The sequence below is a fragment of the Bradyrhizobium sp. UFLA05-108 genome (assembly GCF_059803455.1).
On the sequence record NZ_JBANAZ010000033.1, the window covers coordinates 1 to 97,998 of the forward strand.

Genomic DNA, 97,998 nt, shown 5'->3' on the forward strand with positions numbered 1-97,998 from the left:
GGCCACTTCTACATCCATAATGGCGACGATTCAGCCTTCGTTTGCGAACGCGGCTGAGTTCTTCAACAGCCTGCTAGAGCGAGTTACTCCGGCGGTTGTCGCTCCTCACCCCACAGTCTCCAGTGCTTCGGACAAGGATTCCTCGAACATCTTAAGCCCTTGATCTAGTGTCTCAGCATCGATCGTGAGTGCAGGCAAAAGCTTTATAACCTGATCATTGGGGCCACATCGTTCCACAATTAATCCCTTCTCAAATGCCTTGCGCGTCGTGGCCTCTGCGACTTCGGGCATTTGGCAGTCAAAACCCAACGCCATGCCCCGCCCTCGAACAGCAAAACTGTTTCTATACTGTAATGCAATGGCCTCAAGGCGGGATCGCATAAGTTCTCCCATGCGGAGAACCTTCTGCGAGAACGTATGGCCGCGCCAATAAATGTTTATTGCTGCGGTTGCAGATACAAGCGCAAGATTATTGCCGCGAAACGTGCTGGTGTGTTCTCCTGGCAGCCAGGAGTCGATTCCTTCTTTGATCAATAACATTGATAGTGGCAGGCCATAGCCACTTAGCGATTTGGACATTACAACAATATCTGGCGACAACGTCGCAAACTCGAAGCTAAAGAATTCGCCCGTCCGACCACAGCCCATCTGGATATCATCAACTATGAAAAGGGCACCAGCATCCTTTGCTATGGCCTGAATTGATTGCAACCACTCTTTGCGAGCTACGTTTATCCCCCCCTCTCCCTGCACAGATTCGACGAGAATGGCGGCCGGAGCATCGATGCCACTGCTCGTGTCCAGCAATACCTTTCGCATGTACTCAGCCGCATCCACAGCTGGCCCAAGATAGCCATCATAAGGCATGAAAGTTGCGCCAGCCAAAGAAATGCCACTGGCTCTGCGATGAAAACGATTAGCGGTCGCAGCAATCGCTCCTAAACTCAAGCCATGGTATCCATGCGTGAATGAAATGATATTTTGGCGTCCCGTGACTTTACGTGAGAGCTTTAAGGCTGCCTCTATAGCATTAGCACCTGTTGGCCCCGTGAACTGGAGTCGGTATTTCAGGCCCCGTTCCCGAAGGATGACAGAGTTGAATGTCTCCATAAATTCGAGCTTTGCAGGCGTGGCCATGTCAAGCCCGTGGACTACAGCATCCGATGCTAGATACTCCGTAATTGCGGCTTTGATGTCATGATTGTTGTGGCCGTAGTTCAGCGCTCCAGCACCAGAGAGAAAGTCAATGATCTTTCGTCCATCTTCGGTTAACATAATAGATCCGCGCGCTCGACTGAAAATAGCCGGAAACGAACGTGAGTACCAGCGGACGTTCGATTCTAGGACTTCAATCGCCTGCAGTTTACGCGCCTGGTTGCTGATCACTTCACGCATGGTGGTATCCTGGGTAGTGGTTCAATGAGTTAGGCTTCCGAGATTGGGGCTGTGGACATAACGACTTGTGTTCGGCGGGACTCATATTGCAGTGCGTGCGGCCCAGAATGGCTCCACTCGCATACATGAGAACCGAGAATAACGAACCTACCAATGCTCGTAGTCTTTGGCGCCATCTTGCGCGAGCGCGAAGGGACCTGTGGCCAAGTCGCTGCGCTTGGACAACGCTTACCGCGTTGCCCACATACCCACAGAACACCAGAGGAAAAGAGCTGGTCGAGCTGCAATCACAATTGACCGCGGGGCTTTACCAGTGACAGAAAACGACCGCCACAACGCCTCCACGCCCGGGCGACATCATCCCTGAATCGTGGGTGAGATCATCGCGGAATCGCGGTCTGCAACCGCCTCCTGAGCGTTGCCGAGCTCGAGCTGCGCAGTTGCCGAGATTGTACCATCAGGCAGTCAGTGTTGGCGATGCCATAGCGCTCGGGTATTGCTCGGTGCAGGTTGGAGCTGCAGACTCAAGTGGCATTGTCGAATTTCGCATGCAGCTCGGCGAAAGATCTCGGCGGCAACTGGACTGGCGCATTCGACTACGCGGACTTCCTTCTGCTCTGGTAGACAAGGATTGGGTTGCCGAGCCGGCCATCACCGAAAAACTGATGTTCGATCAGAAGCTTTCGGACCGCTTTTGATTCGGAGTCTTCGGCAGAATGAAGAACGGCTGACGCGTCAATATTCACATAATAAGGGGCCGAATAGACCGCGACCTTTATCACCGGCACGAACTTCTCGCTCCTCGTGTGCTCCCGGATTACAACAGGTGAGTTGCTCCCGAGCGAACGTCATGGCTGGGTCGGCTCGAGTTCCATGCACAGCCGTGATGGGCCAAGCCAGCGCCTGACGAAGAGAGATTTTTTGCGTCCTTACTAGAGCCTGTCTTCAGTTGAGCAAGATGAAAGCCGAGGCCAGGTATACGCCGGCGACAAAGTTTCTAGCGAGCTTATCGTAGCGCGTTGCGATAGCGCGAAAGTGCTTGAGTTTGTTGAAGAAGCGCTCGACGAGGTTGCGCTCGCAATAGAGGGCGAAATCACACGCTAGCGGAATCGCGCAGCGGGATGAGAAGGAATGACCGAGGTGATTTGCCTGTTGGTGAGGGCTTGGATAAAGGCATCGGCGTCGTAGGCCTTGTCGCCAATCAAGGCCGCTGGATCGGAATTCTCAAGCAGCGGCTCTGCACAGGTGAGATCATTGGCTTGTCCTGGCGAAAGCATTCAACTCCACGGGATTACCCAACGCATCGACGAGCGCGTGAATTTTGGTGCTCAGTCCACCCCGTGACCGGCCGATCGCTTGGTCGCCGTTTTTTTTACGCGCGCCAGCACCGTATTGATGGGCACTGACAATCGTGGCGTCGATCATCATGTATTCGTTGTCGTGATCACTCGCCAAAAGCTTGAAAATGCGCTCGAAAACGCCACTCTTCGCCCACTGGCTGAAGCGCTGATAGACCACCTTCCAGTTCCCGAAACGCTCCGGCAGATCGCGCCAGGGGATCCCCGCTCTGTATCGGTACAGAACCGCGTCGACGAACGATCGATTGTCGGCAGCGGTACCACCGACATGACCTTCGCGTCCCGGCAGAAACTCTTTGATCCGCTCCCATTGGTCGTCGCGTAATGCGCAGCGTCGCATCGGCTGGCCCCCTCCAAAATCCGACCACCCATGAATCACTCATTCCCTGATTTGGGAATACCTCAACTGAAGACAGGCTCTAGATCAGATGCATGCCGGCGTCGATGCGCACGCATTCGCCGGTCATGTTGCTCGAGGCCGGGCTCGCGAGGAAGCAGACGAGCTGGGCTACGTCTTCGGCGGTCGAGACAACCTTAAGAGGCACACGCGCCACCACGGCATCGCGCACTTGTCGGGCAGCGATCTCGCCACGGCCCTTGGTGAACCAAGCTGTATCGATATAGTCGGGACAAACAGTGTTGACGCGAATGGAAGGGGCCAGCGCCCGCGCCAGCGGCAGCGTCATGGCATTCAGCGCGCCTTTGCTCGCTGAGTACGCGACCGATGAGCTGGCACCGCTGATGGCTGCGACCGAGGAGACGTTTACCACCGCGGCAGGCAGTCTGCCCACTTTGGCGCTGGCCTCGAGCAGAGAGCGCGCCGCACGGATCATCTGGTACGGCCCGATGGTATTGACGGCATAGATGCGCTGGAAATCCTCCGCTGAGAGCCCCTCGAGATTGTGATGCGGCACATGTTTTGTTGTGCCGGCATTGTTGACGAGCACGTCGAGCCGCCCCCAGCGCGCGGCAGCCGCAACGATTTTCTTGCAATCCTCATCGCGCGAGACGTCGCCCTGTATTACAACGACCTCGGCAGCGCCCGCCTTACGACAGCCTTCGGCCGTGGCTTCGGCTTCCTTCTGGCTGTTCGAATAATTGACCACGATGCGTGCCCCACCTTTGGCCCATAGCCTCGCGGTCGCGGCGCCAAGTCCCGACGCCGAACCCGTCACGATCACGCACAATCCATCCTTCGACATCGTTACCCCTTCTTGAGCATTCAAGCCACATGGTACCGGCGGTACGCCATTGCGCGCGACAGAACGCGGCCAACCTCGCCAAAATGTATCGTGGGAGTTGGACACAGGTCCGCTGCCGGTGCTGACGTTGCGCCGCATTTTCTAGCCCGTGAACAGCCGGCCTCCTCGTCACCCTCTAGCGTGGGTGCGCGGAATAGCTGAGAGCTGAAGGCACTCGTCGTCGGCGCCGAGGAGCGTGAAGACGTGGGCCCGGTCGACGGCGGATAGTTCCCAGAGTTGAGAGGGGCGCGTTTCGACTGTGGTAACTGCCGAACTTCGGGTGGGACTCGCCATCGACGCCGATGCAATGGGCTCAAAGTGTCGGTGGCGTTACCACAGACCTGGAGGTGGCGCCCCGCAATGAGGCGGCCGTTGTAGTCGATCCAGGCAGACGGTATCCGTCGCCTTTGCATTCGCAGCGGGCCGGGGCCATTCATGAGCTGCCGAGCGCCATCACGCAGCCGCTGTTCCCAGGGCGCGAGCGTGTCGACCGCGCCGCAGCTCCGTGCGCGCAAGGCCACCAAGCAGTCGTCACGCCTCTGTTCGGGGTCAGGGACAGTCGGATTCTCGGCCCGAGCGTCTGACCGCTCGGCAAATTTGTCTAGGAAGGCATCGGTCACCTCGGGCACGTCGGTGAGATTCCTCCATGGACACTTGAGCTCAGGTCGCCATTTCTCCATGGACTGCTGGACGCCAATTCCGCCGTCGCCGATGTGGAAGAAACCTATGACTGCCCAGCGCAGCCCGAAGGAGCAGCGGACCGCGTCATCGATCCGCTGCACTGTGCCCGGGTCGCCGCGCACCAGCCAGAGCGCCTCGCGCAATATCGACTTCTGCGGCCGGTTCGCGATGAACCTCCGCACCTCTTTGCGCAACCCGAGCGGGTGCATCACCATATTCGTCCGATAGATCTCCGTCGCGCGCTCCGGCGTCTCAGGCGTCACGCGCTCTGCGGCGCACTGTTCAATGAGCGGCAGTAGGTAGACCGGCTTGGACGGGCTTGTGACGAGCAGGTGCTTGGGATATTGCATCTCCGCCCGCAACAACAACGGTCGAAGCTCCGAGGCCGAGGAGCAGATCAGGGCCCCAAGCACGGGCGCGCGGCCGGGGGCCGCGAGCAGCTGCGGCTTGAGCTCCAGGCGCTCCGGCTCGGACTTCCGCAAGAGCTCCACGCCGAGCACCGCGTTCGCGGCCGACGCCACTACCGTGAGCGCCCTTTCGGCCAGCAGAGGAACCGGCTTCACCCCCCGATACGCCTGCCTCGTGTTGCCCAGTATTTTCTGCACGCGCTCGACCGCACGAGACGACGGGCCATACAGCCGCACGTCCACTCCGTTGAAGACGAACTGTGCGGCCTCGTCTCCTCCGATGCAGCCGCCCAGCAGCCCGATCACTCGCGGCCGGCTCTCAGAGAAGTGCGATCCCTTAGGCATGACCTCACTGTCACTGCCCTCTCAGGCACGAACTTTGAGCGCGAGCTTCTCACGCACCTCATCCGGGGGCATCACCCGCACCTCGATCCGCTCGAGAATTTCTACCGCCCGCTGCACGAGCTCGGCGTTAGTCGCCAGCCGCCCGCGGGAGAGATACAGGTTGTCCTCCAGCCCAACCCGTACGTTAGCGCCGACCGACGGTGCCAACGCCACATACGGGAGCTGCATCCGTCCAATTGAGAAGGTCGAGTAGACGGCGCGCGTCGGCAGACGGTGCACTAGCGCCATCAGCGTGGTCGGATCGCCGGGCGCGCCATAGGGAATCCCCATGCAGAGCTGGATCAACGGCGGATCGTTAATCAGCCCCTCTTTGATCAAATCATTCACCATCACCAAATCACCGGTGTCAAATACCTCGAGCTCAGGACGTACCCCAAGCTTCTGCAGGCGTGCAGCCATCGCGCGCACGGTCGCTGGCGTGTTGACCAGGATCAACTCGTCGCGGGTGCCGTAGTTCAGCGTCCCACAATCCAGTGTGCAGATCTCGGGGCGCAGCTCTTCGATGTGCACCAGCCGCTCAAGCGCGCCCACCATGTCTGTCCCGGCGGCCGGCGGCAGCGGAGACTCCGCCCCCCCCAGCACCAGGGCGCAGCCCATCCCCGTGGTCAGGTTGATTACCGGGTTCACATCCGACTTCCGAATGCGCTGCACCACTTCCCGATACAGCGCTGGATCCCGCGAACCCCGCCCGGTCTCGGGATCACGCACGTGGATGTGCATCACCGCCGCTCCAGCACGCGCCGCCTCAATCGCCGATTCAGCAATTTGTTCCGGGGTTACCGGCACATTCGTATAGTTTGGCGTATTTCCACCCCCTGTTAGCGCACAGGTGATAAAAACTTCGGAAATCATCTCACTCTCCTTTCCGCTGGGAGACATACCAATCCGGGTCGTAGCGGCTATTTTCAGTCTGATAAGACCTTCTTTGTTGTTTCGAGCTCCCCTTCAGGAAGCATCGCTGTACCGATGATACCCTCGCTGGCCAACTGCGCCATTTCAGCGTCAGAGAGGCCGAGAAGTTCCGACAGGATTTCTATGTTGTGTTGTCCCAGCATCGGCGCCGCTGCACGGATTGGATAGGGCTCCAAACCCTCGCGAATCGGCAATGACGGCTGCGGATGCCTGCCTATGAAAGCGCGTTCGACCTCTTGCAGAAACACGCGCGACCGGAGATGCCGATCGTTAAGCAGGTCAATTGGGAGACGGGCTACGCCGGCAGCAACCCCCGCGGCTTGTAACTCAGACATGGCCTGATCCGCGTCGCGGGTGAGCGTCCACGCTTCGATACCTCTCTCCAGGACATCTTCGATGCCACGGCGACCTTCCTTGGATTTTAGCGACGGGTCCGCGACCCAGTCTGGCCGCCCAATAACTAAGGCAAGCCTCTGCCACATCTCTTCGTCCGTCGCCGCTACCATGATCCAGTTGTCTTCACCCGCACATCGGAAGCAGCCATGCGGTACGAAGTGCGGATGGCGATTGCCATACCTTCTTGGTGGCTTACCACTGATCGAATGAACGGTGATCCATGGTGCCGCAAACGGCATCATGCATTCGATCTGGGCGAGATCGATGAACTGACCCAGCCCGGTGTTGCGGGCGTGAATCAGCGCGACCAGAACTGCAGCGCAGCCATTGAGCCCACCGACAGCATCCCCGAACGCAATGTGGCTCATCACGGGTGGACCGTCGGCGTTTCCGATCACACTTGGCAATCCCGAGCCCTGCTCAAGAGTCGATCCGTAGGCCCGGCAATCCCGATTGACGCTGTTTGCGCCAAAGGCCGACATTGACATCATGACGAGCCGAGGGTTGAGCGTCCTGAGCACATCGTAGCCAAGCCCGAGCTTCGGGAGCACATCGACCGAATAATTGTCGACGACGACATCAGCTCCCGCCAAAAGCCGTTTAGCGAGAGCGAGGCCCTGCGCTCGCCTGAGGTCGAGTGTGATACCACGCTTGTTGCGGTTCATGATGCAGAAGCGCGCCATCTTTTCGTACATCTGTGCATCGATAAAGGCGCGCCGTCGGTCAACACCGCGCCACCAGTCCGGATACTGGATAGCCTCGATTTTGATGACGTCCGCTCCGAGATCAGCTAGTGTGCGCGTGCACAACGGACCTGCCCAGCCCATCGAGAAGTCGATGACCCGAATTCCCTGCAAGGGCTGCCGGGTGGCATCGATGCGGCTGCGTGACGCCGACGCAGTGCGGGCCGAATCTCGTCGCACATTCTCGATAATCTGCCGCTCGCCCAGGGCCGGAACCTTTCCTCCCCGACGCGGCGGCGTCAATGTCAACCGCTGCACTGAGCCGACCGTCAGGCCCTCTTCTTCGCCAAGCTGAACAGGTACGATCGCGCCGCGCACTTTCTGCTCGGTATCCTGAAGCAGATCGGATATTTCCGGCACTGGCACGATGGGAATCCTTCGTTTTCGCCCCTCTGCGAACCACTCCTGTGCGGTCCGCGCTTTCAACCTCGGCATAAACACTCGTTCGATCTGTTCCAGGTGTTTCAGGCGTTCTTCGCCGGTGATCCAAGCCGATTCATCACGCAATTCGGATAGGCCGAGCATGTCACAGAATGCCCGCCATTGGGCCGGTGTTATCACCGTGACGCCAAGCCAGCCCTTTCTAGTTTCGTAAATGCCAACTGGAGAGCCTGGCCAAAAGCGGTTAGTGCCAATCCGGCGCATCACGTCGCCGCACGCAAACGCCTCTGACAGGAGATACTCACTGAGAGCGAGGCTGGATTCGAAAATGCTGAGCGACCACGATCGTCCTCCTCCGCCCTGCACTTGTGCAACCGCCGAGGAAGCGGCGGCAATGAAGCCCCACAGGCCAGCGAGGATACCCGTTTGGAAATCCGGTGCGTGCATCGGCGGGCCTTCTGGCGGCCCAACCAATTTGATAAGGCCGGCGAGCGCACGAACGGTTGAATCGGTTGCAGCGAATCCTGTATAGGGCCCATTTCGGCCGAACCAGCTCGCTTGGAGGCAAATCAACCCCGGACGGTGCTGGCGGACCGCGGCTAAATCAATAAGGGGGCAATCTGCCGCATCGACTTCGCGACCATCGATCAGAATGTCACAATCCTCGATCAATGTTGTCAGTCGTGTGCTCGCCTGTGGCACGGTCGGATCGATGACGATGCTTGACTTGTTGAAGTTCAAAAACGCGAACCATGCGCTCAGGCCGCTAGGCGTTAATGGCGAACTCCGTCGAAGTGCATCACCTAGCGGCGGCTCGACCTTCCGGACATCAGCACCGAAATCGGCAAACAAACGCGCACAGTAGCTAGTTGCGGCCGAGCTACCGATTTCGACCACCCGCAGATGGGAAAACACTCCCGTCGAGGGATCCATTGTGACGCTCGGAAACATAATCTATCTCACGATACGAGATACGGGGAGTTGTCAGCTTTACACCACTAGCAACCGATCGAGGCACTACCTACTCTGGTGAGCAGGAGTATGTTTGATTCCAGAGAATGACTATTGGGCGGTATTGACATTCAACTCCAGTAGAGTTCTTAAGCGATGGTCGAGCCTGTGCGCCGCGGTCTTCTGGATTGTTGTGGCCGGATTGGTCAGGCGATTTTGTGGTGGGTGAGAGGACGGCTTGTCGACGTACGGCTATTACATCGACACATTGATCGTTGACATAGAGTTCAATCGAGCGCGCAAACGGTGACACCGCCGTCCAACATGGACCAGCATCTGCGAAGGAATGAGCAAATATAACTTTCTCTGTATTTCTTCATCTATCCAGACGCTCATCACGAGGCGACCCGGCGCTACAAGTCCTCTACCACCGACCGCGTTCTCAACGTCACGTAGTATCAGGAGCTGGCGCAGTGCGGACATTTTCGCCGACACGAGCAATATCGACACGATCAACCATGTCGGAAAGCACTTCCGCATGCGAGGCCCGCTCAACGCTCGCGGCTGCAGCCAGGGACTGAGGGTCTATATCCAGACCAACTCGTCCGACGCTGCACGCGCCTTTGCTGTCCACCTTGCTGAGGCGATCTTCATGGCACACCAGACGCCAGCGAGCGCTCAGGAGGTCCATGCCGACATCCGCGTTCGGCCGCAGTCCTGGTGAGATCAAGATGCTGCCTGGCATCAGTCCCTTCATTGCCAGCACTCGAGCCGAGGCTGACTGGCTGCACGAGGGATTCAATGAGTTAATTCATCCGGAATCTTCGCTGGCCTAACTTCAGCAGATGACCGGCCCTGATCTGAACGGATTCACTCTTGAAGGCTTCTTCCCGCATCACCTGATCGACATCTGCGGCGCGCAGCTAGGCAAGTCGATTCAAGCTGGTTATCGAGTGATCGTGAGGGGCCGACAGTTCGTCGCCTCGTACAGCGACTTGCTGGCGCACGTGGCCACTGGGTGATTACCGTGGCGGCCGGAGAAGATCGTCGAAAACATCCAGGACCCTGGCTCGAGAATGGACGGCTGAAGGCTCCAACGTCATGTCCTCTTGGCTGCCCGGAGGCTTCGATCTCTTCGCCGAGCAAGTCTAGTCATGCCGATCTTGCGAAAGGGCACGCCTGTCCCGTCACGACTACACCGCAAAAAACTGCGCGAGCACTACGGCTTGAGCCGTCCAGGGAGCGTGTTCTTTCAGCGCCGTTCAGGCGATCGCCAGACTCGCTGGGAGCGGAACGACGCTTACCGTTGACGTTACCGGCCTCTCGCTAGACCAATTTAGGGTTGCGACCGCTGGCCTCGCTGGGTCTCGTCACCCGTTTTGCTCCTCGAGTGCCCCCTCGACCTTTAATGCCGCTTTTTCCGTACTCCCTAAGACCTAGCCGGTTCGGTATCCCAAGCAGACTCTGGTGTGGCAGCGGGGCGGCGGTATTCGGGCGTCGCAAAAGGTGAGCACGCGGCGCTTGAGTTGTACGAACTCTCTCTCGGTGACAAGTTCGGCGTTCCTTGGCCGCGCAGATAGCAGGAGAATGTCTTCCGTTCTTGCGCTCATGACGATAGTTCGATCGGCCAGGAGCAACGCTCCTTCAAATATCATGAGCGACGAACACCGGTCGTCGGAATTTTCGTTCAGATCTCGGCACCTCCTGCATCATACAATGGGTCTGGGCGTCCAGCGCGCCGAACGGCTCATCCATTAACAGAACCCGCGTTAATTGATCAGAACCCGAGCGATCTCAACTTGCTACTGCGTCCCGCTGGAGAGCTGCGAGGGGTAGAAGCGTTCGAAGCGCTCAAGCCCGACCAGCCTCAGAATTTGGTTCGCAGCGCGGCGGCGTTCGGCCCCGCCCCGGGGTCGTGGACGCCATCATTTACGCGGTGGGGCATTCTGAAATCGAGGCGAATATGTCCAACTCGTTCCGACAACCTTCCGTCTCGGCCTGGATTCATCCACGTGCTGTGCCAGCGGAATCGCCCAGCTCACGCGCGGCGTTTCATGAATAGAAGGAGAAATTTGGCAATGTCTCTCTGCCTGAACTGCCGCCTCTTCATAGTGGCCTTTCACTTGGGCCTGGGGCGTTGAACGAACACGAGACTGGCGCCTTTGTGCGAAACTCGTACCTTGAGCATCTTCACCAAAGCCTGTAGGTACGGGATCTCCTTGCCTGCGGGCGCATAGCGACTATTGTGACGATGCGTCACGAAATCAAAGCTCGAAGAACTCGCGAGGCAATTTCGTTAATGGTTCACCGCCAGCGTCGGTAACGCGAAAAGTTTCGCTGATCGCGTACCCGACATCTTCACCGATCCAGTTTCCAAGCATGAGGTGAAAAGTCATGTTCGGCTTCAGGATTGTTGTATCACCTTCCTTGAGGCTGGCGGTCGGTTCTGTCCAATCGATCCCGACAGCGTAGCCACACCGCGATTCCTTCTCAAAACCATACTTTTTCAGAGTGGTGTTGAAAGCCACCGCGACATCGCTACAGGTCTTTCCGGTCTTGGCAGTGGCAAGCGCGGCTTCCAATCCAGCAACCTCCCCCTCATGCAACCTCCTCATATAGTCTGATGGCTTACCAATCGACATCGTGCGCATGAGCGGGGAGGTGTAGCCGTGGCGCACCCCGGTAAATTCGAGGTTGATCTGTGAACCCTGTTGGAAGACGTCCTCGGTCCAGCGAATATGACACGTAGACGTGCGTGGCGTAGAGCACAGAAAGAAGCTTGCGATATCTGTGCCCGACTTACCATTGGCGCCCCGCACCAGTGTCGCAACGATCTCGGCGGAAGCGTCGGCTTCGCGCACGCCGGGCCGAATGACTTCCTTTGCTCTGAGCATTCCGGCGTCGGAAATGGCGGCGGCTTCGCGCATCATTGCAATTTCCAGATCCGATTTCACACCTCTAATCCAGGTAACGGCGTTGGTGAAATCGGCAATTTTCGCTTCAGCAGCTCGAGACCTGAACTTCTCGACGGTCAAAGCCGGCAAGAATTTCGCTTCAAGGCCGATCCCCTTGCGGCCAAGCCCGTTATCCAAAATCAAGTCGATTATCGCATCGTATCCGTCTTGATCGGGATTGGCGATGAGCGCCTCTGGATAGCCAATTACATGGCTCCGCTCGACAAACATCTGATGCAGTGCCGCTGGTGCGTCCATGCGGCGTGTGATGAAGGTCGGCTCTTCATCCTTTAGAGAGACGACCAACCCTTGCGGCACATATCCGGACTTTGCCGTGTATCCGGAAAGGTACGTAATGTTGGCCGGGGTGGTGACCACCAGCACTTCAACCTCACGTCGCTCCATCTCTGACTTAACGGCAGTCAATCTTCGCAAATATTCAGACCGGGGGAACGCCTGCGAGGCTCTTGGCATTGCCATGATTTCAACTCCTTCCTAGAATATCAGCTCTTCTCTTGTGTTCTTAATCAGGTCATCAGGTCAACAGTGCGTATGTCGGGCCTGTGGCGACATCGGAGCGCCTTTCCTTTGGCAGAGCGGCAAAACCTGATGTCGACGTAAAGGCCGGCCTTGTGAGAAATGTCGCGTCCATCAGTCCAGGATCTTTGTCAGCTCTGGGTCGCGATATTGGCATGACGCATCTCATTCACAAGCGTCCTGTTCGGCACCGAAAGTTGTTCGCTCCCGATTCAACGCCAATGTGTCGTGTTGAGGTCTCGAGTTTCCAGGCTAGCAAATCGACATCGATGGAAGCAGCGATTTACTAGATCACACGCAGCAATACTGCAAAAATTGGCCTGATGCGCGCATTCGCCGAACCGTCTTCACCGTGGCGACCGTTTTGGATCAACGATTCGTAAACAGTTTGGTTGTTGTTGCCTTTAAAGGGCTGCAATCCCCCGCGGATTCGGAGTCATCAGCCTCCCAGCTCCTTGGTCATCCTCGCTCCGAGCACTGCAGCTTTCTCGATAATGCCTTGCAGCCGATCGGACTATTCAATGCCGCCCTGAATAAAGACGTCTGCCGCGGCATCGCCGCGCCCGATCAGTGGTTGTTCTGTAGGGGTGAGTTTTCGATACGGAAAGCATGATGCCTCGAGCGGAACGAATCTCCAGGCTAGTATAGGCGCGCATTCATAAGCCGCCCTCCACAATGGCCTGCCTGCGTCTCAGTCTGTGTAAAGGACCGTTCCACCACCCCTCCTCCCGGCCGTGGGCAATGCTTCAACCCGGACTCTCCGGCGATGGTCCTTTCCAAGTCGAGCGCGCCGGCCATCTCAGCGACGAAAAGACTACCCGCAAGTTCGGCGATGTGCCGCAGATAAATGCTCCATCAAGCTGCACTAGGTGGTCAACGAGATCTGGCGCCTGCGCCGGCAGAGCCCCTTTGAGAGGCGCAGATCGCGACCCTTGGAGGCGCCGCGATCCCGACCGTTCGGCCGAGTTCCAGCTCGAGCGAATTCGGTCAGAGATGGATGACCTCTGTCGCGACTGCACGGGGTGCCCGGCGTCGCGCACTGGGTCAATTGCCAACTAATCCCCTCCCTTTCGGATGAGCGAAGGGGAGAAAGTCTCTATTCGCCTGGAATAACACGGACGTCGATCGGATTAATCGTGATGTTGAGCAGATCGCCAGGCTTGGGATGGTTTCCAAACAAAAACCGCTCCTGCGTCATCAGTTGCTCACCGTTAAGATCGAGCAGGAGCCGTGTCGCCCCTCCGGAATAATGGGATTGAAGGACGCGCGCCTGATGAGATGGCCCGGCCGCGCCGTCGGTCGACAGCGTCACCTGCTCCGGCCGAATGACTGCGGTGCTGGACCCAGGCTTCCAATTACCCATGAGCCTTAGGCCGGCAGTTGACGTGAAAGCGCCGTCAGCATCTACCATGCCCTTCAGCAAGGAACACCAGCCGATAAATTTCGCAACGAAAGATGTTGCCGGAGTTTCATAAATCTCACCAGGCGTCCCAATCTGTTCAACCTGACCAGCATTCATGACCACAATGCGGTCTGACATTGAAAGCGCCTCTTCCTGGTCATGTGTAACGAAGAGAGTTGTGACATCAACAGTTCGGACCACCTCTTGCAGCTGTTCGCGCATGCGAACCCGCAACTGCGCGTCCAAATTCGAGAAGGGCTCGTCTAGAAGCAGTACTGCCGGGCGTATCGCCAGCGCACGAGCAAGCGCAACACGTTGTTGCTGGCCACCGGAAAGTTGAGTTGGCAGTCGCTGAGCAAGATGAGGCAACTCCACGAGTTCGAGCATCTCCCGAATGCGCTTCTCGCGCTTGTCGCGGGGCCACTTCAAGTTCTCGAGGCCAAACGCGACGTTTTCCGCGACGGTCATATGCGGAAATAGCGCGTAACCCTGAAACACCATTCCGGTATCCCGCCGATAAGGCGGCTGATGCGTTATATCGACACCGTTGACGCTCACGGTCCCGGAGGTCGGTTCTACAAATCCAGCGACCATCCGCAGCGTCGTCGTCTTGCCGCAGCCCGAAGGGCCCAGCAGGCAAATCAATTCACCACGACGCGCGCTTACCGAAATGTTGGCAATGGCGATCGTCTCTCCATAGTGCTTGGACACAGAGCGCAGTTCTACGATAGAATCACCAGTCTCTCGAACAGAATTTTTAGGCTCTCGAATTAAAGTAAGCATCTCCCCTCCCGGCCTACGCCAGTCTTTCCGCGCCGATCAAGCGCTCGATTGTCAAAATGACGACCAATGTCACGACGATCATGATGCTCGATACGGCCGAAACGAGAGGATCGTAGCTGGTATCGAGATATGCAAAGATCTGAACCGGCAGGGTCACATTGCCGCCGTATGTCAGAAACGCCGTAACGGTTACGTTTCCAAACGATGTCACGAAGGCGAAGATCGCAGCCGACAGCAGCCCGGGCAGTATGAGGGGCAGAGTGATGCGCCGGATGACTTGCAACGGCGTGGCTCGGAGGTTCATCGCAGCTTGCTCGAGCGTTTGGTCATGTAGCGTAAGGCTCGCTAGAATCGTGCGCATCACGTAGGGAATCGCAAGAACGAGATGACCCAGGATCAACGGGTAGATTGTCTGGGTAAGTTTCAACCACGCGAATAGCTGCAATAGTCCGATACCAAGGACAACACCGGGGACGACCAATGGCGAGAAAGCAAGATCCTGCAGGAACGATTTGCCTCGGAACGTAAAACGATTGATCGCGAAAGCGCCGGCAAAGCCAATCACTAGCGCCATGGCGGCAACGAGCACGGCAACGTACGTGCTCGTCCAGAGCGCCGTCATAAACAACTCATTCTCCCACGCTTTTTGATACCAGCGCAGCGAAAACCCAATGGGCGGAAATTTCATTGTGTCTCCGCTGGTGAATGAGGACACGATCACCAGAATCGCAGGCAATGCGAGCATTGCATATACGACCGCCCGAATTGACGCACCGGACACCGTCATCAGACGGTCGACGGGATCAGAGTGCATAACGTCGCCCCTTGCTGATCACACGCGACGCAGCTAAGGCGTTAAGCGCCGTTGTGATACCGAGTCCACTAACGAAAAGGACGAAAGCCATCGCCGCGCCGGACGGCCAATTCAGCTCCGTCATGATCCTCTGATATATTAAGCTTCCGAGCATGGTAACGCGGTCTCCGCCTATGAGTCGGGGCGTGACAAACGCTGAAATAGATAGCACGAAGACGAGATTGAAGCCGACCAGAATGCCAGGAGCCGCGAGCGGAATGATAACCTTGCGAAACGTTACAAAGCGGTTAGCGCGCAGATTAGCTGCGGCCTGCTCGATCACGGGATCGATCTGAGTGATGACGCTCATGACAGACAAGATCATAAATGGAAGGAACTGCTGCACCAGCACGGCTAGGACGGCCGGCCGAGTAAAAAGAAGTTGCTTCGGCGAAGAAAAAACACCGAGGCTCACGAATATTGAGTTGATGAGTCCGCTGCGCCCAAGCATGACGAACCAGCCAAATACAACAACGACAAGGCTGAGCGTCAGTGGCATGATGACAATGATCATCCGCCACCGCCGAGCGAATGCTGGCAGGCGAGCGAGCGAATAACCCGTGGGGAAACCGATCACCAAGCAAACGAAGCTGACGATAAATCCGTCGACGAACGTCTCCAACAGAACCGAGGAATAAAATGAATCCGAAAAGAAATGGACGTATTGTTTGAGGCTGAAACCGCTTCCATCGAGAAAATGATTGCTGGGCAGGAAACTGGAGCGTAGCAATCCCAACACTGGCACGACTAAAAAGCCTGTGAGGAGCAAGACCATCGGCGCCAGCAAACCCGCTAGAATCAGAATACGACGATTTAGGAAGTACTCCTTCACGATCGACCTTTCGAAGTTCGTGTTGTATGGCAAGGAAGTACCGGAGCCCGCCAAGCAAGACTCACCTAGATTCGAATTTCCTTGTTGAGTCTCTCGATCCAGGAGCTGCGGTTTGCCATCAGGCTTTGCCAATCGATCTTCATTTTAAGAGCAATTCGCTCTGACGAGTTAAAGAGGAGATCTTGGCGAAGCTCTTCCGGCAAATGGATATCGGTTGTTGCGCCATACCGAAGCGCCTGGGGAATTGCCAGCATTCCCTGATTGGAGAGCAATTGCTCAGCGTACGCGTGAGCCGCCTCTGGGTACTTCATTCCCTTGACAAGGTTGATATAGCTCGTCACGGAGCAAATGCCCTTAGGCGGGACAACGGTCACAACGGGAACACCCTTTCCACGCAGCTCATGGGCGCGACCGTCCCAGAAAATGCCTGCATGGACCTCTTCGTTCTGGAACATCTGCACCTCCGCCACATTTGTCAGAGCGAACGCGACGATATTCGGCTTCGCTTCGGCCATTATCTTGAAGGCTGGCTCCATGTTCGAGATCGAGCCACCATTTTCTTCAGCAAGTGCCAGAAGGAATATGCTGTTGCTCGTCGTCGCCGGGGCCGGAATGACGAGGCGACCTGCCAAATCAGGTCGAGCGATATCGGAGTATGACGTAATTGGCTGCTTGGTGAATTTTGAGTTGTACACGGGGATGACGGACGCGACACTGAATGGCACGCCATGATCGCCGAATTCACGGAACCCGGGAAGCACCCGCTTTAGGCTGGGGACGTCTGTCGGCTCGATCTCTTCGACGACCCCTGCCTTAACGAGTTCGACCATGTGAGGGCTATCGCCCATGAACATGTCGAACGGAGGATTGTCCTTGTTTGCGATGAGCTTGACGAGGTCTGCCGATGTTACGCCTGCTACGAATTGAATTTTTAACGCATACTTCTCCTCGAGCGGCGCCGCTACCCCCTTCACCAGGGCTTCGTCATAGACGCCACCATATCCGTTGATGCGCAGCGTAATGCCCGCAAATTTTTTCGACTGTGAGTGAACATAGGGTGCGGCCAGCGAGCTGGCTGCTGTCGCTGACAGGATTTTCAAAAATGTTCGCCGTTTCATTTTCCGACCTTCCTTCTTGTTCCCCGCAGTAAAAACGAAAGTATCGCGTTTCACTCGACGAACGGACCGTCGCCCGGATGCGAATGCCTCGTCCACGGGCGCGCCACTTGTCGTCTGAAGTCACGTGCGGCGTCTTGTCTGCGGATCGCGCAAAATGAGTTCGACATGTGAATGATCCAGAGCTGAAATGCTCAACCTTCCGGGACGCCACTGATTGCCACGCAGGTGGAAGCTAAATGATGCCGCGCGCCTTAAGTGTCTCCATCCTCTTCCTCGGCAGCCCCAACAGTTCGGATAGAACCTCTTCTGTGTGCTGTCCGAGCAGCGGGGGTGCCTGCGCTTCAGTGACAGGTGCGGAGAGAACTTCATCGGAGAGCCGACGAGACGAAGCTTTCCCCCGGCTGGATGAGCCACATTTGTGCACGTCTTACGATGCCTAACCTGAGGATCTTCGAACACCCGGTCCAAGTTGTTGATCGGTCCACAGGGGACTTGAACTGCCTCAAGAGCATCCAACCAGTAATCTGTCGAATGCTCGGACATCAATAATGCGAGTTCCGGGATCAGAATGCCGCGGTTCTGGACTCGGGCTGCATTCGTTGCAAAGCGTGGGTCCGCAGACAGATCCGGTCGACGCGCCGCTGCGCGGAATCGGGTGAATTGGCGGTCATTGCCAACCGCAACGATAATATGTCCAACAGATGTCGGCAACGCGTCGTAAGGCGCGATGTTTGGATGCGCATTGCCTAGCCGCGTAGGCACTTCTCCTGACGTGAGATAATTCATCAGAGCTTGATTGGCCAAGGTAGCGACCTGAACGTCCAATAAGGATAGATCGATACTTTGTCCTTCTCTCGTGCGCCGTCGGAGCGCCGCAAGCAGCGCTACGGTCGCGTACATGCCCGTGAACAGCTCCGTGATCGCAACTCCCACCTTGACGGGACCACCTCCAGGCACTCCGTCCGGAAGTCCTGTTATACTCATGAGACCGTCCATGGCCTGAATCATGAAATCGTAGCCCGCGCGATCTTTATATGGTCCAGTCTGACCAAAACCGGTGATAGAGCAGTAGATCAAGCCCCTGTTGAGCTGGCTCAGTTCTTCATAGGCAAGTCCGCATTTGGACAGCCCGCCGACCTTATAGTTCTCAAGCAGGAAGTCCGATTTCGCCGCCAATTGCTTGATCAGCTCTTGCCCGGCAGGATCTGTGATATCAATGGTGACCGACTTCTTTCCGCGATTACAGGAAAGGAAGTAGGCCGCTTCCGCCGTTGGACAGCCCGCACCATCGGCCAGGAAGGGGGGCCCCCACGCCCTTGTGTCGTCTCCAACTCTAGGACGCTCCACCTTAATCACTTCCGCTCCTAGATCGGCAAACATCTGGCCCGCCCACGGCCCTGCCAGAACACGGCTGAGGTCCAACACGCGAAGTCCGCTTAGGCATCCTTTCATTTTCGAATACTCTCAATTGAGCGCCTGAATACCCGTCTGTGCCCGCCCGAGGATGAGAGCGTGGATATCGTGCTTTCCCTCATAAGTATTCACCGCCTCGAGGTTCATGACGTTTCTAATGACATAGAATTCGCCGGAAACACCATTGTCGTGCAAATCCCGCGCCACACGCGCAATCTCCAGTGCCTTGCCACAGTTGTTGCGGTTTACGAGGGCAAATCATCTCGGGAGCATCGCCCCCCTCTTCCATCAGTCGTCCGCGCCAGTCGAATTGCTTGCGATCCAGCGTGTACTGACGGGCTGCGTGTCAGCACAACTCAGCTGCTCCTATGGCACCCCAGGAGATGCCGTAGCGCACACGATTAAGGCAGACGAACGGCCCCCTGAGGCCCATCACGTTGGGCAGTAGACTGTCTTCGCTCACTCGAACGTCCTCCATTACGATTTTTCCGCGGTTGGCTTCGAGTATTCGCGGCATGAGCTTTTCCCGGCAGTACGAATGTGCTGTGTCGCGGACCGATCGCTCCTCTCCGGTAAGTTGCTGGTCCACAAGAAGCCGATCCTCCCAATTGATGGCTTGCACGGCATGACGTAGTGATACGGGGCGTAATGCTCACCTCAATGACATGCAGCGTTTGACCGAGTTTGTGGGGCCGACCGGCAAAAATCGGCTCAAAGGCCTTTTTTTTGCAGCTTTGCGGCGAACGCCACCTTCGGGGTGATGTCCGCTCCATTAGGCGTACGTTATGTGCCGTCGTTGCTTATGCCGACGTAGTCGTTGCTGAAAACATGTCTACGGCTTCCTTATGCATCCCAGATGGCTTCACATGGAGCGAGCGCCGCACAGTCCTGGTCGTAATCCTTGCAGATACCCCCGAGGTATTCATCGGTGCTCTTGCGCTTGCTACCAAGCCGAAATGCGAGATGCGCTGGAACGCCGGGCTTAACATCTCTTCCGAAGGCGTTCCTTCCAATCAGCCGAGAAGGCTTTGATCGCTAGCGCCCAATTTGGCGACGCCGCGCTCAAACTCGGCGGGGTCTTGTTCGCGTCCAGCAAGAGACGCGCGGCTTAATTCGCGCTCGAATGCAAAAGGTCGAAGGGGTGTAGACTGAGAGTCAGACCTCGGCGTTTCACTGAAATCCATTCAGTTCACCGACTAACCTCGGCCTGCTGGGCGGGGGTATAATGCGACCCGACCGACGCATTGTGCTGAGATGCAGCCATAACGGGATTGGATCGGGTGGCGTGCGATATATCTCAATGCTCTCTGCGCCGAGGCGCGAACCGCACAACCGTTGGTCCTGAGCTCCGGATGCACAATTAACAGCTCGACCGCAAGCTGGTCCGCTCGATCGGCAGCCACGTTGACGTTTTCCAGAATGAGACCGCCTTGGTTGTTGCACTCCTCAGCAATTACAAGATCAAAAGAGCAGTACGGCACCAAAGCCTCCCGTTTCGTCGGATTGCCACTTGGGACAGACCCTCACACCGCGCTGAGGATTTGTGAGCAGTTTGGCCATTCTCTATCGCTAGGGATTGTAGGAGTCGCAAAGTGTCCAGCGGCACGGACTCGCCTCTACTCTATACTTCTTGCGCAGATTACAGGCAGAGTTGGTCGAGATTCGCCATTGTAACCCAGCATCGATGAATATTAGGGTCAATTGGGAAATAAATGCAATTTCATGCAAGCAGCATCGATGGCCGATCTGGTCAGTCAAATGCACGAGACGATGGTAGCTTCAACCGGGCCGGCCTCGCCCTGTTATTGATCAAACCGATGCAGTTGACAGAAATCTAAAGAGTTGCAGGCCTGTGCCGCATGACGAGGCGTCATCTGCAATGAGCACGGTATGGTAAGCATTTTGGCGAGTTCGTCTTTTACCTTTCCTTTTGACCAAACGCCTCTGCCGCCGCGCCGACCGCGCGTCACATCGTCATAGAGATTGCGCCGATCGAAACGCATGTCGCCTCCGCTCCAAGCTCCACGGACTAAGGTAGCGTTCGGCAGCGACATAGGGTCGGACAACTTGGCCAGCGAAGCAGGCGACGTGTTTTAGCATCCCGCCTGGGTTCTCCTGCGCTCACGCTTTGCGCAGCTTGCGCCCATCGTTTTGTGGTCTCCAGGGCAACTCTCATGAATTCGACAGATCGAGAACGGTAAGTACGACCGTCGGAATGATGGGTTCGTCGCGGGTTCTAAGTGTCGCCCTCCGCACATATGAGTCGGCGCCCTGCGCGGCTGCCGAGCTAGAAATAAATCGACGGACCCGTGTTGCGTCGTCTCATGTCGGTGAGCGCGTCGAGTTCAGCCGAATCGTACACGGGCTGTTGGAAGCGGCTTACCGTATCGGTATCGTTGATGACGGCGGGCGCGCTGCGAAGGATGCTTTCAGCGCCGCTGCCGTGCATTGGCGATTGGATACTTCGTGCGCGCGTCGGCGCAGTAGCGCCCGGCGCTCCGGGCCGCGGGCCCCACTGGTAACCGATGGCGATTTGATGTTTGTAGCCTCGCCCATCACGGATGGTGCCAATATTGGCGATCGTGCCGTCGTCGATCAGAATTTCGCGGGAGACGAGTTTCTACATCTCATTGATAACAGCGGCGATGGCGATCGCGTCGAACGCCCCTTATGCAGCGTCCGACATTTGGCCAGTGATGGTGAGCTTGAACTGGCGGGTGGATTTACAAGGCTTTAGGAGATTCTTCACAGCCGACTAAAAAGGCCCCCGACGGGTATGCCGGAGGCCTTTCTTGGAGGTCAAACTTAGATCTATACAGCCGTTCTCTTTATCTCCTTCTCGCTTAGCCGAGGCTCACCAATTGCGCTGAGCGCGCAGCAACAAGATCAAGCTGTTCTGATCCTTTAGTTCGTAGACAGCGCCCGGCTTGGCGATACCGGCCTGCAGCGGCAGCGTCACCGTGCTTCCGTTCGCATACTTCTGGTCGAGCATCATGTAAGCGATATCGGCCGAGAAGGTCAGGTTCTTGACCGGGGTCCAGCTAGTGACCGTGCCGACGGCCGCATAGTTGAAGTCGGGATTGCAGCCGGCAACTCCGCTCGACAGCGCGAGAGTTGTGACAAATGCGCCGCAGATGTAGCCCTTGGCTGTGCTGTTGTATCGCACGGCACCCCATGCACCATAGACGCTCGTGGCCCAGCGCGGATCCCAGTTGTGCGTGTAGGCACCATTGAAGCCATAAGTCGTGGTCAGTTGCTGGCCGGCGCCAGCCACGAACACAGAATCAGAGACACCTGCAATGCCAATGCTTTGGTAAGCATTCAGAAGGCCCGTACCGCCATACATCGCGAACTTAGTGGTCATCAAATCCTGAAAGTTGTAGATGCTTGCACCGTTGGTGTAGGCGCCTGACATGTTGATGGTGTCACCAGGCCCCGTCGGGATGTTTTTGATCGACAACGCCAACTGTCCAGCCCAACCCCACTTGTCACCCGGATGGCTAGTCGTCTCGTCCGCGCCGTAGTAACCAGCATGGTTGTCGTGCGCCGCGAACGAGGCCTGGAAGAGACCCCAGGCCTGGTCGACGCGAAGCGCGGCGATGAGGTCGGGAGACCGGGAACCGCCGGTGTTGGTGGCACCGTAGGCTCCAGTCGCGAGACCTGCAGCAGTCGCACCGCTCACGTTCCAGATATTGCCGGATTCGGCGACTGGATCCTGAGCCGAGAACGAAGCGGTAATGCCCTGGCCAAAGTCGGCCGTGTAGCTGAGTTGGTTGACGCCAGTGACGAAGCTGGCGCCGCCCGGGAGAGCATCGAAATTGTTCCCCGGATAGTTCGTCCAAGGTGCGGAGAACTGCGAGACAGCCCGACCCATCGTGAAGCCGGCGAACTGGATGAAGGCGGCATAGACGCCGAGCGAACCACCAGCGAGTTGAGAACCTGGCGACGTGGTATACGCGGTCTGGCCATTTACACCACTCGTACCCGCACCCGAATAAGTGCCCGTGATCCAGGTGAACACCCCACTGAAGTAGGTGCGGAGCACACCGTACTCGGTCGCGGTACGTGTATCGATGGTCAAGGCTTCACGAGCCTTGGAATAGTAGTAGTTGCTTAGCCGGTTCCGTGCTCCAGCTACGCCGGCATTTGCGGCATCAAAGACAGAATTCGAGGCGAAGGCGGTTTCGACGCGCAGATAACCACCCAGCTTGAGGCAAGTGTCACTGCCGGGGATGTAGTAGAATCCCGCACCATACAGTGAGCAGACCTTCACATACTCAATCGCCTTCGCCTTCACGGGAAGATCGGCCGCCTGTGCCCCGGCGACTGCGAACATGGCAGCGGAACCGAGGATAAGACTCTTTGTCAATTTCATCGATGAACCTCCAAGTTGGAAACGCTCGTTTCCGTCCTTCAAAGATCCGCCGCTACTGGCCTCACCGCGTGGGCAGGGTGCTTGACGGAACGACTTCGAGGCGCCCCCTCGCTGTCCATCGTCATATAATTTCTTAGATCAATTGCTACAATTAATTAATCGCAGCTGATCTTTTTTAGTAGGAAAGTGTCGCAGTTGGGCAACATGCCTGCAAGCTAGCCCTCCGGGGAACCACAAACCGGAGCCATGGGACAAAAAAGAACCCCCGAGGGGCATCTCGGGGGCTCCATTTGGAGGTTAAACTATGACCGCTGGTCTAAAATCTGAACGGTCGAGTCCATATAGCAAATACAATTGTATTTAATCTATTCCATTGTCTCCTGTAACCTGCGCCCTTCTTCGAGAGCTGTATCTGTTCCATACATATATTCCCGCTAATGAGCGATCGGGCGTACCTTGTGGCGACTAGAGATTCGGCGGAAAGACCCAACATGGGCGAACAAGAACAACTCAATAGAGCCGTAAAGGATTTCATCTGGAGCGTTGTCGAAATCCATGCCCAACTTGAAGCGATACATAAGAGTTGGGCTGAGATGCTGGGAATAACCGAACCGCAATGGTTGATCCTGATGGCTATCGACGAACTCGATGAAGGCCGGGGCGTTTCGGGAATAGGGTTAGCCAATAAACTTCGGATTCATCCCGCCTTCGTTACCAACCAAACGAAGAAACTCGAAAAAATGGAGCTCCTAGCCCGCGTAACATCGTCTGAGGACGCACGATTCCTGCAGATGTCGCTGACTGAAAAGGCGCGGGGGGAACTTGTAAAGCTGTCAGACAAAAGACAAGCGATCAACTCGACAATGTTTGGCGGGCTCGATGAGGAGTCTCTTAGCTACCTCAATAAGCGGCTAAACTCGATTGCTAAGAACAGTCGATTGGCAGCTCAAAAGCTGACGATAGGCATATTTTAGGTACGATCGGGTCGAGGCTGAGCCCGCCAGTCGGGGTTGGCGAGGGGATGAAGTCGTCGAGATTGCAGAGTCCGCTGAACGAGTTGCGCGCAGGATACGTAGCGCAGCACACGCCGCGCCGAATCCGTTATCGATGTTCACGCACGTGAGTCCGGCAGCACATGAAGCCAATGCGCCATGCAACGCCGCATGGCCTCCTACGGCGATACCGTAACCGACGGACCTCGGGACAGCGATCACGGGGGCTGCCAAGAGCCCGGCGAGCACGCTAAACATGGCGCCTTCCATAGCAGCCACTGCGATGACCACCGTATGAGTGCGTATCTCCTCGATGCGCTGCATAAGCCGTGACCTTGCCCCCATATGTGGAACGGCCCGCGTGGCAAGAGCTTTTTCAGTCGATTTCGCACATTGGAACGGTGCGGTCATATGTCCGGCCTTTGCGCGCGGCACATGGCCGCTGGCCTCGATGAGATCCGCGGAACGAGGAGCTAAATCAAGTTTACGCGCTTGAGCGCATTGGGGGCAGTAGCTTCACTCGTTTCGGGATGTCGTCCCATGGGTTCATCGGCTGTTGTTGCACCTTGCCCTCTGCCGGCCTGCGCCGGTCAGATCCCTTTGGCGGTCACTGCGTCCATCAGACGGCGGCCGCGGTAGTTAGCGGGTCGGGACGCCGGTAGGTCCCGCCCTTGTTCAGAAGCGCCCAAATGATCCGCGCTGTCTTATTGGCCTGCGCGACCGCGACAACCTTGAAGGGCCGTCTGGCGAGAAGCGCCTTCAGCCACGGCCGCGCCCGAGCGTCATTTCGGACAACCCGCAAGACGGCCGTTGCCCCGACAACGAGGAGAGAGCGGAGTTCCGGATTTCCCATCTTCGATATTCCTCCCAGCCGCTCTTTGCCGCTTGAATGAGGTCGCGGCGTCAATCCCAACCAGGCGGCAAAGTGGCGAGCCGACTTGAACCCGCCGGGATCCGGCACGAGCGCCTTGATGGTCGCCGCTGTAATGGCGCCGACGCCAGGGATCGTGGTCAACCGACGCATGTCCTCGTCATGCTTGGCCTCCACGACGATTGCGCGCTCGAGCCTGTCGATCTGGTCGGCTGCAGCTTCAATTTCATCGGCAATAGCCTTCAGGGCAAAGCGCGCTGCTGCGGGCAGGCGGGCATCTATTTCGTCTCGCACGATCGCGACCAGCGCCTCAACCTTTGCCAGGCCGGTGGTGGCGATGATGCCCAATTCGGCCAGATGCGCGCGCAAGGCGTTGACCGCCTGCGTTCGCTGCCGCACCAAAAGGGCGCGGGTCTTCAGCACCATCGCGGCAGCCTGCTGCTCGGCCGTCTTGATCGGGACGAAGCGCATGGTCTTTCGGGTCACCGCTTCGCTGATGGCCTCTGCGTCCGCCGCATCCGTTTTGCCTCGCTTTACGAAGGGTTTGACATAAGCCGGCGGAATGAGCCGCACCTCATGACCGAGAGCTGCGATCTCGCGCGCCCAATAGTGCGCGCTACCGCAGGCTTCCATCCCCACCAGGCATGTTGGCAGTTTCTCGAAGAAGCGCAGAACCTCGCTACGCCGCAACTTCCTGTTGAACACGAGCGAGCCCTCCGCATCCGCGCCGTGAACCTGGAAAACGTGCTTGGCCAAATCCAACCCGATGGTGATAACCTGTTTCACGGAACGGTCCCTCCTTTGTGGCGTTCGAACAACGACCACGTTCTAGCACTTTGATGCTGTTGGAGCGGGCCGTTCCACCACATCAAGTTTTATCCAGCCCTGAGTTCGCCCCGGTCGTTGGGTTTGCCCAGTTGGGCGGTGGGAGCGACGGGAGCTGGCGCGTAGCGCAGCGCCAGATCCCGTCGCGGATGGCAGGTGACGGCGAACTCGGACGGCGTTTTCCATCCGAGCTGAGAGTGTGGTCGTGCGTCGTTGTACAACAAGGCTTGAGAACGCCCACGGGACCGTATGCCGTGAGGTTCTGTACCGGTTTCACCCTTGGGCAGGCCGCGAGGTTTTCGTCCATGCTGTGATCGACAAGGCGGCCGGCGTTGTTTTCCGCTGCACGCTGGATGGATCGGAGACGCAGCGTTTTCTGGAGATCCCATCCTGGATGTTCGACCGCGCGGCATGTGCTCGGGGTTGCAGCCTAACGGCAGAGCCCTTTGTCAGCCTGGAAGCGCTCAACGCGTTGTCGTCGCTTCTCGATTCAGTGGTCAAGAGCGCGGCTTCATCATTGAATGAACTGCTTTCCGGTGCATGCGGAGTCTCTCACGACCAGAATCGGGGAGAGGCTCATGGCAAGCAGGACGGCGATATCGGCGAAGTCGGTTCGGCGCAACCGGCGGTTCGGCATGCATCAGATGGACCTGTTCGCGGGTGGCATCGCGCACAGCGCCGTTGGGGTTCCAGAGTGGCGGGAGCTGCCGAAGGAGGCGCAGGATGCGCTGGTGAACCTGATGACGCAGCTGGTGCTGGACCATGCGCGGCTGAGCGCAACGCTCGCGAAGAGGGAAGACGGTCATGATCAGTGACAAGGTCCGCCCTCACCACCTTGAGCGCAAGGCGATCCTCTATGTGCGCCAGTCCTCCGCCCATCAGGTGCTGCACAATCGTGAGAGCAGCGCGTTGCAATACGCAATGCGCGACCGATTGACGGCGCTGGGGTGGTCCAAGATCGAGGTGATCGACGATGATCTTGGACGTTCCGCTGCCGGCAGCGTCCAACGCGCGGGCTTCGAGCGGATGGTGGCCGAGGTCTGCCTCGGCAAGGTCGGCGCAGTCTGTGCGCGGGAGGTCTCGCGCTTCGCCCGCAATAGCCGGGATTGGCAACAGCTGATCGAGATGTGTCGCGTCGTCGACACGGTGCTGGTTGACCAGGAAGCTGTCTATGCTCCGCGGCATGGCAACGACCGACTGCTTCTGGGGCTGAAGGGTAGCCTCAACGAGTATGAGCTGGACCTTTTGCGACAACGCTCGCTCTCGGCACGCTACGAGAAGGCCCGCCGCGGCGAACTGGTTGTGTCGACGCCGGTCGGTTTTGTGAAGGTCGGTGATCGCTACGAGAAGGATCCGGACCGACGTGTGCAGGAGGCCATTACGCTCGTCTTCGACAAGATCGAGGAACTCGGGACCGCGCGGCAGGCGCTGCTATGGTTCCATGAGTACAGCCTCGACCTACCGGTGAAGCAGCCGAACGGCGACACAGCCTGGCGGCGGCCCAGCTACGCGACCCTCCACAGAATGGTCGAGAACCCGGTCTACGGCGGAGCCTACGCCTATGGTAGAACAGCTGTAGCGACGGGGTACGGCGTCCATGGCGCAGGCGCAAAGATCCGCCGGAAGGCGCGCGCGGAGTGGCTCGCCCTCAAGCCGGACGCCCACGAAGGCTATGTGAACTGGGAGAGGTTCGAAGCGATCCGTACAATGGTCTCCAGTAACGTGCCCACGAGCCGGCATCATGGCGCGCCCAAGCATGGCGAGGCGCTGCTCGCTGGGCTCATCCGCTGCCAGCGTTGTGGCCGCAAGCTGACGCTGCGCTACAGCGGTATGAACAATCACATCCCACGTTACAGCTGCTCGCGCGGCTGGATGGACAACGGCGAATCGCGCTGCATCGCGTTCGGTGGCTTGCGCGTCGATGATGCGATCGAAGAGGCTCTGCTCGGCGTTGGCGGGCCCGGCGCCGTCGCGGCGGCTACGGCCGCCGCAGCCCAGGCCACACATCAGAGGGATCAAGTTCGCGAAGTGCTCGGCCGTGATCGCGAAGCGGCCCGCTACGCCGCCGATCGCGCCTTCCGGCAATATGACGCGGCTGATCCGGCAAACCGCCTGGTTGCGGCAGAGCTTGAGGCGCGCTGGAATCGCTCGCTTGCCCGCGTCGCGGTGGAGAGCAAGATTGCCGCACATGACGCGGCGACCGCACCGACAGCGATCGATCCAAAGCTGCTCAGCTTTCTGGCCTCAAACCTCAAGTCAGTCTGGTCAGGGCCGATCATCGATGCGCGGCTGAAGAAGCGCATCGTCCGTACGCTGATCCACGAGGTCGTTGCCGATATCGATGACGAAGCGTCCGAGATCGTTCTCGTCGTGCATTGGGCAGGCGGCGCTCACAGCGAGATGCGGCTATCGAAGCGTCGACGTGGGCAGCGTAACAGCACCTCCGACGACATCATCGCAGCCATCCGGCAACTGGTGCTGATCGCCAGCGACGACCTGATTGCGGGCCTGCTCAACCGCAACGGCCTCAAGACGGGCAACGGCAACCGTTGGACCCGCGAGCGCGTCACAACTACGCGATCTTATCATCGGATACCCGTCTTCCGGCGGGCCGAGGATAGCGTCGAGCCATGGCTCAATCTCTCCGACGCCGCCAGGCTTCTCAAGGTCGCATCCAAGACGCTGCGCTTGGCCGCAGAAGCTGGTCAGATCGAAGCCGTCCACCCTCTACCGGATGGGCCATGGATCTTCGCGCGCGCGGCCTTCACCACGGATGCCGCCACATCCATCACCGAACGTGCGCGGCAGAACCCAAGATACCCCGCAGTATCGCATCCCAATCAGCAAAGTCTCTTCTCTTCAACAACATAGACAAATGGGTGTTCTGATGCGCGGTTGTAGTCGGCCCGCCAGCATCCGAGCGCGACGCGGGCCTGGGCCAGTGACGTGAACAGCGTCTCGTTGAGCAGTTCGTCCCGTAGCCGGCCATTGAAGCTCTCGATGAACGCATTCTGCATGGGCTTGCCCGGCGCGATGTAATGCCAGCCGACGCGGCTTTGATCGGCCCATGTCAGGATGGCGTTGCTGGTGAGTTCGGTGCCGTTGTCGCTGACCACCATCCTGGGCTTGCCGCGCTCGGTCATCAGCCGTTCCAGTTCCCGTGCTACCCGGGCGCCCGAGAGCGAGGTGTCAGCCACCAGCGCCAGGCACTCGCGCGTGCAATCATCGACCACGGTCAGGATGCGGAAGCGGCGGCCATCCGTGAGTTGATCCGACACGAAGTCGAGCGACCAGCGATCGTTGGGGGCCATCGGCACCGTCATCGGCGCCCGGGTCCCAAGGGCCCGCTTGCGGCCGCCGCGGCGGCGTACCGCAAGCCTCTCTTCCCGGTAGAGCCGGAAGCTTCTTGTGGTTGAGCAGGTAGCCCTCCCGCTTGAGCAGCACGTGCAGGCGCCGATAGCCAAAACGACGGCGTTCGTGGGCGATCGCCCGCATGCGCTGCCGCAGGACGCAGGACGGCATCGTCCGCCCGGGTTGTCCGATTTCTGATGGTCATGCGGCAGCAGCCGATGGCTTTACACGCCCGCCGTTCGCTCATCCCGTGGGCATCCATGAGATACGCGACAGCTTTCCGCTTGCCCGCGGGCGTCACCATTTCTTTCCCACGAGATCCTTGAGCGCCGCATTGTCCAGCATGGCATCAGCCAGCAACCGCTTCAGCCGTGTGTTCTCGTCCTCCAGCGTCTTCAGCCGCTTGGCCTCCGACACCTCCAGCCCGCCGAACTTGGCCTTCCATTTGTAGATGCTGGCGTCGCTGACGCCGTGCTTGCGGCACAGATCGGCAACCGAAACCCCGGCCTCATGCTCCTTCAAAATCCCGATGATCTGCTTCTGTATTCGGTCTGCTTCTGTCAATCCCTTAAAAGCGCGTGCCGCGGGTACCTTGCTTCTGTTCGTGGTCGGCAAAGCCGCCACACGATGGGATTCGGTTGAATGGTCGGTTCAAGCTCTTCGGCGTAGTCACCCGGCCCGGGAGGGCGGAAGCCACGACAGATCATACGAACTCGACCATCCCCACGCCCCGCGACGGGCGTTTCTTGGGATGGCGATGGCGTCCTTACGCCACCGCCGTCCATCGGAATTCGGTTCCATCAACCCACATTCGGTGAAGGACGACAGCCATCTTTCTGGCCAGCGCGACCTTCGCACGCTTGCTTCCTTGCCGGTGGGCAACACGCACCGCCCAAGCCTTCATCGGAGACCATCGGGTTGACGGCCTGAGAGCGACGTTGGCAGCTTCGAACAGGGCCGTGCGCGTCTCTCCGTCTCCGACTTTTGTGATCCGTCCTACCCGATCAACCTCGCCAGATTGGTACCGCCGGGGCGTCAACCCAAGATAGGCGCCCACGGATTGGGAATGCAGGAATCGCCTGGGATCGTCGACAGTGGAGCGGAAGGTCAACGCAGAGACCGGGCCGATCCCCGGCATCGTCATCAAGAGCCGACAAGCCGGGTCACTGCGCACGACCTTCAGAACCAGACGATGCAGTCGGGCGTACTCCCGCATCAGCGCTTCGCGTCCGGCAAGCAGCGGATTCATGATCGCCTCCAGCATGGCGTCGTTGCCGACCAACTCACGAACTCGCGTCGCGAACAGAGTCCGCGAGACGATTCCGACTTTGAGACCGAGCGGACGTAGAAGTCCGCGGATGACTTGCTCTGCGGCAGCGATGGAGCGAATGATATGCTTGCGAGCGGCCGCCAGCGTCCGCGCCCTTTGGCTGCCGATGCTCTTGACGTGAACGGGCTTAAACCAACCCGTTCTCACCACCTGCGCGATCCCACGGGCGTCGTTCCGATCGGTCTTCACTGGCATGGCCGAAAGTGCCGCCCTGACCTGGCGGGCTTCCAAACTGACGGCCGGCAACCCCAGTTCGATTAGATTTGCGGTCAGCCATTCTGACGTCGGTCCTGCCTCCAGGCCCACCCGTTCAACTTGACCAGCCCATGGTTCGAGGTACTGCACAATCGATGGCGCGTCCGCGAACGTCGTTCCCTCCCGGATCAGCTTTCCGGTCTCGTCCACTGCACATACCGCGACGGAATTCAGCGAAACATCGAGGCCGACGCAGATCATGACTTTTCTCCTTCGGATGGAGTTGGTCCATGATCGTCAGTCAAAACGTGCCGCGCGGCAAATAGGTCAGGCGATCGGGACCGAATACCCCATCTCTTCCGAAAAGCGGCTACGCTTCATGCTCTGGTCCTTGTTTGGGCCAGAGCGAACTTCAATCTGGATTAAGCCTGTGGGGCAAGGTCAGCCGCCACAAGCCGGCGACACCAAACAACGGCGATCACAGGCGCCTCGTAGCCCGCAAAAGCTAAACTTCGAACAGCTTCGTGTGCCACCGGCAGGTCAGAGGTACCGGCATAAACGACACAAGGTCCCTTCAGTGCTGGAACGCGCACCGGGCCGTGGAACGCTGTCCGAGATAGCGGATCGTAATCGAGAGCCGCCCGATGCTCCAGATTCAAGACTTCGAATTGGCTGCCGTCCAATCGCGTCAGTAGCAACGCGCGATCGGCGGCGCTGGCTAGGATCGCTTCAATCTGCAACGGCGTCTTGCCTTCGCAGAGCACCGCTTCAGCTATTCCGGTGCGCTGTTCGCGTTGCCAATCGATCACAAAGTCGGTCATCCCAACTTCGCCCGGAGGAATGCCGCGCCACGGCGGTAAGGCCGCACGCCGGCAAAGCGGCGCCCCGCCTGCGCACAGATCGATTCCGCCCAATCTTCAAGTCGAGCGCGCGCAGTTCCCGTGGGCGAGTCTGCGCATTCGAGTACCACGCCAGCCGCGGTGACGCGGCACCGCAAGAAATTTTGGCCGGGCAGCATCGCGGAGAATTGCAGTTCAGCATTCTCGACAAATCGGAGGGCAGCTTCGTCGACTCGGATACCGGTTTCAATTCGACTCGACAGGCACGGCTGCGCAGGCAGTGTGATTAGCCGGTGCAGTCGCGGAAATTGCATCACCAAGCTGGCGCGACGGAAAGAAGCCGGTCTTTCGGGTCCGCCCATGAACTGCCTAACACCGCCACCTTCATGGATGAAGCCGAGACCGACGCCCTCACCTACATGGCGCTTCCCGGCTACGGCTGAGTGGAACGAGAATGAGCCGTCGAGCGCGCGCTACGTGACTGTGGAAACGATCGCGCGCGGAGCGATGATCGGATCGTCCGCTCGCCCGCTGTGGAAAGCTGCTCCTTTCCAACTGCCGAAGTATTGGGGGTGATCCCGCGTCAGCTGCACCATCTCAGGACTCGACCCCCCACTGACAAAGATGAGCGGTAAAAAGGAGATGGATCGGGCGTTTTAAGGAAATCATCGATCGTGAATATCATTGCGTCTCAAGGTGATTGAGCGATCCGGAAGAACCGAGGTGTTTCAGCACCGGGCGGACGCCAAGTCGGCATCAATTCAGGAAAACGCGGTAATCTTAGCCCGGAGCCAGGCGCGGCCGACACGCGGTGGTCCGCTCTGTTCTTGCCGCCAAAGCGGGTGGCAGCCGATACGCCCGACGTTCGCTGCGGCTGTTGCAATCCGGCGGAGACTCGATGACAATCATTCGCAGCTCCAGTTTCCTAGGAACAAGCCATCGCAAGGAGAAGCAACGACACTCGAGTCGTATTAACTCATGAGGACACCGCTGCGAGACAGATCGGCCTTTCTGATTGTTGCAGCCGCACACGGAATGGATCAGCAGAGGAAAGCGCGGCTTGTGGAAGCATCACCTGATCGCGGTGCAACTCTGCGCTTGATCGGTGCAACGTCAGGGGGTGTGCGGTCATGACCGGAAGCGAGCGAATCGCTGCTGTCGATCGAGCAGAGAGCAATGCCGCGCTGTGCCGATTACAGGAGCATAGCGCGGCGGAGTCAGCCATCAATGGGCTGGAATCCCACTGCTTGGGGGTTCCCGGACCACGAGATCGTGGCCCTCAAGCGCAAGAGCCGAAGGCATTGCGGTAAGCCATGCGACTCCGGCAGTCCGGCCGGATGCCGCATGCTTGATCAGCCGTTATTGCTACGCCGCGTGCAAGCTTCCTGGCGTCGACCGAGATCGGTACGGACTGCACTCACGCAAGACGGCCCCTCAAGACCGCGCAGCACCAAAGCCATCACGCACTTTCCGAAGTAACCGAGGCACCCACGCAAATAGCGCGTAAGCTGCTCGGCCATGCGTTCCATGCTGATGCCCCACATCCAGCTGGTCAGTTCGCGGATTCGCCTCTTGAACCGCTGAATCGCTTCCGGCGGAATGCACCGCGGCCGCTACGTTCGCGGCGAACTTCCTCAGGAGGAACGCAGCGGCCGGACCCGCGCTCGCGCGAGCGGCGAGGGCGAACACCCCAGAAAAGTCGAAGCGCGCTTGTATATCGAGTACACTCATCCGAGCGTCCGACGATGCGCCAACGACCTGGCCCCTCACTTCCGCGTCCGCACTGATCATTCCGGCGGCATCGCTCCCCTTGGCGTGAATGATCGCGGTTCGGTCGACTCCGATCTCGATGCTCGCAACGCCACTGAAGGTGACGGTAAAGTCGCCGGCGCTCGCGACGATCGACGCGTTGTAGCTGCCGTCTGCCAAGGGCTCGCCCACCCGCACCCCCGGGATGCACGGGAGGACAGAGGGCAGATCGGCCACGAACCGCCAGGTCTCCTCAGGAGATGCCGGCACATCGACCCGCCGGGTGACCTTCACCTTTGCGACCTTTCGGCAACCAGGTCATAGAGCTCATTGGGCCATGCAGCTCTGATCTCGCCGAAGGTCGTCAACTTGGCAAGACCCAGCGCGGCTGCTCCTTTGAGGAGTTGCCTGCGGTTACGGTCCATATCTTTCTCCTTTGGTCGCGGCGCTCCGGCCTTTAGGCCGCTCGCAAATGTTGCACTTTGTAGGCGGCCAGCCAGAGCAATTCGACAGCCAAAACATAAAGCGGGTTTGGCGCAAAAATTCCGCGTAAAGTGCCGCCCAACCGGCGAAACCCTGCAAAGATGTCGATGCCGCTACAGGTTTCTGCGTGTTAGCCGGTCGATACCGGAACCCGAGCTGACGATCTCAATTTGGCATGAACAGGAGCCCGGCCGCTTCATTGTCGCTACAATATTGCCGATTTTGGCATTCTTGGGCGGAGACGAATTTACGTTTTGCGCTCTCGGCGATCTCGTCTGTTGATGAACGGCGGCGTCCGCGCGAGCCTGAAGCTGACGCGAATTCTTGAGAAGAGCGCTGATCGCTGCGGCAGGCTTGCGTCTCTACCCAGAGGACGACATCGCGGCCTGATTGGCCGCGATATGACTCAATTCGAACGACGCATTTTCTCTCTTCAATAGATCCCGCCAGTTCGGAGGCGGCCTCCCACGTCCGATGGACGAGACGACTCAGGTCGTCGCCGCCAACGTCGCACGAAGCTGCTTCAAGCCTTCCGGCAGCAATACGCGGTGCGGTCCCGCTTGTTTGCCGGCCGGCTTCACCTTCAACGAAACGAATGTCAGATCCTCGCCAGATACCACCTCTGGCAGGCGTCGCTCGAGTTCGCCGATATCGTCGAACGTGAACGTGCGCGCAAAACCGCAACCGCGCGCAATCGCCTCGAAGTCGATGCTGTCAGCCATTGGGAACGGTTGCTTGGCGGTGATTTCGTATTCAAAGTTTTGAAGCACGAAGTGGACGAGATTTCGGGGACGGACATCGGCCTCAGTCGCAAGACTGCCAAGGTTCATGGCCAACGAGCCATCGCCGTCCAAAACCCACACTTTCCGATTCGGGTGTGCCATCGCGAGGCCAAGACCGAGGGAGCACACTTTGCTCATACAAGCAAGGCCAACGAGATCGAGTTCCTCCCGCTTCGAGACCAACGGCCACACGCGGTCTGCAGTCTCATGTGTAACAACGATCTGATCCGTGCGACGTGAACCGAGGCAACGCAGGGTTTGCAGATAATCCATCTGCGCTTGATTAGCGCGGCTTCCGGACGGATTCTCGTCTCTATCGGCGGGTCGACCAGCAATACCTGGCAGTAGCACCGCGGCCGGACCTTGCCTCTGCTCGGCGCGCTCGAGCGCACGACCAATCGCGCTGACCTTCTCTACGCTATCGACTATTTCATAGGGGATGTCCCATGCGCGAAGAGTGGGCTCGGTGAAGCGCCCCCTAATGTCCGGGTCACCGTGCCTCCAGCCTCGATACCCGATTAGAGTCACCAGCGGAAGGTTAAATTGGATCCCTAACCGCGTGGAGTCGAGGGACTCGTGGAAGCCAGAGTTCTGCATCATGAGGACAGGCTTTTTGCCGGCCGTCAGCAGGCCCGCCGCGATCGGAACATTCTCGCCTTCCCGACATGTGTGCACGAGCTCAATCGAAGATTTGCCTGAAGCTATAAGCTCATGGAGGCGCACGGTCCAGTTATCGGCCAGCGAGATCATGTGCGTGACGCCCGCCTGCTCCAGCGCCTCGAGAAAATGCGACGCTTTCGGGGCCTGGGGTTCGTCGTAGAATTCCCCGTCGTAGCCATCGGCGGCTTCTGTTCGTTTCAACTCGGTCCCCTTTCCTTTGTCGCGCTAATGCGTTCCGGCGCTCGCTTCCTATTGAGGTTCGTGAGGCGCGCTGCGAGCAGTATAAAGCGGCTCAAAGCAAAAAACCGCGCAAATCGGCTTGGGAGCGGTGAAAGCCTGCAAAGATTGGGGCGTTTTTGCGGATCTGACCCGAGTCGCCCAAGGCGGAGGGCGCCAACAAGCCTACATGAGCATCGCGGTGCTGCAGCGATGCGGCCGCGATTGGATTATTAAGCTTCGCCTGATCACCTGCTGCTACGGCAAAAGCGTGCCGAGTGCCTGATGCCGCGCCAGCAGGTCCCCTGAACAGCGAAGGCCCGGTCATGAGCCTCGAACACCATCTCCTGCGTCTCGCTCGATAGAGGTGCACAGACAAGATTCGGCTTTGATAGAGCCGCACGTGAGCGAGCTTCAGCAGCACCATCACGACGTTGAGCAGAACGACTTCATTCGAAGTGATGGCCTTCTCGCGGCACAAGCTCAGCGGAATATACGCCGCCGCTGTTGCCTTACCGTGTTGCTTCGCGCAGCGCCTAGCGTAATGGCACACCACTAGATCGTCGAGGAGTTTGAGACGCGCGGCACGGATGTGCCAGGCGGCTGGCACGTCGAATGATAGCTTCTTTCATTTTAGAAGTGCCGTTCAGCTGAACTTTCCAAGTGCCGCAGCACCGTGGTAACGATGCCGGGCTCCCGTGCTCAAGACGAGGAGTTGATAGAGTCAACCGCGCCTTTCAGCGAGTACCGGGACGCCGTGGGGATACCGCGCCTGCTCAGCTAGCGTCGACGAACCAAAGCTAGCAAATCCTCGATCTTCGCGATGGCGCGCTCTGCCGGCTGGCAACGGCGGACCAACCAGGTCACAGCCTGGTTCTGCATGCACTTGCCGGCGCGCAAGCTCGAGCAAGCCTGTGACCTGCTCGCGCGCCGGATTGAGTGCCTTACCCTTCCAGCCTCGTAAGTGAGCAGGAAAGCGTCGCTTCAGCATTTTTGTCAGACGGCTTACTGCTTGCACTTGGGTTCAGAGTCGGTGTCTAATTTGACTCAGAGCGGAATAGTACCGACCTGCGTCAAAGATCGGCGCGAGACTCGTGTCGCCTTAAGGATTTCCGCCTCTTTGCCCTCGGCGATTAGCCCTCGTTACGCGCCCATCTTCTTCCAGAGGAGAGTCTGAGCGGCCAAAAATCAGTTCTTAAGGCGACTTGCAGGGACTAGGCGCAGCACTCCACATGACGCAAAGGTATTGTTAAATGACTACAGTTCTGATCACGGGCGCAAATCGGGGCCTCGGCCTTGGGCTCGCGCGGCAATATGTGACTGAAGGAGCTGAGGTGATTGCCTGCTGCCGCGATCCGGCAAAAGCCGACGCGCTCAAGGAGCTCGCGGCGTCCAGCGGTCGCCTACGGATCATACAGCTTGAGGTGGCCGACGAGGCCTCGATCGCTTCCCTCAAGCACATGCTTGGCGATCAGCCGATTGACATTCTCATCAACAATGCTGGGATCAATGGTACCCCGAAGGCGCAGTCGGCCGACTGCATCGATGCCGAAGGCTGGGTGACTACGGTGCGCGTCAACGCTCTTGCCCCGATGCTCATCGCCCACGCGCTGCGCAACAACTTAAAGTGCGGCTCTGAGAAGAAGCTGGTGGCGATCAGCAGCGTCCTTGGATCCACGAGCATTGATTATGCCGCCAACAGCAGCACCCGCAGCGAGAGATACGCCTACCGGGCTTCGAAGGCTGCGCTCAACAATGGCATGCGTGGGCTCGCGCGCGACTGGGCACGAGACGGCGTGGTTGTGGGCATTTTCGACCCCGGCTGGGTGCGGACCGACATGGGCGGCGAACGCGCCGTAGCGTCCCCGACCTCCATCTCCGCCGAAGAATGTGCGCGGGATCTCATTCGCCGGATCGCCGAGCTCGCGCCGGCGACGAGCGGCATCTTAAAGGACCATCGGGGCGAGACACTCTCTTGGTAACTCCCAATCCGCATCAGCCTGAACGATCCAAAAAGTGCGAGCCGCGGCTGACGGCGACCTTCCGGTATGATATGCATTCGAGCGCGGACACGCGAAACTGCATGAGGACGAGATCGAGATCCTCTCGCGCCAATGCCTCGATCGGCGCATCGCAATTTCGCCTCCTCGCCGAGACGGCCGCCTGGGAGAAACGGCGCAATGACGAACGCACCCGCATCTGATGCATGTTCAGGCTCGAAAGGGTCCGGGGACCGTAGCCAAGTCGGGCCAAGTCGAACGAGTCAAAACCTCCGTGCCGAAGTACCAAGGCACCATATCCTAGTCGATACTCCGGCTCCTGAGCTGCACACGTCGATCAAGTAGACTGAGATATAAGACCATGAGGCCGTTATCCTGCTGCTTTTCACGATCGAAAATGCAGAATTTCAACGCGAGTTCCACCATTTTCGCAGATTTTCTTTGGCTGCTCCATTTTCTTTGCCGAGTATCACCCCTGTCGGGAGCTATTTTCCGTTTCGGAAAAAGCGGGGCGTTGCGAGCGCCCAATACAACGGGAGGAAGAGATGCCAGATACCAACGTACCGAGCGCTGCCCCCCACGGTTCCGGGCCGGCGATGGGCGCCGTTCAGGGCTTGGCTGGTATCTCTCTACAATTCAGGGACGTAAAGCAGGTCACTAAGTGACTATCGCCTGGACAGACTGAAAGGGTTGTACTGCTCGTTCCAGCGCCCATCTGGCAATAGGTTGATGCTGCTTTGAAATCTCGAACGGCAACCGCGGCTCGATATTCAAATCGGAGCCGCGATTTAGGCCGGCGTCGGTGCTGATTTTCTTGGGGGTACGCATGAAGGGCAAACGCATAAAGCTTACGCGAGGAGCCGCGCTTGTATTCGGCTTGGTGATCGCGGTGTACGGCACGTTGTTGCTCTATCCGCTCCTGCGAGTCTTCGAGGATAGCTTCCGCGAATTCATCCCGGGCCGTGTAGGCGCCGACACGAACGCGCCGTTTACGCTCACCAACTACACGGACCTCCTGCACAAGGCATACCTGTTATATTTTTGGGACACGTTCCGGATCGGCTTCGTTGCTGCTTTCCTGGGAGTGATCCTCGCGTTCCCGATTGCCCATTTTGTAGCCCGCCGGCGCTCGGATTGGCTTCGAAGAACGACCATCGGATTCCTCATCGCGCTCATGTTCTTGAGCGTGCTGGTGCGCGTGTACGCCATCGAGCTCTCGTTCGGGCCGACGGGATTCGCACGCGACATAGCGCCGCTATTCGGCCAGCAGATCGGGAGCCGTTTCTACATTGAGTTCATGATCGTGCTCGGGCTGCTCCACTACGCGGTGCCCATGTCCGCCCTCGTGCTCATCGGCACGATCCAGAACGTTAATCCGCGGCTCATTGAGGCGGCCCAGGCGCTCGGCGCCGCCCGCTGGAAGTCCCACCTGGCGGTCACGCTGCCGCTGAGCGCGCGAGGCCTTCTCTCTGCGTTCCTGCTCTCCTTCACGCTGTCAATTAGCGCCTTCGTTGTTCCCATGGTCCTGGGGCGCGGCAAGATCACCTTCGTCTCCAACCTGATCTACAACCGCTTCAGTGAACTGGCCAATTTCCCCAGCGGATCAGCGGTCGCGATCGTAATGCTGGTTATCTCCCTGCTGGCGATCTACGCGGTCTCCCTGCTGGCCAGCAGCCGCTGGGAGGGTGCCGTCCGATGAAGCGCTCCGCCGACAATGTGTTGGGCGTTATGGTGCTGTGCCTGTCCATTGCCACCATCGCGTTCCTCCTTACGCCGCTGCTCATCGCTACCGTCATGTCCTTCGATGCGCGGCAGTTCCTCGGGCGGTTTCCGCCACCCGGCCTGTCGCTGCAATGGTACGTGGGCTTCTTCTCGGACGATTATTACCTCAAAGGCCTTCAGGTCAGCCTGATGCTGGCGCTGACTGCGACCACGCTTTCGACCTTGGTCGGCGTCGCAGCGGCGTTCATGCTCGACCGCTATGACTTTCCTGGGAAGGGGCCTCTCTCCGCCTTCTTTCTGTCGCCCCTTGTCGTTCCCCACGTCATCATCGGCTTCTCGCTTCTGCTCTTCTTTTCCACGATCGGCGTGTTCGGGCCGGTCCCACTCGTGGCTGGCCATCTGATCATCACGGTGCCCTATGTGATCCGAACGACTCTCGCGAGCTTGGTGGGAATCCGGAAATCGCTCACCGAGGCCGCTCTAAGCCTTGGCGCCACGGAGCGACGCGCCTTTTGGAAGGTGACGGTGCCTCTGTCAAAGACCGGCATCGCCGCAGGCGCCGTTTTCGCTTTCGCCTATTCAATGGATGATGTCTCGGTCTCCCTATTCCTGACGGGCCCGAATTTCTACACGCTGCCGGTGGCCATGACGAACATGATGCTCTCAGAATTTGACCTGCGCATCGCCGCGGCGGCCGTTTGCCTCATGGTTCTGACCATCGTGCTGATTTGGGTCATGGAGTGCACCGTGGGCCTGGACAAAGTGATCGGACAAGGCGTTTATCACAAGTAGGATCTCATGACTGTATTGGAGCTCAGCACCGTCTCAAAGCGCTACGGCGAAGAGTTGGCCGTGGACAACGTCTCGTTTCAAGTCGAGCAGGGGCGCATCGTCTCCCTTCTCGGGCCGAGCGGCTGCGGTAAAACCACGACGCTGCGCCTCGTCGCCGGCTTTGAAGTACCGGATGGCGGAGAAATCCGCATTCGCGGCCAGAGCGTGAGCGCGAAGCGCCCCTACGAGCGCAATGTGGGACTGGTCTTCCAGGATTACGCGCTTTTCCCTCACATGAACGTGGAGGCAAACATTGCCTTTGGCCTGCGCGAGCGCGGCATCCCCGCCTCTAAGTTCCCGGAGCGAATCCGCTCCGTGCTCGATCTTGTAAAGTTGCCCGGTTACGAAAAGCGCAGCCCACATCAGCTGAGTGGTGGGCAGCAGCAACGCGTGGCGCTGGCTCGCGCGCTTGTGACCGAGCCTTCTCTTCTCCTTCTGGACGAGCCGCTCTCGAATTTGGACGCTAAGCTGCGAGATACACTGCGAGTGGAACTGAGGCAGATCCTGACCACGGCGGGGATCACCACCATCATCGTGACGCACGATCAGTCCGAGGCCATGAGCCTCGCCGACCACATCATCGTCATGAGCAAGGGCCGGATCATGCAACGGGGCTCGGCCGAGGAGATCTATAGCGCGCCCGCCAACAAATTCGTTGCGGATTTCGTCGGGCAGTCGAATTGGTTTACGGGGCGGCTCGATGGCGGCCGGTTCGTAACCGAGGACGGACTGTCCCTCTTGATCGCGAAGGCCCCCAATGGTGCCGTGGAGCTTGGGATCCGGCCGGAGCGCATCGCCGTGCGGACCAAGGGCGCCACCGCCGCGATCGGCATGAACGCGCTCGAGGGGCTCATCGAGAAGACGGAATACCTTGGCTCGACTATCCACCACTGGGTTCGCCTGGCCAATGGCCGTAGAATCCACGCCGTCGTGCAAAACAACGGCCAGTGCTTCGCGCGGGACGGCGAAAGCGTCCGCGTGGAAATTCGTCCGGAGGATTGCCTCGTGTTAGCCCCGGAGGCCTGAAGAAGAAGCGGGCGGCCCCCGTCATTCCAAGGACTGCCCTTGCGGAAGGTGCGACGCGTTAAAGCGTGATGATAGTTTCGATAGCTTGCATTTCGAATTAGCTGGCACATTCCTCGGCGCAAAATAAAAAGTCTCCTCGATAAAGACCAGCCTTTAGGGCCATTTTGGCGCCGGCAGAGCGAGTCGACGATCGCTCGGTGTTGGAGTTCGTCCATGCCAAGAAGCTAGCTCAGCAACGAGCCAGCGCAAGGTAAAACCGATCGGCCTTGATCCGTTGCGACAGCCAGAGTGCGAGTTCTCTCGAAATCGCCTTCGCTTGTGACCGCCCATCTGCGCCCGCAGCAACGCTGCCGGTCTAATCGACCCGCTGCGTCCAGCCAGTTGCCGTGCCGATCGCGCCACCAGACCCCGTCCATGCCGTCTCCTTCCGAGCGAGCGTGGGGAATCAGAAACAAGCTGATTTGAGAATCTTGAGGGTTCTGTGAGGTCGCGGGGCAGGCGCGAGCCGCGCGCTCTGTCCTCACGAGCCGCTGCCACGCCCGAGCAACGGGCGAGCTTCAAGGCTGATGTTCGTCGACGATCGCCAGGCGCAAACTCGTGCACAACTTGCGCGATATGGCACGGATGCTGCTAATTGGGGAAAGTAGGTTGTTGAGCGTATGTGCTGTCAATGGGTTAGCCGTGGCGGAAAAGTCACTCGTGACAGCCCTGGCGTGAGAAGCCCGACAACGGCCTTCAACGGGTGCGACGGCGTTGCGGGAAGTCGCCCCGGCATCGTCCCTTGGTGTGTATAAGAGACAGTCTCAAATCGATTCAACCCAAACTTATCCCGGTCTAGATTTTCGGCGTGATATCTTGCTCGAACTTCTTCACCCAGTTGTCCAATTGCGTGGACATATGGCCCCAGTCCGGCAAATAGGCGAACTTGTCGAACTCTTGCGGCGCAAATTGGATGGCGGCTGCGTTTGGGTTCGGCTTGACCTTCTGGTTGGTCGGAACGATGTCGACGTACTGGCTGAACAACTCGGAGTTCTCCTTGCTCACGCTGAAATTGGCGTACTCCATCGCGGCCTTCTTATTCTTCGAGTTCGCCATGACCACCCAGCCCTCGACATAAAGGGACACCTTCAGCGACGGGTCCGACTTTGTCAGCGCCTTCATAGGCACCTTTTTGGCAAGGGCGGAGTTGGTGCTGTTCGACGCATAGATGATGCTGGTCTCGCCCGTCGAGATCGAGTTCGTGCCCTCGACAAGCCCCTTATAGACACGACCGATATTGCCAGATTTGGCCAACTCATCGAGGAACTTCCAGCCCGGATCAATATCGAACTCGTTCCCGCCGCGCGCTTGCGCCAACGCCACGAGGGGCGCACATGTATAGTTAGTCGGGACGGGCCAGCAGATCTGCCCCTTCAGCTTGGGATTCAGCAGATCCTCGATGGTCTTGATCTGAATAGGACAACGATCGGTGCGCACGGCGAAGAAACTTCCGTCCACGTTGCGCGGGATGCACTTGATGTTCCCGTTGTCATCCTTGGTTAGGAATCGCTCCGGCACATCCGCCAAATTTGGCACGTCGGCCAAGGTGACTGTTTCTGCCCATCCCTCCTTGATCATGGCCTTAAACACCGGGGACCAGTTCATGACCAAGTCGTAGGGCGAGTTGGGCCACGTCGCCTTGATCTTGCCGAGGAGGGCAGCGCCTCCGCCAACGGTCAACTCCCAGGTGATGTCAGTCTTATCCCACTTTTCCGCCATCTTCTTCGAGGCATCGATGTACGGCGGTCCACTTTCACGCACTATGAGCCGTTCCTTCGCATGGGCCTCAGGGACCAAGGTCAAGGATGTGGCGGTAACACCTAGCGCGGCTGCTCCTTGGAGGAATTCTCTGCGTTTGAGCTCCATACCTGTCTCCTCTCCTTTCGGCGCACACTCTTGAGGCGCTCGTGTTTTGTAAGGCTAGGCCACCTTGAGCACCCTAGCGGACTTTCAATATATAGGTGGGTCGACGCGCAAAGACCGCAAAACTCAGCTTAGATCGGTGAAACCCTGCAAGAATGAGGCGTTTAGGCGTTTCAACCCGGGCCTGCTCCGCGTCGAGTCGGCCAGGGCAGGTGGCAACGATCAGCCGGATACAGGTGAGTTGGTTGAATCCAGCACCGTGGTCCCTGCCGCTTGCCAAAATCGAAGTCGATAGTGGAAAGCTAGTACAAGGTGCGGCGAATCGTAGCCAAAGTGAACCAGCCGAACTCGATACTCGCAGATGCGAAGCGAGCAGCCAGCCCACGGCTCCAGAGCGATAGTTCAGACCGGCTCAGGGTTACCATGCGCCGCAGCAAGTGCCGGTATCGTCAGTTCCAGCATCGCAACCGGTTGCGGTAGCTAGAAAAGCGCACGCTTATTCCCGGCCCGGACCGCCAGCAGATGACGTAGAGAATGGTTAGCCAGCGCACCATAGCAAATCTCGGAGCGCGGCGATCGTCGGCTCGATCTGGTTGCGGAGGCCCTGTCACAACTTCGCTAGCAGGATGAGGATCTATAAGTCGCTGATCAGCGGTTGCGTTGTGACGAGTTCGTCGAAGGGGGCGATGAACGTGAACACATCCCCATGATGCGCGGGCGGATCAGCGGCAGCATTACTTTCCTGAAGGTCTGTACGAACTCAGCCCACATGCTCTTCGCCTCCTCCAACAGTCGATCGAAATTCGAATAAAGTTGAGTAGTGACGACGCGAAGCGGTTGCGCGGTTGAAAGTACAATTCATCGGCATCCCAGGCTAAGCGATTTGGCTCATGTTCAACAGGCGGATGCGGCCCGAATGTTGAACGTGCGTGAATAGACATGAGTCGTTCTCACTTGCGCGTATAGATGTGGAGATGCTTGATTTCACTCTGCATCTGCGCGCAACTTTTTGTCGTCTAGAACTCCTAACGGATCTTCGATCATGGGCGGGCGAGTAGACGATGCAGCACGCAATTCCGATGATCGCTGCTTGCTGCCGGATATCTGGTGCAGCTTTCGACCTTCAAAACCGCCAGCAGACCAACGCGTTCGCCGCGGCAGATCAATGTGATTGAGGCGAACGTTCGGAATAGTCACCGCCTGCCGAACGCCAGAAAAGGAGAAGTCTCTGCCTAGAGAACGGCTCCGGGGTTGAGAAGTGCTTCCGGATCGAGCGCCTTCTTGATGCTGCGCATAAGCTCGAGTTCGACCGGGTTCTTGACGCGCGGCAGCAGGTCGCGCTTCACGCGGCCTATGCCGTGCTCGGCCGAAATCGAACCGTGTAGTTCGGCTACGATGGCATGGACCGCCTCATTCATCTCGGCCCAGCTGGCGAAATACGTCGCCTTGTAAGCGCCGACCGGCTGACTTACGTTGAAATGGATGTTGCCGTCGCCCAGATGGCCGAAGGGCACCTGACGGCAGCCCGGCACGATCGCCTCCACAGCCGCGATGGCGCGCTTGAGGAATTCAGGTACGGCGTAGAGCGGCACTGCGACGTCTTGCTTGGTCGAGGCGCCCTCATAGGTCTGCACCTCTGCCATCATCTCGCGCAGCTTCCAGAAATCGGCGCGCTGGGTCAGCGAGCGAGCGAACGCGGCGTTGGTGACGATGCCGTTCTCCAGTGCGCCGTCGAGGAAGGCCTCGATAGACTCGTCGAGCCCGGTGGCGGACTGGGCGGAGACCTCCAGCAGCACATACCAGGGCGACGACTCACATAACGGATCGCGGGTGCCGGATGCGTGGCGCAAGACGAACTCGAGGCCGATGCGCGGCATCAGTTCGAAGGTGGTCACCGTGCCGCCGGAACAGACCTTGGCCGCGTTCAGCAGTTGGAGCGCCGCCTCCGGACTCGGCACTGCGAGAAAGGTCGTGGCGCGAGCCGCCGGCCGCGGGAAGAGCTTCAACACGGCCGCCGTGATGATGCCGAGCGTGCCCTCGGCCGATGAAGAGGTGTTTCAGGTCGTATCCGGTGTTGTCCTTCCGCAGCTGGCGCAGGCCGTTCCAGACACGACCATCCGGGAGAACCACCTCCAGGCCCATGCAGAGCTCGCGGGCATTGCCATAGGCGAGCACGGCGGTGCCGCCGGCATTGGTCGAGAGATTGCCGCCGATTGTGCAGGACCCTTCCGAGGCGAGCGAGAGCGGGAAGAGGCGCGCGGCCGCCTCGGTGGTATCCCGTGCGCGCTTCAGCGTGTGCCTCGACGACCATGGTGTGTCAGGTGCGGACCTTGTCGAACCGCTGCAACGAGACGATGATCTCCCTTCCCTCGGCAATCGGGATCTGGCCGCCGACAAGGCACCAGCGCCGTGCGCGTCTCGGCCGCGAGCTTCACGAGCTCCGCTAGCTCCGCTGTCGAACCGGGGCGCACAATGCCTTGAGCCTTACCGCGGAAGAGATCGCGCCATTCCTTGAGGTACGGCACGATGGCATCGGCATCGGTAATGACGTTTTTCGCGCCGACGATGCTGGCCATGCGATCAAGGATTGCGCTCATTGCAGTTTAGCCTGCCTTCTCTTAAGACACTACTGACAAGGTTCTCAGCCTCTGGAAACCCCGAACTCGCGCGGTTTCGCAATTGTTTCCGCAGTGCTTCGCTGTGCGCGCCCGGAGTGACGACCTTCAGGCGATTCGACAGTTATATCTCCAGCTGAAGAGATGGTACGATCAATACTGCGCGAATGGGTCGACGACATTTGCCATGGGCTGCCCGCACCTCTGACGCTGAATGTTCGCGGCCACGTGGCGCGCACAAGTCCGCGGATTGGGATCACCGGCGACGTGCGGCGTTACCACAATTTTGGGATGTCCCCAGAAGCGGTGGCTCGGATCGAGTGGCTCCTCAAGGAACACATCGAGCATCGCCCCGGCCAAGTGATCCGAATTCAGAGCTGTCAGCAGATCCTCTTCGATTAGATGAGCTCCGCGCCCAACATTAATCAGGTACGCGCCTAAAGGCAGCATTTTCAGTGTGGCCGCATTAAGAATACCTCTGGTCGCTTGCGTCAGCGGTAGCGCGCAAATGAGGTAATGGCTGTCCTTCAAGAACGGAGCAAGATCTGCATCGCCGCTGAAAGTACGAGCTTGCGGGATCGATTTGGGGGAACGACTCCAGCCTGACACCTTAAAGCCAAGTGCGGCAAGTTTTCTGGCGATGTCACTTCCAATCTGGCCAAGGCCCATCACGCCAACCTGAGTATTTGCAGTATCAGCAAGAGCAAGCCGCCTCCAAACACGCTCCTTCTGCGCTTGAAGATACGTTGGCATTTTCCTATGAAAGTGCAGTACGCTGTAGACAGCATATTCACTCATCTGAGCCGTCAACTCTTCGTCCACTATTCGACAAACAGGAACATTCTCGGGGAGAAGCGGGTCCGCAAATATATGGTCCACGCCGGCACCGCCTGAAAACAATGCCTTCAGATTTGGATATCGCCTTAGTTCGCTTGGTTCGGGCTTCCAAACCAATGCATATTCGATCTCCTCCGCCGCACCGACCTCCGGCCAAACGCGCAGTTCGACCGCGGCGCCGTATTCGCTTAGATAGCGGCCCCAAAGAAGCGGATCGGATGAGCTCTTGAATAATAATGCCATTCGAATGACCTTGATCGCCGGTGAGAACAACGGGGTGCGCTGGCTGCGCTCTGTTCGCTGTGACGGTAGTTCGTCAGAAGAAATCGGCGAATCGCCTAGCTGTGCGCAATGTAATGTTAGAATTTTACTAACGTCGCCATCGTGCGTTTTCCGAAGGTGGCGAGAAGGATTTCTGCGCTCGGTTTATATGTCATAAGGGCCCCAGCTGCGCTGTTTGACCGACCTCCTTGCCGAACGACATACTTGGCGGCGAATGGCAACGCGAAGGCCGTCCGCGAGCTTTCATTGCAAGTCGGATTCTGCAGCCTCTCCGCCCTGTCCCAGCGCTACATGCAGACATTGTTGGATGAGATGAAGCCGGTCCGGAATATAGTCGTATAGCTCTGCTCCGCTCGAAACGAGCGGATCGGATCACGGTGCTGGCAAGACGGCAGCGGGGTGCGCCTATTGCCAAGGAAGAATTCACTTGAGATCTTCGACCGCCGAACCGCAAAATAAAAGCCAAGTCCATGGATCGCGGATGGTGGTTCGCATTAATGCACGCAATTGAAGGATCTTCATGCCCGTTTTCGGCGGACACAGTGCAAATATCGGAGAAAATCGCTTTGACAAAGCTATAATGGTGAACATGACCTCGCAAATCCCATACTCCCGGGATTGTCCATTTCGAGCGCGGCATTGGGGTCACACCGCCAAAGCCCATGGCCTATCCGACGTTGAATTTGGAACTTTTCGACAGCCCGATTATCTCGGATGCACGAATAGCGTGGCAACGGATACATTCGATGGCAGAGCGGGTGCGGGCAGCGGCAATTGCAGACTTAAATGAAGGTTCAAGCTCAATGGGCACACGCAGCAATAGCTTTCTATCGGATGCCGAGCGCGACGCAGTCATTGAGCTGCGTCACGCCATGCATCGCGAGCCAGAACTCTCCAACGCAGAATGGAAGACACAGGAGAGGATTGGCGGCATACTACAGCGCTTCGGCCTTAATGGTGCGAAGGCGTTCCACAACACTGGTCTCTATGTCGACATCGAAGGCACCGCTTCCGGTCCAAAACGATCGATTGCAGTGCGCGGCGACATTGACGCGCTGCCGATTCAGGAGGCCCGCGAGGACCTCTCTTATCGCTCCCAGGTGGACGGCGTCATGCATGCGTGTGGTCACGATGTGCACGCATCGATCGCGCTCGGCACTGCGCTCGCCTTCCACCGAATGCGCGACAATTTCGCGGGCAAAGTGCGCGTAATCTTCCAACCGGCCGAGGAGGCGGAGCCGCTGGGCGGGCGTACGGTGAAAGACGAGAAGCTGCTGGACGGCTTTGACGGGGCGGTTGGCTTCCATGTTAGTCCCGACATTCCCGCCGGCATGTTCGACGCGTGCGAGGGCTCGATTACCAAGTCGGCAGATCAGTTCAGGCTCACTATCACGGGTAAGATGGCGCATGGCGCGTCGCCGCATAACGGCGTCGACGCAATCGCGATTGCCGCGGCGTTTGTTAACGAGGTGCAAAAGGTGGTCTCGCGCGAGATGCCGGTCGATGACGGCGCGGTCGTCACCATCGGCACCATCCATGGGGGCACAGCGACCAACATCATCTGCCCTTCGGTCGTCATGGAGGGGACGATCAGGACCCGCAGTCCAGAACGTCGAGCGCTGCTGTCCCAGCGCGTATGCGAGGTAGCCGGAGGTGTGGCCGCAATGCATCGTGGCCACGCCGAATGCATCATCCGAGCAGGCGAGCCCCCGGTCGTCAACGACGGAGAAATGGTGAAGCGCTTCCGGCAAGTCGTTCATGACACGATCGGCCGCGAATCTTTTACCGCGAAAAGGCGAGCAGCAGGTAGTGACGACTTCGGCTTCTACGCGGCATGCGTGCCGTCGATCTATTTCTGGTTCGGTACTCGTACGGCCGGCAATGAATCATTCGTGCATACGCCGACGTTCGGAGCTTCTGATGATCTCCTCATTCCCACAGCGGAACTCACAATAGCATACGTCCTCGATCTACTGAATCCCTGAATAAGATGGAGAGGCTTGAAGGCATCGGCGCAAAGACCCGCCGGTGCTCTTCATGCCGGTCAGCGACCTGCTCCTACTCATGCCGTGACGTGTTAAATAACTCGCAGGATAACCAGCAGCTGGACTTCGGAGAAGCGTTGACAGGCTTTGGTATCCAACTATGCCTATCGTCTTCGCTCGACCAGGAAGCACAATGCTGGGCTTGGTCACGCACCTGACCGCGAAGGCGAGTGGCAGCTTAGAATCTTGCCAGCTTCAAGGGCGTTTGCAGGTGGACGGCTATATCGCCTACCAACACGCGCCGACAGCGGCGCAATGAACTCGCGCTCTGCAGAACTACGTACGACACACCTTCCATGGCGCCGGCCCGCTTCGGTCCGAACACGCGTGAGTCTCTCAGGCGCATCAAACGCATATGCCTTCGAGATTTGGCTGAGCGCCAAGCAGGATCTCGAGAAATATAGAGGACAAAAGCTCTGTGGCCGTTGGTGCAGCCCGATTCAACTCACGTCCGAAAATTCTCTCGTGTCAACCACATCCTGCGAATGTAGACGATCTTGCTGCCCGTCCTGTGGACGCCATAGTCATCCTGCAAAGGTCCGTGATGTCGTAGATGGGGAGCCGCGTCATTCGACGGATAGGCGCGGCAACCATTGGGAAGGCCGCACATTCGAAAAGGATTGCCGAGATTTCTGGATGCGCGATTCGCAGTCTTGTTACGCAAGCGGCGACATCTGCTTCGATTGCGGCAACATCGATGGGCGGAGCAGGACGCTTCAGTTCATCACGCCAGAACTTGCCACCTTCGATACCCCCTACTACGACCCTCGCCCGGTCAGCGGGATCTTCCAGCCCGAACAAATCTTCGGCAAAATGCGTCGTGTCGTATGTCAGGACGGCGATCTTAGCTTTGGGCGGCAGCTGACGAACCAACAACGGCAGTAGAAGTAAGCTAGACATCGCCACGGGAACTTCCACCGAAGCTGACACCGCGCGTTGATGGCGAATAGAGAACCCACAGGTGGAACTTATCGCGACAGCGCCTCGCTCGACCAGCCGCCGCGCGGCTGCAATGAAAGCCGGCTCAAGCGCCGGATCGCCGCGAACGACGTTCTCCACCCAAGCGCCCGCGACGGTTTCCGAAATAATCGGGAAGTCGAAGGTCTCCGGATTCAACATCGAGCCGGGTGGGGGCTTTGGCGGCGCGACACCCGACGGCACGCCGCGTTCGAGATGGAGAATTCCAAGTGTATATGGGGTCTGCAAGGTCATATCGACGACTATAGCATAGATCGAGGCTGGTTTTCTTCGAAACTTGCGCTTCATTCGCCGAAGTCGAGCGGAGCGATCGCTAGCGCGACGGATTACTACGTATTGGCATGGGCAGTCTCATGACATCCATTTTGTTTCCCGAGCTCGGCGGTTTCTGGTTTCTGGGCCGGTGATGGTGAAACCCCTGCTCACAACAGCAGCTGCCCCTTCCCTCCCGAGCGGATCAAGCAGCGCGGAAGCTGTCGTCCTCGCCGTCATTTAGCGAAATCCGCACAGCGACCCATGCGCCGTTCCGCGGCCGCCGCGTGTCCGAGGTGCGCCGTGAATGATGGCTTCGTGACCAGTTCCTGAGATGCACGACGGTCGAGTCGCGCATCGCCGATACTGCCGACTGCGCCGCTCAAGGCACGTGTGGTCGCTCAAGGACGCGGCCGACCGATCGTGTTCTTGGGCCTCGGCCGCGCCCCAGAAGCAGGTGAGCCATACTGCCGAGACCGAAACCAACTCCGGTTTAACGACTTAGACAATTCTTCGCGGTCGACTGATGTAGCGAATCGCGCGCTCGCGTCTAACAAAAAAGATATTCGAACGCGAGGACAGCCAGTCGGCATTGCCATAGCTCGCCGCGTGCGCCGCCCGGATCGACCAGGGTCACGCGATGGCGGTCACACAACGCCTCGATGGCGCCGATCACACCGATTGTGCGGGCTCCGATGATGGCGACATGGCGCTACTTTCGGTCATCGCTTAGACCTTAGCCGGAACAAAATCCTTTCCGACCGACATCGCGCGCGGGTCGAGGAGGCAATGCAGGATCGACGGCTTTTCTGATGCGAGCGCCCGCTCGAAGGCGGGAGCAAAATCTTCTGTGCGCTCGACTCGCTCGCCATGGCCGCCAAAGGCCTTGGCATGAAGTGCGAAGTGCAGCAGCGTTCCGACCACACGGCCCGGATATTCGCGCTCTTGATGCAAGCGAATGGTGCCGTATTGGCTGTTGTCAATAACGACAACGATGAGTGCCGCGCCATATTGCGCGGCTGTGGCGAATTCCTGGCCGTTCATTAGGAAACAGCCGTCGCCGGCAAAGCCACGACGACGCGGTCAGGATATTGCCGCTTGGCCATCACGGCGGCGGGCACACCATAGCCCATCGAGCCCGAGGTCGGTGCGAGCTGGGTCGCAAAGGCGTGGAAGCGATGATGACGATGCAGCCAGCCGGCATAATTGCCGGCACCATTGCAGACGATGGCATCCTTCGGCAGCCGATCGCGCAGCCAGACGACGACCTCGCCATATTGGAAATCGCCCGGCAGTTCGCGCGGCTTGCCGGTCCATCGCAGATAGTCGGCATACGCCTTGGCCGCTTCGCCCTTCCAGGCGGGCGCCGCGGACGGCTTCAACGTCGCAACCGCTTTTGCGAAGGCAACAGGGCTCGCCTGGATCGCAAGGGCTGGCTGGTAGACGCGACCAAGCTCATTGGCGCCAGGATGCACATGAACCAGCAGCTGCGTCGGCGAGGGAATTTCGAGGAGGGGGTAGCACGACGACGGCATTTCCGACAGCCGGCCGCCGATCAGAAGGATCAGATCGGCGCCGGTGATGCGCGCCTTCAGGCGCGGATCGGGGCCGATGCCGAGGTCGCCGGCATAGTTCGAATGATCGGCGTCAAAAAGCGAGGCGCGGCGGAACGAGGTCGCAACTGGCAGATCGAAGCGATCGGCGAATTGCGCGATGTTCTTGCTTGCCGCTTCGTCCCAGCCCGAACCGCCGAGCAGGACGATCGGCGCCTTCGCGCTCGCAAGCATTGCGCTGAGACGGTCGATGTCAGCAGGCGCGGACCAGGTGATCGCGGGCTCCACGCGCGGGGCATCGCTCACCGCGGCCATCTCGGCCAACTGTTCTCAGGCAGCGAGACCACCACCGGGCCGCGGCGGCCTTGCAGCGCGACGCGGAAGGCGCGGGCGACCAGTTCGGGAACGCGGTCGGGCCGGTCGATCTCGACCACCCATTTCGCCATGCTGCCGAACACGGCCTTGTAGTCGAGTTCCTGGAAGGCCTCGCGCCCGCGCATACCGGTGTCGACTTGGCCGATGAACAGGATCATCGGGGTGGAATCCTGCATAGCAATATGTACACCATGGCTGGCATTGGTCGCGCCGGCACCGCGGGTGACAAACCAGATACCCGGCTTTCCCCTGAGCTTGCCATAGGCTTCCGCCATCATCGCTGCACCTCCTTCGGCGCGGCAGATCATGACGTCGATGGGGCTGCCATGCATGGCGTCGAGCGCGGCGAGATAGCTCTCGCCGGGAACGCAGCTCACTCGCTCCACGCCCTGCGCCACCAGTTGATCGATCAGGATTTGGCCGCCGGTGCGCAGATCGCTTTTGTCTCCGTTCGATTGATTCATGTCAGCCCCCTCCAGGCGTTTGGCGATATGACCGAAGCGGCGTAGGACAGGCGAGACCACGGCACAGGCCGAAATGCATCGATGCCTAGCGTCCGGAGATCGGAATTATCTCGATGCGATAGTTGGGATCGGCGAGATTGGCCCTTCGCAGGCGCGTCAGTGCGTGTGCACGACTTAGGTGTGGTAGACGGCGTTCATCGCGTCGAAATCGCTCATCGACTTGTTGGCACTGCGACACAGCTAGATTTACGCGTTTACGTCTAAGGCGTGGAGCCGAGATTCTACAAAATTCCAACGAGGATAGCCCAGATTTAACCTGAGCGAATTGTTCGAAAAGGATTCGACATGGGTCCAGGAGACGCTGTGCCTGCGGGGCTCAGGCCGTCGTCGACAAGCCATTGCATTTTCGCTTTCATTGTAGCGCTGGTGCTGTGTTGCTGACATACGATTCACAAATCGGCGTGAACCCGTGAGCGTACCCGATGAGAAATATCGAGCGAATTTCGATCGGGGTCGCCGCAAGCGGCAGAGAGTGGTCTGGAGAGGCCAGATCCTGTTGCTAGCCGCAATGGATTGACGGCGGAAGGGCTTGCAGCAGCAGTCGGCAAGAACCTGCTTATCTTGCGCCGCTGGTCGGCGATATATCCTATACGTGCATTACTTTGCCAGGTAAGCGCCGATGAATGTCTGATTTGAGTCGAGAACGGGCCGGTACGCTCCCTCAGCAGCGGAAGCCACTCGATCACAATTGGCACCCTCGAGAGAATTGACAATTTCCGTTAAGTTGCTCGTACATATACGCACTCACCGACCACTTTTGTAGGAAAGCACTTTAACCGCGCCGGGGTCACACCTCCGACGTTTAAACCGGTGTCGATCCTGAATTCCCAACGATGCCAAGGGCACCGAACGACATGAACATCTTCATCGAGGTTATATTCGAACGGACGCGATGGACGCATCGTATAGGTCGCCCCGCCACCTGCGCAGATTTCTGCCGCCATGTGAGGGCATCGGTTGCGAACTGCGAAAACCCCCTTGTCCGTTAGAACAACCCCAATTGAGACGCGAGAAGCTGTCGTGACAATATTGAAGTGGTTTCGCTTAAGGTCGGCTATTCGTGCGACAAATAGCCAGTCGGCATCCAACCTTTCGAAATCATGTTCTGACTCGATATCGTTCATGTTGCATGCCTCTACAAGCGATTAAACGTTTCCTCAGCATTGAGCTGGGCTACGCGCTGACGGACTTCCCGCGGCAACGCCTCGAGCAGTTCCAAGGGATCCATCGCTTGAAACGGATAATTCGAGCCATAAAGAAGCATTGTCTCCGGGATAGATCCAAAGACACTCTCAATCATATTGGTGGGCGTTATATTTGAGTCAACAATAATACGGATATTCCTCTCCATGTAGCGCGATGGGAGTTCGATAACCCACGGGATATCAATACGATTGCTGCGCCATTCCGTATTGGTACGCCAAATCGAAGGGCCTACCCATTCTACGCCAACGCCAGAAAAAATTACTTTGAGCGTTGGAAGCTCTGCAAATACCCCATCGAATATCATGCTCGCGATATTTATCGCTGCAACCTGCCAGATCAACGATTCGTATTCACCCGGAAATCTCGGCCCGACTCCTGCCAACCAAGGAGTGCCTGGTACGCTTCCCTCAAACCCACTCGGATGGACAATAATTGGGAAGTTATTGTCAGCCGCCGCTTTCAAAATTGGTCGATAGTGGCTTTGTCCCAGATTGCTGAAAATCAAAGGCATTGCTAGCGCAACAACCCTGCTGTCGCCCGCGTACGATCTAATTTCTGCGACTGCCTCATCCGGTTCGTGGGGCGATACGGCAAGCGCCAAACGGTCGTTGACGGATTGCTTCAAATGAACATCGATGAAATACCTGTTCAGTGCCGCGGCATAAGTCGAGCACAGTTTAGTATCACACCAACCAGCACACGGCATGAATTGATGTGGGACGACTATCGAGCACTTCACGGCCTTGGAAACTTCATTTGCGTTACCTGCGAGCGGCGAGCTTGGCGAATGAGGGCCACCTGGGTGTATTGTTACTGCAGGCAACACAAATGATATTCGCTTGAGGCGGTGCTCCCATGCTTTTGAAAAAAATGGATACAACTCGGAAATCGTGGACGGGCCCGCGTGACGCTCGCAGTCGACAAACGATAATTCCATTCAGTCTACCCCGCTTTCGATCGATGATCCTTCTCAAGCTAGTAGCCGCGCTCCAAACGTCGCGACTGCGTTTTGCCACGCAACGCACTCTATTAGTTGTGATGGCAACTTGTTGCCGAGGATAAACTTTGGGTTATCCGTATCCCAATGTGGGTAATCGGAGCTAAACAGCAGCGTCTTGTCTGCGGAGATCGCGTCCAATAACGGAAATACGGCAGTTCGTTCGAACGGGTCATCGAATGGTTGCGTCGCGAATCGAAACTGCTCGATAACGTAATGGCTCGGCGGAAGTGGGATGCGTTCTCTCGCGCCCCCGCTCTGTTTCCAGGTTGCGTCCATCCGCCACATCAAGCCAGCCGCCCAACTGAACCCAAACTCCAAGAAGACAATTTTTAGCTTAGGGAACTTGGTTGCCATGCCGCTTAAAATAAAAGACGCAGCCGCCGCCTGTCCTGCCTGCACCAGGATCGAATGCCGCTCTGCGTAGGAGCGCACGATGCCTCCGGCATGTCCTGTTGAGTGCCATAGACTCCCCTCCATTCCCGTTGGATGAAGACAAATGGGCAGCCCGTGATCCACAGCCGATTCGTACAAGTTGGCCATCGCCGAGGCGCCAAGGCTCACTTCCGCTAGTGGCAGGTTAATACCAACAACACCTGGATGAGCCGCGAGACGCTCAATTTCGCGCACCGCATCAAGCGGGTTGTGAGGCGAGACGGAAATCAACACTTTGAATCGCGGATCTCGTCCATACCAACGCTCAAGGATGATGTCGTTCAAAGCACTTAGAAACTGCGACGTTGCAAAATCATCAGCCCAAGGAATGACTGTGGTAGCTTGCAACGGATGCAGAAGCACAGCTGACAAACCGTTGGCCTCCACGTGTTGAGTGATGGCAAAGTCTGGACTTGAGCCAGGGAGCTCGGTCTCGGACGGCGCGGCATCGAGTCTCAACGGATTTGTCGGATAGTGGCTACGGTTGGCATCACGTCCGGAATCGTAGTTTTGCCTAAGCAATGAAGGCATTACCTCATGGACCGCGCGCCTTCCGGCGATCGTCATTGCGTCGATGATATCCGTAAAGGGAACAAGAGGATGCACATCGCAGTCTATGATCGACTCTGGCCCCTTTTTCTGTTTGCTCGATGCACCATTTGGCGCTGCTACGCTCATCTTTTCCTCCCATCTCGGAGATTGACGGCTCGCCAATCGCAAGAAAGGCCAATCCTCCATACGGAAACGCCGGATCCGCCTATCATTGAGAAACTCAGCAGACGTCTCTCTCCGCTTTCTTCTTGAACTCCTTAAAAGCCACGCTTCAGATTAACCTTGTCGGCGCGCTCGCGTCGCGAGCTGCGCTACCAAAGCTCTTCTTCTTGCGCCTGTACTCTCTGCGCCTTTATTAATAATCGATTTTTAGCGCCCGAAGACTGCGGAATTCGAGATGGATTGTAGAAATTCTGCAATGCTTTCAATTTCGGCGCCTTGGGTATTTGTCGACTGCCCGGTTCCCAAGTAAACTCGGCGGACGCGAGGTCGAACGCGCCCTATAAAGGCACTTTGGGCGCTCCGCTGATTCCAAGACAGACCGACGCCGAGTGAAATGCTGGTTGCGGCCGAAAAGGACGTGCTGAGAAACGCTATGATCGTCGATCTCAAGCGTGATCTGTCAACTGCATGCCTGTGCTTTCGGTCGATGTTGCACTGTTGCGCGATCTCGAATTCCATGCCTTGGTGCATCACCTTGTGTCGGTCGTTATGGCTGAACTTGCAGGAGACCAACGCGCCATTGGCATACTAGGAGCTTGCTTTCCCAGAAGTTCCGTTGTCGGGGCACAAGATGCGATTGATGCAAATTTATCGCGGAGATCGAGCGTGTGGCGCCAGGCTTCTTTCGACCTCAAACGGCGGCTCAGGGACCTTCATGCTATTCGTCTTCACAAACGACTAAACGTCTCCTCAGCGTTTAGATGGGCTACGAGCGGACGAATGTTCTCCGGAAAGGTCTCTAGAACTTCCAAGGCATCGGCGGATTGGAACGGATAGTTCGAGCCATAGAGCAGAACTGTCTGTGGTACAGATTCAAAAACGCTCTCAATCATAAGGGGCGGTATCACGTTTGAGTCGGCGATAATGCGGATATTCTTCTCGATATAGAGGGATGGAAATTCGGTGACCCACGGAATGTCTACGCGCATGTTGCGCCACTCCGTATCCGTTCGCCAAAGGGCAGAGCATAGCCATTCGAAACCGACACCAGAAAAGATCACTTTGAGCATAGGGAGTTCTGAAAAAACACCGTCGAATATCAAATTTCCTATATTGATTGCTGCAACCTGCCAGATTAGGGCGTCGTACTCACCCGGAAACCGCGGGCCTATTCCCGCCAACAAAGGAGTGCCTGGCACCCTTCCTTCACATCCACTTGGATGGACAATGATTGGAAGATCGCTCTCAGCCGCAGCTTTCAAGATTGGTCTATAGTGGCTTTGCCCCAAATTGGAAAAGATCAAAGGCATTGCTACCGCGACCACCCTGTTGTCGCCTGCGTACGTTCGGATTTCTTTGACCGCGTCATCCGGTTCGTGGGGCGACACCGCAAGGGCTAAGCGTTGGCTGGGCTCCTGGTCCAAATAGACCTCAAGAAAATACCTGTTCAGTGCCGATGCATAAACGGAGCAGAGCTTGGTGTCGCACCAACCAGCAGACTGCATCACTTGGTGTGGGACGACTATCGAGCGGTTTTGAGGTTCAGGAGGTTTCGCTGCGCTCCGGGCGGAAGTTTCGGTTAGTAAGTGAGCATCGCCCGGATGAACTCTCAGGGGAGGCAACTCAAACGACATCCGTTTAAGCCGGTGCTCCCAAGCCTTAGAGAAAAACGGATACAACTCGCTAAGCGAGGACACGCCTGCGTGACGCTCACAGTCAATGATTGAGGATGCCATTTGACTACTCCCAGTTTGTCTTAAGCCAATAGCCGCGCCCCAAACGTCGCGATGGCGTTTTTCCACGCAACAGGCTCCAGGAATTTCGGCGGCAACTTGCCGAGAATAAACTTTGGGTTATCCGTATCCCAATGTGGGTAGTCAGAACTGAACAGTAGCGTTCTGTCTGCAGAAAATGATTCAAGTAAGGGAACGACTGGAGTGCGCTGCGGCAGTTCGTCAAAGGGTTGAGTTGTGAACCGAATCTGTTCAACGAGATAACTGCTGGGCGGAAGCGGCACGCGTTCCGTCGGCCCTCCCGTTTTCCGCCAGATCCCGTCCATGCGCCACATTAGCCCGGGCACCCAACTAAAGCCGAACTCGACAAATAGAATTTTGAGTTTTGGAAACTTAGCCGCCATACCGCTTAGGATGAAAGACGCAATTGCTGCTTGGCCTGATTGCGCCAAAATCAAATGACGCTCCGGATAACTGCGCACGATCCCTCCCGAGTGCCCTGGCGAGTTCCACAAATTCCCCTCCATCCCGTTTGGGTGAATGCAAATGGGCAACTGGTGGTGAACGGCAGCTTCATAGAACGCTGCCATCGCGGGATTGCCAAGGCTCAGTTCGGCAAGTGGCAGGTTGATACCAACGACGCCTGGATGAGACCCTAGCCGTTCAATTTCGCGTACTGCACAATGCGGGTTGTGTGGTGATACCGCGATCAGAATCTTGAATCGTGGATCTCGCTTGTACCATCGTTCAAGAACGAGGTCGTTCAAAGCGCTGAGATATTGCGAGGTTGGATAGTCATCAGCCCAGGAAATAACGGTGGTGGCTTGCAAAGCCAGCAGAAGCATGGCGGATATTCCGTTGGCCTCCACGTGATGAGTGATGGCGAAGTCTGGACTCGAGCCAGGAAGCTCCATACCGGACGGAGCAGCATCGTGCCTCAAACCGCCGGAGGGGTGTAAGTTACGATTGGCGTCACGTGCGGGGTTATCGCTCGTCCCCGGCAATTGAGGTATAAGTTCAAGCACCGCGCGCCGGCCAGTGCTTGTCATCGAGTCGAGCAGATCTGCTAAGGGAACAAGGGGATGAACATCGCAGTCTATAATAGACTCTGGCCCTCTTTTCCGATTATTTGTCGCGGTGTTCGGGGTGGCTACACGGCTCATTTTTCTTCTCCGATCTATGAGCACGCCGTCATATCGCCCGGCGAGGTGTCAAGTGCGGACGCAAGCAAAGTCAGATCGGGGCTTATTGCTTGAGAAACTCGATAGATACCTCCTCTACGCTCTTCTTCTCAAGATCAGCCCGCCCAATTAGTTTGATCAGTGCGGCATTATCAGTGCTTCGACGAGAGCCCGCTTAGGAACTCAGCGAGCTTCGGATTTTTTTTGGAGCATATCGTTGCGTACCACCGCCATGATCGGGTTTGGCGGAAAAGTTTCTTGTCGTCCTTGGGATCGGGCGCACATCTTTGGGACCCATGATATGTCTTCTACTGCATTGGCTTGTTCTTCGCGTTTCCCTGCAAGACTTGTTCTTCGCGTTTCCCTGCAAGAGATGTGCGACGCATGCCTCCGAAAATCGGCTGAAATTGAAGGTAAAATTGTGAGATTGCGTTCGTCTTAGCCCGATTTCGGCGCCGAAGAATGGTGGATCTCTGTCACTCGCCTGGGCTTGTTGGGGAGTGAGGGATACTGAAGTATACTGAAGTTGGGGGGCGCGTGCCAACGGCATGATCGCCGGTCTCGATGTGGCGTTGTGAACTGGCACCGCTGGACGAAGACACAGCGGCGGAAGGAGATTAAGGCGAACCGCCACTACTCTTAGGAGCCGCTTCTTCCAATAAGGCACAGCGTACGCATTTATTCTGAGCATTGGGGACGCAAGTGAGCTGCCTAATCCAATCCAAGTTCGCCGACAAGGTGGGCCGGAAGGCGACCGTGCTGGTAAAGCTGAGGCCGGTGCGATCCGCAGCGAGCTTGATGCATTTCGAGATAGCCTCCGCTTTCGTGTTGACGCTCCAGCTATATCGGTCCCTTGACGCGGATGATCGCGACGGTCGACCCCGGCCGCGACGCTGGCAATTACGGTGAAGATGACGCATAAGCCGTCAGCGATCGACGCGTCGTATCTGCGGTCTCTGAAGGGACACCGTGCGGAACCGAGAAGGTCTCCCGCGGAGACAGCGTGCGCGCCGGCGGGCACATCCACCCGCCGGCCCATCCTGTTCCGACATCTCAACGGCCTACCGCGCGGGCAGGAACGGACCGAGCGCGGCATCCGAAACGTATTGGTCGATCCGCGAGACGTGATCGCGGGTCAGGCCCGCGACACTCGGAACGCCCACCACACCGAGCGCGCGGCGAAGGTCCGTGACGAGGTCCTCAAAGAATGCGCTGACTACGTCCGCACCGCCGCAGGCGAGCGCGCAGACCACGGGACTGCCGAGCCCGACAGCCGCCGCCCCGAGACTGAGCGCGATCGCGATATCGGTCGCGCGGCGCACTCCTCCGTCCATGAGAACGGGGATCTTGCCGCCGACCGCATGGACGACCTCCTCGAGAACCTCGATCGTTCCCGGAAGCCCATCGAGGTGGCGGCCGCCGTGGTTCGAGAGAATGATCCCGTCGACGCCAGCCTCGACAGCACGTCGCGCATCCAGAGGCGACATGATGCCCTTCAGCAGAAGGGGGACACGAACGATCGACTTGAACCACTCGACGTTCTTCCAGCTTAGGGACACATCGTCACCCGCGTCATGCCTGCGGTCGCGCATGCGCGCCTGCCATTCCGGACTTCCATACCTCTTGAGATTGGCGAGCGTGTCCTCGACCGGTACGCGGTAGCCCGTCCGGACGATCCTCCGTCTCGCCACCTCGCCGTCGTCGACCGAAAGCACTACCGCCTTGTAGCCCGCCCTTTCTCCTCGCTCGACAAGGTCGGCCATGATCTCACGGCTGGGCTGCCAGAAGATCTGCTGCCAGCGCGCAGGCCCCGCCGCCGCCGCGACATCTTCAAGCGTGACACTCGATAGGCCGGTGAGCATGAATCCGACCCCGGCTGCCGCGGCTCCGCGGGCTATGCCGCTCTCGCTCTCCGGATGCACCGCCGCGATCCCCCCCGTCGGGGAGGCGAAAATGGGAGCATCGAGCTTGGTCCCCAATATGTCGACGCTCGTGTCGACCTCCGCGACATCGACGAGCACCCGGGAGAGCAGACGATAACGACCGAACCCGGCGCGGTTCGCGGCAAGAGTCCGCTCGTCGCCTGCGCCGCCGATCACGTGCGCGAACACACCCGGCGGGAGCAACTCCCGAGCGCGCTCGCGAAGATCGTCCGCAGTGTGCCCGCCCTGGATGTAAGTCCACTCAGCTTTCACGACGTCCACCTTCCCGTCACCTTCTTCGAGCCATCGGTACAAACCGGTCCGCAAGCCACCACTTTGAGGTTTTCCTTCGCTCGTTCCTCTCGCGCGAAGGGCAAGCATCTGGCGACGACGCTGAGCGCTGCTGCTTGTTCAAAGAATTTCCTGCGTTTCCGATTCATATCTGCTCCTTCTGCAACGGCGCCCATGCGTTCAGGCGCTCGCTTCTGGTAAGGCGGGCTATCTCCATCACTATATAGTAGGTCGACGCCAAGAAACCGCGTAAATCGGCTCGGGATCGCCGAAACCCTGCGAAAATGAGCGCTCCTTCTACGATAGGGACATGCTCCTACTCGGGCCCATTGGCGGGTGGATGCGAAAAACGCTGACCACGGAGACCGCGGCTGCACCGATGCGACCGCGGCACACTTATCTTTCGCGTCGCTCCAGCTTCAAGGACGAAGCCAAGCGCAAGGAAAAAGAAAATCGCGGCATGCGAGCCGCATGGGATCCATGTCCTGGAGCGCGCCACCGGCGGCAGATCGCTCTTCTCAATTGTTCCAGCCATGTGGCGGAATGGATCTGCAAGGGGAAAGCGGGCACGTGCGCCATTGAAGACTAGCACCGGCCGCACCGGTGTCGCCCGGCGCTTGCACGCGCGGAGCGCGGGCTCCAGCAGACGCTGCAAGGCAACCGGCGCGAAGAGCACCTATTCCTGTTGAAGCAGGCACTGTGGACGGACGAACATAGCGATGGGGCTCTTGCAGAATGCGACATCTCACGACCACGGGCACGGCTGAGAGCAGAGCGGGCGCCGCGTTCTCTCACATACCAGGACGGGAAGTCGAAGGCATTGATCAGAAGCGCGAGCTCCCGGATCGGGACCCAGACATGCTGGCTCTAAAACGCTGCTTCGTTGGCCAGCGGCGTCGCTTAGCGACCGCCGACTTAGCTTGCAGAAGCTCGCTCATTGCCCCTCCCTGATCTCTCGCAAATATCGGAAATAGCAGCCTAGTACGTCTCGACTTGATAGCGACCTTCGGCCCGCATAGCGTCTCGCAAGGCGTTCCAATGCAGCTCGTTGGAGCGACAGACATCGTCCAGCGCCGCGTCAATGCCCTGCTCCATGCCCTTTAGGCCGCAATCATAGATGTGGGTTGCCTATGAGCGCAGCAGTTCTGCGATATTGGTTTCGCCGCGCCGCATCAGGTCCTGCACGTACACCTTCTTCTCGCCGGGCACGCGGGAGTAGACGAAGTGCTAGCGCAATAGAGCGGCAGGCATGCCGCCATTCCGTGAAGCCGCGGAACGGGGCCGAGCCCGTCCCGGTGCAGATCATGACGATGTTGGCGGCGGGATCGTTCGGCATCAGGAATGTCGCGCCGAAAGGTCCCCTGACCTGAACCTTGTCGCCCTACTTGAGATCGCAGACGTAGTTCGAACAGACGCCGTTCGGCTCGCGCTTTACCGTTAGCGCAACATTGTTCGTGTTCGGTCGTTCGCCGTGGCGGGCTTGGCGATCGAATAGAGCCGCACGCGATGCGGCTTGCCATCGGCGAATACCCCGGGAGGCACGATGCCGATCGATTGCCCCCTCGGTGGAAACCCGCCGGCGCCAGTCATCAGGCTCACCCAAGGCGAGGCCTTGGGTGTAATCCTCGATGCGCATCGCAATGAACATTGCGAGCAGGATTCGCAAGGTTCGTACCAGTGCTCAACGAATTGCCACGCCGATTAAGCCTCCAATGAGATATTTTAGCTCATAACCTCTCTGCGTGCGTTGCAGATGCCTGGTGGGCTTGCTCGCGCGGTGCAGCAGCAAGATCACGAGCCACCTCTTGAGCGCAAAGTTCACGTCGGCCGGCGCGTAACCGAAGCCCTCGATCCGGCTGCGGACCCGATTCGGCCGGCCTGCCGCCATGAACGCGCTGGAACCAAAAGCTCAATAGGCGTTGAGGGTTGAGCACCTACTTTACCTCGTCATCAAGCTACTCAAATCGATACCACTCGTGTCGCAGATCACCATCGGAGGCCTCGCCTTTCGGCCAGCGACAATTGTCGAAAGGGAGCGTATTAGGAACTCAGCGGCCACAGCTCTGCAAGCCACGTTCAAGTAGTTGACGATTGTTTGGCGAGTTCGTCCATTACTTGCTTCGTCGCTCGATACGCCAGATCAACAATCTCGTCGATTTCACTCTCAGACACAACGAGAGGCGGCGCAAAACCGAGAATGTCTCCATGCGGCATTGCTCGTGCAATAAGCCCCCGATCGCGAGCAGCCTGCGAGATGCGAGCCCCCACTTTGAGCTGTGGATCAAATCGGCGCTTCGTCTGGCGATCCGCAACGAACTCGATCGCCCCGAGCAAGCCAACGCCTCTAACTTCGCCAACGATCTCGAGCTGCGCAAACCGTTCCTTGAGCCGTTTTTGGAAGTGGGAGCCCACGATCCTAGCGCGGTCGCTCAGTCGCTCCTTCTCAACAATGTCGAGGACAGCGTTGGCAGCAGCGGCTGCAATCGGATGGCCCGAATAGGTATACCCATGCGAAAATGATCCGACTCGATCGGCAGCTTCCTCCATGACGGAATAAACCCTCTCTCCAACTATCGCTGCCGAAAGCGGCACGTAGCCGGAGGTGAGACCTTTCGCGACCGTCACCAGATCTGGTTCGATCCCGTATAGGGTGCTGCCGAAATCGGCGCCGGTTCGACCGAATCCACAAATCACCTCATCGGCAATCAGAAGAACGTCGTGCCGCCTGAGCACGGCCTGAATTTCGCGCCAGTAGCCCGTAGGAGGCGGCGTGATCCCCCCCGTACCCAACACGGGCTCAGCAATGAAGGCCCCGACTGTTTCGGGTCCCTCCCGTACGATAAGCTCTTCAAGTTCGGCGGCACGCCGGAGAGAGAAAGCTTCCTCCGTCTCGCCCGGCTCAGCGCCCCAATAGTGGTGTGGTGTGCCAGTGTGCAAAACGCCTGGAAACGGGAGGTCCATGTGATCATGGTAGAACGACATACCAGTCATCGAACCGGAAATGACTGAGCAACCATGGTAGCCACGCTCGCGCGAAATGATCTTCTTCTTCTTAGGCCGGCCCCGCAGATTGTTATAGTACCAGACGAGCTTAGCTTGCGTTTCGTTCGCGTCTGATCCGGAGAGCCCAAAAAATACCTTGCTGGGCTTACCCGGCGCCTTTCGTACGAGACGATCCGACAGGATCGCGAGCTCTTCAGTCGTGTGAGCTGCGTATGTGTGGTAGTATGCAAGCTTGTAAGCCTGCCGCGCGATGGCCTCAGCCACCTCGGTCCGACCGTATCCAATATTTACACAGTAGAGGCCTGCAAAGCCGTCGATATAACTATGTCCCCGGGCATCTTCGATGCGGATGCCCTTCCCCCCAGTGATGATGGTAGCATCGCCGCTTTTGCCACTGGCGTATTCTTTGAGTTGGGTAAAAGGATGCAGAACAGTCGAGCGATCGAGTTGGGCGATTGTCTTAATATCAATCATAACAATTTCTCCTAAGCCGCCAGATCGCCGAAGCAGACGTATTTCAGTTCCATGTATTCCGCTAAGCCATGCCTCGACCCTTCGCGACCGAGCCCAGACTGCTTCCATCCGCCGAACGGAATAGGAGGTCCAGTGAATGAAGCCGTATTCATGCCTATCATCCCGCACTCGATTTTCTCAGAAAGTCGAAGGGCTCGACGTAAGCTGTCGGTATAGACGTAGCCAGCCAACCCCATTTCATTAGCGTTAGCTCGAGCGATGACTTCTTCCTCCGAGTCGAAGGACAGCACAGCAGCGACCGGCCCAAATGTTTCCTCACGTGCTATGAGCATGTCGTCGGTGACTTCACTCAGCAGTGTTGGGACTACGAAGTTTAGGCCTAGTTTTTCATCCTGTTTCGTGGAAATCACCCGCGCCCCCCGTGCCGCCGCATCGTCAATTTGGGCCCTGCATTTGTTGGCTACCGATAGCTTCGTCATCGGCCCTATGTTTGTTGCAGGTTCCAAGCCATGACCAACCTTCAGTTGAGCAATTGCGGCAGCAAAGGACTCGACGAATGCGTTATAGATGCCCTTTTGTACGTAGATTCGGTTCGCCGCCAAGCAATCTTGACCCGATGTTGCGAACTTTGCGGCCATCGCTCCATTGACAGCCTTATCGAGATCAACATCGTCAAAGATGAGAAAGGGGGCATGCCCGCCCAGTTCGAGCGAGACCTTCTTTACAGTCTTGCCCGCCTCTTCAAGAAGTAGACGCCCAACCTCCGTAGAACCGGTGAACGAAAGTACGCGTACTCTTGTATCGCGCAACAGAGGTGCCGAAAGCTCGATGGGATCTCCGACGAGCACCTGAAACACCCCGCGCGGGACGCCCGCCTCTTCAGCCAATCTGGCCACAGCAAGAGCGGAAAGCGGGGTCTCGGGGGCAGGTTTCACAATGATGGGACAGCCGGCCGCAAGAGCCGCTCCAGCCTTTCGTGTAATCATAGCGACAGGAAAATTCCATGGGGTGATCGCGGCAGCCACGCCGATTGGCTGCATTCGCACCTGAAGAAGACTCCCCAGTTTGTGGCTAGGGATCGTCTCCCCGTATGCGCGCTCGCCCTCCGCAGCGAACCACTCGAGAAAACCTGCACCGTAATCAATTTCTTGACGCGCCTCAACGAGCGGTTTTCCCTGCTCGCTCGTTACCAATATTGCAAGCTCTTCCGAGTGATCGCGCATCAATGATGCCCAAGCTCGAAGGATAGCCCCGCGTCTCGCAGGTAATAATTCTCGCCAAGCAGGAAATGATCGATCAGCTGCTGAGATCGCCAGATTCATGTCCGCGGCACTGCAACGCCCCACATCCGCGATCTGCTCTCCCGTGGCGGGGTCGACCACAACGTCTTTTTGCTCGCTCGCAACCCAGCAACCGTCGATCAGCGCGCCTCCCGCAACAAAGTCGCGACGCCTAAAATTTTGTAGGTGCCCAAGAGCAGGACTGACTGAGTATCCAGTTTTCTGTCGAATAGTTTGTAAGGCCATTGAGAGCCACCCACGCCGTCGCCTGTTGAAATTGCCTCTGCATTCAGCATACTGCTGTCGTAAACGTGTTTGCGCCGCATTTTCCTGTCGTTCGGACGATTTCCTGCACTGCACAGGCACCTCGCGGCGAAATTCATCTGAAGGGGGGACCTGGATGCAATACGACCGGATAGACGCTCGGATTCTTGAGATCGTGCAAAAGAACAACCGACTGACCTCTGAGGTGCTCGGGGAAATGGTTGGGCTTTCTGCGACAGCGTGCCAACGGCGACTGAAGCGACTCCGTTCGGTGGGCATCATAGAGTCCGATGTGTCCATCGTTTCAGCGAAGGCAGTGGGAAGGCCAATTCAAATGCTAGTGCTCGTGACCCTGGAGCGAGAGCGTTCGGACATAATCGATAAGTTTAAGAAGGCCATCAAATCGTCAGTTGAGGTCATCAATGGATTTTACGTAACCGGTGACGCCGACTTCGTTCTCTATATTTCCTCTCGCACCATGGAGGACTATGAGCAATTCACTCGGCGGTTCTTCTATGAGAACTCGGACATCAAGGGCTTCAAGACGATGGTGGTGATGGATCGCGTAAAAGCAGGCTTTGCCGTTCCAGTCGAATTCCCGTCTGAGGATTGACACACACACGTCGGTCTAGACGTCGCATTCTGGCATCGTTTGTGCGCTTTTTCTTCGTGCATTCCCTTAGAATGCGAAAAAACTGCACAATCGCTCCTCTACTCTGCGACGAGAGGTAGTTGCAATTAAGTTTCTAAGATTGAAAAGGCGCGAAGTCCGTAATTCGCGTCAGAGTTGTTTTCGCGAAACAGTTGCAAACCGAGACGGTCTTCGGCCGCGCCACCGATGCAGCCACGCGGCTTAAAATCTACAGCGACGATCATTCATTGGTATGCAAGGGCGGGGCGAGCGTGCTTCAACAACCAAAGAAGACGAGCTTGAGCACAGCATTTGCCCCTTTTGAGACCGGCAAACTTGCCCGAAGTGGTCTGGAATCTACCGTCGGAGGCGGAGCAGGGAGGCGAAATGATTGATCCGCATCAGCCACAGAGGTTCAGAGTCGACGGCATCTCCGGTCCGCTTCGCTATGCCACCTTCCGTTATATCTGGTTAGCGAGCTTGTTGTCTAATCTCGGGCTCCTGATTCAGCTCGTTGGGGCGGTATGGGCGATGACGGAGATGACCTCGTCAGCCGACAAGGTAGCACTGGTAATGACGGCATTGATGCTGCCGGTGATGCTTATCGGAATGCCGGCCGGTGCCGTCGCCGACATGTATGATCGCCGCATCGTCGCGCTGGTTGCGCTCTCGATCGCACTTTGCGGCGCTACTACGCTCACAGCAGTCGACTGGCTGGGCCTCAACACGCCGAACTTGTTGCTTGTGCTTTGTTTCGTAATCGGCAGCGGCATGGCATTGATGGCCCCCGCCTGGCAATCCTCAGCTAACGAGCAAGTGCCGCCAGAGGCGCTGCCTGCGGCGGTCGCGCTAAATGGAATCAGCTACAACATTGCGCGCAGTTTTGGGCCCGCAATCGGCGGTATCGTGGTTGCGACCTCCGGTGCAGTCGCAGCCTTTGCGCTCAACGCGCTACTATTCTTGCCGCTAATGGCGGCGCTGCTCCTTTGGAAGCGTCTCGCGGAGCCGCCGCGACTGCCGCGTGAACAGCTGAGCCGCGCCATTCTCTCAGGGGTGCGCTACTTTAGTAATTCGCGCTCAATCAAGATCGTAATGGTTCGAGCTATGGTAACCGGTCTGATCGGCGGCTCTATCACGGCCCTAATGCCGCTAATCGCACGGGATCTCTTGCACGGTAACGCGCAAATCTATGGTATCATGCTCGGGGCCTTTGGTCTCGGGGCCACTATTGGAGCACTCTGCGTCGGCAAGGTACGCAGTCGGATGAGCGGCGAAGCCGCCGTGCGCAGCTGTACGCTCTCTATGGGAGGCGCTATAGCGGCCGTGGCGCTGAGCCATGAGCCGGTTCTGACGGCGACCGCACTGGTCGTGGCCGGTGCGGTTTGGACAATGACAACCACCTTGTTCAATATCGGCGTGCAGCTCTCCGCGCCGCGCTGGGTGTCGGGCCGATTGATTGCGGCTTATCAGGGTGCGTTCTCCGGCGGCTTCGCCATGGGGGGCTGGGGCTGGGGTCACCTCACGGATGCTGCTGGCGTCGAGATCGCACTGCTTGTTTCGGCCGCGCTGATGGCGAGTTCTCCGCTGCTTGGGCTCTGGTTGCCTATGCCGCGGATCAAGGTGATAAGGGAGAACACGGAGGTGCTCGCCAATCCGGAAGTGCGGCTGCCGCTCACATACCGCAGCGGGCCAGTCGTGGTGCAGGTCGAATATCGCGTCGCACCGGAGAATGCGCGAGCCTTCCACAAGGTGATGCAGGACATACAGCTGTCTCGCCAACGCAATGGGGCCTACGGCTGGTCGGTCGCCCGCGACATCGCCGACCCGGAGCTGTGGACCGAGCGTTATCACTGCCCGACATGGCTCGAATATTTGCGCCAGCGAACCCGCTGGACGCAGTCGGAGCGCGCCTTGGATAGGCAAGCGCTGACGTTCCACGTCGGTCCTGGCCTGGTACGCGTCCGCCGTATGCTGGAACGCCCGTTCTGATCAGCTGCTCTCAAGGAAGAGAAGACATATCCGACAGCGTCGAGCGCTGGGCAACGATTGAGACGGCCGTGCGTCAGGCGTAAGGAAAAGCGCAACGCGGTATGTTCGCCGCCACGAGACCAATCTGGGACGCTTGGACTGAACTTCGATCTCGGGTTGAGATAAGCTCGTTGCGTCATCGGCCGCCGGCCGCGGACTGTCATGACCTCGATGATACGGTCGGCGGAGAGAACTGGCGTGGCCGACCGAAAAGCCGGCCTGTTTGAATGATTGAGCTGTGAATTCGGCCCTCTCAGACGCGAGGCGGCGTATCACATCTCGTCAAAGGAATGCCGCCCAGCAGATTCGTTCGATCCGTAAAGCGAAATTGCAAGGCTTCGAAGACCCAAAATCCGAAACCTTGCAATGTCCAATTAGGGTAGTCTGTTGGAATTCCACCCAAAGCGCTGGGTCTCTCCACGGGACCCTAAGTCGGCACTGCAGCAGCAAGCGCAGCTTTGGGGTATGGCGTGTACGGCGCAGCCCGCCACAGCTCGACCTGGATATTGCCATGGATTGGTCCGACCTTCTTGTCTGTGTCTTTCCAGACTGTCTTCCACTCCGGGTCATCGAGGAATTGCGTCCAGACGCGCTCTCTTTCCTCCATGCTGTCCCATTCGCAAATGTAGATGAGCTCGCTGTTGAACCCGCCGAATGTAGGGATCCAGAATCCAACCAGCTTGATGCCCGCGCGGCCCCACGCTGGCAACATAGTGACCTCGTGACGCTCGTGCATTGCTTCCATCTTGCCGGGAGTCGCCTCGTAGCGACGATATTCGTAGAGCTTCCCCTGCTTCAGACGATATTCCGGGCCCTTGTTACTTGTCCGGTCCATCTTCCGTAGGGCGGTGAGCGCGGCGCGGGGCTCTGAAGCGTACGGCGCGGCGCGCCAGAGTTCGGTATGGACTCTGGCATGTATTGCGCCGTTCTTCTCGTCACTCTCCTTCCAGATTGTCCGCCACTCCGTGTCTTGGAGATACGCTTTCCAGACGCGGTCCCTCTCCTCCATGCTGTCCCATTCGACAATGTAGACGAGCTCGTTATTGAGCCCACCGAATGTAGGGCTCCAGAATCCGACCAGCCTGATTCCGTGGCGACGGAACGCCGGCAAGGTAGCCGTCTCGTGGCGTTCGTGCATTGCGTCGAGGTTGCCAGGGGTCGACCAGTAACGACGATATTCGTAGAGCTTCCCCTGTTTGATACGATAGATGTAGGCTTTATCACTCACTCCTCGTTCTCCTTTGAGAATTCATTTCTGCTCGTGCTCGATCATGTGCTCACGCCTCGGGCGCTCGCTTCCTGCGGAAGTTCGCGTGGCGTTCGTGTGATCGCCACGTTAAGCATTCTATAGCTCGTCGACGCGAAAAGCTCGCGCGGATCGACGTGGGAACAGCGAAATCCTGCAGAGATGAGCGCGTTCCATAGGAATTTCGGCTTAGCTCAGGCCGCCAAGGCGAGCAGCACGAGGGGGGCGTCATGGAGCGCACCGCCGCGCGGGAGATCGATCTTCTTGTCGCTAAAGCATCAACGGACGGCCAGATTGCGGTTGAACTGGTTCGCGCTAAGGGAGACCACCAATGTGGTCGTACCCTGACAAATGCTATTCGTCAGTGGATACGGCTAAAGCCGGCGCCGCACTTCGGTTGATTTCCAGCGCCGGTACGGCCTCATTTGCGGTTTTCCGTCGCGACTCCGCACTACTGTTTGCTCTGTCACCCCGCGGGACATCCACGACCGGCGAGCCCGGCGCAGCTGAAATCTTGGTATCCCCCACACCTTGGAGAGATAGCGTGGCAATTAGTTACCTAACCGACATGAGGGACATCGGGGGCAGGCCTCCTACGGCTCAACATTACGACGAACAGATCAAGATGGTGAAGCTTGCGGACGAACTTGGCTACAAGACTGTCTTCGTCCCTCAAAACCACGTTGCTGAAGACGGATTCTGTCCTGCACCACTTACCGTCCTCAGCGCATTCGCGCGGGAAACGAAGCGCATTCGCCTAGCAACTGGCATTCTTCAGCTTCCGCTGACGCAATGGAGAAGGGTCGTCGAGGAGGCTTGTGTCATTGACACCCTCTCGCACGGTCGCCTGACTTTGGGCGTCGGCCTCGGACAGTATGAGTCCGAGTACAAAGCATTCGGACGTTCGATTGGCGATCGTGCAAAACTCATGGAAGAGGCGATGACCTTCGTTAAGCCTGGTCTCTCCGGTGCTCCTCTTGCCGATGGACTTCCGGTGAGCGTGCCGCCTGTGCAGCGACCAATCCCGCTGGTGGTGGGTAGCTACGCCGCACGCCCCACGGAGCGGGCTGTCCGCCTTGCCGACGGCCAATTCATGACATGCCACATTGACCAAGAAACCGACCTTGCTCAAAGGTGGAATGAGATCGTCTTGCCCGCTTTGCAGAAACATGGGAAGAGCCAAGATAACTTCCAGCTGCTTCTCGCGTCGACGGTCTGGGCGTCTGATAGCTACAGGGATGATTGGCGTGAATTCGTGGGGCCAGCCTACCAGTACCGAAACGAAAAATATCAGCAATGGTACGCCAACCAAGAGCTCCCGGACCTGCACGCCAAAGATAAGGAGGCCAAGGCGCTGGGATTTGATCAAATGCGCGACCGCATGCTGATTGATACGCCTTCGAAGATCGCGGCTCGCCTGAAGAGAATCCGGGAAGTTTACCCGTTCACTGAGTTCATTGTCTGGAAACTCAATGGCGTTCCCCACCAGCATTTCGCAAAATTCCTTCAGACCTTCAGGGAACAGGTGGCACCGATCGTGTTTCCGGAAAAGAAGTGGTGAAGCCGACGAGCATGCCGATCTGGCGCTAATCGAAGCCAGGGACAAACCCTTTATTGCGAGACGGGACGAGCGAAGAGCCGACTGAATTCGGAGTTCTTCGTCTCGCGTTTGAGGATAATAGATCGGAGCGTCGGCCCGGATGCTGGGAATCTTGCTTGCGCTTCTTGCCTACATAAGGAGCATGTCCCGCCAGCCTCTCCCCGAAGCGGAGCAGGATCTGCCTAAAGTCGCCCAAGCCCCCGCCCCGCCCCTGGCTTTGTGGGCGGTAGTGTATTCCGGTATCGATGCGGATCAACCACGATAACAAATGGAAATTTCACTGCGCTCGCCATGAACCGCAAGGTAATATCGTGGGAAGGTGCGCGACGTCGAGATGCTGGCGGAGCGATTCCGAGTGTGGGCACCGGACATGCCGGGTGTTGGCGGGAGGGACGAACTGCCGGGCCCCTTCACGACTCTCAGCGTCAAGAACGGTTGACACTGCGCTCGATGCAGGCTTGCGGCAGCCGCTGGGCAACGCCGCATTCAGCGACGCATGGCCAGCGAACTGCTGAAGAGGCTCAGAATCGAACGTTGAAAGTGCTGCCCGGTGTATGCGACCTTCTGCCACCTTGATGCCACACGAAGCGTTGCGGGTCGATGCATAGGCGACGGTGGTGCGCGCTTGGTCGTCGCACTCCACTCGCGACCCGAGCAGCGAGATCTTGAGCGGAAGGCCTGAACGGCGTCCTCGCCGCGTACCGAGGCCAGTTGATGCTCGTATGGGCTAACTCGGCGACGCATATCGATGGCGAACGCCTTTGCGACGCACAGCGTCATCCCAGCTTGAGCGATTTGCAAGTCGCATTGGGTTCATCTTAGTGTCATAGCAGCCACGGATGAAGCGGAACCTGCTTTGGCAGATTCGATGCAGAGCAGGCAGAAATGGTAGAAAACGCGTATCCTTGCAGGGTTTCACCGACCTTAGGCTGAGTTTTGCGGTCTTTGCGCGTCGACCCACCTATAAAACCCGAGTTCGCTAGGCTGCTTAAGGTAGCCTACCTTCCGAACTTCAGCAGAAGGCGAGCGCCTCAAGAGTGAGCGCCGAAACGAGAGGAGACAGCATGGATATCAAACGCAGAGAATTCCTCCAAGGAGCAGCTGCGCTGGGTATTGCGGCTGCATCCTCGTCCATGGTGCCTAAGGCTCACGCAAAGGAACAGCTCACGGCATATGAATTTGCATCGCCCTGGGTCGACGCCTCGAAGAAGGTGGCGGCAAAGTGGGATCAGGCGGATATCACCTGGGAGCGGGCCGGGGCCGGAGGCGCGGCCCTCCTTGGTAAGATCAAGGCCACGTGGCCCCATTCGCCCTATGACCTCGTCGACAACTGGTCCCCGGTCTTTAAGTCCATGATCAAGGAGGGATGGGCAGAAACAGTGACGTTGGCCGACGTGCCGAATTTGGCAAATGTGCCCGAGCAATTCCTGACCAAGGATAACAGCGGCAACATCAAAACCATCCCGCGCTCAGTGGACGGAAGTTTCTTCGCCGTGCGCACCGATCGTTGTCCTGTTGAGATAAAAACCATTGAGGATCTGCTGAATCCCAAGCTGAAGGGGCAAATCTGCTGGCCCACCGCGACTGCCTACACATGTGCACCCCTCGTGATGCTCGCGCTGGCGCGCGGCGGGAACGAGTTCAATATCGATGCGGGCTGGAAGTTCCTCGAGGATTTGGCCAAGTCCGGCAATATCGGTCGTGTCTATGGGGGACATGTCGAGGGTACGAACTCGGTCTCGACGGGCGAGACCAGCATCATCTATGCGGCGAACAGCGTCAATTCCGCCCTCGCCAAGAGAGCGCCCATGAAGGCGATGACAAAGTTGGACTCGTCGCTGAAGGCTATCCTTTATACCGAGGGGTGGGTGATCATGGCGAACTCGAGCAAGAAGAAGGCAGCAATGGACTTCGCCAATTTCACCGTGAGCAAAGAGAACTCGGAGCTGTACCACCAAGACGTCAGCAACCTTCCAGCCAACCGGAACGTGCAGTCGAACGCGAACACGGCCGCCATCCAGTTTGCGCCGCAAGAGTTCGACAAGTTCGCCTATTTGCCGGATTACGGCTATATGACTACGCAATTGGACAGCTGGGTGAAGAAGTTCGAGCAAAACATCACACCGAAAATCTAAGTGCAATGAGTTTGGGTTGAACCGATTTGAGATTCTGAAATCAGCTTGTTTTTGATCCTCCATGATGGGAAGGAGGCCAGCAGTAAGCCTTGCTCTTCGGACGCGTGTCGTGCGGGCGATTGCGGGCGGCATATACCCGTAATCAGGCAGCCAAGCAGTCTGGGGCACGATCAGCACGGTTGGCGCTCGATGATACGGACAACGTTGCTCTTGCCCAAATGGGGGGCAGTCGAAGGTGATTTCGAAAGTCCGGCTGTCATAACGGATTGGGGCTGACGATTTCATCTGCGCTGGCTCGCTGCCGAGCGTGGCTGAAGGTCGACGATAGCTCGGTGTTGGCGCTCTCCCATGTCGAGACATTTCAGTGATGACGACGCCGCGGATCAGAGAGGCAAGGCTTATGCCGATCACGGTGAGGATCGGGGGGTCTGCATTCTTCAATGCATGATGAAAAAGGATGGAATACCGTGCATTTCTCTATCTGGTGACGATCATCGAGTGGAGAGCCATGCGGTGCTGGTGTGGCGGCTGTCGAACACGATGGACGTCTCCTTCTGCATCTTTGCCGTGGAAGAGGCGTTGGGTGCGCCGGAGATCTTCAACACCGAACGGGGCTTCATCTCCGCTGCCTTCACTGGCGCGCTCGCCGCGGCCGGCATCGCCATCTCCATAGACGGGAGCGGGCGCTGCTGGACAAGGTCTTCATCGAGCGAATGTGGCACTCGCTTAAGCACGAGGACATCTATCTCAAGGGTCACGCCAACGGCGGAGAGGCTCGTGGCGGCATCGCCGCGTGGATCGCGTTCTACAGCCATCGCCGCCTTCACCAGGCACTTGGCTATCGAACCCATCGCTATCTGGCGGCAAGGCATGGCAGCCTGATAGTTGAGAACTGAAAAGGACGGTGTACTGAGGCTGGTGGGGAAGAGCTGAATGATCGGCCTGCCGAAGGCGACCAGCAGGATAGCGAAGGCCGGCACGGCAAACGCCATCGGCATTCGCCCGAGTTTCTGAAGGGTTTTCATCGCGCTCCCTGTCCGTCACGCCAGGAGCAAGCGCACCCCGGACTGCAGCCAGTCGAGCCGCACCTAGTCGCCAAGTTAGAAAATCTGCTGCCCTGAGGCGACATGCTCGCGCACAACGAGGATGCTGCTGCCGACACACACATGGGATTTACGCATGGGCCGGCATAGATTATGTCGTCCATAGTCGCGGTCGCGGATTGGCGCTCGTCCGCACCGGCATACTTCGGCGCCCTCGGGAGGAGCGACGCAGATGCGCTCCGGCCGGATCATGGCCACGATGCCGAACGGCTGCGCTGCATCACGAAGTCGGCGTGCCGCGCCGCTTACTGCTTCACGAAGGTTCACGAGGAGATGTCTTATGATTCGAGAACAATACACTCGGTCCAGAGTTGTTTTAGTCGCTCAATGTTCGACAGTCCGTCCGAGGGTCCGGCGGCGCGCAGTTGGTACACGGTCCCGATCCTGATCGAGGCGCGGCCCACTGCAGCGCCGGAGTGTCGTCGCTGCTGCTTTGATGCTCGCTTCGATTCATTCCCTAAGCCAGCACCGGCGGGCGGAGCTTGTGCCAGTCAGTCTCCTGCTGATAGGCGTCAGCCACTTTGAGCACGCTGGCCTCGGCGAAGGGACGGCCGGTAAAGGAAATGCCGATCGGCAGCCCGTTTGGATCGAAGCCGCAATTCACGCTGACCGACGGCAGGCCCAAGTAGTTGAAGATCCTGGTGTTAGCGGAAAGCCTCAAGGACTTGGCATTGGCATCGGCTGGCTCCTTGTCGATCTCGGTTTCGGCCAGGGTCGGGAGGCGAATAGGGATGGTGGGCGTCGCCAGCACGTCGACGCGGCCGAACACCTCTTTTACAAACTCGGTCAGGATCGGTCCGCGCCGCGACAAGGCTTCGACATAGTAAGCCGCAGGGATCGCGTAGCTCGCATAGAGCCAGCTCGATACTCGCCGGGTGTAGTCATGTGGGCGCTTGCGCATCCACTCGGCATGGATGGCTGCCGCTTCGACCCCAGTCACGATGTCGGCATAGGCATGGATCGCGTCGATGAATGGCAGCGCGATGCACCCGACCGTGGCACCGCGTTTGGCTAGCACCCTGACTGCCTCTTCAAGTGCGAGCACCACCGGCTGATCGGCCTTGTCCAGGAAATACGTCGTGGCCACGCCGATCTTGAGGTCGCAGAGCTTGCCATCGAGTGCCGCCTCGTAGTTGGGCACCTTCTCGGGCGAGCTGGTCGGATCCAAGGAATCATATCCGGCGATCACCGAAAGAATGCGCGCGCAATCGCGGGCGGTGCGGGCTAGGGGCCCGACGTTGTCGGAGGAAAAGGAGAGCGGCATGACGCCGGCGCGGCTGACACGGGTCTGGGTCGGCTTGATGCCGGTGACGCCACAGGCCGCCGCCGGCAGCCGGATTGAGCCGCCAGTGTCGGATCCGAGCGCCGCATAGGTCATGCGCGCAGCCACCGCCGCACCAGAGCCCGAGGACGAGCCGCCTGCGACGTAGGGCAAGCTCCAAGGGTTGTGACAGTCGCCGAATTCGCTGTTGTGCCCCGTCCCGTTCCCCGCGAACTCCGCCATATTGAGCCCGCCGAAGCTGTAGGCGCCTGCTGCATCCATGCGGGCGAGCACGGTCGCGGTCACCTCTGGCACAAAGTCCTTGCGGATGCGCGAGCCACAGGTGCAGGGCTTGCCCTTTCGGTAGTACATGTCCTTGTGCGCCATCGGAACGCCATGCAGTCGGCCGAGCTTGGCGCCTTTCTTCACCGCCTGGTCGGCCTTGCGCGCGGATTTTCGGGCGCCTTCGTAGTCTAGCCAAATGGTGGCGTTGAGCTCGCTGTCCGCGCGTTCGATATTGGCAAAGCAGGCATTGAGGAGCTCGAGCGAGGAGAGCTCGCGTTTGCGGACAGCGTCTGCGGCCTCGGTCAAGGTGAGATCGGCGGCATCGCTCATCGAGCCGTTCCCTTCGCCCGGATGAGCGCCGCCTCGAAGCTCGCCGGCTCATCCTCGAAGCGCAAGGTGCCGCGCAGACTCTCGACCTTGTGTATCATGTCGGCGACCCCAGCGGCCGCGCGCTTGGCCTGCTCGTTCGGTGCTGAGATCGCGAGCCACGCCCCTATCCACCATTCGACACGCTCGAAAAACTCGTTCATCCCGCCCCTTCCTCCGATGCTTGCGCCATGCATTGTGGCCGAATAGGCCAACCGGAACCCAAGCCCAAGCTGAAGGCAGCTGTGTTTCACCAGGAGGCTAGTCCCAGTGCAGCAAACTACCATTCTCTTAACGCCGGATTTCCCCAATATGAGAACTCATGTGACCGAAATTGTGCACCAAATCACGAGAATCGAGCGTAGACCTTGGTTGACGCGAGCAGGCAGTCGATCTGAGTTTTAGAACGATCAAGATAGGTCGGCCCGGTCACTACTCCGGGCTGGCCGCCGGCATCCCGCTGTCGTTGGCCCTGATGTTCGTAAACGAGTAAGCGCGGCGGGGTCGGACAGGAGCGCCGCGCAGCAGCCTCTCGGACCAGTGTGGTGATTGAATCGCGAGGTGCGGTCATGAACGAAGATGCGGCGGCCCAGCTATTCGGGGTATAGAAACTGCTCTCCCCACGCGCGAGAGTATAGCGACCCACTCGGGTTCTGCGCTACGCTCGAGGGCGGCTCTCCCCGCGCGGCGGAGACGAGGGGAATTTCTACACTGGATGAAACCCTGCCTTTTGCCGTTGCTCACGGCGGTGATCTGGCTGCTGCTCGGCCTCGCCATTCTGACCGGCATGCCGTCGGCGGTTGGCTCAGGTTCGCCAGAGTGCGCTTCTTCACCTCCTTACCTTCGCGATAACTCTCGCGCAGCAGAACCGGGGCGACGAATCGCGATTGGCACCGTCTCGATGAACATCGCAGAATTACGGCTCGGCTTCGAATGCAAGCCATCAGTCAGCAGGGCTTGTGGGTGATTGCGACCCCGCCAGGCACGCCTAGCGAAGGTGTTTGGGTTTCTCATGCTTTTGGTCAATTCCAAATAGGTCCTGAGCGACTCTCTCGACCACGCGAGCGAGCCCGATGACCAGTGCACCCGCGGTACGACAAGGCACTGCTTCTATGCGGACTACATCAAAGCGATCGGTCACCGTGCACGCTTTTTTTTACGCCTGGCCTTTTTGCCATGGCATCGCACTCAGGGTTCTGAAAGAACAACCTGAGCGTGTCTAGCGCTTATTCAACGACCTAGTCCTGCTGAGTCAGAAAGCCGCGGACCGATTTGGGGGGTGAATCAGGTGAAAGGCTCTTGGGGTAGTCGAAGCAAGGATGGGGGTGAAGCGCGATTTACGGTTTATATGGAACGGGCTGGTTAGCGTATCGGGCATGCGGATCGGGCAAAACCGCTGCGGGATTACTGTGTTGGCCTGATATTGCCTGGTGAGCACAAGAGCGCAGAGCCGATGATGGCGATCACGTCGCCGGAGCGCACAGCAGCCCCAGCATCAATCGCCGATTCATTTCGTAGGCGCGAGCGGATGGTCGGACGAGAAGGTCTCGGCCAAGGTTCAGGAGATTGTGCAGCCCTCCTGTCGAGCGATCACTTCTCGGTCGATGGCACGCTGTTCGAGGCCTGGGTCTCGATGAAGAGCGTGAAGCTGAAGGTCGGCTCTGGCGAGTCGCCGGCAATGCTGAAGCGGACTTCCATGGTCAGAAGCGCTCGAACGACACCCATGCTTCGACCACCGATCCCGATGCCAGGCTCTGCCGCAAGCGTAAAGGCAAGGAGACAAAACTATGTTTCATCGGCCATGGGCCGATGGAGAACCGCCACGGCCTGCTGGTCGACGCCTGCCTGACGCTGGCGGACGGGCATGCCAAACGGGTGGCCGCGCTGCACATGATCGAGCCTCGCGCTGACCGACCGACAGCGATCACACTTGGTGCCGACAAAGTCTACGATGCAGAAGACTCCTCAACGAGTTGCGCTCGATGAAAGTGACACCGCATGTTACGCAGAACATCAGTGACTGCAGCTCTGCGATTGACGGGCGAACGACCCGGCACGGCGGTCAGCTGTTAGCCAGCGCATCCGCAAGCGCATCGAGGAGGCACTCGACTGGATCAAGACGACCGCCGTGGTTGTGATCGCGCTGCACGGGCTTTACCTTCGCTGCCGCCGCCTAAAATCTGATGCGGCTGCCCAAGCTGATCGCGGAGGACGGCTGATGGCCAAGGCGCCCGGCTTCGACAAGGCCTTAGCCGGCCGCTGGCGCATCGTCGAAATGAACAACTGGGACTTCCTCGATCTTGTAGAAGAGCCGCATCTCACCTTCCGGGGCAAGTCCGAGGGTGAAATTGTTTTCGGGGCGCTGAAAGGGTTTCTCGACCTCCGCTACAGCGCGCTAGACGGTTCTGCCTGCGCGGAGTTCTCATGGCAAGGGCATGACGAGAATGACCCCGTCTGCGGTCGCGGATGGGTTATGATCGGCAATGGGGGTAGGCTCGTCGGCCCCTTCTACCTACCAATGGCGACGATTCAGGCCTCGTTTGCAAACACAGCTAAGTTATTCAATATGCTAGGGAAAGTTGCATCCTTAGCCATGCTGCACGCCGGCTACTTACAGGTCGATAGCTGAGGCTGGCCCGGATTCAATAGTTCGGTTTGGCTGATCCGCGAGTTGGTGAACTGGGCGCCGATCACCAGGTCGATCCTGCCAATATCCGTCTATCGGGAAATCCTGCGCAATGCCCACGAAATTCGTTGAATTTCTGCGCTGTTTGACGATTCGCGTCGCAAGTTTGCGCGACCTTTTCGATTAAGAAATGTTCTGAAGTCAGGAGATTGCAAATGAAGGTCGGCGTTCCCAAGGAAATCAAGACGCACGAATACCGCGTGGGCCTGACGCCTGGAGCAGTCCGCGAATATGTGGCCACAGGCCATAGCGTATTTGTCGAGACCAATGCCGGCGAGGGTATTGGTGCGACGGATGACAATTATCGGAAGGCCGGCGCAACGATTCTCGATTCCGCTCAAGACGTGTTCGCGTCGAGCGAGATGATCGTAAAGGTCAAGGAGCCTCAGCCATCCGAATGGGTGCAGCTGCGAGAGAATCAGATCCTATTCACTTATCTTCATCTTGCGCCGGATCCGGAGCAGGCTGACGGTCTTATCAAATCTGGCTGTACGGCAATCGCCTACGAAACGGTGACAGATGGGCACGGTGGGCTTCCGTTGCTTGCGCCGATGAGCGAGGTCGCAGGCAGGCTTGCAATCGAGGCGGCTGGAGCGGCCCTGAGGCGGCATGCCGGCGGGCGGGGACTGTTGATTGGCGGCGTGCCGGGTGTCCCACCTGCCCGTATCGTGGTGGTCGGAGGCGGCGTCGTGGGTACGCATGCGGCGCGGATGGCGGCGGGCTTAGGTGCCGAGGTTACAATTCTCGAACGTTCGATCCCCCGACTTCGCGAACTCGATGAACTATTCGAAGGGCGCGTTCGTACCAGATTCTCGACGATCGACGCAGTCGAGGAGGAGGTGTTTGGCGCAGATGCTGTAATTGGCGCGGTGCTTGTTCCCGGCGCGAGTGCGCCGAAGCTTGTTAGCCGCGGCATGTTGAACTCGATGCGCAAGGGCTCGGTGATTGTGGACGTCGCGATCGATCAGGGTGGATGCTTTGAGACGTCGCGTCCGACTACCCATGCTAATCCGAGCTTTGAGGTCGACGGGGTGATTCACTACTGTGTGGCGAATATGCCCGGAGCTGTACCGCTGACCTCAAGCCATGCGCTGAACAACGCTACGCTGCCATTTGGCTTGGCTCTCGCCAACAAGGGATTCGCAGGCGTGCTGGAAAATCCGCATCTGCGCGCGGGCCTAAATGTCCATCGAGGCCGGCTAACTTACAAGGCGGTGGCTGAGAGTCTCGGCCTGCCATTCTCACCGATCGAACAGGCAGCGGCCTGATCCCAGAGGTCCCTCCTTGGGACGTTTCCTCCCTGACTTGGGGGCCACTCCTTTGGAGTGGCCCTTTTTTCCGCAACCTGCGAAAGCGAACTCCAGCATAATCCGCATGTCGACCCTTCCGCTCTCAGACATCAAGGTCCTTGACCTCACGCGCGTGCTCGCCGGGCCCTTGTCGGCCCAGATGCTCGGCGATCTCGGCGCGGAGGTGATCAAGATCGAGCGGCCCGGCACCGGCGACGACGCGCGCGCCTTCGGCCCACCTTACCTCACCGACCCCGACGGCAAGGAGAACAACAACAACTCGTTCTACCTCTGCGCCAACCGCAACAAGAAGTCTGTGACCGTCAACATCGCCAAGCCCGAAGGGCAGGCGATCATCCGCCAGCTTGCCAAGGACGTCGACGTCTTCATGGAGAACTACAAGGTCGGCGATCTCAAGCGCTATGGCCTGGATTACGAGTCGATCAAGGCGATCAACCCCGGCATCATCTATTGCTCGGTGACCGGCTTCGGCCAGACCGGCCCCTACGCCCCGCGCGCTGGCTATGACGCGATCTTCCAGGCCATGGGCGGGCTGATGAGCGTCACCGGCCACATGGACGACGAGCCGGGCGCCGGCCCAATGAAGGTCGGTCCGTCCATCGTCGACTACATGACCGGCATGAACACCTCGATCGGAATTCTCTCCGCGCTCTATCATCGCGACGTCAATGACGGGCAGGGCCAGCACATCGACGTCTGCCTGCTCGACACCGTGATTGCCTCGCTCAGCCACTGGCTCCAGATCTACCTCGTCAACGGCACGAGCCCGCCGCGCCGCGGCACCTGGGGCAACGGCGGCATGCCGGCCGGCGTGTTCCGCTGCACCGATGGCGAACTGATGCTGGTGGTCGGCAATGACGGCCAGTTCGAGCGCGCCTGCACCGTGCTTGGCGAGCCAGAGCTCGCCAAGAATCCAAAATTCGTCAAGAACAACGACCGTGTCGTCAACGGCAAGGAGATCATGGCGAACTTCGCCGGGCTGTTTTTGAAGAACACGGTCAAGCATTGGCTGGAAAAGCTGGAGGAGGCAGGCATTCCCTGTGGCCCGGTCAATGACTTCGCGCAGCTGTTCGCCGATCCGCACGTCCAGTCGCGCGCCATGCGGGTGAAGGTCAAGCACAAGTTCGAGCCCGAATTGTCGCTGATCCGCAACGCGCTGACGTTCTCGGAGACCCCCGTGACGGAATATCGCGCGCCGCCGCTGTTGGGAGAGAACACGTCGGAGATCCTCTCTGCAAAGCTCGCTTATGACAATGCGTCGATCACAGCGCTCAAGCGAAAGGGCGTGATTTAGGACATCATGTCTGAAGTTACTTCAACTTCGTCCACCGATTAAGCCCGATTTGCTCAGCAAATCGAGTGAGTAATCGCGGCCATTGGGCATTCCCGGAAAACGAGGAAACTCACGCCGGTCAGCCTGCCCAATGACATGGGATGGATTGATGCTGAGTTAATCTATCGTGCGGGCTAGGCTGCGTTCTATCCGCTCGCAACCATTGTTCCTCTCGTTCGATGCATTTCTAAATCAAACAGCGTTGCCTCCAGCATGCGACGCATGATCCCTGGTCACTCAGTGCGCCAGCGCGATCTTTGCTTTCTTCATGCTTTCTCGTCTGGTGGCGCCCCGCATCGCCTAGCTCTGCTAGCTCTTCAAGCCCAAGCAGCCGTCGACCGGGTACCACTTCGTTCGCAGCGCGGTCGAGCTCATCCTCACGCCGGCGCAGCGGTCCGAACGGGGCACTCCAGCATGCGGCGGACGCGTATGGGTTCAGGACCGATATGGAAAACCGCCGCCTGCCGGTCTAGAGGGCCGCAATACTGCGTTACTTTAGCAAAAAACGCACGATACAAGCGGAAATTACCTCTACTGTATTCGATCACCAGGGAGGTGATGTATGGCCAAGAACGTTCTCAGATACAACTCTGGCTCGCATCGCATTCCCGAAATCAGAGTACGAGTGCCGTTTGCTCCTTCTGGCGGTCCTCCTTGCCGCCGCTTTGGCTGAGAGGCGACAGCATCATGCTTCCAATTGGATGCCTCCCTCGCTATTGCGAGCAGGCGGGCCGTATTCATAGCATTCCGCCATAACAGGAGTTGCCCGATGGCACAGAGCCTTAAACAGATGATGGACGCGGCCAATGCAGTGGTGCCGAAGATCACAGCGCAGCAGGCACATGACATGATGGCCGAGGGCAATGCGCTTGTCGTCGATATCCGCGACGGGACGGAGGTTGCGAAAAGCGGCAAGGTCAAAGGTGCCGTGCATGTCTCGCGCGGCACGCTGGAATTTTACGCCGATCCTGAGTCGTCCATGCACGATAAGGATTTCGTGAAGGGCAAAAACGTGATCCTCTATTGTGGGTCCGGAGGCCGCGCCGCGCTCGCCGGCAAGTTGCTAAAGGACATGGGCTACGACAATGTCTATAACGCCGGCGGCTTCAAGGATTGGGTCGATAGCGGTGCGGCGATAGAGAAGTGACGTTCGCAGGCACTTCGCGTCGTAGCGTGACCTTGAATGCGCTTGGGAGAACCCTGAGAACGGCCAGTGGCAAGGAGCATCTAGATCTCACATGAACTTCGTTACGACCATCGCCATCCTCGGCGGAACCGGACCCCAAGGCCAAGGGCTTGCGCTTCGCTTCGCCATTGCAGGCGCAAGCGTGGCGCTGGGCTCGCGCGAGGGCGATCGCGCCGCGGCGATCGCCGAAGAACTGAACAAGAGGCTCGAAGGCCGGTCTGCCGCCCCAATCAGAGGCTGCGACAACCTGAGCGCGGTGGATGCTGCAGAGCGTTTCGTGCTGCTCGCAGTGCCTTACTCTGGTCACGATGCAACACTTTACGCCATCAAGAGCCGCCTCGCCGGAAAGGTGCTGGTCGACCTGGTTGTCCCGCTCGCAACCGGAAATCCCTGGGCCGTCGCAATGCCGAAGGAAGGCTCCGCGACCGAGGCCGCCCAAGCGTTGGTGGGAAGTGAAGTCAAGGTTGTCGGAGCCTTGCACAACGTTTCAGCCCACACTCTGAATGCCCTCGAAGAGAACATCAACTGCGACATCCTCGCGTGCGGAGATGACGTAGAGGCGACAGACGCGGTCGTCGACCTGATCAAGCGGCTCGGCGTTGAGTCGTACAACTGCGGTCCGGCGCTGAGCGCTCGCTGCATCGAGGCGATTACGCCCCTCCTGATCCGCCTGAACATGAACAAGAAGGTGCCGTTCAGCCACGCGGGCATCCGTATTTGGCGGCCAGGCCGACCGGGCGTATGATCTGAAGGAGAAGGTCTCGAACATGAACTGCTTCTCCGCAGGCTTCCCATCTCGCGGGCATGGGCGTGATCTTCCGGCAGCCATCACTGAAGGAACCTTGCAGTGAGCGCCTCAAGCTTCCTCGAAGTCAGCGCGGTTGAAGGTGCTGAATTTGAGCAACTGCTCTCGCAGGCGAGGGCCAAGCGCGACGCGTATTGGGGTTCGATTGCCACCTATTCACGGAAGGTGTTCATTCCATTGACAAAACTGTGCCGCGACAGTTGCGGATACTGCACATTCGTCAAGCGACCCGGTGAGCCTGGCGCGGGGTATCTGAAGCCAGAAGAGGTGCATCGTATTGCCACCCGTGGCGAGGAACTTGGATGCAAGGAAGCGCTGTTCTCGCTTGGAGAGAAGCCGGAGCTTCGATATCCAGAGGCTCGTGACATGCTCGCCCGCTTGGGGTATCGATCCACCATCGACTACGTCCTGGCGATGTGCGAACTAGTCATCTCAAAAACCTCGTTGGTCCCGCACGTCAACGCCGGCACCATGCGCCGGGAGGAATTGGAGCGACTAAAGGAGGTGAGCGGGAGCGCCGGCTTGATGCTCGAGAACGTGAGCCGCCGGCTCATGGGAAAGGGAATGCCGCATCACGCCTGCCCGGACAAGATGCCGTTGCAGCGCATTCGCACCCTCAATGCTGCTGGCGAGGCGTCGGTGCCGATGACGACCGGAATCCTGATTGGCATCGGCGAGACCTGGGCAGAGCGAATCGACAGCCTTCAGAGCATCGCGGACATTCACGAGAGGCATGGGCACATACAGGAGGTGATCGTCCAGAATTTCCGGGCCAAGCCCGGCACCACGATGGCGCGTCATCGCGAACCCGATATGACTGATATGCTTCGCACTCTGGCGATCGCTCGGCTCTTGCTGCCGGCGGAAGTTTCCCTGCAGGCGCCACCGAATCTGAATGACGCGTTCGAGCGCTACCTCGATGCGGGCATCAATGACTGGGGTGGGGTATCTCCCCTCACCGCGGACCACATCAATCCGGAGTGTGCCTGGCCTGCCGTCGGGGAACTTGCGTTGCGCACCAAGCGGAAGGGTATGAGCCTGGTGGAACGCTTGACGACCTATCCGCTCTATCTCCGAAAAGCTGAGCGCTTTCTTCGTCCGGTGCCCCGCGAAGCACTTCGTTGTCTCGCGCGTGAAGATGGCTACGCGGCCAACCAAGCCCACGTCGAAGCAAGCTAGAGGAGTTCGCGTGCACAGCGCCCAGCCATTCAGACCCTCGACACTTCAGGCAATGTCCGCAGAGGCCCTGCTTGGCCAGAGTAACAGGGAAGTGCGACAAATTCTTGAGCGTAGTCTCTCTGGTCGCGAGGTTACGCGCGAAGACGGTGAGAGCCTGTTCCGCGCTGCACCTTCGGATCTTCCGGCGATCGTGCGGGCAGCGGACATTGTTCGAGCGCACCGGGTTGGACATAAGGCGAGCTTCGTTGTCGTCCGGAACATCAACTTCACGAACGTGTGCTACATGGGGTGTCGCTTCTGCGGCTTCGCAAAACGCAAGGAACACCCAGATGCGGTCTGGTACAGCATGGAGGAGGTGGCACACCGCGCCCAAGTCGCATGGGATCGTGGCGCAACAGAGGTTTGCATGCAGGGTGGTCTTCATCCTGATCTGCCGACCACGTACTACCGCGACCTCTTGGCTTCTGTGAAGCGCAAGGTGCCGCATATGCACGTGCATGCCTTTTCTCCATTCGAAATCTGGTTCGGCGCGCACAAGCGGAAGATGCCAATCAAGGACTTCCTGTTGGAGCTCAAGCAAGCGGGCCTCGGCTCGATGCCGGGGACGGCTGCTGAGATCCTCGATGTCGATGTGCGTCGTAAGCTGACCCGAAATAAGCTGACGACGGAGGCGTGGGTCGAGACGATCCGGGCGGCGCACTCCATCGGGCTTCGCAGCACGTCGACGATCATGTTCGGTCATATCGATGGCCCGTCCCACTGGGCTGCGCACATCGATTTGATCCGCTCGATCCAGAAGGAGACGGGTGGCTTCACGGAATTCGTGCCTCTGAGCTTCGTTTATGCCGAGTCGCCCCTGTACGTGGACCGCGCTATCCCTGGCGTGCGCCCAGGTGCGACCGAGGAAGAAAACTTCAAGATGCACGCCGTCGCGAGGCTGATGCTCGCGGGTTGGATCGACAACATCCAAGTTTCATGGGTGAAGCTGGGTGCGCAAATGGCAGCCGAGATGCTGCACGCCGGCGTCAATGACCTCGGCGGTACGCTGATGGACGAATCGATCTCACGGTCGGCGGGGGCCGATTTTGGCGAGGAACTGACTTCCGCCGAGATGGTCACGTTGATTCGCCATGCTGGGCGCACGCCCGTGCGCAGGAGCACGCTATACGACACGTTGGAACAGTTCTCGGATCACGACCCCGTGGACATCGGCCCGCTGAAACCTCGGCCGCATGATCCTATCAAGTTCCTTCGCCACAAGTACGCAGCTGCTGGTTAAGGCGCAAGAGATGAAAGTGGCAGTCCTCGCAGGCGGCGTCGGAGGTGCACGTATGGCACTCGGTTTTGCTAGCGTCGTGCCACCCGACGATCTCAGCATCGTCGTGAATATCGGTGACGACGACCGGTTCCATGGCCTGTATGTCTGCCCGGACCTGGACACGGTGCTCTATACGCTTTCCGGGGTTGTCGATCGGGCGCAATGTTGGGGCGTCGCAGACGACGGGACGCGTGCTCTGGAAGTCCTTCGCAAGCTGGATTCTCCAGGCGCCTGGATGAAGCTTGGCGATGCCGATCTCGGATTGCATATCTACCGCACGTCTCGGCTCGCAGAAGGCGCATCACTCACCGCGGTCACCGAAGAAGTCAGCTGTCGCTTCGGTATCCACTGTGCGCTCTTACCTGTCTCAAACGAAGAGTGTCCGACCGTGGTGGAGACTGCGACTGCGGTGCTGCGCTTTCAGGAATGGTTCGTGCGTGACCGTGCGGGTCCCACGGTCAAGAAGTTGCACCTGGATTCCGCGCGCCAGGGGCGGATCACGGAACGCGTAAGCGCAGCACTCCGTGCGGCTGATCTCGTCGTGCTAGCGCCATCGAATCCTTACCTTTCGATCCACCCCATGCTGGAGCTAGGAGGCATGCGAGAAGCATTGCGACAGGCACCAGGATTGAAGGTGGCAGTCTCGCCGCTCATCGGAGGGCGCGCGATCAAGGGGCCCCTTGCGAAGTTAATGAGCGATCTCGGAGTCGGCTCGTCGAACTCCGATATCGCTGCGGGTTACTCGGACTTCGCGGATGTCTTTGTCATTGACGAGAGCGACTTGCGAGATAGGGGCAACATTTCGAAACGCTGTGGCTTGCAAGTCGCAGCGATGCCCACATTGATTCCGGATGGGCCCCGCGCCGCGGGACTTGCGCGGAAACTCATTGAACTTGCGAGCGCGCATAGCACCGCTGGAGTCGCATGATGAGGACCGTGGTAGCGATCCCGATGAAGGATCCGGCAGAGTCAAAGACCCGGCTTGCAAGTTCGCTGACGGCCGTCCAGCGCGAACAGATTGCAGTGGTGCTCTTCCGCAGGGCGCAGACATTCTTCGCTGCGCAGTTTCCTGATTTCGAGCGACTGGTGGTCACCCCGTCATCGCGGATCGTCAGCGAGACTACGGCGCGCGGCGCTGTGGCCTTGACGCAAAGGGGAGCTCGCGGATTGAATCGAGCTGCCCAGAGCGCCTTCATGTGGGCGAAGACGCGGGGGTTTGATCGGCTCTTGATTGTCCCAGCAGACATCCCAGTATGGCTGAGGTCAGAGCTCGTCGAGCTGCTAGACGAAGGGCGAAGATATGACGTGGTTGTAGCACGCGCGCGGGACGGCGGCACCAATGCGCTGCTGATCAACCTTGTCCGAGCGGATCAATTTAAGTTTTGCTATGGCCCCGAGTCGGCCAGACGTCACGCTGACGCGGCTTCCGGCGCGGCCCTGAGTTCGATCACGAGACAGTGGCCTTTCCTCGGCCACGATATCGATACAGTGGGTGACTGCCTGGTCATGAGCCACGAATTTTCCTTCCTGAAGGATGTCGGTTAACTATGCGACTTGAGCTCTTCACGATTCCGGGTGTTCCCGAGGTGTGTCGTGGCGATAATGTCGGCGCCATTCTGGCCCAGGCAGCGCGGGCCGCGGGTGAAGAATTGCGCGAGACCGACATCATCCTCGTTGCGCAGAAGATCGTGTCGAAAAGCGAGGGACGGTTTCGCGCGCTTTCGGAAATCGTACCTTCAATAGAGGCGGTGGATCTCGCGACGAGGTGCGGCAAGGACCCCCGGAAGGTTCAGGCAATTCTTGACGAGAGTTCGGCTATTCTTCGGGTTTCAGCTGCGATCCCTGAAGGGATTATCATCGCGCGCCATAAGTCCGGTTGGGTGGCTGCCAACGCCGGAATTGACGAATCGAATCTCGGCTCGGTGGAAGGCCAGCTGTTGCTTCTGCCGGTTGATCCGGACGCAAGCGCGGCTCGAATCGCTGAGAGCATTTTCCGTCAGTCTGGCCAAAAGCCAGGCGTGATCGTGACAGACACTTTCGGGCGACCGTGGCGCAAGGGCTTGGTGAATGTGGCTTTGGGCACATCCGACGTACCGCCCATCATCAGCTGGGTGGGGAAGACGGATGCTTACGGCCGGCGCCTTGCAGTTTCTGAACAGGCTTTCGCGGACGAGCTAGCTGCTGCATCTGGACTCTTGATGGTCAAGAACGCAGCTACACCAGCTGTTGTAGTTCGAGGATTGCAGTGGGATCGTGTTATGACGGCTACCTGTCGGGATTGCGTTCGGCCAATCGAGCAGGATCTCTTTAATTGACAAGGTTTGAGGATGAACCAAGGTAACGCTTGTTCCGGTCTCTCATCCCGTGACGGCCCCGCCAGGTAGTCCTGGACGTGGTCTTGACCAAGACGCCTGCCGCGCCCGAAAAAACCATTCGGTGCGCAACCTCGCCACCATCTACGCGCCGCACCAACTTGCTCCGCGCCGCGCCTTCCAAGACCTCGCTCAAGCGAAAGCGCCGCAAGGCCCGCATGGGCCCGGCCTTCCACCAAACCGTCCTCGCACGTTAACGATTCATGATTGTGCCTGCAAGCCAGTTACTTGCGCGGAGCGGCGCGGCGTCGAATGCGCAGCCAACGTTTTTCCCCATATGCATCGTGCATGAAGGTTCCGATCTCCTCCGCGCGCTTGCCCGGGTGAATAAGCATCGAGTTCGGACCAGTCGGCTGCACCTCAATGCCGTTCTCTGAAAGGGGGGGGGGGTTCATGCCTTCGAGCCAGTTCGGCCGTGTCCGGTCGAGTATAAGGCGTTCTCCGTCACGGCGCAGCACGCGGCGTTCCAGACGAAGCTCGTAGGTTCCCGGCCAATCTTCAATATCCCCGCCAAGCTCAACTCGCGGCTCGGGCGTGGTGAGCCCGAAGTAGGTGCGCATCGCCCATGCCAATAGCCGCTGCCTGGTAATCCAGCCATTAGCGCCGTTGGTAAGCACGGCGATGGCGAAGCGCCTGGACGGAATCATCGCAAACAAGCACGGCTGGCCGTTGGCACCGCCGCCGTGGCTGACAACTCGTTCTCCCGACCATTGCTCGAGCCACCACCCCAGCCCGATCGCCGGCGTGTCGCTCGCCGGACCAGCTGGCTCGAAGGCGGACAACCGCAGGGTATCGCCGAGCACCGGGCCGCCATCCAACTGGAACTGCGCGTAGCGCATGAGGTGTTCGGCGCTGGCGACTAGGCCGCCCACCGGGTTGCCGCTGCGGGGCATCGCCCACGGCTGAGCGATCATCATCTGCCCGCCTTGCTCGGCATGCCCAACGGCGAAGTTGCGGTGTAGCAGGTCGTGGGCGAAGAAGCAGGTCCCGCCCATATCAAGAGGAGCGAGTACGGCCTCACGGAGCACCTCTTCGAAGGTACTGCCATGCAGCACCTCCAAAATTCGCCCGAGGACGTGGAAGTTGGCGTTGTTGTACGACCACATCTGGCCCAGCGGCGTCACCTGGGGTAATTGGTCCATCTGCTCGACCATTGTGGCCAGCGCATTATCGCCCCAGCCAAAGTCATCGAAAAGGTCTCCTTCCCATCCGCTGCTGTGAGTCAAGCAATCGCGGATAGTAACGGCAGCCGAGACATCTGGATCTGCGACGGTGAACTTCGGCAGGTGGGCGCGCACCGGATCATCCAAGGTGAGGCGCCCCTGCTCAACGAGTTGCAAGATGGCGGTGGCGGTGAATGTCTTGGTGATTGACGCGATCTGAAACAACGTGTCGCCAGTAACTGGTTGCGGATGAAACAGATTAGTTACGCCTACTCCGGCGGTCGCGGCGCAGCCGTCGTGATAGATGCCGAGGGCGATTCCCGGGATTCCGTCGTGCCGCATCTCAATTTGTGCCTGGCTGAGCAGTGATGGGTCTATGCCATAAAACCGCGACAAAGGACTCCTGTATTCAATCAATTCAAATTCTCCCTAGTCTTGAGCAATAACGCCTAGCGAAACTTTTCCGCGGAGCCCTTCCGTCTTCCGGACCTCCGCGTTCGCTTCTTTGACGTCATTATGAGTTGGAAACACTCCACTACGGGCTGCGCCCTCTCTCGCGAGTCGCGGCTTAGCATAGGCTCCAGTTGCAGAAAGATGCGCGCCTGAGTCACAAAGTGCGAGGTGCGGCTGCTTCTTGACGAAATTCTCGGAGTTTGAGCTCCATATCCGTTCCCAGTTGATTTTCGACGCTCTGAAGGGCGCTCACGTTTTGATGTATCTGGTAAGACCAGGCTGCTTTCTCGATCAGGCAGCAAAACAAATGTATAGGTGCTTTTATGCGTAAAATCTGCAAAGGGGATACCGGGTCGGTAAAATCCTGCGAGAAGAGGGGCGTATCAACGTTTTTCTGCGTACGCACCTTGGTCATCCCGGTGGAACTAAGTCGAAACAAGGACTTTCGATTCGTTCAGACCACTAATTTCTCCGGGGGCAGGCGTCGCGCAGAAGAGTCCCGTGCAGCCGATCGCCGATCACATCCTGCGACTCCAGTCCGGCCCCTTTGAAGCGCTTCCAACCATCGACGGGGACATCAGAGTCGTGAAGTGGCGTCTATGGCATGGACGGGCGATCGCGCGATCCGCGACTTGCAGCCACTCTTTGTGAGACTGAAGGACTCATAGGGAGAAACCGAGTTCTCGATCACACGGCTTCACATCCTTGGTGCGCAGCTTCTGAGCTATGTCCGTTCTAACCATGGCGCGCGACTCAACTATGGAAAGCGCGACCGAACTAAGCAAAGACGGTTCGGATCGGGCGCGCCGTGTACTCCGCCGGAACGTGTGGCAGTCCGGAAAAACCCGACAACGACCGCGTTCTGCAGCTCCACCATGATCTTCTTGCCATTGTCGATCGACGGGCCGCTATCGCCATAGATCAGGCGTTCCCAGCTCTTGTCGATCGTCCGACGACAAATATCGCCGAATCCGTTCTTTTCCCTCACAGTCAAGACGGATGCTCTTGAGTTGGTCGGCCCTGACAATTCCGTATTCGATCCCAGAGAAATTACCGTCCTGCCTGGATGTCCAAGGCTGGAGCGCGCACATGGCAGGCCACGAGACGCCTGTCGTCGATTGGGACCAAAGGCGGCGTTTCCATGCGGCAACGCTCAACCGCGTGCGGGCAGCGCGGATGAAACGCACATCCGGTCGGCGGATTGATGGGGCTTGGCACTTCGCCTTCCAAAGGCGCCTTCGACCGAACCCGCCTGGGATCCGGCACCGGAGCTGCCGCGATCAGCGCCTCGGTATAGGGATGCGTTGGGTTGGCGAACAGCTCCTCGCATGGCGCGAGTTCCACAATCCGTCCCAAATACATGACGGCGACGCGATGGCCGATATGCTCGACTACGCTCAGATCGTGCGAAATGAAGACGAAAGCAATACCCATCTTCTGCTGCAGATCAAGGAGCAGGTTGAGAATCTGTGCTTGCACGGAGACGTCGAGGGCCGAGACAGCCTCATCGGCGACGATAAGGGAGGGTTGAAGCGCCAGTGCCCGCGCGATGCCAAGCCGCTGCCGCTGGCCGCCCGACAATTCGGACGGGAGCCTGCGTATCATTTCGGGCCGCATGCCCACCTTTTGAAGGAGGTCCGCGGCAAGCGACTGACGCTCTTTCCGGTTAAGGCGTTCGAAGTTCTCGACCGGCTCGGTGACGATCTGCCCGGCGGTGAGGCGCGGATTCAGCGATGAGTAAGGATCCTGAAAGACCATCTGCATCCGGCGGCGCCATGCGCGCAGAGCGCGCGTCTCGAGATTCGTAATGTCGGTGCCGTCGATGATCACGCGCCCGCTTGTCGGCTTGGCGATCCGCATCAGGAGCCGCGCAATGGTTGACTTGCCGCAGCCGGATTCGCCGACGATGCAGAGCGTTTCCCCCGCCGCGACGGAGAAAGAAACATCCTCGACCGCGCGCACCATCGGGCCCGTCTTCTTCACGAATCCCGCACCAAGCGGATAATGCTTGGTGAGATTCTCGACCTTCAGTAGAAAACCGCTCATATGCCTACAACCTCTTCCAAGCGCCAGCACGCCGCAGCATGGCCGGGACGGACATCGCGCATTGTAGGCATCTCTTCGCGGCACCTGCCGATCGCAAACGGGCAGCGCGGAGCAAAACTGCACCCCCGAATCGGCTCATGAAGGCTTGGCACAATGCCGGGAATTTCCGGAAGACGCTGCCTCCGACCACGCCGCGGATCAGGCACCGAGCGCATGAGAGCCTGGGTATAGGGATGTGAAGGGTGCGCGAACAGATCCCTGACTGTTGCTTGCTCCACTATCCGGCCGGCATACATGACGATAACGCGCTGGCAGGTTTCGGCGACGACACCAAGATCATGCGTGATGAACAGCACGGCCGTCCCCATCCGCTCTTTCAGATCGACGATCAGCCGCAGGATCTGCGCTTGTATGGTGACGTCGAGCGCCGTCGTCGGCTCGTCGGCAATCAACAGTTCCGGCGAGCAGGCGAGAGCCATGGCGATCATGGCGCGCTGGCGCATACCCCCAGACATTTCATGGGGGTAATTCTTAACGCGGCGATCGGGGTCCGCGATCCGCACGAGATCGAGCATCTCTTGCGCCTTTGCGATCGCTTCCGGACGAGAAGCCTTCGTATGAATTCGCACCGCTTCGGCGATCTGGCTGCCAACGGTATGAACCGGATTCAGGCTCGTCATCGGCTCCTGAAAGATCATGGCTAGCCGATTGCCGCGGATCTTTCGCATCTCCTGGTCCGAGAACTTCAGCAGGTCGAGCCCGTGAAACCGGATCTCGCCGCCGACGATTTTGCTGCTCAGGTTCGGGAGCAGGCGAAGAATGGAAAGAGCGGTAACGCTTTTTCCGCATCCGGATTCGCCGACGACGCCAAGCGTTTCGCCGCTCTTGACCTGAAAGCTGACGCCGCTCAGGGCACGGGTGACCCTGTCTTCGCCGTAGAAATGCGTTTCTATCTCTCGAACATCGAGAAGAACGTCATCCACGGCGGTCTTTTGCGCTTGCATCTCAACGCCTCACTTTTGAGCGGGGGTCGAACATGTCACGCAAGCCGTCTCCGAGCAGGTTGACGGCGAGAACCATGACTGCAAGGCAGACGCCGGGGGCGAAAACCGTCAATGGGGCGATCGATAGGTACAAGCGGGAGCTTGCGATCATGTTGCCCCAACTGGGAATATCGGGCGGCACGCCTGCGCCCAGGAAGCTCAGTCCGGCCTCCATCAAAATCGCGCTCGCGCACACATTGGCGCTCTGGACCATGAGCGGCGGGATTGTGCTCGGAAGGATATGTCGCCAAAGCACCTTCGGCAGGCGCGCCCCGCCGCAGAGCGCGGCCACCACATAGGGACAATCCCGAACGCTCAGAACTACGGAGCGGACCAGGCGAGCGGTGGTCGGAACACTCGGAATCGCGATGGCGACGATCAGGATGCAGACTCCGGGTCCCGTTAAAGACATAAGGGCAATGGCCAGCAGAATGGTCGGGATCGACATCAATCCGTCCATGACCCGCATCATGACATTGTCGAAGCTGCGGCTGTAGCCGGCGATGACGCCAATCAGAAGTCCGGCCAAAGCCGCCCCGGTCGTGGACACCAATCCTACCACCAGCGAGATCCGTGCCCCGAACATCGTTCGCGCGAAGACATCGCGGCCCAGATTGTCCGTTCCGAACCACATTGCGGCCGAAGGGGATTGGAGGATTTTGAACGGATCCATGTCCATTGGGTCGCCGGCATAAAGCGGGGCGGCAAGCGCCATGACGATGACCAGTGCCAATAGGCCGCCGCCGCTAAGCACCAAGGGATGCCGCCTCGCCAGACGGGGAAGATGAGATATTCGCGGCCAAGTCGTCGGCGCGGAATCAATCGATGCGGAAAGAAAGCTCATATCAATACCGGATGCGGGGATCGACCAGGGTGTACGCAAGATCGACCGCGAGATTGATAAGGACGTAAAGACCAGAAACGAGGATCAGCACGCCCTGAATGACGGGATAGTCACGATTGTTGATCGCATCGACTACCAAGCGGCCGACACCGGGTATGTTGAACACCGTTTCCGTGATGACGACGCCACCGATCAGATAGGCAAGGCTTATGCCGATCACGGTCAGGATTGGGGGGCCTGCATTCTTCAACGCGTGACGAAAAAGCATGGAACACGTCGATGCTCCCTTGGCCGCGGCCGTCCGCATATAATCTTCCGATAGAACTTCGAGCATGCTCGCCCGCGTAATCCGGGCGATGAAGGAAATATAGGGCAGACCCAAAGCCACGGTCGGCAGGATCAGATGCAAGAGCCAGGGACCAAGGCCATTATTTATAGACGCGTATCCCTGAACCGGCAGCAATCGCGCTTTGATGGAAAAAAAATATATAAGGAAATAGCCGACGACAAAAACCGGGACGGAATAGCCAACAGCAGAGAACGCCGTGAGCATGCGATCGACAGAGCCGCCGGCGCGCCACGCGGCGAAAATGCCGAAGGAGACGCCGGCCGCGACCGAAAGGACCATCGTCAGGATCGAAATGGAAATGGTCGGCTCCAACCGCTGCGAGATCAGCTTGAAAACCGGCAGCCCGGCCAAAATCGAAGTGCCGAGATTGCCGCTTAGGATACCCAGCGCCCAATGGACGAACTGGACCGGCAGTGGTTCATTCAGTCCCAGTTGTTCGCGGATATCGGCAATCAACTGTTCCGTGGCTATGGGGCCGGCGATCATGACCGCCGGATCACCGGGTGCCAGCCTGAGAAGCAGGAAGACGAAAATCCCGACCATCACCATCACGGCGACGGTCGAGATCAACCTGCGAAGGATGTAAGCGCCCACAGCTCCCTCAGGCCTTCTGCATGTTCCACATCGGGACGTACGCCGGCACGCCGATGAGACCGGTGAGCGTTTTGCGGCGCGCAATAGGCTGAATGCTTTGGCCCAAGCAAACGAAACTCACGGTATCCCACCAAATTTGCTGCATCTTCCGAGCTAACGTCTTGCGCTCGTCGAGCGTACCATCCGCCCAATGGGCCCGAAGAGCCTCGTATTCGTCATTCTTTAGCCAGCCGTAATACCCACCATTCAAAGCCATCCAGCCTGAGGCGAGCGGGTCGCTGAAGCCGATATCGATGGCACTCGTGGGGTAGATGCTCCAGCCGCCGTTCTCGACGGGACCCTTGTTCGACCGGCGCGCGGCAAGCCCGGCCCAGTCGCTCGGCGCAAGCTCGGTGTTGACTCCGATCTTGCGCAGCGTGGCCGCCACGAGCTGCGCGGTAAGACTCCCCGGGAGCCAGTCAGTGGGTTGGAGAATGATGACTTTCTCGCCTGAATATCCGGCCTCATTGAAGAGTTGCTTGGCCTTTTCCGGATCGCTGCCCTTCTTGAACCAGCCGGTGTTTGCGTCATTGGTATAGGGCGTACCGAGCCCAAATAACGACGTCATGGTGCGATTGTATTTCGGATCTGGGTTGATAACACGCAGGAACGCGTCTTGGTCGACCAGGTGAAGCATTGCTTGGCGCGCCTTCACGTTGTCGAACGGCTTCTGCAAACAGTTCATGCCCAGAAAATAGTCCGCACCCGATTTGTGAAGATCTTCGAGCACGAGATTGGGGTCGCTTTCGATCATTGGGAAAAGATTGGCCGGCGGTTCGTTCACAAAATCGACCTCGCCCGCTTGTAGGGCCGCCACAGTGGTCTGCGCATCGGCGATAACTTCCCAGATGGCGCGATCGAGCTTGACAATCTTGCCACCGGCCAACCCGTTGGCTGGCTCCTGGCGCGGGACATACTTTTCATTATGGTCGTAGACGAGGCTCGCGCCCGGTTTGAAAAGTGTTTTGTTAAACTTGAACGGCCCCGATCCGACATGCGTGGTCACCGGCTCGGTCGCGGGTCGGTCCGCATCCTTCTCACGCATGACGAACAGTGGGAAATTTGTGGTCTGTGCCAGCTGATCGAGCAACAGCGCCAGCGGTTGCCTGAGAGTGATCGTGAAAGTCTTATCATCCTTCTTCGAGACATCCTTCGCACGTTCTTTGACCAACTGTCCGCCGGATGTCTGGAACCAGCGATGGATCGAGGCGACACAATCCGCAGCCGTTACGGGAGTGCCATCATGAAAACCCAAGCCGTCCCGTAGCTCGAACGCATAAGCACACTTGTCGTCCGAAACTCTCCATTTTCCGACCATTTGCGCCTGAGGTGCGAATTGGGAATCGAGCGCAAACAGCGTGTCGTAAATCGCCAAGGCATGATCGACAGTACCGTAACTACTGGTAGAAAATGGATCGAAATTTGTAATGCCGCCCCTCGCGAGGCGCATCGTCCGCGCGGCGGAAGACGTCGTTTGCGCCCGTAGGACGAACGGAACCGATACAGCAGTTCCAGCAGCTATACCCGTCTTAATAAGATTACGCCGCGAAATCGTCATGTTTCACTCCGCTTTTTTAGTGGTTTAGTCGCGCGCTATATCCACGCTCTTCCGTAAAGCTCTTAATCGCTCGATTGATTTCGACGTCTAACAGCTTGATCACAAACTCGCCCCGGTCGCAGACCGAGGCCGGTGCCCACGTTGTCGCGCAGATAGATCCGCGCCCTGAAGACATTGGCGAAGCGACTAGTGTTTCGCTGTCGTAGGTGTTCTGGAGGTGGCAAAGTTCACAAAGGCATTGTTCGCGTCCAGCATCGATCCTCTCAGGCGCGCGCAGTTGTGCCGCTGATGAGCCGTTGCCGAATACCAAGTCGCGATGGTCTTTCTTGACGTCCCAACGGCGCATTCCCTACCCATCCGCGCTTTTGCATCTGCGACTTGGAGCCGGCAGATTTATTTTCACGGAAAGATTATCAGTCCGCGCGAGCCGGATTTCGTCGATTTGCCCCCGCAGATAGCCGAAATCCGGCCCCGAGTCGGCGAAAATCCGCGAGATGCGACGTAGAAGGCAGCTTTGATCAGGAGGTGTAAATTTCTCCGGGAGCAGGCGACACGCAGAAGAGGCGGATTCAGCTTGATTTTTGAGCCATCCGGCTCAGCTTGCCGAAACGGTACCCGCAACCGGTTGCGAAGTTCACCATTGAACTCCGCCGCCTCAGTGGCGCTTTTCGTCTCCCCTGCGAGTCCTTCGCGGGTCGCACGAGCGACCCTCCATAGCCAGAGACGCCACTTCACGGCTCTGATGTCCCCGTCGATGGTTGGTCAGTCGCTGTGGGCCAACAGATCTGGCCGTTCAAGCTGAGCTCACTCTCGCGGGTGGTCGCGGCAATACGGCTCAATATGCATCCTCCTTTCCCGAAGCGGGATTTGCGCTCCATGGCTGGGAACGCTGCCCGCGTCGACAAGCCTTCGCGATCTCATTTTTTCGAATAATCTTGCACTCCTGATGCCACGACCGGTTTTCGCCGGCGATTGCTGATCAGGCTGCGCAAACGGCTGCCGCTATGGAATGCTAACGGCTGCCCGATCTTGCGATCAAGAATGTCAACCTGCGCTAGCGGCGCGCCGTCGAATGGACCGTCGCGATGGCTAGTTCGCAATCCAGTTCGTCGAGAAGGCGATGACAATCCGCAACAGCAAATGATCGCAAAAAATGACAGGCGTTAAAAAATGCACGCGCAGTCTGCGATCGT

69 protein-coding genes and 12 pseudogenes are annotated in these 97,998 nt (G+C 58.4%); 28 read left to right on the top strand and 53 right to left on the bottom strand.

The window, feature by feature from the left end; genetic code table 11:
• Positions 1 to 105: 105 nt before the first annotated feature.
• The gene (ectB, locus tag SO140_RS23530) at positions 106 to 1,395 is read right to left on the bottom strand and encodes a diaminobutyrate--2-oxoglutarate transaminase (RefSeq protein WP_498543175.1); all 1,290 of its coding nucleotides are present in this window, start codon (positions 1,393 to 1,395) and stop codon (positions 106 to 108) included.
• 548 nt (positions 1,396 to 1,943) lie between these two features.
• On the opposite strand from ectB, the gene SO140_RS23535 reads away from it, so the two are divergent.
• Entirely contained in the window at positions 1,944 to 2,093 is a 150-nt protein-coding gene (locus SO140_RS23535; protein ID WP_498543176.1) for a hypothetical protein, read from the top strand.
• A gap of 247 nt (positions 2,094 to 2,340) precedes the next feature.
• On the opposite strand, the pseudogene SO140_RS23540 reads toward SO140_RS23535, so the two are convergent.
• From SO140_RS23540 to SO140_RS23600, 13 genes and pseudogenes are all read right to left on the bottom strand, one after another.
• Positions 2,341 to 3,093: pseudogene (locus SO140_RS23540) on the bottom strand (IS5 family transposase).
• A gap of 79 nt (positions 3,094 to 3,172) precedes the next feature.
• Positions 3,173 to 3,955, bottom strand: a complete 783-nt coding sequence (locus tag SO140_RS23545) for an SDR family NAD(P)-dependent oxidoreductase (RefSeq protein WP_498543177.1) — start codon at positions 3,953 to 3,955, stop codon at positions 3,173 to 3,175.
• A gap of 20 nt (positions 3,956 to 3,975) precedes the next feature.
• A complete protein-coding gene (locus SO140_RS23550) occupies positions 3,976 to 5,388 on the bottom strand; it encodes a 3-hydroxyacyl-CoA dehydrogenase NAD-binding domain-containing protein (RefSeq protein WP_498543178.1) in 1,413 nt (470 codons plus the stop codon).
• A gap of 60 nt (positions 5,389 to 5,448) precedes the next feature.
• Entirely contained in the window at positions 5,449 to 6,339 is an 891-nt protein-coding gene (locus SO140_RS23555) for a beta-keto acid cleavage family enzyme (protein ID WP_498543179.1), read from the bottom strand.
• Between the two features lie 53 nt (positions 6,340 to 6,392).
• The gene (locus SO140_RS23560) at positions 6,393 to 8,852 is read right to left on the bottom strand and encodes a CaiB/BaiF CoA transferase family protein (protein WP_498543180.1); all 2,460 of its coding nucleotides are present in this window, start codon (positions 8,850 to 8,852) and stop codon (positions 6,393 to 6,395) included.
• Positions 8,853 to 9,318: 466 nt separating this feature from the next.
• On the bottom strand, positions 9,319 to 9,627 hold the full coding sequence (locus tag SO140_RS23565; RefSeq protein WP_498543181.1) for a hypothetical protein: 309 nt from the start codon (positions 9,625 to 9,627) through the stop codon (positions 9,319 to 9,321).
• 1,507 nt (positions 9,628 to 11,134) lie between these two features.
• Positions 11,135 to 12,304: a M24 family metallopeptidase gene (locus SO140_RS23570; protein WP_498543182.1), complete on the bottom strand. Its 1,170-nt coding sequence runs from the start codon at positions 12,302 to 12,304 to the stop codon at positions 11,135 to 11,137.
• A 1,153-nt stretch (positions 12,305 to 13,457) separates the two neighbouring features.
• On the bottom strand, positions 13,458 to 14,474 hold the full coding sequence (locus tag SO140_RS23575) for an ABC transporter ATP-binding protein (protein WP_498543183.1): 1,017 nt from the start codon (positions 14,472 to 14,474) through the stop codon (positions 13,458 to 13,460).
• Between the two features lie 85 nt (positions 14,475 to 14,559).
• Complete coding sequence (locus SO140_RS23580) at positions 14,560 to 15,360, bottom strand: ABC transporter permease (protein WP_498543184.1); 801 nt, start codon at positions 15,358 to 15,360, stop codon at positions 14,560 to 14,562.
• A complete protein-coding gene (locus SO140_RS23585; protein ID WP_498543185.1) occupies positions 15,350 to 16,231 on the bottom strand; it encodes an ABC transporter permease in 882 nt (293 codons plus the stop codon). The genes SO140_RS23580 and SO140_RS23585 overlap by 11 nt, the downstream gene beginning before the upstream one ends.
• 65 nt (positions 16,232 to 16,296) lie before the next feature.
• A complete protein-coding gene (locus tag SO140_RS23590) occupies positions 16,297 to 17,349 on the bottom strand; it encodes an extracellular solute-binding protein (protein ID WP_498543186.1) in 1,053 nt (350 codons plus the stop codon).
• Positions 17,350 to 17,469: 120 nt separating this feature from the next.
• Positions 17,470 to 18,729, bottom strand: coding sequence for a CaiB/BaiF CoA transferase family protein (locus tag SO140_RS23595; RefSeq protein WP_498543187.1), 1,260 nt, complete (start codon positions 18,727 to 18,729; stop codon positions 17,470 to 17,472).
• An 84-nt stretch (positions 18,730 to 18,813) separates the two neighbouring features.
• Positions 18,814 to 19,252: pseudogene (locus tag SO140_RS23600) on the bottom strand (acyl-CoA dehydrogenase family protein); the annotation flags it as partial.
• A gap of 2,046 nt (positions 19,253 to 21,298) precedes the next feature.
• Here SO140_RS23600 and SO140_RS23605 point away from each other — a divergent pair.
• Positions 21,299 to 21,499 (top strand): hypothetical protein, encoded by a 201-nt coding sequence (locus tag SO140_RS23605; RefSeq protein ID WP_498543188.1) that lies wholly within the window; start codon positions 21,299 to 21,301, stop codon positions 21,497 to 21,499.
• Positions 21,500 to 21,616: 117 nt separating this feature from the next.
• On the opposite strand, the gene SO140_RS23610 is transcribed toward SO140_RS23605, so the two are convergent.
• Positions 21,617 to 23,137, bottom strand: coding sequence for a porin (locus tag SO140_RS23610; protein WP_498543189.1), 1,521 nt, complete (start codon positions 23,135 to 23,137; stop codon positions 21,617 to 21,619).
• A 491-nt stretch (positions 23,138 to 23,628) separates the two neighbouring features.
• Between SO140_RS23610 and SO140_RS23615 the strand changes: the two genes are divergently transcribed.
• Positions 23,629 to 24,111, top strand: a complete 483-nt coding sequence (locus tag SO140_RS23615) for a MarR family winged helix-turn-helix transcriptional regulator (RefSeq protein WP_498543190.1) — start codon at positions 23,629 to 23,631, stop codon at positions 24,109 to 24,111.
• A 637-nt stretch (positions 24,112 to 24,748) separates the two neighbouring features.
• Here SO140_RS23615 and SO140_RS23620 read toward each other — a convergent pair.
• Positions 24,749 to 25,786 (bottom strand): IS110 family RNA-guided transposase, encoded by a 1,038-nt coding sequence (locus SO140_RS23620; RefSeq protein ID WP_498543191.1) that lies wholly within the window; start codon positions 25,784 to 25,786, stop codon positions 24,749 to 24,751.
• An 89-nt stretch (positions 25,787 to 25,875) separates the two neighbouring features.
• Positions 25,876 to 26,043 (bottom strand): annotated as a pseudogene (locus SO140_RS23625) (IS3 family transposase); the annotation flags it as partial.
• 360 nt (positions 26,044 to 26,403) lie between these two features.
• On the opposite strand from SO140_RS23625, the gene SO140_RS23630 reads away from it, so the two are divergent.
• Entirely contained in the window at positions 26,404 to 26,640 is a 237-nt protein-coding gene (locus SO140_RS23630) for a hypothetical protein (RefSeq protein WP_498543192.1), read from the top strand.
• Positions 26,630 to 28,696, top strand: coding sequence for a recombinase family protein (locus SO140_RS23635; RefSeq protein ID WP_498543193.1), 2,067 nt, complete (start codon positions 26,630 to 26,632; stop codon positions 28,694 to 28,696). The genes SO140_RS23630 and SO140_RS23635 overlap by 11 nt, the downstream gene beginning before the upstream one ends.
• A gap of 8 nt (positions 28,697 to 28,704) precedes the next feature.
• Here the strand turns inward: SO140_RS23635 and SO140_RS23640 are convergent.
• The 6 genes and pseudogenes from SO140_RS23640 to SO140_RS23665 all read right to left on the bottom strand — a co-directional run.
• A pseudogene (locus tag SO140_RS23640) lies at positions 28,705 to 29,740 on the bottom strand (IS3 family transposase); the annotation flags it as partial.
• A 202-nt stretch (positions 29,741 to 29,942) separates the two neighbouring features.
• Positions 29,943 to 30,962: an IS110 family RNA-guided transposase gene (locus SO140_RS23645; protein WP_498543194.1), complete on the bottom strand. Its 1,020-nt coding sequence runs from the start codon at positions 30,960 to 30,962 to the stop codon at positions 29,943 to 29,945.
• A gap of 161 nt (positions 30,963 to 31,123) precedes the next feature.
• Entirely contained in the window at positions 31,124 to 31,522 is a 399-nt protein-coding gene (locus SO140_RS23650; RefSeq protein WP_498543195.1) for a hypothetical protein, read from the bottom strand.
• A gap of 1,370 nt (positions 31,523 to 32,892) precedes the next feature.
• The gene (locus tag SO140_RS23655; RefSeq protein ID WP_498543196.1) at positions 32,893 to 33,084 is read right to left on the bottom strand and encodes a hypothetical protein; all 192 of its coding nucleotides are present in this window, start codon (positions 33,082 to 33,084) and stop codon (positions 32,893 to 32,895) included.
• Positions 33,085 to 33,154: 70 nt separating this feature from the next.
• Positions 33,155 to 33,583: pseudogene (locus SO140_RS23660) on the bottom strand (SRPBCC family protein); the annotation flags it as partial.
• Positions 33,584 to 34,260: 677 nt separating this feature from the next.
• Positions 34,261 to 35,415, bottom strand: coding sequence for a thiamine pyrophosphate-dependent enzyme (locus SO140_RS23665; RefSeq protein ID WP_498543197.1), 1,155 nt, complete (start codon positions 35,413 to 35,415; stop codon positions 34,261 to 34,263).
• A gap of 1,268 nt (positions 35,416 to 36,683) precedes the next feature.
• Here SO140_RS23665 and SO140_RS23670 point away from each other — a divergent pair.
• From SO140_RS23670 to SO140_RS23685, 4 genes are all read left to right on the top strand, one after another.
• Positions 36,684 to 37,412, top strand: coding sequence for an SDR family oxidoreductase (locus SO140_RS23670; RefSeq protein WP_498543198.1), 729 nt, complete (start codon positions 36,684 to 36,686; stop codon positions 37,410 to 37,412).
• Positions 37,413 to 38,256: 844 nt separating this feature from the next.
• Positions 38,257 to 39,129 carry an ABC transporter permease gene (locus SO140_RS23675; protein ID WP_498543199.1) on the top strand — a complete coding sequence of 291 codons (873 nt, stop codon included), beginning with the start codon at positions 38,257 to 38,259 and terminating at the stop codon, positions 39,127 to 39,129.
• Positions 39,126 to 39,944, top strand: a complete 819-nt coding sequence (locus SO140_RS23680; RefSeq protein ID WP_498543200.1) for an ABC transporter permease — start codon at positions 39,126 to 39,128, stop codon at positions 39,942 to 39,944. Before SO140_RS23675 ends, SO140_RS23680 begins: the two co-directional genes overlap by 4 nt.
• A 6-nt stretch (positions 39,945 to 39,950) precedes the next feature.
• Positions 39,951 to 41,009, top strand: a complete 1,059-nt coding sequence (locus tag SO140_RS23685; protein ID WP_498543201.1) for an ABC transporter ATP-binding protein — start codon at positions 39,951 to 39,953, stop codon at positions 41,007 to 41,009.
• 834 nt (positions 41,010 to 41,843) lie between these two features.
• On the opposite strand, the gene SO140_RS23690 is transcribed toward SO140_RS23685, so the two are convergent.
• From SO140_RS23690 to SO140_RS23700, 3 genes and pseudogenes are all read right to left on the bottom strand, one after another.
• Positions 41,844 to 42,914 carry an ABC transporter substrate-binding protein gene (locus SO140_RS23690; RefSeq protein WP_498543202.1) on the bottom strand — a complete coding sequence of 357 codons (1,071 nt, stop codon included), beginning with the start codon at positions 42,912 to 42,914 and terminating at the stop codon, positions 41,844 to 41,846.
• Positions 42,915 to 44,143: 1,229 nt separating this feature from the next.
• Positions 44,144 to 45,508, bottom strand: a pseudogene (locus SO140_RS23695) (FAD-binding oxidoreductase).
• A gap of 171 nt (positions 45,509 to 45,679) precedes the next feature.
• Positions 45,680 to 46,606: a 2-hydroxyacid dehydrogenase gene (locus SO140_RS23700; protein ID WP_498543203.1), complete on the bottom strand. Its 927-nt coding sequence runs from the start codon at positions 46,604 to 46,606 to the stop codon at positions 45,680 to 45,682.
• Positions 46,607 to 47,307: 701 nt separating this feature from the next.
• On the opposite strand from SO140_RS23700, the gene SO140_RS23705 reads away from it, so the two are divergent.
• Positions 47,308 to 48,630: a M20 metallopeptidase family protein gene (locus SO140_RS23705; protein ID WP_498543204.1), complete on the top strand. Its 1,323-nt coding sequence runs from the start codon at positions 47,308 to 47,310 to the stop codon at positions 48,628 to 48,630.
• A 528-nt stretch (positions 48,631 to 49,158) separates the two neighbouring features.
• Here SO140_RS23705 and SO140_RS23710 read toward each other — a convergent pair.
• The 9 genes and pseudogenes from SO140_RS23710 to SO140_RS23750 form a co-directional block, all read right to left on the bottom strand.
• Positions 49,159 to 49,956: an aspartate/glutamate racemase family protein gene (locus SO140_RS23710; RefSeq protein WP_498543205.1), complete on the bottom strand. Its 798-nt coding sequence runs from the start codon at positions 49,954 to 49,956 to the stop codon at positions 49,159 to 49,161.
• A 525-nt stretch (positions 49,957 to 50,481) separates the two neighbouring features.
• Positions 50,482 to 50,620 (bottom strand): annotated as a pseudogene (locus SO140_RS23715) (amino acid dehydrogenase); the annotation flags it as partial.
• Between the two features lie 29 nt (positions 50,621 to 50,649).
• Positions 50,650 to 52,312, bottom strand: a pseudogene (locus SO140_RS23720) (thiamine pyrophosphate-binding protein).
• A gap of 779 nt (positions 52,313 to 53,091) precedes the next feature.
• Positions 53,092 to 53,496 carry a Rieske (2Fe-2S) protein gene (locus SO140_RS23725; protein WP_498543206.1) on the bottom strand — a complete coding sequence of 135 codons (405 nt, stop codon included), beginning with the start codon at positions 53,494 to 53,496 and terminating at the stop codon, positions 53,092 to 53,094.
• Between the two features lie 11 nt (positions 53,497 to 53,507).
• Positions 53,508 to 54,515 carry an amidohydrolase family protein gene (locus SO140_RS23730; protein ID WP_498543207.1) on the bottom strand — a complete coding sequence of 336 codons (1,008 nt, stop codon included), beginning with the start codon at positions 54,513 to 54,515 and terminating at the stop codon, positions 53,508 to 53,510.
• A 33-nt stretch (positions 54,516 to 54,548) separates the two neighbouring features.
• Positions 54,549 to 55,688: an amidohydrolase family protein gene (locus tag SO140_RS23735; protein WP_498543208.1), complete on the bottom strand. Its 1,140-nt coding sequence runs from the start codon at positions 55,686 to 55,688 to the stop codon at positions 54,549 to 54,551.
• A 764-nt stretch (positions 55,689 to 56,452) separates the two neighbouring features.
• Positions 56,453 to 57,460 carry an amidohydrolase family protein gene (locus SO140_RS23740; protein ID WP_498543209.1) on the bottom strand — a complete coding sequence of 336 codons (1,008 nt, stop codon included), beginning with the start codon at positions 57,458 to 57,460 and terminating at the stop codon, positions 56,453 to 56,455.
• Positions 57,461 to 57,480: 20 nt separating this feature from the next.
• Positions 57,481 to 58,620 carry an amidohydrolase family protein gene (locus SO140_RS23745; RefSeq protein ID WP_498543210.1) on the bottom strand — a complete coding sequence of 380 codons (1,140 nt, stop codon included), beginning with the start codon at positions 58,618 to 58,620 and terminating at the stop codon, positions 57,481 to 57,483.
• Positions 58,621 to 59,699: 1,079 nt separating this feature from the next.
• The gene (locus SO140_RS23750) at positions 59,700 to 60,842 is read right to left on the bottom strand and encodes an alpha-hydroxy acid oxidase (protein ID WP_498543211.1); all 1,143 of its coding nucleotides are present in this window, start codon (positions 60,840 to 60,842) and stop codon (positions 59,700 to 59,702) included.
• Between the two features lie 349 nt (positions 60,843 to 61,191).
• On the opposite strand from SO140_RS23750, the gene SO140_RS23755 reads away from it, so the two are divergent.
• The gene (locus SO140_RS23755) at positions 61,192 to 61,440 is read left to right on the top strand and encodes a hypothetical protein (protein ID WP_498543212.1); all 249 of its coding nucleotides are present in this window, start codon (positions 61,192 to 61,194) and stop codon (positions 61,438 to 61,440) included.
• Positions 61,441 to 62,232: 792 nt separating this feature from the next.
• Here SO140_RS23755 and SO140_RS23760 read toward each other — a convergent pair.
• The 4 genes from SO140_RS23760 to SO140_RS23775 form a co-directional block, all read right to left on the bottom strand.
• Positions 62,233 to 62,517, bottom strand: a complete 285-nt coding sequence (locus SO140_RS23760) for a hypothetical protein (protein ID WP_498543213.1) — start codon at positions 62,515 to 62,517, stop codon at positions 62,233 to 62,235.
• Positions 62,518 to 62,927: 410 nt separating this feature from the next.
• Positions 62,928 to 64,328: an aminotransferase gene (locus SO140_RS23765; protein ID WP_498543214.1), complete on the bottom strand. Its 1,401-nt coding sequence runs from the start codon at positions 64,326 to 64,328 to the stop codon at positions 62,928 to 62,930.
• Between the two features lie 11 nt (positions 64,329 to 64,339).
• Positions 64,340 to 65,752: an NAD-dependent succinate-semialdehyde dehydrogenase gene (locus SO140_RS23770; RefSeq protein WP_498543241.1), complete on the bottom strand. Its 1,413-nt coding sequence runs from the start codon at positions 65,750 to 65,752 to the stop codon at positions 64,340 to 64,342.
• A complete protein-coding gene (locus tag SO140_RS23775) occupies positions 65,749 to 65,934 on the bottom strand; it encodes a hypothetical protein (RefSeq protein ID WP_498543243.1) in 186 nt (61 codons plus the stop codon). The genes SO140_RS23770 and SO140_RS23775 overlap by 4 nt, the downstream gene beginning before the upstream one ends.
• A 74-nt stretch (positions 65,935 to 66,008) precedes the next feature.
• Between SO140_RS23775 and SO140_RS23780 the strand changes: the two genes are divergently transcribed.
• Positions 66,009 to 66,485 carry an Lrp/AsnC family transcriptional regulator gene (locus SO140_RS23780; protein ID WP_498543215.1) on the top strand — a complete coding sequence of 159 codons (477 nt, stop codon included), beginning with the start codon at positions 66,009 to 66,011 and terminating at the stop codon, positions 66,483 to 66,485.
• Positions 66,486 to 66,890: 405 nt separating this feature from the next.
• Positions 66,891 to 68,489, top strand: a pseudogene (locus SO140_RS23785) (MFS transporter); the annotation flags it as partial.
• Positions 68,490 to 68,958: 469 nt separating this feature from the next.
• Here SO140_RS23785 and SO140_RS23790 read toward each other — a convergent pair.
• On the bottom strand, positions 68,959 to 69,759 hold the full coding sequence (locus SO140_RS23790) for an NIPSNAP family protein (protein ID WP_498543216.1): 801 nt from the start codon (positions 69,757 to 69,759) through the stop codon (positions 68,959 to 68,961).
• Between the two features lie 248 nt (positions 69,760 to 70,007).
• On the opposite strand from SO140_RS23790, the gene SO140_RS23795 reads away from it, so the two are divergent.
• The 3 genes from SO140_RS23795 to SO140_RS23805 all read left to right on the top strand — a co-directional run bounded on the left by SO140_RS23795 (position 70,008) and on the right by SO140_RS23805 (position 73,512).
• The gene (locus SO140_RS23795) at positions 70,008 to 70,178 is read left to right on the top strand and encodes a hypothetical protein (RefSeq protein ID WP_498543217.1); all 171 of its coding nucleotides are present in this window, start codon (positions 70,008 to 70,010) and stop codon (positions 70,176 to 70,178) included.
• A gap of 143 nt (positions 70,179 to 70,321) precedes the next feature.
• Complete coding sequence (locus SO140_RS23800; RefSeq protein WP_498543218.1) at positions 70,322 to 71,338, top strand: LLM class flavin-dependent oxidoreductase; 1,017 nt, start codon at positions 70,322 to 70,324, stop codon at positions 71,336 to 71,338.
• Between the two features lie 1,103 nt (positions 71,339 to 72,441).
• The gene (locus SO140_RS23805; protein ID WP_498543219.1) at positions 72,442 to 73,512 is read left to right on the top strand and encodes an extracellular solute-binding protein; all 1,071 of its coding nucleotides are present in this window, start codon (positions 72,442 to 72,444) and stop codon (positions 73,510 to 73,512) included.
• A 360-nt stretch (positions 73,513 to 73,872) separates the two neighbouring features.
• Here SO140_RS23805 and SO140_RS23810 read toward each other — a convergent pair.
• Positions 73,873 to 73,977 (bottom strand): annotated as a pseudogene (locus tag SO140_RS23810) (ABC transporter permease); the annotation flags it as partial.
• Between the two features lie 26 nt (positions 73,978 to 74,003).
• Complete coding sequence (locus tag SO140_RS23815; RefSeq protein WP_498543220.1) at positions 74,004 to 74,171, bottom strand: hypothetical protein; 168 nt, start codon at positions 74,169 to 74,171, stop codon at positions 74,004 to 74,006.
• 54 nt (positions 74,172 to 74,225) lie between these two features.
• Between SO140_RS23815 and SO140_RS23820 the strand changes: the two genes are divergently transcribed.
• Positions 74,226 to 74,408, top strand: coding sequence for an integrase core domain-containing protein (locus SO140_RS23820; protein ID WP_498543221.1), 183 nt, complete (start codon positions 74,226 to 74,228; stop codon positions 74,406 to 74,408).
• 664 nt (positions 74,409 to 75,072) lie between these two features.
• On the opposite strand, the gene SO140_RS23825 is transcribed toward SO140_RS23820, so the two are convergent.
• The 3 genes from SO140_RS23825 to SO140_RS23835 all read right to left on the bottom strand — a co-directional run bounded on the left by SO140_RS23825 (position 75,073) and on the right by SO140_RS23835 (position 77,471).
• On the bottom strand, positions 75,073 to 76,491 hold the full coding sequence (locus tag SO140_RS23825) for an amidase (RefSeq protein ID WP_498543222.1): 1,419 nt from the start codon (positions 76,489 to 76,491) through the stop codon (positions 75,073 to 75,075).
• The gene (locus tag SO140_RS23830) at positions 76,488 to 76,691 is read right to left on the bottom strand and encodes a hypothetical protein (protein ID WP_498543223.1); all 204 of its coding nucleotides are present in this window, start codon (positions 76,689 to 76,691) and stop codon (positions 76,488 to 76,490) included. Before SO140_RS23830 ends, SO140_RS23825 begins: the two co-directional genes overlap by 4 nt.
• Positions 76,692 to 77,267: 576 nt before the next feature.
• Positions 77,268 to 77,471 carry an IS1634 family transposase N-terminal domain-related protein gene (locus SO140_RS23835; RefSeq protein WP_498543224.1) on the bottom strand — a complete coding sequence of 68 codons (204 nt, stop codon included), beginning with the start codon at positions 77,469 to 77,471 and terminating at the stop codon, positions 77,268 to 77,270.
• A 632-nt stretch (positions 77,472 to 78,103) separates the two neighbouring features.
• Here SO140_RS23835 and SO140_RS23840 point away from each other — a divergent pair.
• The 11 genes and pseudogenes from SO140_RS23840 to cofE all read left to right on the top strand — a co-directional run.
• Positions 78,104 to 78,704: pseudogene (locus SO140_RS23840) on the top strand (transposase); the annotation flags it as partial.
• Positions 78,705 to 78,745: 41 nt separating this feature from the next.
• Positions 78,746 to 79,083: pseudogene (locus tag SO140_RS23845) on the top strand (hypothetical protein).
• Positions 79,084 to 79,368: 285 nt separating this feature from the next.
• Positions 79,369 to 80,481 carry an alanine dehydrogenase gene (ald, locus tag SO140_RS23850; RefSeq protein ID WP_498543225.1) on the top strand — a complete coding sequence of 371 codons (1,113 nt, stop codon included), beginning with the start codon at positions 79,369 to 79,371 and terminating at the stop codon, positions 80,479 to 80,481.
• 106 nt (positions 80,482 to 80,587) lie between these two features.
• Entirely contained in the window at positions 80,588 to 81,817 is a 1,230-nt protein-coding gene (locus tag SO140_RS23855) for a CaiB/BaiF CoA transferase family protein (protein ID WP_498543226.1), read from the top strand.
• Positions 81,818 to 82,625: 808 nt separating this feature from the next.
• On the top strand, positions 82,626 to 83,003 hold the full coding sequence (locus SO140_RS23860; protein WP_498543227.1) for a rhodanese-like domain-containing protein: 378 nt from the start codon (positions 82,626 to 82,628) through the stop codon (positions 83,001 to 83,003).
• Positions 83,004 to 83,094: 91 nt separating this feature from the next.
• Positions 83,095 to 83,787, top strand: coding sequence for an NADPH-dependent F420 reductase (gene npdG / locus SO140_RS23865; protein ID WP_498543228.1), 693 nt, complete (start codon positions 83,095 to 83,097; stop codon positions 83,785 to 83,787).
• 102 nt (positions 83,788 to 83,889) lie between these two features.
• Positions 83,890 to 85,026: a 7,8-didemethyl-8-hydroxy-5-deazariboflavin synthase CofG gene (gene cofG, locus SO140_RS23870; RefSeq protein WP_498543229.1), complete on the top strand. Its 1,137-nt coding sequence runs from the start codon at positions 83,890 to 83,892 to the stop codon at positions 85,024 to 85,026.
• Between the two features lie 52 nt (positions 85,027 to 85,078).
• Positions 85,079 to 86,305, top strand: a complete 1,227-nt coding sequence (gene cofH, locus SO140_RS23875; protein WP_498543230.1) for a 5-amino-6-(D-ribitylamino)uracil--L-tyrosine 4-hydroxyphenyl transferase CofH — start codon at positions 85,079 to 85,081, stop codon at positions 86,303 to 86,305.
• Positions 86,306 to 86,315: 10 nt separating this feature from the next.
• Positions 86,316 to 87,272 (top strand): 2-phospho-L-lactate transferase, encoded by a 957-nt coding sequence (gene cofD, locus SO140_RS23880; RefSeq protein WP_498543231.1) that lies wholly within the window; start codon positions 86,316 to 86,318, stop codon positions 87,270 to 87,272.
• The gene (gene cofC, locus SO140_RS23885; protein ID WP_498543232.1) at positions 87,272 to 87,889 is read left to right on the top strand and encodes a 2-phospho-L-lactate guanylyltransferase; all 618 of its coding nucleotides are present in this window, start codon (positions 87,272 to 87,274) and stop codon (positions 87,887 to 87,889) included. Before cofD ends, cofC begins: the two co-directional genes overlap by 1 nt.
• Before the next feature lie 2 nt (positions 87,890 to 87,891).
• Positions 87,892 to 88,659 carry a coenzyme F420-0:L-glutamate ligase gene (gene cofE / locus SO140_RS23890; protein ID WP_498543233.1) on the top strand — a complete coding sequence of 256 codons (768 nt, stop codon included), beginning with the start codon at positions 87,892 to 87,894 and terminating at the stop codon, positions 88,657 to 88,659.
• Positions 88,660 to 88,940: 281 nt separating this feature from the next.
• On the opposite strand, the gene SO140_RS23895 is transcribed toward cofE, so the two are convergent.
• From SO140_RS23895 to SO140_RS23930, 8 genes are all read right to left on the bottom strand, one after another.
• A complete protein-coding gene (locus SO140_RS23895; protein ID WP_498543234.1) occupies positions 88,941 to 90,296 on the bottom strand; it encodes a serine hydrolase domain-containing protein in 1,356 nt (451 codons plus the stop codon).
• 190 nt (positions 90,297 to 90,486) lie between these two features.
• Complete coding sequence (locus SO140_RS23900) at positions 90,487 to 90,738, bottom strand: hypothetical protein (RefSeq protein WP_498543235.1); 252 nt, start codon at positions 90,736 to 90,738, stop codon at positions 90,487 to 90,489.
• A gap of 351 nt (positions 90,739 to 91,089) precedes the next feature.
• A complete protein-coding gene (locus SO140_RS23905) occupies positions 91,090 to 91,359 on the bottom strand; it encodes a hypothetical protein (RefSeq protein ID WP_498543236.1) in 270 nt (89 codons plus the stop codon).
• A gap of 23 nt (positions 91,360 to 91,382) precedes the next feature.
• Entirely contained in the window at positions 91,383 to 92,378 is a 996-nt protein-coding gene (locus SO140_RS23910) for an ABC transporter ATP-binding protein (RefSeq protein WP_498543242.1), read from the bottom strand.
• Positions 92,375 to 93,382, bottom strand: a complete 1,008-nt coding sequence (locus tag SO140_RS23915) for an ABC transporter ATP-binding protein (RefSeq protein WP_498543237.1) — start codon at positions 93,380 to 93,382, stop codon at positions 92,375 to 92,377. Before SO140_RS23915 ends, SO140_RS23910 begins: the two co-directional genes overlap by 4 nt.
• A 1-nt stretch (position 93,383) precedes the next feature.
• Positions 93,384 to 94,265, bottom strand: a complete 882-nt coding sequence (locus SO140_RS23920; RefSeq protein WP_498543238.1) for an ABC transporter permease — start codon at positions 94,263 to 94,265, stop codon at positions 93,384 to 93,386.
• A gap of 1 nt (position 94,266) precedes the next feature.
• Positions 94,267 to 95,208 (bottom strand): ABC transporter permease, encoded by a 942-nt coding sequence (locus SO140_RS23925; RefSeq protein WP_498543239.1) that lies wholly within the window; start codon positions 95,206 to 95,208, stop codon positions 94,267 to 94,269.
• A gap of 7 nt (positions 95,209 to 95,215) precedes the next feature.
• The gene (locus tag SO140_RS23930) at positions 95,216 to 96,805 is read right to left on the bottom strand and encodes an ABC transporter substrate-binding protein (RefSeq protein ID WP_498543240.1); all 1,590 of its coding nucleotides are present in this window, start codon (positions 96,803 to 96,805) and stop codon (positions 95,216 to 95,218) included.
• Positions 96,806 to 97,998: the final 1,193 nt, after the last annotated feature.

Bases quoted from the DNA above. Each gene is read 5' to 3' on its own strand.
- SO140_RS23615 (WP_498543190.1), top strand. From the start codon at position 23,629: ATGGGCGAACAAGAACAACTCAATAGAGCCGTAAAGGATTTCATCTGG.
- SO140_RS23835 (WP_498543224.1), bottom strand. From the start codon at position 77,471: ATGGCTTGCATTCGAAGCCGAGCCGTAATTCTGCGATGTTCATCGAGA.
- SO140_RS23855 (WP_498543226.1), top strand. From the start codon at position 80,588: ATGTCGACCCTTCCGCTCTCAGACATCAAGGTCCTTGACCTCACGCGC.
- ald (WP_498543225.1), top strand. From the start codon at position 79,369: ATGAAGGTCGGCGTTCCCAAGGAAATCAAGACGCACGAATACCGCGTG.
- SO140_RS23710 (WP_498543205.1), bottom strand. From the start codon at position 49,956: ATGAAGCGCAAGTTTCGAAGAAAACCAGCCTCGATCTATGCTATAGTC.
- SO140_RS23815 (WP_498543220.1), bottom strand. From the start codon at position 74,171: ATGCCGGCCGCGGCGAGCGCGCCAGTGAAGGCAGCGGAGATGAAGCCC.
- SO140_RS23730 (WP_498543207.1), bottom strand. From the start codon at position 54,515: ATGGAATTATCGTTTGTCGACTGCGAGCGTCACGCGGGCCCGTCCACG.
- SO140_RS23545 (WP_498543177.1), bottom strand. From the start codon at position 3,955: ATGTCGAAGGATGGATTGTGCGTGATCGTGACGGGTTCGGCGTCGGGA.
- SO140_RS23610 (WP_498543189.1), bottom strand. From the start codon at position 23,137: ATGAAATTGACAAAGAGTCTTATCCTCGGTTCCGCTGCCATGTTCGCA.
- SO140_RS23685 (WP_498543201.1), top strand. From the start codon at position 39,951: ATGACTGTATTGGAGCTCAGCACCGTCTCAAAGCGCTACGGCGAAGAG.
- SO140_RS23930 (WP_498543240.1), bottom strand. From the start codon at position 96,805: ATGACGATTTCGCGGCGTAATCTTATTAAGACGGGTATAGCTGCTGGA.
- cofE (WP_498543233.1), top strand. From the start codon at position 87,892: ATGCGACTTGAGCTCTTCACGATTCCGGGTGTTCCCGAGGTGTGTCGT.
- SO140_RS23820 (WP_498543221.1), top strand. From the start codon at position 74,226: ATGTGGCACTCGCTTAAGCACGAGGACATCTATCTCAAGGGTCACGCC.
- SO140_RS23740 (WP_498543209.1), bottom strand. From the start codon at position 57,460: ATGGCATCCTCAATCATTGACTGTGAGCGTCACGCAGGCGTGTCCTCG.
- SO140_RS23910 (WP_498543242.1), bottom strand. From the start codon at position 92,378: ATGAGCGGTTTTCTACTGAAGGTCGAGAATCTCACCAAGCATTATCCG.
- SO140_RS23735 (WP_498543208.1), bottom strand. From the start codon at position 55,688: ATGAGCGTAGCAGCGCCAAATGGTGCATCGAGCAAACAGAAAAAGGGG.
- SO140_RS23825 (WP_498543222.1), bottom strand. From the start codon at position 76,491: ATGAGCGATGCCGCCGATCTCACCTTGACCGAGGCCGCAGACGCTGTC.
- SO140_RS23605 (WP_498543188.1), top strand. From the start codon at position 21,299: ATGTTTGTAGCCTCGCCCATCACGGATGGTGCCAATATTGGCGATCGT.
- SO140_RS23765 (WP_498543214.1), bottom strand. From the start codon at position 64,328: ATGATTGATATTAAGACAATCGCCCAACTCGATCGCTCGACTGTTCTG.
- SO140_RS23830 (WP_498543223.1), bottom strand. From the start codon at position 76,691: ATGAACGAGTTTTTCGAGCGTGTCGAATGGTGGATAGGGGCGTGGCTC.
- SO140_RS23560 (WP_498543180.1), bottom strand. From the start codon at position 8,852: ATGGATCCCTCGACGGGAGTGTTTTCCCATCTGCGGGTGGTCGAAATC.
- SO140_RS23805 (WP_498543219.1), top strand. From the start codon at position 72,442: ATGGATATCAAACGCAGAGAATTCCTCCAAGGAGCAGCTGCGCTGGGT.
- SO140_RS23795 (WP_498543217.1), top strand. From the start codon at position 70,008: ATGGAGCGCACCGCCGCGCGGGAGATCGATCTTCTTGTCGCTAAAGCA.
- SO140_RS23860 (WP_498543227.1), top strand. From the start codon at position 82,626: ATGGCACAGAGCCTTAAACAGATGATGGACGCGGCCAATGCAGTGGTG.
- npdG (WP_498543228.1), top strand. From the start codon at position 83,095: ATGAACTTCGTTACGACCATCGCCATCCTCGGCGGAACCGGACCCCAA.
- SO140_RS23745 (WP_498543210.1), bottom strand. From the start codon at position 58,620: ATGAGCCGTGTAGCCACCCCGAACACCGCGACAAATAATCGGAAAAGA.
- SO140_RS23915 (WP_498543237.1), bottom strand. From the start codon at position 93,382: ATGCAAGCGCAAAAGACCGCCGTGGATGACGTTCTTCTCGATGTTCGA.
- cofH (WP_498543230.1), top strand. From the start codon at position 85,079: ATGTCCGCAGAGGCCCTGCTTGGCCAGAGTAACAGGGAAGTGCGACAA.
- SO140_RS23700 (WP_498543203.1), bottom strand. From the start codon at position 46,606: ATGGCATTATTATTCAAGAGCTCATCCGATCCGCTTCTTTGGGGCCGC.
- SO140_RS23590 (WP_498543186.1), bottom strand. From the start codon at position 17,349: ATGAAACGGCGAACATTTTTGAAAATCCTGTCAGCGACAGCAGCCAGC.
- SO140_RS23630 (WP_498543192.1), top strand. From the start codon at position 26,404: ATGGCAAGCAGGACGGCGATATCGGCGAAGTCGGTTCGGCGCAACCGG.
- SO140_RS23920 (WP_498543238.1), bottom strand. From the start codon at position 94,265: ATGAGCTTTCTTTCCGCATCGATTGATTCCGCGCCGACGACTTGGCCG.
- SO140_RS23690 (WP_498543202.1), bottom strand. From the start codon at position 42,914: ATGGAGCTCAAACGCAGAGAATTCCTCCAAGGAGCAGCCGCGCTAGGT.
- SO140_RS23655 (WP_498543196.1), bottom strand. From the start codon at position 33,084: ATGTGGGGCATCAGCATGGAACGCATGGCCGAGCAGCTTACGCGCTAT.
- SO140_RS23595 (WP_498543187.1), bottom strand. From the start codon at position 18,729: ATGTTTGCCGATCTAGGAGCGGAAGTGATTAAGGTGGAGCGTCCTAGA.
- SO140_RS23570 (WP_498543182.1), bottom strand. From the start codon at position 12,304: ATGGCAATGCCAAGAGCCTCGCAGGCGTTCCCCCGGTCTGAATATTTG.
- SO140_RS23705 (WP_498543204.1), top strand. From the start codon at position 47,308: ATGGCCTATCCGACGTTGAATTTGGAACTTTTCGACAGCCCGATTATC.
- SO140_RS23635 (WP_498543193.1), top strand. From the start codon at position 26,630: ATGATCAGTGACAAGGTCCGCCCTCACCACCTTGAGCGCAAGGCGATC.
- cofD (WP_498543231.1), top strand. From the start codon at position 86,316: ATGAAAGTGGCAGTCCTCGCAGGCGGCGTCGGAGGTGCACGTATGGCA.
- SO140_RS23555 (WP_498543179.1), bottom strand. From the start codon at position 6,339: ATGATTTCCGAAGTTTTTATCACCTGTGCGCTAACAGGGGGTGGAAAT.
- SO140_RS23675 (WP_498543199.1), top strand. From the start codon at position 38,257: ATGAAGGGCAAACGCATAAAGCTTACGCGAGGAGCCGCGCTTGTATTC.
- SO140_RS23535 (WP_498543176.1), top strand. From the start codon at position 1,944: ATGCAGCTCGGCGAAAGATCTCGGCGGCAACTGGACTGGCGCATTCGA.
- SO140_RS23780 (WP_498543215.1), top strand. From the start codon at position 66,009: ATGCAATACGACCGGATAGACGCTCGGATTCTTGAGATCGTGCAAAAG.
- SO140_RS23755 (WP_498543212.1), top strand. From the start codon at position 61,192: ATGCGAAAAACGCTGACCACGGAGACCGCGGCTGCACCGATGCGACCG.
- SO140_RS23650 (WP_498543195.1), bottom strand. From the start codon at position 31,522: ATGACCGACTTTGTGATCGATTGGCAACGCGAACAGCGCACCGGAATA.
- SO140_RS23725 (WP_498543206.1), bottom strand. From the start codon at position 53,496: ATGAACGATATCGAGTCAGAACATGATTTCGAAAGGTTGGATGCCGAC.
- SO140_RS23680 (WP_498543200.1), top strand. From the start codon at position 39,126: ATGAAGCGCTCCGCCGACAATGTGTTGGGCGTTATGGTGCTGTGCCTG.
- SO140_RS23670 (WP_498543198.1), top strand. From the start codon at position 36,684: ATGACTACAGTTCTGATCACGGGCGCAAATCGGGGCCTCGGCCTTGGG.
- cofC (WP_498543232.1), top strand. From the start codon at position 87,272: ATGAGGACCGTGGTAGCGATCCCGATGAAGGATCCGGCAGAGTCAAAG.
- SO140_RS23580 (WP_498543184.1), bottom strand. From the start codon at position 15,360: ATGCACTCTGATCCCGTCGACCGTCTGATGACGGTGTCCGGTGCGTCA.
- SO140_RS23775 (WP_498543243.1), bottom strand. From the start codon at position 65,934: ATGCGGCGCAAACACGTTTACGACAGCAGTATGCTGAATGCAGAGGCA.
- SO140_RS23645 (WP_498543194.1), bottom strand. From the start codon at position 30,962: ATGATCTGCGTCGGCCTCGATGTTTCGCTGAATTCCGTCGCGGTATGT.
- ectB (WP_498543175.1), bottom strand. From the start codon at position 1,395: ATGCGTGAAGTGATCAGCAACCAGGCGCGTAAACTGCAGGCGATTGAA.
- SO140_RS23565 (WP_498543181.1), bottom strand. From the start codon at position 9,627: ATGAAGGGACTGATGCCAGGCAGCATCTTGATCTCACCAGGACTGCGG.